65 protein-coding genes and 1 riboswitch are annotated in these 83,259 nt (G+C 72.7%); of the genes, 40 read left to right on the top strand and 25 right to left on the bottom strand.

Features of this window, described 5'->3' with window-relative positions; all coding sequences use genetic code 11:
* The first annotated feature begins 481 nt into the window (after nucleotides 1-481).
* The 4 genes from alr (at nucleotide 482) to ACWGJ2_RS27495 (ending at nucleotide 4,089) form a co-directional block, all read left to right on the top strand.
* Nucleotides 482-1,609 (top strand): alanine racemase, encoded by a 1,128-nt coding sequence (gene alr / locus ACWGJ2_RS27510; protein WP_453348937.1) that lies wholly within the window; start codon nucleotides 482-484, stop codon nucleotides 1,607-1,609.
* Between the two features lie 127 nt (nucleotides 1,610-1,736).
* Nucleotides 1,737-3,206 carry an alpha/beta fold hydrolase gene (locus tag ACWGJ2_RS27505; protein ID WP_453348936.1) on the top strand — a complete coding sequence of 490 codons (1,470 nt, stop codon included), beginning with the start codon at nucleotides 1,737-1,739 and terminating at the stop codon, nucleotides 3,204-3,206.
* Nucleotides 3,151-3,690, top strand: a complete 540-nt coding sequence (gene tsaE / locus ACWGJ2_RS27500; RefSeq protein WP_453348929.1) for a tRNA (adenosine(37)-N6)-threonylcarbamoyltransferase complex ATPase subunit type 1 TsaE — start codon at nucleotides 3,151-3,153, stop codon at nucleotides 3,688-3,690. The genes ACWGJ2_RS27505 and tsaE overlap by 56 nt, the downstream gene beginning before the upstream one ends.
* 177 nt (nucleotides 3,691-3,867) lie before the next feature.
* Nucleotides 3,868-4,089: a hypothetical protein gene (locus ACWGJ2_RS27495; RefSeq protein WP_453348928.1), complete on the top strand. Its 222-nt coding sequence runs from the start codon at nucleotides 3,868-3,870 to the stop codon at nucleotides 4,087-4,089.
* 70 nt (nucleotides 4,090-4,159) lie between these two features.
* Here ACWGJ2_RS27495 and ACWGJ2_RS27490 read toward each other — a convergent pair whose 3' ends face one another.
* A complete protein-coding gene (locus ACWGJ2_RS27490; RefSeq protein ID WP_453348927.1) occupies nucleotides 4,160-4,735 on the bottom strand; it encodes a L,D-transpeptidase in 576 nt (191 codons plus the stop codon).
* 282 nt (nucleotides 4,736-5,017) lie between these two features.
* Between ACWGJ2_RS27490 and ACWGJ2_RS27485 the strand changes: the two genes are divergently transcribed.
* The 7 genes from ACWGJ2_RS27485 to ACWGJ2_RS27455 all read left to right on the top strand — a co-directional run bounded on the left by ACWGJ2_RS27485 (nucleotide 5,018) and on the right by ACWGJ2_RS27455 (nucleotide 12,129).
* The gene (locus tag ACWGJ2_RS27485) at nucleotides 5,018-6,322 is read left to right on the top strand and encodes an LmeA family phospholipid-binding protein (protein ID WP_453348926.1); all 1,305 of its coding nucleotides are present in this window, start codon (nucleotides 5,018-5,020) and stop codon (nucleotides 6,320-6,322) included.
* 108 nt (nucleotides 6,323-6,430) lie between these two features.
* Entirely contained in the window at nucleotides 6,431-7,096 is a 666-nt protein-coding gene (gene tsaB / locus ACWGJ2_RS27480) for a tRNA (adenosine(37)-N6)-threonylcarbamoyltransferase complex dimerization subunit type 1 TsaB (protein WP_453348925.1), read from the top strand.
* 59 nt (nucleotides 7,097-7,155) lie between these two features.
* Nucleotides 7,156-7,737: a ribosomal protein S18-alanine N-acetyltransferase gene (rimI, locus tag ACWGJ2_RS27475; protein WP_453348935.1), complete on the top strand. Its 582-nt coding sequence runs from the start codon at nucleotides 7,156-7,158 to the stop codon at nucleotides 7,735-7,737.
* Nucleotides 7,730-8,872, top strand: a complete 1,143-nt coding sequence (tsaD, locus tag ACWGJ2_RS27470) for a tRNA (adenosine(37)-N6)-threonylcarbamoyltransferase complex transferase subunit TsaD (RefSeq protein ID WP_453348924.1) — start codon at nucleotides 7,730-7,732, stop codon at nucleotides 8,870-8,872. The genes rimI and tsaD overlap by 8 nt, the downstream gene beginning before the upstream one ends.
* Nucleotides 8,869-9,174, top strand: coding sequence for a hypothetical protein (locus ACWGJ2_RS27465; RefSeq protein ID WP_453348923.1), 306 nt, complete (start codon nucleotides 8,869-8,871; stop codon nucleotides 9,172-9,174). The genes tsaD and ACWGJ2_RS27465 overlap by 4 nt, the downstream gene beginning before the upstream one ends.
* A 75-nt stretch (nucleotides 9,175-9,249) precedes the next feature.
* The gene (locus ACWGJ2_RS27460) at nucleotides 9,250-11,409 is read left to right on the top strand and encodes a hypothetical protein (protein ID WP_453348922.1); all 2,160 of its coding nucleotides are present in this window, start codon (nucleotides 9,250-9,252) and stop codon (nucleotides 11,407-11,409) included.
* A 264-nt stretch (nucleotides 11,410-11,673) separates the two neighbouring features.
* The gene (locus tag ACWGJ2_RS27455; RefSeq protein ID WP_453348921.1) at nucleotides 11,674-12,129 is read left to right on the top strand and encodes a lamin tail domain-containing protein; all 456 of its coding nucleotides are present in this window, start codon (nucleotides 11,674-11,676) and stop codon (nucleotides 12,127-12,129) included.
* 48 nt (nucleotides 12,130-12,177) lie between these two features.
* On the opposite strand, the gene ACWGJ2_RS27450 is transcribed toward ACWGJ2_RS27455, so the two are convergent.
* Entirely contained in the window at nucleotides 12,178-13,425 is a 1,248-nt protein-coding gene (locus tag ACWGJ2_RS27450; RefSeq protein WP_453348920.1) for a class I SAM-dependent methyltransferase, read from the bottom strand.
* Nucleotides 13,426-13,669: 244 nt separating this feature from the next.
* On the opposite strand from ACWGJ2_RS27450, the gene groES reads away from it, so the two are divergent.
* Both groES and groL read left to right on the top strand, forming a co-directional pair.
* Complete coding sequence (groES, locus tag ACWGJ2_RS27445; RefSeq protein WP_114023449.1) at nucleotides 13,670-13,978, top strand: co-chaperone GroES; 309 nt, start codon at nucleotides 13,670-13,672, stop codon at nucleotides 13,976-13,978.
* Nucleotides 13,979-14,203: 225 nt separating this feature from the next.
* Nucleotides 14,204-15,832, top strand: a complete 1,629-nt coding sequence (gene groL / locus ACWGJ2_RS27440) for a chaperonin GroEL (protein WP_453348919.1) — start codon at nucleotides 14,204-14,206, stop codon at nucleotides 15,830-15,832.
* Nucleotides 15,833-15,954: 122 nt separating this feature from the next.
* On the opposite strand, the gene ACWGJ2_RS27435 is transcribed toward groL, so the two are convergent.
* Nucleotides 15,955-16,728 carry an SDR family NAD(P)-dependent oxidoreductase gene (locus ACWGJ2_RS27435; protein WP_453348918.1) on the bottom strand — a complete coding sequence of 258 codons (774 nt, stop codon included), beginning with the start codon at nucleotides 16,726-16,728 and terminating at the stop codon, nucleotides 15,955-15,957.
* Between the two features lie 132 nt (nucleotides 16,729-16,860).
* The gene (locus ACWGJ2_RS27430; protein WP_453348917.1) at nucleotides 16,861-17,517 is read right to left on the bottom strand and encodes an MOSC domain-containing protein; all 657 of its coding nucleotides are present in this window, start codon (nucleotides 17,515-17,517) and stop codon (nucleotides 16,861-16,863) included.
* Nucleotides 17,518-17,596: 79 nt separating this feature from the next.
* Between ACWGJ2_RS27430 and ACWGJ2_RS27425 the strand changes: the two genes are divergently transcribed.
* The gene (locus tag ACWGJ2_RS27425; protein ID WP_453348916.1) at nucleotides 17,597-18,484 is read left to right on the top strand and encodes a LysR family transcriptional regulator; all 888 of its coding nucleotides are present in this window, start codon (nucleotides 17,597-17,599) and stop codon (nucleotides 18,482-18,484) included.
* A gap of 726 nt (nucleotides 18,485-19,210) precedes the next feature.
* On the opposite strand, the gene ACWGJ2_RS27420 is transcribed toward ACWGJ2_RS27425, so the two are convergent.
* A complete protein-coding gene (locus ACWGJ2_RS27420) occupies nucleotides 19,211-19,516 on the bottom strand; it encodes a WhiB family transcriptional regulator (RefSeq protein WP_453348915.1) in 306 nt (101 codons plus the stop codon).
* 365 nt (nucleotides 19,517-19,881) lie between these two features.
* On the opposite strand from ACWGJ2_RS27420, the gene ACWGJ2_RS27415 reads away from it, so the two are divergent.
* The 4 genes from ACWGJ2_RS27415 to ACWGJ2_RS27400 all read left to right on the top strand — a co-directional run bounded on the left by ACWGJ2_RS27415 (nucleotide 19,882) and on the right by ACWGJ2_RS27400 (nucleotide 24,234).
* Nucleotides 19,882-20,493 carry a response regulator transcription factor gene (locus tag ACWGJ2_RS27415; protein ID WP_003948568.1) on the top strand — a complete coding sequence of 204 codons (612 nt, stop codon included), beginning with the start codon at nucleotides 19,882-19,884 and terminating at the stop codon, nucleotides 20,491-20,493.
* 265 nt (nucleotides 20,494-20,758) lie between these two features.
* A complete protein-coding gene (locus tag ACWGJ2_RS27410; RefSeq protein WP_453348914.1) occupies nucleotides 20,759-21,343 on the top strand; it encodes a sigma-70 family RNA polymerase sigma factor in 585 nt (194 codons plus the stop codon).
* Nucleotides 21,344-21,492: 149 nt separating this feature from the next.
* Nucleotides 21,493-22,995, top strand: a complete 1,503-nt coding sequence (gene guaB / locus ACWGJ2_RS27405; RefSeq protein ID WP_453348913.1) for an IMP dehydrogenase — start codon at nucleotides 21,493-21,495, stop codon at nucleotides 22,993-22,995.
* A 129-nt stretch (nucleotides 22,996-23,124) separates the two neighbouring features.
* The gene (locus ACWGJ2_RS27400) at nucleotides 23,125-24,234 is read left to right on the top strand and encodes a GuaB3 family IMP dehydrogenase-related protein (protein WP_453348912.1); all 1,110 of its coding nucleotides are present in this window, start codon (nucleotides 23,125-23,127) and stop codon (nucleotides 24,232-24,234) included.
* 87 nt (nucleotides 24,235-24,321) lie between these two features.
* Here the strand turns inward: ACWGJ2_RS27400 and ACWGJ2_RS27395 are convergent, their stop codons facing one another.
* Nucleotides 24,322-25,584: a nucleotide sugar dehydrogenase gene (locus ACWGJ2_RS27395; protein WP_453348911.1), complete on the bottom strand. Its 1,263-nt coding sequence runs from the start codon at nucleotides 25,582-25,584 to the stop codon at nucleotides 24,322-24,324.
* Nucleotides 25,585-25,900: 316 nt separating this feature from the next.
* Between ACWGJ2_RS27395 and ACWGJ2_RS27390 the strand changes: the two genes are divergently transcribed.
* From ACWGJ2_RS27390 to ACWGJ2_RS27355, 8 genes are all read left to right on the top strand, one after another.
* Complete coding sequence (locus ACWGJ2_RS27390; RefSeq protein WP_453348910.1) at nucleotides 25,901-27,607, top strand: glycerol-3-phosphate dehydrogenase/oxidase; 1,707 nt, start codon at nucleotides 25,901-25,903, stop codon at nucleotides 27,605-27,607.
* 240 nt (nucleotides 27,608-27,847) lie between these two features.
* Nucleotides 27,848-29,998 (top strand): protein kinase domain-containing protein, encoded by a 2,151-nt coding sequence (locus ACWGJ2_RS27385; protein WP_453348909.1) that lies wholly within the window; start codon nucleotides 27,848-27,850, stop codon nucleotides 29,996-29,998.
* A gap of 400 nt (nucleotides 29,999-30,398) precedes the next feature.
* Nucleotides 30,399-34,091 (top strand): hypothetical protein, encoded by a 3,693-nt coding sequence (locus ACWGJ2_RS27380; protein WP_453348908.1) that lies wholly within the window; start codon nucleotides 30,399-30,401, stop codon nucleotides 34,089-34,091.
* Between the two features lie 42 nt (nucleotides 34,092-34,133).
* Entirely contained in the window at nucleotides 34,134-35,825 is a 1,692-nt protein-coding gene (locus ACWGJ2_RS27375; RefSeq protein ID WP_453348907.1) for a serine/threonine-protein kinase, read from the top strand.
* A 59-nt stretch (nucleotides 35,826-35,884) separates the two neighbouring features.
* Nucleotides 35,885-36,019 carry a hypothetical protein gene (locus ACWGJ2_RS27370; RefSeq protein WP_453348906.1) on the top strand — a complete coding sequence of 45 codons (135 nt, stop codon included), beginning with the start codon at nucleotides 35,885-35,887 and terminating at the stop codon, nucleotides 36,017-36,019.
* Nucleotides 36,016-37,833, top strand: coding sequence for a serine/threonine-protein kinase (locus tag ACWGJ2_RS27365; protein ID WP_453348905.1), 1,818 nt, complete (start codon nucleotides 36,016-36,018; stop codon nucleotides 37,831-37,833). Before ACWGJ2_RS27370 ends, ACWGJ2_RS27365 begins: the two co-directional genes overlap by 4 nt.
* Before the next feature lie 121 nt (nucleotides 37,834-37,954).
* Nucleotides 37,955-39,580 (top strand): succinic semialdehyde dehydrogenase, encoded by a 1,626-nt coding sequence (locus tag ACWGJ2_RS27360; protein WP_453348904.1) that lies wholly within the window; start codon nucleotides 37,955-37,957, stop codon nucleotides 39,578-39,580.
* Nucleotides 39,581-39,655: 75 nt separating this feature from the next.
* Nucleotides 39,656-41,575, top strand: a complete 1,920-nt coding sequence (locus ACWGJ2_RS27355) for a GMC oxidoreductase (protein WP_453348903.1) — start codon at nucleotides 39,656-39,658, stop codon at nucleotides 41,573-41,575.
* Between the two features lie 131 nt (nucleotides 41,576-41,706).
* Here the strand turns inward: ACWGJ2_RS27355 and ACWGJ2_RS27350 are convergent, their stop codons facing one another.
* From ACWGJ2_RS27350 to ACWGJ2_RS27340, 3 genes are all read right to left on the bottom strand, one after another.
* Nucleotides 41,707-42,879, bottom strand: coding sequence for an LAETG motif-containing sortase-dependent surface protein (locus tag ACWGJ2_RS27350; RefSeq protein ID WP_453348902.1), 1,173 nt, complete (start codon nucleotides 42,877-42,879; stop codon nucleotides 41,707-41,709).
* Between the two features lie 941 nt (nucleotides 42,880-43,820).
* Nucleotides 43,821-44,147 (bottom strand): chorismate mutase, encoded by a 327-nt coding sequence (locus tag ACWGJ2_RS27345; protein ID WP_453348901.1) that lies wholly within the window; start codon nucleotides 44,145-44,147, stop codon nucleotides 43,821-43,823.
* Nucleotides 44,148-44,421: 274 nt separating this feature from the next.
* Entirely contained in the window at nucleotides 44,422-45,588 is a 1,167-nt protein-coding gene (locus ACWGJ2_RS27340; protein WP_453348900.1) for a hypothetical protein, read from the bottom strand.
* Between the two features lie 373 nt (nucleotides 45,589-45,961).
* On the opposite strand from ACWGJ2_RS27340, the gene guaA reads away from it, so the two are divergent.
* Nucleotides 45,962-47,548: a glutamine-hydrolyzing GMP synthase gene (guaA, locus tag ACWGJ2_RS27335; RefSeq protein WP_453348899.1), complete on the top strand. Its 1,587-nt coding sequence runs from the start codon at nucleotides 45,962-45,964 to the stop codon at nucleotides 47,546-47,548.
* A 153-nt stretch (nucleotides 47,549-47,701) separates the two neighbouring features.
* Nucleotides 47,702-48,271 (top strand): Uma2 family endonuclease, encoded by a 570-nt coding sequence (locus tag ACWGJ2_RS27330; protein WP_453348898.1) that lies wholly within the window; start codon nucleotides 47,702-47,704, stop codon nucleotides 48,269-48,271.
* Between the two features lie 28 nt (nucleotides 48,272-48,299).
* Here the strand turns inward: ACWGJ2_RS27330 and ACWGJ2_RS27325 are convergent, their stop codons facing one another.
* Complete coding sequence (locus ACWGJ2_RS27325; RefSeq protein WP_453348897.1) at nucleotides 48,300-49,145, bottom strand: helix-turn-helix transcriptional regulator; 846 nt, start codon at nucleotides 49,143-49,145, stop codon at nucleotides 48,300-48,302.
* A 125-nt stretch (nucleotides 49,146-49,270) separates the two neighbouring features.
* Between ACWGJ2_RS27325 and ACWGJ2_RS27320 the strand changes: the two genes are divergently transcribed.
* Complete coding sequence (locus ACWGJ2_RS27320; RefSeq protein WP_453348896.1) at nucleotides 49,271-50,068, top strand: SDR family oxidoreductase; 798 nt, start codon at nucleotides 49,271-49,273, stop codon at nucleotides 50,066-50,068.
* A gap of 25 nt (nucleotides 50,069-50,093) precedes the next feature.
* On the opposite strand, the gene ACWGJ2_RS27315 is transcribed toward ACWGJ2_RS27320, so the two are convergent.
* On the bottom strand, nucleotides 50,094-51,347 hold the full coding sequence (locus ACWGJ2_RS27315; RefSeq protein ID WP_453348895.1) for a hypothetical protein: 1,254 nt from the start codon (nucleotides 51,345-51,347) through the stop codon (nucleotides 50,094-50,096).
* Nucleotides 51,348-51,415: 68 nt separating this feature from the next.
* Here ACWGJ2_RS27315 and ACWGJ2_RS27310 point away from each other — a divergent pair, with 68 nt between their 5' ends.
* Together ACWGJ2_RS27310 and ACWGJ2_RS27305 are read left to right on the top strand one after the other, a co-directional pair.
* Entirely contained in the window at nucleotides 51,416-51,709 is a 294-nt protein-coding gene (locus ACWGJ2_RS27310; protein ID WP_453348894.1) for a helix-turn-helix transcriptional regulator, read from the top strand.
* A complete protein-coding gene (locus ACWGJ2_RS27305; RefSeq protein ID WP_453348893.1) occupies nucleotides 51,706-52,248 on the top strand; it encodes a hypothetical protein in 543 nt (180 codons plus the stop codon). Before ACWGJ2_RS27310 ends, ACWGJ2_RS27305 begins: the two co-directional genes overlap by 4 nt.
* 14 nt (nucleotides 52,249-52,262) lie before the next feature.
* On the opposite strand, the gene ACWGJ2_RS27300 is transcribed toward ACWGJ2_RS27305, so the two are convergent.
* The 5 genes from ACWGJ2_RS27300 to ACWGJ2_RS27280 form a co-directional block, all read right to left on the bottom strand.
* Nucleotides 52,263-53,159 (bottom strand): hypothetical protein, encoded by an 897-nt coding sequence (locus ACWGJ2_RS27300; protein WP_453348892.1) that lies wholly within the window; start codon nucleotides 53,157-53,159, stop codon nucleotides 52,263-52,265.
* A gap of 227 nt (nucleotides 53,160-53,386) precedes the next feature.
* Nucleotides 53,387-54,019 (bottom strand): RloB family protein, encoded by a 633-nt coding sequence (locus tag ACWGJ2_RS27295; RefSeq protein ID WP_453348891.1) that lies wholly within the window; start codon nucleotides 54,017-54,019, stop codon nucleotides 53,387-53,389.
* 71 nt (nucleotides 54,020-54,090) lie between these two features.
* Entirely contained in the window at nucleotides 54,091-55,359 is a 1,269-nt protein-coding gene (locus tag ACWGJ2_RS27290; protein WP_453348890.1) for an AAA family ATPase, read from the bottom strand.
* Nucleotides 55,360-55,500: 141 nt separating this feature from the next.
* Nucleotides 55,501-56,223: a LuxR C-terminal-related transcriptional regulator gene (locus ACWGJ2_RS27285; protein ID WP_453348934.1), complete on the bottom strand. Its 723-nt coding sequence runs from the start codon at nucleotides 56,221-56,223 to the stop codon at nucleotides 55,501-55,503.
* Between the two features lie 50 nt (nucleotides 56,224-56,273).
* Entirely contained in the window at nucleotides 56,274-57,641 is a 1,368-nt protein-coding gene (locus ACWGJ2_RS27280) for a PspC domain-containing protein (protein WP_453348889.1), read from the bottom strand.
* 267 nt (nucleotides 57,642-57,908) lie between these two features.
* Between ACWGJ2_RS27280 and ACWGJ2_RS27275 the strand changes: the two genes are divergently transcribed.
* Nucleotides 57,909-59,486 (top strand): PspC domain-containing protein, encoded by a 1,578-nt coding sequence (locus ACWGJ2_RS27275; RefSeq protein ID WP_453348888.1) that lies wholly within the window; start codon nucleotides 57,909-57,911, stop codon nucleotides 59,484-59,486.
* Nucleotides 59,483-59,788 (top strand): hypothetical protein, encoded by a 306-nt coding sequence (locus ACWGJ2_RS27270; protein WP_453348887.1) that lies wholly within the window; start codon nucleotides 59,483-59,485, stop codon nucleotides 59,786-59,788. The genes ACWGJ2_RS27275 and ACWGJ2_RS27270 overlap by 4 nt, the downstream gene beginning before the upstream one ends.
* Before the next feature lie 47 nt (nucleotides 59,789-59,835).
* On the opposite strand, the gene ACWGJ2_RS27265 is transcribed toward ACWGJ2_RS27270, so the two are convergent.
* The 3 genes from ACWGJ2_RS27265 to ACWGJ2_RS27255 all read right to left on the bottom strand — a co-directional run bounded on the left by ACWGJ2_RS27265 (nucleotide 59,836) and on the right by ACWGJ2_RS27255 (nucleotide 63,037).
* Entirely contained in the window at nucleotides 59,836-60,318 is a 483-nt protein-coding gene (locus ACWGJ2_RS27265) for a DoxX family protein (RefSeq protein ID WP_453348933.1), read from the bottom strand.
* 286 nt (nucleotides 60,319-60,604) lie between these two features.
* Nucleotides 60,605-62,122: a hypothetical protein gene (locus ACWGJ2_RS27260; protein ID WP_453348886.1), complete on the bottom strand. Its 1,518-nt coding sequence runs from the start codon at nucleotides 62,120-62,122 to the stop codon at nucleotides 60,605-60,607.
* A 69-nt stretch (nucleotides 62,123-62,191) separates the two neighbouring features.
* Complete coding sequence (locus ACWGJ2_RS27255; protein WP_453348885.1) at nucleotides 62,192-63,037, bottom strand: class II aldolase/adducin family protein; 846 nt, start codon at nucleotides 63,035-63,037, stop codon at nucleotides 62,192-62,194.
* Between the two features lie 162 nt (nucleotides 63,038-63,199).
* On the opposite strand from ACWGJ2_RS27255, the gene ACWGJ2_RS27250 reads away from it, so the two are divergent.
* Nucleotides 63,200-63,961 (top strand): hypothetical protein, encoded by a 762-nt coding sequence (locus ACWGJ2_RS27250; protein ID WP_453348884.1) that lies wholly within the window; start codon nucleotides 63,200-63,202, stop codon nucleotides 63,959-63,961.
* Between the two features lie 158 nt (nucleotides 63,962-64,119).
* Here ACWGJ2_RS27250 and ACWGJ2_RS27245 read toward each other — a convergent pair whose 3' ends face one another.
* The gene (locus tag ACWGJ2_RS27245) at nucleotides 64,120-65,241 is read right to left on the bottom strand and encodes an NlpC/P60 family protein (protein ID WP_453348883.1); all 1,122 of its coding nucleotides are present in this window, start codon (nucleotides 65,239-65,241) and stop codon (nucleotides 64,120-64,122) included.
* 383 nt (nucleotides 65,242-65,624) lie between these two features.
* On the opposite strand from ACWGJ2_RS27245, the gene ACWGJ2_RS27240 reads away from it, so the two are divergent.
* Nucleotides 65,625-65,978, top strand: coding sequence for a hypothetical protein (locus ACWGJ2_RS27240; RefSeq protein WP_453348882.1), 354 nt, complete (start codon nucleotides 65,625-65,627; stop codon nucleotides 65,976-65,978).
* Between the two features lie 155 nt (nucleotides 65,979-66,133).
* On the opposite strand, the gene ACWGJ2_RS27235 is transcribed toward ACWGJ2_RS27240, so the two are convergent.
* Nucleotides 66,134-67,315: an NlpC/P60 family protein gene (locus ACWGJ2_RS27235; RefSeq protein WP_453348881.1), complete on the bottom strand. Its 1,182-nt coding sequence runs from the start codon at nucleotides 67,313-67,315 to the stop codon at nucleotides 66,134-66,136.
* A gap of 8 nt (nucleotides 67,316-67,323) precedes the next feature.
* Nucleotides 67,324-67,522, bottom strand: a riboswitch (cyclic di-AMP (ydaO/yuaA leader).
* A gap of 305 nt (nucleotides 67,523-67,827) precedes the next feature.
* On the opposite strand from ACWGJ2_RS27235, the gene pcrA reads away from it, so the two are divergent.
* The gene (pcrA, locus tag ACWGJ2_RS27230; RefSeq protein ID WP_453348880.1) at nucleotides 67,828-70,365 is read left to right on the top strand and encodes a DNA helicase PcrA; all 2,538 of its coding nucleotides are present in this window, start codon (nucleotides 67,828-67,830) and stop codon (nucleotides 70,363-70,365) included.
* 109 nt (nucleotides 70,366-70,474) lie between these two features.
* Here pcrA and ACWGJ2_RS27225 read toward each other — a convergent pair whose 3' ends face one another.
* A complete protein-coding gene (locus tag ACWGJ2_RS27225; protein WP_453348879.1) occupies nucleotides 70,475-72,349 on the bottom strand; it encodes a M23 family metallopeptidase in 1,875 nt (624 codons plus the stop codon).
* 197 nt (nucleotides 72,350-72,546) lie between these two features.
* A complete protein-coding gene (locus ACWGJ2_RS27220; protein ID WP_453348932.1) occupies nucleotides 72,547-73,419 on the bottom strand; it encodes an esterase/lipase family protein in 873 nt (290 codons plus the stop codon).
* Nucleotides 73,420-73,894: 475 nt separating this feature from the next.
* Between ACWGJ2_RS27220 and ACWGJ2_RS27215 the strand changes: the two genes are divergently transcribed.
* On the top strand, nucleotides 73,895-74,305 hold the full coding sequence (locus tag ACWGJ2_RS27215; protein ID WP_453348931.1) for a cobalamin B12-binding domain-containing protein: 411 nt from the start codon (nucleotides 73,895-73,897) through the stop codon (nucleotides 74,303-74,305).
* A 277-nt stretch (nucleotides 74,306-74,582) separates the two neighbouring features.
* Here the strand turns inward: ACWGJ2_RS27215 and ACWGJ2_RS27210 are convergent, their stop codons facing one another.
* Nucleotides 74,583-76,307: a DUF5691 domain-containing protein gene (locus ACWGJ2_RS27210; protein WP_453348878.1), complete on the bottom strand. Its 1,725-nt coding sequence runs from the start codon at nucleotides 76,305-76,307 to the stop codon at nucleotides 74,583-74,585.
* A 120-nt stretch (nucleotides 76,308-76,427) separates the two neighbouring features.
* On the bottom strand, nucleotides 76,428-77,855 hold the full coding sequence (locus ACWGJ2_RS27205; protein ID WP_453348877.1) for an SWIM zinc finger family protein: 1,428 nt from the start codon (nucleotides 77,853-77,855) through the stop codon (nucleotides 76,428-76,430).
* Nucleotides 77,856-78,007: 152 nt separating this feature from the next.
* Between ACWGJ2_RS27205 and ACWGJ2_RS27200 the strand changes: the two genes are divergently transcribed.
* From ACWGJ2_RS27200 to ACWGJ2_RS27190, 3 genes are all read left to right on the top strand, one after another.
* A complete protein-coding gene (locus tag ACWGJ2_RS27200; RefSeq protein ID WP_453348876.1) occupies nucleotides 78,008-79,108 on the top strand; it encodes an ATP-binding protein in 1,101 nt (366 codons plus the stop codon).
* A 116-nt stretch (nucleotides 79,109-79,224) separates the two neighbouring features.
* Nucleotides 79,225-81,987 carry a DUF5682 family protein gene (locus tag ACWGJ2_RS27195; protein ID WP_453348930.1) on the top strand — a complete coding sequence of 921 codons (2,763 nt, stop codon included), beginning with the start codon at nucleotides 79,225-79,227 and terminating at the stop codon, nucleotides 81,985-81,987.
* A complete protein-coding gene (locus ACWGJ2_RS27190; protein ID WP_453348875.1) occupies nucleotides 81,984-83,168 on the top strand; it encodes a VWA domain-containing protein in 1,185 nt (394 codons plus the stop codon). The genes ACWGJ2_RS27195 and ACWGJ2_RS27190 overlap by 4 nt, the downstream gene beginning before the upstream one ends.
* Nucleotides 83,169-83,259: the final 91 nt, after the last annotated feature.

The raw sequence follows: 83,259 nt of genomic DNA, 5'->3' as shown, positions 1-83,259 counted from the left end.
AGACGAACGACGGCAGAAAGCCGAAAACGAAAGCTTCACGCCGAGGAGACACCCCACCGCGGCACCGGACACCCCCCACCCACGCGCCCACAACCACGGCCGAAACCCGGAATCACGCGGCGCCAGCCGCATCGCACCGCAACCACACGCCGCGCCGAAGCCACACAGCCGCACCCGGAAACGGCGCTCCGCCCAGCGCAGCGTCCCGCGCCCCGTGCTGCGGCACAAAAATCAGCGCGGGACCCTACAGTGCGCACCACACCGGCGAACCGTCCCGCGCAACACCCCCGACGAACGGGCAACCCCCGTTTCCTTCCGCACCCCGCGAAGGGGACCCGTCCCGCGCAACACCCCCGTGAAGGCGATCCGGGGTCGCGGAGCGACCTGGGACACTGGGGATGTGACGTACCCGCTTCAGCCCGGCGCAGCCCCGGGCGCCGCACAGGCCGACGCGCAGGCCACGCCCCGGGCGCGCGCCGAGATCGATCTCGGCGCGGTCCGCTCCAACGTCCGCGCGCTCCGCGCCCGCGCGCCCCGCGCGGAGCTGATGGCCGTGGTCAAGTCGGACGCGTACGGTCACGGCGCCGTCCCCTGCGCCCGCGCGGCCCGCGAGGCGGGCGCCACCTGGCTGGGCACGGCCACCCCTGAGGAGGCGTTCGCGCTGCGCGCCGCAGGTGACACGGGCCGCCTGATGAGCTGGCTGTGGACACCGGGCGGGCCCTGGCGCGAGGCCATCGAGTCGGACATCGACGTCTCGGCGAGCGCCCACTGGGCGCTGGACGAGATCGTCGCCGCTGCCCGCGCCTGCGGCCGTACGGCACGCGTGCACCTCAAGGCCGACACGGGCCTCGGCCGCAACGGCTGCCAGCCCGCTGACTGGCCCGCACTCGTCGCCGCCGCCCGCGCGGCCGAGGCCGAGGGCGCGGTGAAGGTCACCGGCATCTGGTCGCACTTCGCGTGTGCCGACGAGCCGGGCCACCCCTCCATCGCGGCCCAGTTGGAGGTGTTCCACGAGGTGCTGGCCGTCGCCGAGCGGGCCGGTCTCGATCCGGAGGTGCGGCACCACGCGAACTCGCCCGCCACGCTGACGCTGCCCGAGTCGCACTTCGACCTCGTACGGACGGGCGTCTCCGTCTACGGGCTGTCCCCGTCGCCCGAGGTCGGCGTCGCCGCCGAGCTGGGGCTGCGCCCGGCGATGACGCTCTCCGGCTCGCTCGCGCTGGTCAAGCGGGTGCCGGGCGGCCACGGCATCTCCTACGGGCACCACTACCGCACCCCTGGCGAGACCACGCTCGCGCTCGTCCCGCTCGGCTACGCGGACGGCGTGCCGCGTCACGCGTCGGGCACCGGGCCTGTGCTGGTCGCGGGCAAGTGGCGGACGGTCGCGGGGCGGGTGGCCATGGACCAGTTCGTGGTGGACCTCGGGGGCGACGCGGCCGAGGCGGGCGACGAGGCCCTGCTGTTCGGCCCCGGTGACCACGGCGAGCCCACGGCCGAGGACTGGGCGCGGGCCGCGGGCACCATCTCGTACGAGATCGTTACGCGCGTCAGCGCCCGGGTACCCCGGGCGTATGTGAACGGGAGTGACAGCGGGAGCACGGGGGGCTGAGGGTTTGAGCGAGGGGGACGGTGCGGGCAGCACCAGGGAGGCGTCAGCGGCCGCCGCGAGAGCCATCGCGGCGATCGGCGCGGCCGACACGGTCGGTCGTCCCGGCGCCGCGGGAGCGGTCGGCACCGTGACACAGGGCGGCAGCGCGGCGGGCTCCGCCGGATGGGCGCGCCGCGCTGGCTTCGCGGGCGCGGCGATAGGCGTGGTCGCGGCGGGCGTCGCCGTCGAGCGGCTGACGATGCACCGCGCGGTGCGCCGCAGCGCGCGCCTGGCGCTGGACGCGGCAGGACCGTACGGCTCGCTGCGCGGCACGCCGGGCACGGCGTCGGCCGAGGACGGCACGGAGCTGTACTTCGAGACGGACGAGATCGAGGACCACACCGGTGACCCGCACGCGGACCCGGAGACGGTGCGCGCCGCGAAGGGGGGCGACGGCGCGGGCGGCCCGAGCGTCGGCCCCATCCGCATCGACGAGGCCGCGCTGATGCCGGTGCAGGTGCCGCCCGAGCCGCGCACCCCGCAGCGCAACAGGCTGCTGCGGCTGCTGAGCCGCCGCCGCAGGCCGTCGGACGAGGCGCCGGGCCGCGCGGGGGGCCGGGCGCCGCAGCGCCCGACGGTCGTCTTCTCGCACGGCTACTGCCTCAACCAGGACGTATGGCACTTCCAGCGCGCGGCCCTGCGCGGCGCCGTGCGCGCCGTGTACTGGGACCAGCGCAGCCACGGCCGCTCCGGCCGCGCGCCCGTGGGCGAGCCGGTCAGCATCGACCAGCTCGGCCGCGATCTGAAGGCCGTGCTGGACGCGGCGGTGCCCGAGGGCCCGATCGTTCTGGTGGGGCACTCGATGGGCGGGATGACGGTGATGGCGCTCGCCGACCAGTACCCGGAGTTCGTCGCGGAGCGCGTCGTCGGCGCCGCCTTCGTGGGCACGAGCGCGGGCGGGCTGAGCGAGGTCTCCTACGGGCTGCCGCTGCCCGCGCTGGGCGTGAAGGCCGTGCGGCGCGTGGTGCCGGGGGTGCTGAAGGCGCTGGTCGCGCAGACGGAGCTGGTGGAGCGGGGGCGCCGCGCGGCGGCCGACCTCTTCGCCGGGCTCGTCAAGCGGTACTCCTTCGGCAGCGCCCGCGATATAGACCCCGGGGTGGCGCGGTTCGCCGAGCGGCTGATCGAGTCGGTGCCGATCGACGTCGTGGCCGAGTTCTACCCGGCCTTCGAGGCGCACGAGAAGACGACGGCGCTCGCCGCGTTCGACGGGCGCCCCGCGCTCGTCCTCGCGGGGGACCGCGATCTGCTCACCCCGCACGCGCACAGCGAGGCCATCGCGGCGGCGCTGCCCGCCGCGGAGCTGGTGATCCTGGAGCGGACGGGACACCTGGCGATGCTGGAGCGTCCTGAGACGGTCAACGAACACGTCGCGGAGCTGCTGACGCGTACCATCCGGACGCATGGGCAAGGAAGCACCACAGCACCCCACAACGGACCTCACGACGGCTCCCCCGACCGGTCCGGCGACCGGCGCGGAGTCCACGGCGGCCACGACGGTCACCGTGCCGCACGGACCGGCTCCGCGCAGCGCGCTCACCGTCGCCGCTCCGACTCCTGAGCGCACCCGCGACCTCGGCCGGGCCCTGGCCAAGCTGCTGCGGCCCGGCGATCTCGTGCTCCTCACGGGTGAACTGGGCGCGGGCAAGACGACGTTGACGCGCGGCCTCGGCGAAGGACTCGGCGTGCGCGGGGCCGTCACCTCGCCGACGTTCGTCATCGCGCGCGTCCATCCCCCGCTGGGCGAGGGCCCGCCGCTGGTGCACGTGGACGCGTACCGGCTGGGCGGCGGCCTGGAGGAGATGGAGGACCTCGACCTGGACGTGTCGCTGCCGGAGTCGGTGGTGGTCGTGGAGTGGGGCGAGGGCAAGGTCGAGGAGCTGTCGGAGGACCGGCTGCACGTCGTCATCGACCGCGCGGTGGGCACGGACACGGACGCGGGTGACCCCGCCGACGCCGACGCCGATGACGCCGACGCGCGCACCCTCACCTTCGCGGGCTTCGGCGAGCGCTGGGCGGACGAGGACTTCTCCGTCCTGGCGTGAGCCCTGGCGCGGGCTCCGGTGCGGGCTCCGGACGGTGCCCCGGCCGGGCGTGACCAGATTCCCGACAGGTTGTCGGGAAGATGTTGCGCGCGCGGCCGGGGCCATGGTCAGATGGAGGCCGAGACGTGGTTAGGTCTGCCTAACCACGCCCGCACCAGGAGCCCCCGGGAGGGACCCATGACGGCCCACGACCGCGAGCAGAAGCAGGGCATGCCTTCGATGCGCGAGCTGCTGGCCTCCTGTGCCGCCGCGGACGCGGTGTCGCAGCCGCCGTCGGCCCCGGCCGACGCACCGGCCCGCACGGACCGTCCCGCGCCCACATCCGCGTCCGCGCCCGTTTCCGTCCCCGCCGCGACGCCGCCCGTGCCGGACCAGCGCCCTGGCCGGGACGCGGCCTGACGTGGCCTGAGCCGGTTCGACAAGGGGTTCGAGCAAGGGGGAGTGGCGGACGGACGCGCCGGACGCCCGGTCAGTCGACGACGACGACCTTCGTGCCGATCGGCGCGAACAGCCACAGCGCCTCGCCGTCCTTGCGCTGCTCCCTGATGCCGCCGGTCTTCCGCGCCGGGTCGGCCTTCGGCGTCGAACCGTCGAGCGCCGCGCTGAACCCGATCGTCGTGTTGCCGACGGTCGTGAAGCGCACCACGTTCTCGACCGGAACGCCGTCGGAGCCCGTGATGTGTGACGAACGCGACGTCACCTTGTAGGTGCCCGGTGCCGGGTGGACCGAGCTGGGCTCGACCTCGTACGTGCGGCTGACCTTGTCGCCCTTGCCGACGAGCCAGACGCGCTCGCTGTCGAGGGAGTAGACGACCCGGGTGCCCGTGCCCGAGCGGGCGGGAAGCGCGTCGTCGGGACGCTCCTTCTCGGACGTGCCGGAGGAGGCGCCGGGGGAGGGGGAGCCGGAGGCGCCCGGCTCGCGGGCCTGCGACTCGGCGCGGTCCTGGGCGGCGTTGGCCTGGAAGGCGAAGAAGCCGATGACGGCGAGCGCCGCCGCCGTCAGACCGGCCACGACCGCTCCCGCGCTGCTGCCGCTGCGTGCCACCGTGCGCCGCCACCTCTCGTGATGTCCGCGTGTGTGCCCGGTCCTTCGCCCGGACTCTCCCGCCCGGACTCTTTCGCCCGGACTTCCGCCGTCCGGACTGATCATCGGGGCCGTACGCCGTTGACGGTAGCAGCCGGGCACGGAGATCAGGACAGACCATGCCTGCCGTGCCCGAGAGCGATCGTTCGGGAGAGGAAGTACTTGGAGTAAGCGGCGCCCCTGTGTTCGCATAAGGCGATGACCCCCCACGGCTCATCGACAAGTTCTACACGTCGCATACCAGTGGCACGGAATCCTTACGAGGAGTTGGCCTCCCCCGACGCGCCGGCGCCCCCGCCGTCGGCCGCTCCCAACCCGTACGACGCGCTCGCCGCCGACCCGGACCCCGCCGAAGGCCCCGCCCCCCACGGTGCCGCCCCCCACGGTGCCACCCCCCACGGCGGCACCGCTCCCCACGGCGGCACCGGCGACGACGGACCCCTCGGCTTCACGCTCCGCTCCGACTACGACGAGCGCGAGTACGAGGACCGGATGCCGTACCTGCGTGCCGTGCGCAGGCGGCGGCGCTCGCGCATCAGGACCAGCCTCAAGATCGGCATCGCGCTCGCCGTGCTGCTCGCCTTCCTCGGCGTCGGCGACCGCTGGGCCGTGCTGTACGCGGAGAACAAGGCGGCCGAGAAGGTCCAGGGCGCGCTGAAGCTGCACGCCGAGCCCGAGGTGCACATCAACGGCTTCCCGTTCCTGACGCAGCTCGCGTCGGAGCGCCTGGACGACGTGGACATCACCATCCCCGACATGCCGGCCGGCCGGGTCTCGGTCGCGCAGGTGAAGGGGTCGGTGAACGACGTACGGATCGTCGGCGACGCGCCCACCTCCATCAAGGGCGCGGTGCTGGGGCAGATGCGCGGACACGTCCTGCTCGACTTCGACGACCTGGACCGCGAACTGGGCACCTCGCAGGTCCGCTTCACGGCGGGCGGCAGGAACACCGTCATGGCCGACGGCAAGCTGCCCGTCGCCGGTACGGAGGTCAAGGTGCGGGCGCGGGCGCACCTGGAGCGCACCAGCGACCACGGCATCGGGACGACGGTCGACGACATGCGCCTGGAGGTGCCGAAGCTCTTCTCCTACACCCCGGGCGAGCGGGGCGGCCTCCAGCTCTCGCGGCCCCTGGCCAAGCGCATCCAGCACGACGCGGCCAAGGCCAAGGCGCTCTTCGGCGTCGGCTCCATCGCCAAACGCTTCGGGCTCACCCCGGAGCGGGCGGCGCAGGTGCGGCAGAGCGAGGACAAGCTGCACGAGGTGACCGGCACCCCGAAGTTCGTCGACAAGATGATGAAGGTCAACATGCTCGACGTGCTCATGGAGCACCCCGAGCTGCTGAAGAAGATCGGCATCGACCCGTCGCTGATCGAGGGGCTCAAGAAGATCGAGGAGCCGAAGCTGGCGGACAAGCTCTCCCTCTCGCAGAAGCTCCCCGACATGCCGGGCGATGTACGGCTGACGGGCATCTCGGTGGCCAAGGACGGCATCAGGGCCGATCTGGAGGGCGTGGACGTGCCGTTCGGCGAGACCGCGAAGAAATAGAAGAAGCAGCGGGGCGGGGGTGGGGGCGGCTGCGCGCGGGGGTCACCCGATCGGGCCGTGGTCGCCACCCCCGCGCATGCCGGCCCCCGCCCGCCGTAGGCTGGCCGTGTGCTGCTGCTCGCTCTTGACACCGCAACCCCGGCCGTCACCGTCGCCCTCCACGACGCCGACGGCGACCGCACCCTCGCCGCCTCCCACCAGGTGGACGCCAGGCGGCACGGCGAACTGCTGCTCCCGGCCGTCGACCGCGTGCTGACAGAGGCGGGCCACGTGCTGCGGGACGTCTCCGGCATCGTCGTCGGCGTCGGCCCGGGCCCGTACACAGGGCTGCGCGTCGGCCTCGCCACGGCCGAGGTCTTCGGCTCGGCGCTCGGCATCCCCGTCCACGGGCTGTGCACGCTGGACGGCATCGCCTACGCCTCCGGGCTCGACGTCCCCTTCGTCGTCGCCACGGACGCCCGCCGCAAGGAGGTCTACTGGGCGCGGTACGCCGACGCGCGCACCCGACTGGACGAGCCCGGCGTCGAGCGCCCCGCCGCGCTCCCTGACGAGGTGACACGGCTGCCCGCCGTGGGCGCGGGCGCCGTGTTGTACGAGGACGTCTTCCAGGGCGTGTGCAAGGACCTGCCCGCCGAGCAGTCGGCGCCCGCGCTGGCCCGGCTCGCGGCGGAGAAGCTCGCGCGCGGCGAGGACTTCCCGCCGCCCCGCCCCCTCTATCTGCGCCGCCCGGACGCGCAGGTCCCCGCCAGCTACAAGGTGGTCACCCCGAAGTGACGGTGGACGGTGGCGCGCGCCCGACGGGCGTGACGGACCCGAAGGCCCCGACGGACCCGATGGGCGCGGGGGCCGGTGGTGTGCGGCTGCGCGAGATGCGCTGGTGGGACATCGACGACGTGCTCGCGCTGGAGCGCGCGCTCTTCCCGGACGACGCGTGGTCGGCGGGCATGTTCTGGTCGGAGCTGGCGCACGCGCGCGGCCCGTACGCGACCCGCCGCTATCTCGTCGCCGTCGATCCCGAAGCGCCCCAGGGCGCGCACGGCACGGACGGCATCGTCGGCTACGGAGGCTTCGCCGCCGTCGACGGCACGGGCGACGTGCAGACCATCGGCGTCCTCCCCTCCCACCAGGGCACCGGGCTCGGCGCGCGGCTGCTGGGCGAGCTGATCTCGGCCGCCACGGACTTCGAGTGCCACGAGGTGCTGCTGGAGGTCCGGGTGGACAACGCGCGGGCCCAGCGGCTCTACGAACGCTTCGGGTTCGCCCCCATCGGCTTCCGGCGCGGCTACTACCAGCCGGGCAACGTCGACGCGCTCGTCATGCGCCTCGGCCTCACCGCCGACACCACGGGCGTGCCACCGGCCGACCCCGGCCCCGATTCCGACCCCTCCTCCCAAGGAACACAGATCCATGGCTGACGAACCCCTCGTCCTCGGTATCGAGACGTCCTGCGACGAGACCGGTGTCGGCATCGTCCGCGGGCACACCCTCCTGGCCGACGCGATCGCCTCCAGCGTGGACGAGCACGCGCGCTACGGCGGCGTCGTCCCCGAGGTCGCGAGCCGCGCGCACCTGGAGGCCATGGTCCCCACCATCGAGCGGGCGCTGCGCGAGGCGGGCGTCTCGCCCCGCGACCTCGACGGCATCGCCGTCACGGCCGGGCCCGGACTCGCCGGGGCACTGCTCGTGGGCGTCTCGGCGGCGAAGGCGTACGCCTACGCGCTGGGCAAGCCGCTCTACGGCGTCAACCACCTGGCATCCCACATCTGCGTGGACCAGCTGGAGCACGGCGCGCTGCCCGAGCCGACGATGGCGCTCCTCGTCTCAGGCGGGCACTCCTCGCTGCTCCTCGCGCCGGACATCACCTCCGACGTGCGGCCCCTCGGCTCGACGATCGACGACGCGGCGGGCGAGGCGTTCGACAAGGTGGCCCGCGTGCTCAACCTGGGCTTCCCCGGCGGCCCGGTCATCGACAAGTACGCGCGCGAGGGCGACCCCCGGGCCATCGCCTTCCCGCGCGGCCTCACGGGGCCGCGCGACGCCCCGTACGACTTCTCCTTCTCCGGCCTCAAGACGGCCGTCGCACGCTGGATCGAGGCGAAGCGCGCTGCGGGCGAGGAGGTGCCGGTGCGGGACGTGTCCGCCTCCTTCCAGGAAGCCGTCACGGACGTGCTCACCCGCAAGGCCATCCGCGCCTGCAAGGACGAGGGCGTGGACCACCTCATGATCGGCGGCGGGGTCGCGGCGAACTCGCGGCTGCGCGCCATGGCGGAGGAGCGCTGCGCCGACGCGGGCATCACGCTCCGCGTGCCGCGTCCCAAGCTGTGCACCGACAACGGCGCGATGGTCGCGGCGCTCGGCGCGGAGATGGTGGCCCGCAACCGCGCCGCCTCCGACTGGGACCTCCCCGCCGACTCCTCCCTGCCGGTGACCGACCCCCATGTGCCGGGACGCGGCGACGGCCAGGGGCACGGGCACGGGGATGACCACGGCCACGGCCACGACCATGACCACGTGCACGAGCTGAGCCGGAAGAACCTGTACTCCTCATGACCGTCGCACTGATGTGGGAGGCCAAGGCCACCCCGGGCCACGGCCCCGACCTGCTGGCCTGGACCCGTACCCACGCCCCCGCCCACGACCACGACAGCCCACCGGGCCCCGAGCCGCTGCGCCGCGAGACGTTCACGGCTCCGGGGGACCGCGTCCTGGTCATCACCTGGTGGGACGCGCCCTACGACGCCGAGCTGCCCGAACTCCCGGACCCGCCCCCGGAGTTCGCGGCGCGCCCGGTCCACCGCTGGCGCTTCGAACGCGCGGAGGACCCGGTGGAGGGCGAGGACCGGGCACGCTGAGCGGACCTGCCCTTCGGTCCCGGTGACCGCCCCGGCAGGATGGGGCGGTCACACGCACGCACGGGGGGAGTCGTCATGCGCGGTACGCCATCGCCATCGGTGGAGCGCGTCGCGGTGGCCGTCCGTGCGGCCTTCGCCGCCTTCGTCGTCTGCTTCGCGCTCGTCGCTCCCGCTGTTCCGGCGGCGCCCGCCGTCGCGTCCGAGCACGAGGCGGCGCACCGTACCCCCGCGAGCCAGGCCGGGTACCTCGCCGAGCGGCTGCGCGAGGACCCCGTCTACGTCTCCGACCAGGTGCCCCGCACCGCACCGCGTTCCTCGGTGCCTGAGTTCGCGCGGCAGGCCCGGCGAACGGGCGTGCCCACCTACGTGATCCTGCTGCCGGGCGAGAGCCTCGGCAGGTCCGGGGAACGGCTGCTGGAACAGGTCCACGACAGGCTCGGCCGCGACGGACTCTACGTCTTCGTCGACGACACGGGCATCGGCGGCGCGGCCCTCGCCTTCGGCGTCGACGTCCCCGCCGCGCAGGCGATGCGTGCCGCCTTCTACGAACTCCCGGCCGACGCGGGCCCGCTCACCTCCTTCACCCGCTTCGTGGACGTGCTCGGGGCGGGAGAGAAGGAGGCGGCCCGGCGGGCCGAGGCGGCGGCGGAGGAGTACGAGGACGAGGGCGAGCCCGAAGGGCTCCACATCTCGGAGGCCGACCGCGAGAACCAGAGCGTCCTCACCGGCGGACTGCTCCTGGGAGTGCCCCTGTCCGTCCTGCTGCTCGGCCGGTACGTCCACCGCAGGCGAGCCCGCCGCCGGGCGGAGACGGGGGAGGAACCCGGCGCGACGGCGAAGGGTGCCACGGGTACCGAGGGGCGCGTAGGAGCCCGGGGGCGCGTGGGGCCGCTGTCCGTGCCCCTGGTGGCGGTGCCCCTCGCGGCCCTGTCGGCCCTGGCCATCGGCCTCGGCGCGCCCCTCGTCTTCGACCAGACCCGGTCCAGCGGTGACCCCCTCCCCGGCGCCCGTGACCTCGGTGCCCGCGTCGGCCGGGTCGCCGAGGCGCTGCGCGACGACCCCGTCTACGCCGACCCGGAGTCGGCGCACGGCCTGACCCTGCGTCAACTGGACGCGCTCGGCGAGCGGATCGACGGGCTCGGCGTGCCGGTGCGCGTGGCGGTCGTGCCGAGCACACCCGAGGACGAGTCGGGCGGCGACAGCGCGCTCCTCGCCGGGAAGCTGCACGAGGCGCTGGACGAGGAGGGCGTCTATGTCGTCGCGGGACCGTCCGGTGACGCGTACGAGGTCGTCAACTACGGCGCCGGGCTGGACGACGAGGAGCTGTACGCGTACACCGAGTCCATCGACCAGGGCGATGGCGCGAACGCGAAGAAGCCCGGGCTCTACGACGGGCTCGACGCGCTGCTCACCCACATCGATGAAACCCGTTCCGGCCCGCCGGGTGAGCCCCGCGTCGATCCGGTCCCGGCGGAGGACCCCGTCGCGCAGGAGGCGCTGCCAGCCCTGTACTCGGGCGCGTTCTGGGGCGGCCTGGCGCTGGGGCCCGTCGGCGCCCTCGCGGCGCTCGGTCTGACGGCGGCGGCGTTCGCCGCGGCCGGGCACATACGGCGCCGGCGCTCAGGAGGGGCCAGGCCGGGCCCGGGCGAGGCGATGAGCGCGCCCGCACTGCCCGGCACCGGCTGGCTCCGCAGGACCGCGCGCCGCGAACGCGACTGGCTGGAGGCGGGCTTCGCGCGCGCCGGCGGCGAACTGCCCGAGGCCGCACGCACCCGCGTCCGGTCGTGCCTGGACACGGCGGCCCTCCTCCTCGGCCGGGAGGGAGGAGAGCAGCACGGACCTGACCAGGATCCGCCGACCCTCGCGACGGCCCTCGCCCTGCTGCGCGCCGGACGGGCGGTCCTCGACGCGGGGCACGGACAGACCGTGAGCGCCACCCTGTGCGCGCTCAACCCGCTGCACGGCCCCGCCACCGCGAGCGGCAGATTCGCCCACCCCGACGACACCAGCCCCCGCAACCGGCCGGTGTGCTCGTCCTGCCACGAGGCGCTGGCCGACCCCGTCAAGTCGCTGACGGCGCCCGTGGACCGGCTGCTGCGGCTGCGCGAGGAGCGGTCAGGGCCCTTCGTGCCCTTCGACCGGCTGTCCGGTTCTCTCGGCGCGGCGTCCAGCGCGGGCGCGGTCTCCGTCGACCGGCTCGTCGATCAGGTGAGGGAGAGCCTGGCCGTCCACTGACACCTGGCGGGGCGCGCATCGCTTCTCCTCGCGCCCCGTTTTCACCTCAGCGAGCCCACACGAACGGAACGGGCCCGCGACTTCACCCGGACGAGTGAGGCAGGGGAGTGCCGGGGAGTGCCCGGGAGCACGTCGAGAAGGCGGAGGGCGTCGGTACGGATGTGACCGATTCTCCGTAAGTGTGCGGACACAGGGGATGTTGCGGCTTAAAGTATCGATCCTGCCCGGTGTGCGAAGCCGGGCCGTGTCCTAGGGGGGACCACCATGAAGATCCGGCATGCCCTGATACCGGCGGCGGCGGCGGGGGCCGCCGCCGTGCTCGCGCTCACGCTCGCCGCGCCCGCGCAGGCGGCCTCGGCCGTCCAGTTCCGCTACTTCCGCTACGACTCGCCAGGCAGCGACAGGGGCGGCAACTCCAGCGTCAACGCCGAGTACTTCACCCTGAAGAACGTCTCCAGCCGGAGCGTCAGCCTCAAGGGCTACACGGTGAAGGACAGCGCGGGCTACAAGTACACCTTCGGCACCTTCACCCTGAAGTCCGGCAAGAGCGTCCGCGTGCACACGGGCAAGGGCACCAACAAGAGCACCGACCGCTACTGGGGCCGTAGCTGGTACGTGTGGAACAACAGCGGGGACAAGGCCACGCTGCGCTCCGCCTCCGGCAGCTCCCTGGACACCTGCTCGTGGAGCCGCACGGGGAGCGGCTACAAGAACTGCTGAGCCCGACGGCCGCGCACGCCGCGCACGCCGCGCACGCCGCGCACGCGCTCACGCCGCCCGTGTCGCCGGGTGCCCCAGCAGCGTCATCGGGGCACCCGCGACCCGGGTGAGGAAGACTGTGCAGGCGTGCGGACCCTCGGGCTTCAGCTTCCGGCGGAGTTCCTCGGGCTCGACGGCGGAGCCCCGTTTCTTCACGGTGACCACGCCCACCCCGCGCTCCCGCAGCAGGGCGCGCAGCTTCTTGACGTTGAAGGGCAGCACGTCGGTGATCTCGTAGGCGGTCGCGTACGGCGTCGGGACCAGCGCGTCGGACGTCACATACGCGATCGTCGGATCGAGGAGACGGCCTTCGACCCGTGCCGCGACCTCGGAGACCAGGTGCGCCCTGATCACGGCGCCGTCCGGCTCGTACAGATAGCGCCCGACGTCCCCGGGCTCCGGGTCGGGGAGCCCGGTCCCCGTCAGGGTGTCCCCGCCGGGCAGCAGCGTCGCCCGGACGAGACCGTCCTCCACCCCCGCGCCGAACCAGAGCACGGCCTCCTTCACATCGCCGCCGTCCGAGATCCACTCGGCCTCGGCGTCGGACGGTACGACCTCGTGCGGGATGCCGGGCGCGACCTTGAGCGCCGCGTGCGAGACGCGACGGGTGACCTCGACGGCCCAGCTCAGCGGGGGCGAGTACGCCTCGGGATCGAAGATACGGGCCCCGCCGCGCCCCGGCCCGCCGCCCTTCCCGGAGCCGCTCCGTCCGCCCTGTCCGCCCCGTCCCGAGCCGCGCCGCGCGGGGTCGACGAAGACCGCGTCGTACCCCGAGATGTCGGTCTCGGTCACGTCCTCGCACCGCACCTCGATGCGGTCGGCCAGCCCCAGGGCCTCGGCGTTGGCCCTGGCCACCGCGCAGGTCAGCGGGTCCCGGTCCACGGCCAGCACCGACACCCCGGCGCGGGCCAGCGCGAGCGCGTCGCCGCCGACGCCCGAGCAGAGGTCGGCCAGCCGCCGCACGCCCAGTTCCCCGGTCAAGCGGCGGGCCCGGTGCGCCGCGACGGTCGCGCGGGTCGACTGCTCCAGGCCGTTGGGCGTGAAGTACATCCGCGCCGCGTCCTCGGTACCGAACTTCGCCACGGCGCGCTGCCGCAGCCGCGCCTGCGCGAGCGCTGCGGAGACCAGTTCGGCGGGGTGGTCGCGGCGCAGCCTCGTCGCGACGGAGAGTTCGTGCGCCGGGTCGAAGTCGCGCAGCCCGGCGAGGAGGGACTGCCCCTCGTCGCCCAGGAGCCGGGAGAAAGCGTCAAGATCCACGCCCCCATTCTCCCTGGCGGAATTCCCTTGCCACGTCCCGGCGCCGACGGGGGGCGCGGGCGGCTCGCTGGCACTCTGGTTGACGGAGTGCTAACCGCGGCATAATCTCAACCCTGGCACTCTCCCCTGGTGAGTGCCAGCTAGTCGCGACAGGCAGATCCGGCACCCGCGACGACGGATCTACCAGGTCGCCACCCCAGACATATGACCCCGTGATGAGATCTCCGAAGGGGGAGGTCGGATCGTGACGACCGCCAGCTCCAAGGTTGCCATCAAGCCGCTTGAGGACCGCATTGTGGTCCAGCCGCTCGACGCTGAAGAGACCACGGCCTCTGGCCTGGTCATCCCGGACACCGCGAAGGAGAAGCCCCAGGAGGGCACCGTCCTTGCCGTGGGCCCGGGCCGCTTCGAGGACGGCAACCGCCTGCCGCTCGACGTCAAGGTCGGCGACATCGTGCTGTACAGCAAGTACGGCGGTACCGAGGTGAAGTACAGCGGCGAGGACTACCTCGTCCTCTCGGCTCGCGACGTTCTCGCGATCGTCGAGAAGTAATTCACCTGTAAGGCCACCGGCCATGGGCCCAGGCCCGACGGCCGTCGGCCCGAAGCGGTCATCGAGGCTTTCCGAAGCCGCGAAGCCGGAATATTGCTTCTGACCCGCGCCCTGGTTCCCGCATCCGAATACGAGATGGCCGGGGCCAGGGCGCGGTTCGTCTGAGCGATGGCGGCTGCCGTGTCCGGCGGCCGAGGATCGCAACGAAAGGACTTAACAGCTCCCATGGCGAAGATCCTGAAGTTCGACGAGGACGCCCGTCGCGCCCTTGAGCGCGGCGTGAACAGCCTTGCCGACACGGTCAAGGTCACCATCGGCCCCAAGGGCCGCAACGTCGTTATCGACAAGAAGTTCGGCGCCCCGACCATCACCAACGACGGCGTGACCATCGCCCGTGAGGTCGAGGTCGAGGACCCCTACGAGAACCTCGGCGCCCAGCTCGTGAAGGAGGTGGCGACCAAGACCAACGACATCGCGGGTGACGGCACCACCACCGCCACCGTGCTCGCCCAGGCGCTCGTACGCGAGGGCCTGCGCAACGTCGCCGCCGGTGCCTCCCCGGCCGCCCTGAAGAAGGGCATCGACGCCGCCGTCAAGGCCGTCTCCGACGACCTGCTGGCCTCGGCCCAGCCGATCGACTCCAAGGAGGACATCGCCGCTGTCGCCGGTCTGTCCGCCCAGGACAAGCAGGTCGGCGAGCTGATCGCCGAGGCGATGGACAAGGTCGGCAAGGACGGTGTCATCACCGTCGAGGAGTCGCAGACCTTCGGTCTTGAGCTGGACTTCACCGAGGGCATGGCCTTCGACAAGGGCTACCTCTCGCCCTACATGGTCACCGACCAGGAGCGTATGGAGGCCGTCCTCGACGACCCGTACATCCTGATCCACCAGGGCAAGATCGGGTCCATCCAGGACCTGCTGCCGCTGCTGGAGAAGATCATGCAGGCCGGTGGCTCCAAGCCGCTGCTGATCATCGCCGAGGACGTCGAGGGCGAGGCCCTGTCCACGCTCGTCGTCAACAAGATCCGCGGCACCTTCAACGCCGTCGCCGTGAAGGCCCCCGGCTTCGGCGACCGCCGCAAGGCGATGCTGGGCGACATGGCGACGCTGACCGGCGCCACGGTCATCGCCGAAGAGGTCGGCCTCAAGCTCGACCAGGCCGGTCTCGACGTGCTGGGCACGGCCCGCCGCGTCACCATCACCAAGGACGACACCACCATCGTCGACGGTGCTGGCAAGGGCGAGGACGTCCAGGCGCGCGTCGCCCAGATCAAGGCCGAGATCGAGTCCACGGACTCGGACTGGGACCGCGAGAAGCTCCAGGAGCGCCTGGCCAAGCTGGCCGGCGGCGTGTGCGTCATCCGCGTCGGCGCGGCCACCGAGGTCGAGCTGAAGGAGAAGAAGCACCGCCTGGAGGACGCCATCTCCGCAACGCGCGCCGCCGTCGAGGAGGGCATCGTCTCCGGTGGCGGCTCCGCGCTCGTCCACGCCGCGAAGGTGCTGGAGGGCTCGCTCGGCAAGGCCGACGACGAGGCCACCGGTGTCGCCGTGGTCCGCCGCGCCGTCGTCGAGCCGCTGCGCTGGATCGCCGAGAACGCGGGCCTCGAGGGCTACGTCATCACCTCGAAGGTCGCCGAGCTGGAGAAGACCCAGGGCTTCAACGCCGCGACGGGCGAGTACGGCGACCTGATCAAGGCCGGCGTCATCGACCCGGTGAAGGTCACCCGCTCGGCGCTGGAGAACGCCGCGTCGATCGCCTCGCTGCTGCTCACGACCGAGACCCTGGTCGTCGAGAAGCCCGCCGAGGAGGACGAGGCCGCCGCGGGCGGTCACGGCCACGGTCACTCGCACTGACGCGCGGGGCCCGTACCTCCCGTACGGCTCATCCGCGCTGAGGCCCGGCGCCCCGAGAGGGGTGCCGGGCCTCACGCGTGCGCGCGGCGGTTCGCGTGCGGGGCCGCTGCGTCACTCGTGCGTCACTGCGGCCCGTAGCGGCGCCCCGTCGTCGAGGAGACCCGCGAGAGCACCCCGCGCGGCACCAGCTTCGAGGCGCCCATGAGGGCCTTGTAGCGGGGATCGGGGATGGACAGCGGCTTGCCGCGCGCCAGGTCCTTCATCGCCGCGTCCACCAGCTTGTCCGCGTCGAGCCACATCCAGGACGGGATGTTGCCGGTGTCCATCCCGGCGCGCTCGTGGAACTCCGTACGCACGAAGCCCGGACACAGCGCCATCAGCCGCACGCCCGAGCCCGCCAGGTCCTTCGCCGCGCCCTGCGTGAACTGCACGACCCACGCCTTGCTCGCCCCGTACGTGCCCCGGGGCACGAAGGCGGCGACCGAGGCGACGTTGACGACCCCGCCCCTGCGCCGCTCGCGCATGCTCGTCGCAGCCGCCGACGTCAGCCGCAGCACCGCCTCGCAGTGCACCTTCAGCATCGTCAGCTCGTCCGCCATGGAGACGTCGAGATAGCGCCCCTTGTTGCCGAACCCCGCGTTGTTGATGAGCAGGTCGACCGGGTGCTCCGTATCCCCGAGGCGCGCCTCGACGGACGCGATGCCCGCCTCCGTGGCGAGATCGGCGCTGAGGACCGACGCCTCGATGCCGTGCCGGTCGTGCAGCTCCGTCGCCTGCCGCCGGAGCCGCTCGGTGTCCCGGGCGACCAGCACCAGGTTGTGTCCGTCCCGTGCGAGCCGCCGCGCGAAGGCGGCCCCGATACCGGCTGTCGCTCCCGTGATCAACGCAGTCGTCATGGGGCGAACGCTATCCGTCACGCGCGGCGAACGGTCACCGGCCATCCGCGATACGGACAGAAACGGTCCTCGACCCGGACAGGAGCGGTTCCTGGTCCGGGCAGGATCAGTCCCCGGCGGGCGGCGGCTCCGTCAGCCGATGCGCTTGACGGCGATCTCGCGCACCTCGGGGTCCAGCGCTTCTCCGGCCGCAAGGACGCGCGGCAGCAGCTCGGACTCCCTGGTCACGGCCCGGAAGAGGAAGCTGACGGTGACCTCGTGCTCCGGACGGTGGACGATCTCCACGGCGTCACCCGCACGCACCTCACCGGGCTCGATCACCCGCAGATACGCACCCGGCGCCGCCTTCTCCGTGAACCGCTTCACCCACCCCCGCTCGCCGAGCCAGCCCGCGAACGTACGGCAGGGGATGCGCGCCGAATCGACCTCCAGCACCAGATCGGGCCCGACGCGCCAGCGCTCTCCGATCAGAGCACCGCTCACATCCAGGCCCGTGGTGGTGAAGTTCTCCCCGAAGGCACCGTTGGCGAGATCGCGGCCCAGCTCACGGCCCCACGCGTCCAGATCCTCGCGCGCGTAGGCGTACACCGCCTGAACGTCACCCCCGTGATGCCGCTTGTCCCCGATCGTGTCCCCGGCGAGCCCGCTCCCGCCGACCCCCTTGGGGCCCGGCGCGGCGACGGCCACCGCGCCCTCGGCCGGACGCTTGTCGATTCCGGTCAGATTCCCCTCGGCGTCGGTGTACTCCGCGCGCAGCGGCTTGCCGACGTTCACTGAGAGCAGCTTCATGACGCCAGGCTAAGGCGCCCGTCCCCAAGCTCCGAACGGATTTTTCCCGCTCCACCCAAGGCCCGCTTATGCTCGAAGCATGATCGAGGCCCGCCATCTCCGCGTGCTCCGCGCGGTCGCCACCAGCGGCTCCTACTCCGCCGCCGCCCGCGAACTGGGCTGCACCCAGCCGGCCGTCAGCCAGCAGATGAAGGCACTGGAACAGTCGGCGGGGACCCCGCTGCTGGTGCGTACGGGGCGCGAGACGCGGCTCACCGAGGCGGGCGAGGCCCTGGTACGGCACGCAGCGGGCATCCTGGCCGGGCTGACGGCCGCCGAGGAGGAGGTCGCGGCCATCGCGGGCCTGCGCGCGGGGCGCGTGCGCCTGGTCTCCTTCCCCAGCGGCAGCTCGACGCTCGTACCGACCGCCGTCGCCGCCATGCGCACCGACCACCCCGGTACCCGGGTCTCGCTCGTGGAGGCCGAGCCGCCTCGGTCGGTCGAGATGCTGCGTGAAGGAGAGTGCGAGATCGCGCTGGCCTTCCGCTATGAGGCGTCGCCCGAGTGGGACGACCTCGTCGTACGTCCGCTGCTCACCGACCGGCTCGTCGGGCTGGTGCCCGAGGGGCACCCCTTCGCGGACGCCGACGAGGTGGGGATCGGCACGCTCGCCGAGGAACCGTGGATCGCGGGCTGCCCGCGCTGCCGCCGCCACCTCGTGGAGGTGTGCGAGGCGGCGGGCTTCACGCCGCGCATCGACTTCGCGACCGACGACTATCCGGCCGTCGTCGGGCTCGTCGGGGCGGGGCTGGGGGTGGCGGTGCTGCCGGAACTGGCGGTGGAGTCGGTACGTCCCAGGGGCACGCGCGCGGTCCGGGTCACCCCGGAGGTCCGCCGCGAGGTGGTCGCCCTGACCCTCCCCGACCTGGCCCAGGTCCCGGCGGTCGCGGCCATGCTTTGCCGACTGACGTCGGCGGCTTCACGGTAGACGGCGCTGCGCTGGGCGGTTCGCCTGTGTGGGTGCGCCCTGTGACGGGGGTGTTGCGCGGGACGGTTGGCCTGTGAGGTGGGTGCCGTAGGGTCCCGCGCTGATTTTTGTGCGGCTTCACGGGGTGGGCCGTCTTTCGGGTGCGGCTGCGTGGGTGGGCGCGGTGTGTGGTTGCGGTGCGGTGCGGCTGGCGCCGCGTGGTTGTTGGCTTGTGCCGGTGGTCGTGTGGGGTTGGTGTGTGGTGGGGGTCGGTGCCGTGGTGGGGTGTCTCCTCGGGCGGCGACAAGTGCGGGTCTCGTTGTCGGGTTTCCTCCGGCACTCGTCGCCACCACTTGCGGGGACACCCCACCACGTCCCCTCCCGCCCGGTGGCCAACTATCGGCCGGTGACCGCTTCGGTTGTTCCCATGCTGTGGACCGGTGCCGTGTCGGAGGGGCTCCGCCCCTGTCGCGGGAAGCCGACGGCGGCGGCTCGCCATTGTTGTGGGCAGGCGTCCCGCTGGCGAGGGGGCACCGCCCAGCGGTAGCTGGGGGAGGGTGGGCACAACCCGTGCCACCGGGCCGCAGCACGCGAACGAAACCCCAAAGGGGCACCCACAGCAGGCGCACCCCTGCAAGAGCGGGCACCCCGTGAAGGTTTCACCCCGTACCCCGCGAAGGAGTGCGACCCGTGGAGGGGGAACCCTGCGTTTCAATCCGCGCCCCGCGAAGGGGGAACGTTTCTGCGTTAGTTGTCCGGGACGGCGACCAGGCGGGTGCGGGCGCGGCCCATCAGTTCTTCGCGTTCGTCCTCGGTGAGCCCGCCCCAGACCCCGTAGGGCTCGCGTACGGCCAAGGCGTGCGCCGCGCACTCAGAGCGTACGGGGCAGCGCATGCACACCTCTTTCGCCGATGTCTCGCGCGCGCTGCGGGCCGCGCCGCGCTCCCCTTCCGGGTGGAAGAAGAGGGAGCTGTCGACCCCGCGGCAGGCGGCGAGCAACTGCCAGTCCCACAGGTCGGCGTTAGGGCCCGGAAGGCGGGAGAAGTCTGCCATTGCGTGTCCTCTCGGAAGCGTGCTGAGGCTCGCAGGTCACTGGTGCGAAAATATGACTCATTGCGAATCTAACGATAGATGCCTCGAAACGGAAGGAAGGATCACCAAATGGGGCAAAAAGGGATAGTTGCCAGTTGTTGCGACGGGACCCTGCGATGCGGCTGATCTGTGTCTGCGCAATCACGTAGAGTGTCGAAGGCGACCGCTGAAAGCCGTAACTCTTTTGGGTGACCGTCGTTGAGAGGTCTGAAGCGGTTGGCGGAAGTCAGCTCGGGCACTGATGTCCGAGGCTGTCAATCGCACAGGTGACGATTCGTAACAGCCTGGAGGCTCAAGGTGATGCGCATCAGCTGCGGAGGGCGGTCATGACTTCCGTCCTCGTATGCGACGACTCCCCGCTTGCCCGAGAAGCGCTCCGCCGCGCGGTCGCGACCGTGCCCGGTGTGGAGCGTGTGACGACGGCGGCCAACGGCGAGGAAGTTCTCCGCCGCTGGGGCGCCGATCGTTCAGACCTGATCCTGATGGATGTGAGGATGCCCGGCCTGGGCGGGGTCGAGACCGTGCGGCGGCTGCTGTCGGCCGACCCCGGTGCCCGCATCATCATGCTCACCGTCGCCGAGGATCTCGACGGGGTCGCGCTGGCGGTCGCCGCGGGTGCCCGCGGCTATCTCCACAAGGACGCCTCGCGCGCCGAACTGCGGGCCACCGTCACCCAGGCGCTGGCCGATCCGACCTGGCGCCTCGCCCCACGGCGGCTGCGCTCGGCGGAGATGGGCGCGGCGCCCACGCTCACGGCCCGTGAGATCCAGGTCCTGGAGGGCATGAGTCACGGGCGTTCCAATGCCGAGATCGGCCGGGAGCTGTTCCTCTCCGAGGACACGGTGAAGACCCACGCGAGGCGGCTCTTCAAGAAGCTCGGCGCCTCGGACCGGGCTCATGCGGTGGCCCTCGGCTTCCGCTGGGGACTCGTTCGATAACTCACGTTCACACGGTGCCCGCCCGCCCCCGACCGGGCCTTCTCTCTCCGGGAAGGGGTCGTCAGGGGAGGGGCGGGGCGGCCGGGGCGGCACGGTTACTCCGCGCGTGCCGCATGCTTGGAGTATGGAGTTCCTCGGGGACCAGCCGGTCATGCGTGAGGGGAGGGCGCGGGACATGAGGGCCAGTGCGCCAGCTCATAACGCTTCGGTGCACAACTACGGACGCGGTGCGGCGGATCGTAAGCCGTCGGTGCACCATGGACCGATGCGGGACGACGGGCACGATGAGAACGCCGCCGTGAGCGCCCTCGTCCAGCGCGCGGCCGAGGGTGACGAACAGGCCACCCACGATCTGCTCGCCCGCGTACATCCACTGGCGCTGCGCTATTGCCGCACCCGCCTCACACGACTTCCCGGTGACGCTCGCCACTTCGTGGACGACCTCGCGCAAGAGGTCTGCATCGCCGTTCTCTGCGCGCTTCCGCGCTACCGCGACACGGGCAAGCCCTTCGAGGCGTTCGTCGTCGCCATCGCCCAGCACAAGGTCGCCGATCTCCAGCGCGCCGCCATGCGCGGCCCCGGCAGCACCGCCGTGCCCTCCGACGAGATGCCGGAGCAGCCCGACGACTCGCTGGGGCCCGAGGAGCGCGCCGTGCTCAGCAGCGACGCCGAGTGGGCCAAGAAGCTGCTGTCCAACCTGCCCGAGCACCAGCGGGAGCTGGTGCTGCTGCGCGTCGCCGTCGGCCTGACCGCCGAGGAGACGGGGCAGATGCTCGGAATGTCCCCGGGGGCCGTGCGCGTTGCCCAGCACAGGGCGCTCAGCAGGCTGCGGGCGCTGGCGGAGCAGTAACCCGTACCCCGGACGGAGCGCGCGGTGCCACACGGGGCGTACGGACCGTACGGCCGACGGCGTCCGCGCTGTGGCCGAAGACGCACGCGAGCAGTCCTTCCGTGCCGTTAGCATGGACGTCCCGCCGTGGCAAGCATTGGAAAGGTGTCATGACAGAAAACGTCGACGGAGTGCCCGCCAAATTCGCCATGCTCGGGCTGACGTACGACGACGTGCTGCTGCTGCCAGGCGAGTCGGACATGGCACCGCAGGACATCGACACCGCGTCGTACATCTCCCGCAACGTCAAGGTGAACGTCCCGCTGCTCTCCGCGGCGATGGACAAGGTCACCGAGGCGCGCATGGCCATCGCGATGGCCCGGCAGGGCGGCGTCGGCGTCCTGCACCGCAACCTCTCGATAGAGGACCAGGCCACGCAGGTCGACCGGGTCAAGCGCTCGGAGTCCGGCATGGTCGCCGACCCCATCACCATCCGCCCCGACGCCACGCTCCGCGAGGCCGACGAGCTGTGCGGCCGGTTCCGCATCAGCGGCGTGCCGGTCACGGACCCGGCCGGGAAGCTGCTCGGCATCGTCACCAACCGCGACATGGCCTTCGAGCTGGACCGCGGCCGTCAGGTGCGCGAGGTCATGACGCCGATGCCGCTGGTCACGGGCCGGGTCGGGATCTCGCGCGACGAGGCCATGGAGCTGCTGCGGCGCCACAAGATCGAGAAGCTGCCGCTGGTCGACGACGCGGGCGTGATCAAGGGCCTCATCACCGTCAAGGACTTCGTCAAGGCCGAGCAGTACCCGAACGCGGCCAAGGACGGCGAGGGCCGTCTCGTCGTCGGCGCGGCCGTCGGTGTCGCGGGTGACGCGTACGAGCGGGCGCAGGCGCTGGTCGAGGCCGGTGTCGACTTCATCGTCGTGGACACCGCGCACGGCCACTCCCGGCTCGTCGGCGACATGGTCGCCAAGATCAAGTCGAACACCTCCGTCGACGTCATCGGCGGCAACATCGCCACCCGTGACGGCGCCAAGGCACTGATCGACTCCGGTGCCGACGGCGTCAAGGTCGGCGTGGGCCCCGGCTCCATCTGCACCACGCGCGTCGTCGCGGGCATCGGCGTCCCGCAGGTCACCGCGATCTACGAGGCTGCGGAGGCCGCCAAGGCGGCGGGCGTCCCCGTCATCGGCGACGGCGGCCTCCAGTACAGCGGCGACATCGCCAAGGCGATCGTCGCGGGCGCCGACACGGTGATGCTCGGCAGCCTCCTCGCGGGCTGCGAGGAGTCGCCGGGTGAGCTGCTGTTCATCAACGGCAAGCAGTTCAAGTCGTACCGCGGCATGGGCTCGCTGGGCGCGATGCAGACCCGCGGCGACGACAGGTCGTACTCCAAGGACCGCTACTTCCAGGAGCAGGTCAGCGGCGACGACAAGCTCATCCCCGAGGGCGTCGAGGGCCAGGTGCCCTACCGCGGCCCGCTCTCGGCCGTCGTCCATCAGCTCGTCGGCGGGCTGAAGCAGTCGATGTTCTACGTCGGCGGCCGGACCGTCCCGGAGATGAAGGAGCGCGGCCGTTTCGTACGGATCACCGCGGCGGGCCTCAAGGAGAGCCACCCGCACGACATCCAGATGACGACCGAGGCGCCGAACTACTCGCGCCGCTGAGGCGGCGGCGCCGAAGCGGAGCCTCCATGAGCCCGTGGTCCTCCTCGCGGGGGCCGCGGGCTCAGGCATGCGGGGTGGGTCGGCGATACTGGAACGGCACACCACAGTGAAGGGCGAAGGGCTAGACACGTGACTGAGATCGAGATCGGGCGCGGCAAGCGCGGACGGCGGGCGTACGCCTTCGACGACATCGCCGTGGTGCCCAGTCGGCGCACCCGCGACCCGAAGGAGGTCTCGATCGCCTGGCAGATCGACGCCTACCGCTTCGACCTGCCGTTCCTCGCGGCGCCCATGGACTCGGTCGTCTCGCCGCGCACGGCGATCCGCATCGGCCAGCTCGGCGGCCTCGGTGTACTGAACCTGGAAGGCCTCTGGACGCGGTACGAGGACCCGGAGCCGCTGCTCCAGGAGATCGCCGCGCTGGACGACGCCGCCGCGACGCGCCGCATGCAGGAGATCTACGCCGAGCCGATCAAGGAAGAGCTGATCGGCCAGCGGATCAAGGAGGTCCGCGACTCGGGCGTCGTGACCGCCGCCGCGCTCTCGCCGCAGCGCACCGCGCAGTTCTCCAAGGCCGTCGTGGACGCGGGCGTCGACCTGTTCGTCATCCGTGGCACCACGGTCTCCGCCGAGCACGTGTCGGGTGCGGCCGAGCCGCTGAACCTGAAGCAGTTCATCTACGAGCTGGACGTGCCCGTCATCGTCGGCGGCTGTGCCACGTACACCGCTGCGCTCCACCTGATGCGGACCGGTGCGGCCGGTGTGCTGGTGGGCTTCGGCGGCGGCGCCGCGCACACCACCCGGAACGTGCTCGGCATCCAGGTGCCCATGGCGACGGCCGTCGCGGATGTGGCCGCGGCGCGCCGCGACTACATGGACGAGTCCGGTGGCCGGTACGTGCACGTCATCGCCGACGGCGGTGTCGGCTGGTCCGGAGACCTGCCGAAGGCCATCGCCTGCGGCTCCGACGCGGTGATGATCGGCTCGCCGCTGGCCCGTGCGACGGATGCGCCCGGGCGCGGGCACCACTGGGGCATGGAGGCCGTGCACGAGGATGTGCCGCGCGGGAAGCGGATGGATCTCGGTGCGGTCGGCACGATCGAAGAGGTGCTGCTCGGGCCCTCGCACACGCCTGACGGGTCCATGAACTTCTTCGGGGCGCTGCGGCGCGCGATGGCGACGACGGGTTACAGCGACCTGAAGGAGTTCCAGCGCGTCGAGGTCACGGTCGCCCGCTGACCCCTTCGCGGGGTTGCACCCCGTGTGGGCTTCACCCCGCAGCCCGTGAGGGGGCGCAACCCGGTGAAGGGGCAACCCTGCGTTTCCTCAGAGGCGGTGCGCCGCGCCCGTTGGGGTGGCGCCGCGGGTGTCGAGGAGGAGTTGGGCCTTCGCGGCGAGGCCCTGGAGGTCGTACGTCCTGTGGTGCTGCAACAGCACCGTGAGGTCAGCGGCGCCGGCCGCCTCGTAGAGGGAGTCGGCGCGGGGCACGGGCTGGCCCGACACGCGCCAGCGTGACACATAAGGGTCGTGGTAGCTGAGCTGCGCGCCCAGTTCCCTCAGCCGTGTGCCCACCTCGCGCGCGGGCGCCCCCTCCTGGTCGGCGAGGTCGGGCTTGTAGGTGACGCCCAGGAGCAGGACGCGGGCGCCGCGCGCGGACTTGCCGTGCTCGTTGAGGAGGGCCGCGGCGCGCTGTGACACGTAGCGCGGCATCCGGGAGTTGATCTCCCGCGCGACCTCGGTCATGCGCAGCGGGTAGCCCGGCGAACGGCCCCGGCTGGAGAGGTGGTTGGGGTCGACGGGGACGCCGTGGCCCCCCACGCCGGGCCCGGGGCGGAAGGCGTGGAAGCCGAAGGGCTTGGTCTCGGCGCAGCGGATGACGTCCCACAGGTCCACGCCGATGTCGTGGCAGAAGACGGCCATCTCGTTGACGAGGGCGATGTTGACGTGCCGGTAGTTGGTCTCCAGGAGCTTGGCCGTCTCCGCCTCGCGCGGGCCGCGGGCGCGCACGACCTTGTCGGTCAGCCGCCCGTAGAAGGCCACAGCGGCCTCAGTGCAGGCCGGGGTGAGGCCGCCGATGACCTTGGGGATGCCCGCGTAGCGGTGGCCGCGCCCGCCAGGGTCGACGCGGTCCGGCGAGTACGCGAGGTGGAAGTCGCGGCCCGCGCGCAGCCCCGAGCCCTCTTCGAGCAGGGGGCGGAGGATTTCCTCCGTGCTGCCCGGGTACACCGTCGATTCGAGGATCACCGTCGTACGCGGACGCAGGCGGGAGGCGAGGGTGTGGGCGGCGGCGCGCAGCGCTGTGAGGTCCAGCGCGCGGTCCGGGGCCAGGGGGGTGGGCGCGCAGATGAGGACCGTACGGGCGCGGCTCAGCACCGTCGGATCGGCGCTCGCCCGGAAGCCGCGGGAGAGCATGCGGCGGATCTCGGCCGCGGTGAGGGAGCCGTCGGCGGGCGGGCGGCCGGCGTTGAGTTCGGCGACGGTGTGCTCGTCCGGGTCGAAGCCGATTGTGCCGATGCCGGCGGCTGTGGCGGCCTGGCTCACCGGGAGACCCGATTGGCCCATTCCGATGACGGCGAGATCTGCGGGCATGGTGCGTGACGTCCTTCCCCTCGCTTCGCTGGGGTGCCCCAGCCTTGCTTCGCCGGGAGACCCCAGCGCTTCGCCGGGAAACCCCCGGCCTGACGGCGCCCCGAGCCCCGGGCCCCGGCTGCGCGGTGCCGGGGAGTGCCCCGGGTGGACGCGACGAGTTGTGCGCGGTGCCCTGTCAGGTTAAGGGCCAATATGACAGATATGCGGTATTACGCGCGTGGTGCTGTCGGCGCGCGGCCAAAGTCGTGCCGATGGGGGACCATCGGCAGGGAGCGCAGTGTCAGGTATCGGGCAGCACCACACGGGAGGCAGCGGTATGAGGACAGCGACACTGGGACCGGAGCAGCGTGCCGAGGCGCTGGCGAACATGGCGGAGCGCGAGCTGGACGTGCTGGTCGTGGGCGCCGGTGTCGTCGGAGCGGGGACGGTGCTCGACGCCGCCACCCGCGGCCTCTCGACGGGCATCGTCGAGGCCCGCGACTGGGCGTCGGGAACCAGCAGCCGCTCCAGCAAGCTGATCCACGGCGGGCTGCGCTATCTGGAGATGCTCGACTTCGCCCTCGTACGGGAGGCGCTCAAGGAGCGCGGCCTGCTGCTCCAGCGCATCGCCCCGCACCTGGTGAAGCCCGTGCCGTTCCTGTATCCCCTCCAGCACAAGGGCTGGGAGCGGCTGTACGCGGGCACGGGCGTGGCCATGTACGACGCCATGTCCGTCTCCTCGGGGCACGGCCGGGGGCTGCCCACGCACCGTCACCTGTCCCGTAAGCACGCGATGCGGGTGGCGCCCTGTCTGAAGAAGGACGCGCTGGTGGGCGCGCTCCAGTACTACGACGCGCAGATGGACGACGCGCGCTATGTGACGAACCTCGTGCGCACGGCCGCCGCCTATGGCGCGCACGCCGCCAACCGGGCGCGGGTGATCGGCTTCCTGCGCGAGGGCGAGCGGGTCGTCGGGGCCCGGGTGCAGGACCTGGAGCAGGGCGGCGAGTTCGAGGTGCGGGCGAAGCAGGTCGTCAATGCGACGGGCGTGTGGACGGACGACACCCAGGGGCTGATCGCGGAGCGCGGCCAGTTCCATGTGCGCGCGTCCAAGGGCATCCACCTCGTCGTCCCCAAGGACCGGATCAACTCCACGACGGGGCTCATCCTCCGTACGGAGAAGAGTGTGCTGTTCGTGATCCCGTGGGGCCGCCACTGGATCGTCGGCACCACGGACACCGACTGGGACCTGGACAAGGCGCATCCGGCGGCCTCCAGCGCCGACATCGACTACCTGCTGGAGCACGTCAACTCGGTGCTCGCCGTGCCGCTGACGCGCGACGACGTGCAGGGCGTCTACGCGGGCCTGCGCCCGCTGCTGGCGGGTGAGTCGGAGGCGACGAGCAAGCTCTCGCGCGAGCACACCGTGGCGCACCCGGTGCCGGGCATGGTCGTCATCGCGGGCGGCAAGTACACGACGTACCGGGTGATGGCCAAGGACGCGGTGGACGAGGCCGTGCACGGGCTGGACCAGCGGGTGGCCGAATGCGTCACCGAGGACGTGCCGCTCGTGGGCGCCGAGGGCTACCACGCGCTGTGGAACGCGCGGGCCCGCATCGCCCAGCGCACGGGGCTGCACGAGGCGCGCGTGGAGCATCTGCTCAACCGCTACGGCACGTTGGCCGACGAGGTGCTCGAACTGATCGCCGCCGACGCGAAGCTGGGCGAGCCGCTGCCCGCCGCCGACGACTATCTGAAGGCCGAGATCGTCTACGCCTGCACGCACGAGGGCGCGCGCCATCTGGACGACGTGCTGACGCGGCGCACCCGCATCTCCATCGAGACCTTCGACCGCGGCACCCTCAGCGCGCGGGAGTGCGCCGAGCTGATGGCGCCCGTGCTGGGCTGGGAGCCGGACCAGATCGACAGGGAGGTCGCGCACTACGAGAAGCGGGTAGAGGCGGAGCGCGAGTCGCAGCTCCAGCCCGACGACCAGACCGCCGACGCGGCCCGCCTGGGAGCCGAGGACATCGTGCCGCTGTGACGGGTCTCGTGACGTGACCGGGGGTCGTCGAGGGGCCGCCCGGGGGCCGTCCGGCGTTCGCTCGGGCGGCCCCTGTGAGGTCTTTCACCCCTGTGGGCTGGGCAGTTCGGGGACGGCAGTGACTCGTGAGAAGGCTGTGCGGCAGGTGTGGAGCCCCCGTACACGTCTTGTCAGAAGGATGGTCCACAATGAAGGCTCTGCTGGGGGTGGGCTCATCGCAGAGGGGACACAAGGGGATTCATGGGCAGCGAGGACACGGGACGGCTGGTAGGAGGTCGCTATCGGCTCGGGGAGGTCCTCGGGCGCGGCGGCATGGGGACCGTGTGGCGGGGCAGGGACGAGATCCTGGGCCGCACGGTCGCGGTGAAAGAGCTGCGGTTCCCCTCCAGCGTCGACGAGGACGAGAAGCAGCGGCTCATCACCCGCACCCTGCGTGAGGCGAAGGCGATCGCCCGCATCCGCAGCGGCAGCGCCGTCACGGTCTTCGATGTCGTGGACGAGGACGACCGCCCCTGGATCGTCATGGAACTGGTCGAGGGCAGCTCCCTGGCCGATCACATCCGCCAGGACGGCCCGCTCACTCCGCAGCGCGCCGCCGAGGTGGGCCTCGCGATCCTGGACGTGCTGCGCGCCGCGCACCGCGAGGGCATCCTGCACCGTGACGTGAAGCCGTCCAACGTGCTGCTGGAGGACGGGACGGGCCGCGTGGTCCTGACGGACTTCGGCATCGCGAAGGTCGAGGGCGATCCCTCGGTCACCTCCACGGGCATGCTGGTCGGCGCGCCCTCGTACATCTCCCCGGAGCGCGCGCGGGGCAAGCCCCCGGGCCCGCCCGCCGATCTGTGGTCGCTGGGCGGCCTGCTGTACGCGGCGGTCGAGGGCCACCCGCCCTACGACAAGGGCTCGGCGATCTCCACGCTGACCGCCGTCATGACGGAGCCGGTGCCGCCGACGGAGCGGGCCGGTGAGCTGAGCGAGGCCATCTACGGCCTGCTGATCAAGGACCCGGCCAAGCGGCTCGACGTGGACGGTGCCCGCGTGCTGCTGGAGCCGGTGGCCTATGGCGCGAAGGGCGCGTCGGCCGTGGCCGAGCCTTCGGACGCCACCCGTACGACCGTCCTGCCGTCCCCGCCGGACGAGGACGGCCCGGCGGCGTCGGGGGAGGGGCGCGGCAAGGCCCCCTGGAGCGGCAAGGGTTCCGGCAAGGGAACCGGCAGGTCGGGCAAGGGCTCCTGGACGGGCAAGGCGGCGGCTGCCGGTGCCGCCGCGGGCGCCGCGGCGGCTTCCGCGACGAAGAAGAAGGCGGCAAAGCCCGCGTCGTCCGCCTCCGGTGCGGGCGCGGGCGCGGGTGCGGGTTCGGGTGCGGGCACCGGCAAGGGGGGTGCGGGGGCGAAGTCCCCGGCGTCCGCGAAGGGTTCGGGTGCCGCCGGGGCCGGTGCTGCCGGTGGTGCCGGTGGGCGGTTCGCCCCGGGGCGTGGGCGTCAGCTTCCCGAGGAGGCTCCGGCGGCCTCGTCGGCGTCGGCCTCCCGCGCGGGCGCGCGTACCGCCTCCGCCGCGGGCGCGGGTTCCGGTACGGGCGGGGGAGCGGGCGGCAGTACGTCCGCCGCGCTGGCGTCGCTCACGGAGCGCTTCTCGCGCCGCACCCTCCTGGTGGCCGCGGCGGCGGTCGTCGCCGTGCTGGTGCTGCTCGGCGCCGTGCTGGTGAACGCCTCGGGCGAAGAGGGCGGCGGCAGCGCCGGTCAGGAGACCGGCGCCTCGTCGGGAGCCGCGGCCGGCCAGAACGAGAAGACGGACGGCGGCAAGTCCGAGGACAAGGGCGCGGACGAGGACAAGAAGAAGGAGGACGGCGGCAAGTCCAGCCCCTCCACCTCCCCGGAGTCCTCCCCGTCGAAGGACGAGGACAAGGACGACGAGTCCGGGAAGCCCTCACTGCCCGACGGTTACGAGAACGTCGAGGACGATCAGTTCCACTTCAGCATGGCGATGCCGGGTGACATGGAGAAGGCGGGCATAGCGGGCCAGAACTCCGGCCGCAAGTACGCGACGGGAGGCAGCGGCCTCCCCAAGATCCAGGTCGACTACAACCCCAAGCCGACCTCCGACGCCGCCGCTGCCTGGCGCTCGCTGGAGGGCGCCGTCAAGGGCAACAGCCCCAGCTACCACCGCATCGGCATCGAGAAGGTGAGCTGGCGCGGCTATCCGACGGTCGCGGACTGGCAGTTCACGCGGACGGAGGGCGGCACGAAGGTGCGCGTCCTCAACCGCGGCTTCAAGGTCGACAGCACGCACGGTTACGCGATCATGGTCACCTGCAAGGCGTCGGGCTGGGACGAGAAGAAGTGCCGCGATCTGCGGGAGACGGCGTTCAAGACCTTCAAGGTGGCCGACTGAGGCGGCTTCACCGACGGGCCTGTTCCCTCCTCCGCTGTCCGGCCGCCCCGTACCACCCCGTACCACCCCGTACCCCTCCTGTACGGCCCCTGTACAGCCCTCGTACGGGCGCGTACCGACTCCGTACCGCCTCCGTACGCCCCTCCGCTCCGGTCGTGCTCCGGGGGCTGAGCCCTTGTGCTCCCGGGCTTACGCGCCCGTGCTCCCGGGGTTCCTCGCGGGTGCGTTGGGGTAACCGCCTTTGCGGGCAGGCTCACCGAACGGAGTCACGGCCGGAGTCACCGGTCTCGCGGCGCGAGACCGCATGGGCACGTATCGTGAAGAACCGCGGGCCGTATACGTCCGCAATGGCGCGGATGAGACAGGGATTTGACGGTCTCGCACGCTGTGGGGAGGCGTCGTGAACGACTACGCGGGTGACGCGGGGCGGCTGCTGGCCGATCGCTACCGCCTGCCCCGGCCCTCCTCCGACGAGTTCGAGCTGGCCGAGACCGTCGCCTACGACACCGCGAGCGGGCAGCGGGTCCTCGTGCGCCAGGTGCCGTTGCCGGAGGTCGTCGAGGGCGAGGTCGTCGAGGACGGCGATCCCGGCGGCTATGGCGCGGCGGCGGGCGGCAGGCCGGGCGGCGGTCCCGGGAGGGCCACCCGCAGCCCCGCGGACCCCACGGTCCGGCGCGCGGTCGAGGCGGCGCTGGCCGCCTCCCGTATCCCCGACCACCCCCGCCTGGACCAGGTCTTCGACGTCTTCGTCGAGGGCGACGGACTGTGGATCGTGAGCGAACTGGTGCCCGCGCGCCCGCTCTCCGCGCTCCTGGCCGACCGCCCGCTGAGCGCGCACCGGGCCGCGGAGATCGCGGCCGATCTGCTGGCCGCGCTGCGCACGGTGCACGGGCACGGCTGGACGCACCGCAACATCACAGCGCGCACCGTTCTCATCTGCGAGGACGGGCGGGCCCTCCTCTCGGGTCTCGCGGTGGGCGCGGCGCAGGAAGCGCTGTGCGGGTACGACCCGTTTCCGCCTGCTTCGGCATCGGCTTCGGGCGAGGGGCCGGGCGACGGCTCCGGTGACGCTGTTGGCTCCGGTGGCCCGGCAGGTGCGGGCGGCGCGAACGGTGTCACGGGGGCCGGTGCCGCAGCGCAGGTGCCCCCGGCGCTGCGGGGTCCTGTGCCGCCCGTCGAGGCCGCACGCCCTGTGCCTCCGGGAGGCCGCGTTCCGGGCGTGCCCGGGGTCGGGACGGCCGTGCCGCCGGGCGTCCCCGTGCCGCCGGGCGCGGCACGCGCGGCGCTCGCCGAGGCCCGCGACGAGGAGCGGGCCGGGGCACGGGGTCCGGGCCAGGACTCGGACCCGTACGGCACGGAGGCGCCCGGCGCCCCGTGGACCGGCGGTCGCGAGAGCCGCGATCCGGCGACGTGGACGGGCGAGGCACTGCCCGACGGCTTCCAGGCGCGGCAGGACGAGCGCGCGGCGTGCGGCGGATACGGGGAGTACGCGCCGTACAGGGACCACCCGGTGCGCCCGGGCGCCGACGGCGGTGCCGGTCAGTGGGACGACGGGCAGTCCTACGCCCACGACGACGGGTACGAGGACGGATACGAGAGCGGTTACGAGGGCGAGGAAGCGGAGGGGGAGCGGCGCGGCCGGGGCATCTTCGGCTTCGAGGGGCTGCCCCCCGATGAGCCCGATGAGCCCGACGAGCCCGACGGTGCATACGAGCCGGAGGCGGAGTGGGAGGAGGCGCCCGGAGGCCGGGGGCGGGGGCAGGCGGGCCCGCCGGAAACGGGAACCTCCGCGTCCGTACCGTCGCCACAGCCCCCACCCCCGCACGGCGCCGGGCACCCCGGCCAGGGCGGCGGACCGGTCCGGCACGGCTACGGGCACGGCGCTACGGAGAGCACGAGCGCGTCCCCCGCACACGTACGGGCCGCGCGGCGCGGTGCCATCGCGGCCTATCGCGCGGGCGCGCGCCGCGCGGTCGAGGCCCGCGAGAGCGACCGGCGCGCGGCGGACCGGCCCGGGGGTGGAGGAGGCGCCGGGGAGTGGTGGTCGACGGCTCCGGAGCGCGCGCTGCCGGACCGTACGCCGCCGTCGGGCCCGGCACCCGCGCCGGACGACGACGTCCGCTGGCTGCCGCCCGCGGGCGACGAGGTGAGTCCGACCTCGCTCCCCGGCGCACGCCACGGCACCAGCCGCCCCGTCCGCGCGACCTGGCGCACCGCCGACTCGCACAGCCCGGCACCCGAGCCGCACGCCGCACCGGACGCGGCCCCCGCCCATGCCCCCGCCCCCGCCCCGGGCCCCGCCCCCGTCGAGCCCGAGCCCGAGGACGACGCAAGCCGTCCGTGGGCCGACGAGGGCCGGTACCGGGGGCCCGCCACCGCGCTGGCCGCTGAGCGGGCACGTCAGGCGCGGATGACCGTGGTCGGCCCGGTCACCGAGCGCTGGGCGCCCGAGCAGGCCGGGCCCGTCTACGAGAACTGGCGGCTGGCTCCGCCCGTGGGCCCGGCGGCCGACCTGTGGGCTCTGGGCGTGCTGCTCTTCCGCGCGGTGCAGGGCCACGCGCCCTACCCCGAGGACAGTGCGGCCGAGCTGGCGCAGATGGTCTGCTCGGAGCCGCCCGCGTTCGCCGAGGACTGCGGGCCGCTGCGCCCCGTCGTCGAGTCGCTGATGCGCCAGGACCCCACCGAGCGCCCGGACTTCGAGGAGCTGCGCGGCTGGCTGCGCTCCCTGACCCGTTCGGCGCCCGAGCCCGACGTCGGACGGCGGACCCTGCTCGGTCCCCCGTCGCTGGACTCGGGCGCGTCCTCGAATCCGAGACGGCTGCCGATCGTGCGGCGGCGCGGCTGGCTGGTGCGCAGGCGCAAGGCCGACCGCCGCCTTTTAGGCGCCGCCGGTGCTGAGCGGCACCGGCACAAGAAGAGCCGCGAGAAGTCCGCTGAGCGGCGGGAGCAGCGGTCGCGGCGGGAGCGGCGGACCGGGAGCGGCACGCGCCGCGTCCACGAGATGCCCCCAGTACCCCCCGCGCGGGAGACCCCCTCGGCTTACGAGATGCCTCCCGCGCGGGTGCGGTCCACGGACCGCGACATGCCGCCGTCGCCCGATCGGGCGGCACGCGCGGAACACCAGAGCCACCATGTGCCCCCGGCCCGCGAGGACGCGCGCTCCCACGAGGCGACGCCCTTCCGCGAGCCGCCGCTGCGTGACCTGCCGCCGCCGCGCGAGGCGCCCGTCCACGACGCGCGGTCCTACGACGCACAGTCCTACGCGCCGCTCTACGAGGTACCCGTCGACGACGGCCCCGTCAGGCAGAGGCAGCGGCGGCCCAAGGAGAAGAAGCGCGCACGGCAGCCGCGTACGGGGAGCCCGCGCAGTCTGGGGCGGCTGCTCCTCGGGCTGGTGCTGTTCGCGCTGACGGCGGCGGTGCTGTTCGCGATGTGGTTCATGCCCAAGGGCGAGGGCGGCGGCGCCACCCAGCAGAGGGGCTCGGTGGAGGCGCCCGGCCAAGAAGAAGGGGACCAGGGCGACAAGGGCCAGGACGCGGACAAGGGCGAGAGCGAGGACAAGGGCGAGGACAAGGACAAGAACCCGCCCAACACCGAGGCACCGCAGACCACCGCGCCGTCCGCCGACCGCGTCCCCGAGGGCTACAAGCTGAGCAAGGACCCGGCGGGCTTCCAGATAGCGGTGCCTGAAAAGTGGGACCGGCGCTCCACGAACGGGCGTGGCCAGGTGCGCTACAACGGCGGACAGGTCGAGATGGTGATCGTCAACGGCCGGGACACGACGAAGAAGTACGGCAAGGACCCCTCGGCCTACCAGAGCGACGACGAGCCGGAGCTGGCCGCGTACCGCTCCTCCGACTGGGCGACGACGTCCGGGCTGCGCCGGATCGACGTCGGCGACACGGCCATGGCCGAGGGCACGTTCGGCTGGCGGGACAGCGGGCGGCAGGTGTACGCGCGCAACCGGGCGATGATCCTCGACGGGCGGTACCACGTGCTGCTCGTCATGGGCTCGGAGAACAAGAAGAAGGAGATCGACCGTACTTTCGAGGCCGTCGCCGACACCTACCGCGTGACGGCACGCTCCCGCTGATCCCGGGGCAAACGGGCCGTTCCGGCTGCCATGATGTGGGCCATGGGGGACACGAACGACGGTGACAGCCTCTTGCTCGCGGACCGCTACCGCGTGGGTGCGCGGCTGGGCCGGGGCGGCATGGGTACGGTCTGGCGCGCCGAGGACGAACTGCTGGGCAGATCGGTCGCGGTGAAGCAGATACACCTCGAAGAGGACGTATCGGCGGGCGCCGCGCGCGAGCTGCACCGCCGGACGCTGCGCGAGGCCCGTACCGTCGCGCAGGTCGGGCATCCCAGCATCCTCGTCGTGCACGACGTCGTGGAGCAGGACGGGCGCCCGTGGATCGTGATGGAGCTGGTGGAGGGGGAGTCGCTCGCCGACCGGATCGCGCGCGGCGGCCCCGTCACCGCGCACGAGGCGGCCCGGGTGGGCGTGGCGCTGACCCGCGCACTGCGCGCGGCACACGCGCGCGGCGTGCTGCACCGCGATCTCAAACCCGCCAACGTCCTGTTGGAGGAGGGCACGGGACGCGTCGTGCTGACGGACTTCGGCATTGCGCAAGTCGCCGGTATGACGACGATCAGCGAGACGGGGGCCTTCGTGGGGTCGCCCGAGTACACGGCGCCGGAGCGGATGACGGCCGATCGCACCGGGCCCGAGGCGGACCTGTGGTCGCTGGGCGTGCTGCTGTGCGCGGCCGTCGAGGGTGAGACGCCCTTCCACCGGGACTCGTTGGGCGGTGTGCTGCACGCCGTCACGCTGGACGAGATCCGCACGCCCGCGTCCGTCGAGCCGCTGCTGCCGCTGGTACGCGGGCTGCTGGAGCGGGATCCGGCGAGGCGGACGGGCCTGGACGAGGCGGAACGGCTGCTGTGCGCGTACGCGGAGACGGGGCGCATGGGGGAGGAGGGTGCCGAGCCGTCCTCGGCGGCCGAGGGGGTTTCCGGGCCCGTGCCCGCGGCTGAGCCCGCGCCCGCGCCCGCAATGGTGAGCGAGCCCCAGTCGGAGCCGGTGACCGGCGCGGTGCCCGAGCCCCACCCGCACCCGCACCCCGGCACGGCCCCCACCTCCGCTCCGCGCCCCGCGAAGGAGCGGGGCCGCGCCCGTACGTGGCTGCTCGTCTCCACCCTCGTCCTCACGCTCGTCGGCGGGGGCGTGGTGATCGGGGTCGCCGTCGCGGGCCGCGACGAGGGCGGCAGTACGACGGGCCAGGGGCAGGGCCAGGAGAAGACGCCGGACGACGGACGGGACGAGGGGGAAGCCGGAGGAGCCGGGTCCACGCCCACGTCCAAGCCCGGGCCCGCTCCCAGCGGCTACCGCACCGTCGACGATCCGGCGGGCTTCAAGGTCGCCGTCCCCAAGGGCTTCACGCGCTCGTACGAGCCGCCCCGCGTCTTCTACTACTCGCCCGGCAAGGAGTTCCGGCTCGGCGTCTACATCCAGGACCAGGAACCCGGTGGTCCGGTTTCCGCGATGAAGAAGGCGGACGAGGAGGGGCCACACCGGTACCCCGGCTACCGGGGAGGGGCGGTCAGGGAGGTGCGGAAGGACGGATTCCCGGGCGCGCTGTGGGAGTTCACCTGGAACGGCGAGTCGGCGGACGGCGGCCCCCGGCACACCTTCGACCAGAGCTGGGACGAGGCGGGGAAGATGTACGACCTGTGGGTTTCCGCACCGAGCGACCGCCAGGCCGACGCGAAGCGGCACTTCGACACCGCGCTGAAGACCTTCGTCCGCACGAAGCCGCACTGAGGTCACGGGTGAGCGATGCCGGTAGCAATCACGGCACTCTCCGCGATAATGATGGGGCCATGACGAACGACGGGGGAGCTGCCGACGAGTGGCACCTGGCCCTTGAAGCACCGGACGGCGACGCGAGTGCACGGGAGCAGTCGAAGCGGATGTTCGAGGACCTGGTCGCGTACTTCGACGTAAACCAACTGTGACGGACGACGACGCCCGCCTGGTAGCGGGCCGTTACGAGCTGCTGGAGCGGATCGCGGCAGGCGGCATGGGTGCCGTGTGGGCGGCGCGGGACGTGGAGACGGGGCGCGAGGTCGCGCTCAAGGAGATGCACGTGCCCGCGCATCTGGTGCTCGCCGCCGACCCGGATCCGGACCCGGGCTCGGGCATGGACGCGGACACCGGGGCCCGTTCGGCGGCCGTGGAGCGGATGCGGCGCGAGGCGCGGGCCGCAGGGCGCGTGGACCACCCGTCCGTGGTCACCATCCACGACGTGGTCGTGCACGGCCGCCGCCCCTGGATCGTCATGGAGCTGGTGCGCGGCGAGACCCTGGCCGACCTGCTGGACCGCGAGGGCGCGCTGCCCGAGCGCGAGGCGGCGCGGATCGCGCTGCCCGTGCTGGAGGGGCTGCGCGCGGCCCACGAACGCGGCGTGCTGCACAGGGACGTCAAGCCCGCCAACGTCCTCCTCGGCAGGGACGGGCGCGTGGTGCTCACGGACTTCGGCATCGCGCGCATCGAGGGGGAGACCTCGCTGACGGTCAGCGGCGAGTTCTTCGGGTCGCTGCGCTATTGCGCGCCGGAGCGGATGGGGGGCCGCCGTCCGGGTCCCGAGTCCGACCTGTGGTCGTTCGGGGTGCTGCTGTACGAGGCGGTCGAGGGCTGGTCGCCCTTCCGCAGGGAGACCATGGAGGCCACCGTCGCCGCCGTACTCTCCGGCGCCGCCGTGCCCCCTGCCGGCGCGGAGCGGCTCGGGCCCCTGGTCGGGTGCCTCCTGGCGCAGGATCCCGGCGAACGGCCGGACGCTGAGGCGGTGCTGACGGTGCTGCGGGAGGTCGCGGGGGAGGGGGAGGGCGCCGACGGCGACGACGCGGCGGACGTCCAGCCCGAACCGGACCCTCAGCCGGACCCTCAGCCGGACCCCCAGCCGGAGCCCGAACCGGACCCCCAGCCGGAGCCGGAGTTCATCGGCCCCGAACTCGACGTCTCCGCGCTCGCGGAACCCGAAGCAGACCCCGAACCGGAGCCCGCGCACTCCGACACCGCCACCACCGTGCGGGCCACCCCGGACAGCCCTCGTGAGCCAAAAGCGGAGGCGGAGGCGGAGGCGGAAGCGGAAGCGGCCCGTACGGCGCGCGTACCCCGTAAGCGGACCGTCGTGGCGGTGTCCGGCGTCGTGCTGGCAGCCGCGCTCGCGGGGTGGCTGGTACTGCGCGCGTTCGACGGGGGGACGGCACCGGGCGAGGGCCCGCCGCTCGCGGGCGGCTCCGCTTCCCCGGGCGCCGACCCCTCCGGCTCCGCCGCGCCGCCCGACTGGGGCAAGGACACCCGGACGTACGAGGAGGACCGGTTCGGCTACCGGATCGCGGTGCCCGACCACTTCGTACGCGAGCCGGGAGCGGACCGGATCGTCTACGAGGACCCCGACGACGACCAGGTCTGGGTCGAGGTCTACCGCGACCAGGACGGCCCCTCAGTGTCGCCCCGCGACTGGGCGGAACGGGAGATCGAGTGGCTGGCCAAGGGCGCGCCGGAGGACGGGCGGCGCACCGTGCGCACCCGCTCGGGGGTGCTCAGCGGCACGGAGCACGGGGGAGAGGAGGCCGCCCGGTACACGGTGCGGCTCCAGAGCCTGGACCGTGAGGGCGAGGCCAGCAAGCTGGTGGTGCAGCGGAACCTCGTCGTGCCGGACGGTGACGGCGGCATGTACCAGCTCAGGGTGTCCGTGCCGGACGCGGAGGACGCGGAGACGGACGGCAAGGGCCTCTTCGACGCGGCCGTGACCGGCTTCGGCTGACAAACCGGTCCGCGTCCGTCCGTCGGTCCACCCCGTCGCGCCAGCAATCACTGGCAGATTCCGTGAAAAGTGGTTACCGCTGGGTATGCGGGGGCTGGCTCGCGGTCGTAGTCTCTGGCGCATGACGGACACGCAGGAGGCGCGCGGCAGCGCCGACGCCGCACCCGGTAACCCTCTCGCCCCCGTACCCACCGGGGTGCGCACAGCCGCCGACGTGGTCACCCCCGACCTCGTGGCCCGCCTCGCGCGCGGTGTCACCGGCAGCGGCAAGACGGCCAACCACACCCCGTCGACCGGGGAGAAGCTGGCCGATCTGCCGGAGTCCACGCCGGAGGACGTCGCCGCCGCCTTCGCGCGGGCCCGCGAGGCACAGCACGCGTGGGCCGCGACGCCCCTGCGGCAGCGCGCCGCCGTGCTCCTGCGCTTCCACGACCTGGTGCTGAGCCGCCAGTCCGAGGTGCTCGACCTCATCCAGCTGGAGACGGGCAAGGCGCGCCTGCACGCGCACGAGGAGGTGCAGGCGGTCGCCGTCGCCGCGCGGCACTACGGGCGCAAGGCGTCCGCGTATCTGCGCCCGAAGCGGCACACCGGCGCGATACCCACCCTGACGAAGGTCACCGAGCTGCGGCAGCCGCGCGGCGTGATCGGCCAGATATCGCCGTGGAACTACCCCTTCGAGCTGTCCGTCGGGGACGCGCTGCCCGCGCTCGTGGCGGGCAACGCGCTCGTCACGAAGCCCGACACGGAGACGGCGCTGACCGCGCTGTGGGCCCGTGCGCTGCTGATCGAGGCCGGGCTGCCCGAGGACGTGTGGCAGATCGTGCTGGGCGAGGGCCCGGTCGTCGGCCCCGAGGTCATCGAGCGCGGCGACTACATATCCTTCACCGGCTCGACCCGCACGGGACGCGAGGTCGCGCAGCGCGCCGCCGCCAGGCTCGTGGGCTGCTCGCTGGAGCTGGGCGGCAAGAACGCCATGCTGGTGCTCGCCGACGCCGACCTGGACAAGGCCGCGGCCGGAGCCGTGCGCGGTGCCTTCTCCTCCGCGGGCCAGCTCTGCATCTCCATCGAGCGGCTCTACGTCCACGAGTCGGTGGCCGACGCCTTCCTGGAGCGGTTCGTCGCCCGTACGAAGGCGATGCGCCTGGGTTCCGCGCTCGCCTACGGCGCCGACATGGGCTCCCTCGTCTCGCAGCGGCAACTGGAGACCGTCTCGCGCCACGTCGACGAGGCCGTCGACAAGGGCGCCACGGTGCTCGCGGGCGGCAGGGCACGCCCCGACATCGGCCCGCTGTTCTACGAGCCGACCATCCTCGACGGGGTCGGCGCGCCGATGGCCGTGTGCGAGGAGGAGACGTTCGGGCCCGTCGTCTCGGTGTACCGCTTCTCCGACGAGGAGGAGGCGGTCTCGCTGGCCAACGCGACGCCGTACGGCCTCAACTCCAGTGTGTGGAGCCGCAACGGCCGCCGCGCCCGCGCCCTCGCGGCCCGGCTGCGCACCGGCACCGTCAACGTGAACGAGGGTTACGCCTCCGCCTACGGCAGCGCCCAGGCGCCCATGGGCGGCATGGGGGACTCGGGGATCGGCCGCAGGCACGGCTCCGAGGGCATCCTCAAGTACACCGAGCCGCAGACCGTGGCCCACCAGCGGGTGCTGCCCATGGCACCGTCCCTCGGCATGAACGACGAGAAGTACGCCGCCTTCATGAGCGTCTCGCTCAAGGCGCTCAAGGTGCTGCGCTTCCGCTGACCCGGAGGCGCGGCACATCACCACCCGCCCCCCCATATTGCCGACCTGAGCCGCACCGTTTTTCGGAGGTCCCCCGTGTCACAGGAGAAGTCTGCCCGTAAACAGGGTGATTCGCGTACTTCGTACGACTATGACGTCCTCGTCGTGGGGTCCGGGTTCGGCGGCTCGGTCTCGGCGCTGCGCCTCACGGAGAAGGGCTACCGCGTCGGCGTGCTGGAGGCCGGGCGGCGCTTCACGCGCGAGACGCTGCCCAAGAACTCCTGGGACATCAAGAACTACCTCTGGGCCCCGGCGCTCGGCCTCTACGGCATCCAGCGCATACACCTGCTCAGCAATGTCATGATCCTGGCAGGCGCAGGGGTGGGCGGCGGCTCCCTCAACTACGCCAACACCCTCTACGTGCCGCCGCCCCCGTTCTTCCAGGACCGCCAGTGGGGGCACATCACCGACTGGCAGGAGGAGCTGAAGCCCTTCTACGACCAGGCACAGCGCATGCTCGGTGCCCGCCTCAACCCGACGATGACGCCCTCCGACGTCCATCTGAAGGCGGCGGCCGAGAAGATGGGCGCGGGCGACACCTTCCACATGGCGCCCGTCGGGGTCTTCTTCGGCGACGGCGAGGACGCGCGGGGCGAGCGCGTGAAGTCCCCTGGCGGCGAGGTCCCCGATCCGTACTTCGGCGGCGCGGGCCCCTCGCGCAAGGGGTGCACCGAGTGCGGCGAGTGCATGACGGGCTGCCGCCACGGCGCGAAGAACACCCTCAACGAGAACTACCTCTACCTCGCCGAGAAGGCGGGCGCCGTCGTGCACCCGCTGACCACGGTCAGCGCGCTCCAGGAGATCGACGGCGGCGAGGGCTTCGCCGTCACCTGCGTCCGCACGGACAAGCGCAAGGCCGCGCCCCGCGTGCTGCGCTGCCGCAAGGTGGTGGTCGCGGCCGGTACGTACGGGACGCAGACACTCCTGCACCGGATGAAGGACAGCGGCGGCCTGCCCCGCATATCGGCGCGGCTCGGCGAGCTGACCCGCACCAACTCCGAGGCCCTGGTGGGCGCCCAGACCGTCGCGCGCCGCTACCGCAAGAAGTGGGGTCAGGACAGCGAGCTGGATTTCACCAAGGGCGTCGCGATCACCTCGTCCGTCCACCCCAATGACCACACCCACATCGAGCCGGTGCGCTACGGCAAGGGCTCCAACGCGATGAGCGCGCTGACCACCCTCCAGGTGCGCACGTCGAGCCGCCTCCCCAAGGGGCTGGCGCACGTGGGGACGTGTCTGCGCCACCCCGTGCTGTTCGCGCGCTCGCTCTCGGCGCGCCAGTGGTCGGAGCGCATCATCATCGGCCTCGTCATGCAGACGCACGACAACTCGCTGACCACGTACCGGAAGGACAAGGGCCTGGGCAAGGGCCTGCTCACCGCGCGCCAGGGGCACGGGGCGCCCAACCCGGTGCACATACCCGAGGGCGCGGAGGCGGCCAGGCACCTGGCCGACGAGATCAACGGCTTCGCTGGGACGAACGTCGGCGAGCTGATGAACACCCCGCTGACCGCGCACTTCCTGGGCGGCTGCCCGATCGGCGGGGACGCGGACAGCGGCGTCATCGACCCGTACCACCGGCTCTACGGGCACCCCGGCATCTCCGTCGTCGACGGCTCGGCCATCTCCGCGAACCTCGGCGTGAACCCGTCGCTGACGATCACGGCGCAGGCCGAGCGCGCCATGTCCCTGTGGCCCAACAAGGGCGACGAGGACGCGCGTCCGGCGCAGGGCGAGGCGTACGTACGGCTCGCGCCCGTCGCCCCGCGCCGACCGGCCGTGCCCGAGGACGCCTTCGGCGCACTGCGGCTGCCACTGCTGCCGGTGCCTAGCGTGCCCGCCTCGCGCCCGACGTCGGCCGACGACTCGGCCGCCGCCTTCGAGTCGGCCCCGGCCGCCGATCCCGAGTCGTCCTCAGCCTCGGCCTCGGCCTCGGCTCCGAGTCCGGCGGACTGACGGGACCGGACGCGACGGGTACGGGCGCGGCGGGCGCGGGCGTGGAAGCGGGCCGACGGCCGGCACGGGAACACGCGGCCGTCGGCCCGCTGGTCAGGAAGGGGCCGGGCAGACCGATCCGTTCCGCCCCGTCAGCGTCGCCCGGGGGTGACGCGACGGCGGGCGACGAGCACAGCGCCCGCTCCGGCCACCATCGCGGCGGCGCCGGTGAGCCCGATCGCGGGCAGCGTGTCCGAGGAGCCCGTCGAGGCCAGCTCTCCGGTGGAGCCGCCGCTGCCGCCGCCGGACCCGGACTTCGCGGGCGTGCTCGCGGGCTTCTTCGCGCCGCCCTGGGGCTTGGTCTCGGGCGACTCCTCGTCCGCGCCCTTGCCCGCCGCCACGATCTCGAACTCGTAGTATTCGCCCGCCGAGACGACGCAGTTGTCCTCCTCGTCGAGGTACGCGCCGACACTGATCGCGTAGCCGGTGCCCGCGGGCGCCTTCTTGTCGACGCTCAGCCGCAGCTCGACCTCTGTCTTCCCGTTCGCGGCCACGCGGGTGCTGCCTATGTGGCCCTCTTCCTCGTCGTCCGCGTCCGTGGAGATGTCCTTCCAGTCGCCGGTCTCCCGGTCCTTGTACTGGAGGGTGAGGTGCTCGCCTGTGCCCTCGTCGTCCGGCGCGTCCTCCGCGACGGCCGCGGCGAACAGACCGAACTCGACGGACTCGAAGTCCTTGTCGGAGTTGTTCGTGAGGCGGTACGTGAACGTGTGGAAGCCGCTGCCCGCGACGACCTTGGCCGGCAGCCCGTGCAGGGTGGTGGTGAGGTCGGCGTCCTCGGTCGCCTCGTCGTCCTCGTCCTCGCACAGGCCGCCGCCCGGCAGCTCGCCGGTGCCGCCTCCCGAGGTGCTGTTGCCGGGCTCCTGGCCGCCGGTCCCGGCGCTCGTGCCGCCGTTGTCACCGCCGCCCGTGCCCGTGGTCCCGGTGCTGGTGGATCCGGCGCTGGCGCCGCCCGTACCGCCGGTGTTCCCGGTGCCGCCGTTCGCGCCTGTTCCGGCCGTACCGGCCGAGCTGCCGCCCGCCGCGGCCGAACCCGCGGTCCCGGCCGAGCCCGTCGAACCGCCCGTTCCGGTCGATCCCGCCGAGCCGGTGGACCCCTCGGTGGCGGTCGAGCCGCCCGTTCCCGTGGAACCGGTGGACGTGGTGGAAGCGGCGGGGTCGCCGCTGCCGCCGCTGTCCGTGGCGGCGGCCGTGGGCGCGGCCATCAGCGCGGCGGGAACGATCGCGGCGGTCGCTGCCGCGGTCACCAGAGCACGGCGAATCCTCATGGGGCTGACCTCATCCGATCCGTAACGACGTGGCGAAGAGACGAAGAAGAGACGCAGCCGTCGCGACGGTGGGGCGCGGTCCGGCTGGAGCAGCAGCGTACGGGCGGATCACGCGTCGCGGCAGGGGTATGCGGGGCGCCTGTGGGAGGCCCTTGTTCCGCTTAAGGGGGCATCACGGGACAAAGGCGCAGAGTTGCCCACGCTTCACCAGGTTTTGATGTGGCCTATGTCACAGCGCGGTCGGCTGGCCGGCTCAGTGGCCGGCACAGCGAAGGGCCCCGGGGTGCCGCCGGGTGGGTGGCGGCTTCCTCGGGGCCCTTGGCGGTCAGCGCGGGCTCAGGGCAGCGCCCGCGCTGAGGGCGGCGCCGGGGGGTAGCGCCGCTGGTCGGTACGGCCGGAGGCGGAGAACCGCCGTGGCCCGCCGAGCGGTTGAGGGGTGCGGGACACCTTCCGTGCATCGTGGTGGATGCGCCGCGTGCCGCGCAACCGTTTCGACGGACTCCGTCGCCGCCCTCGTACGGGCCGGGAGCGCGGCGTCGCGAGAGGGCCGGGATCCGCGGAGCGGCCGGTCCCGGGCGTCCCCGCGACCGGCCGCTGTCCCCCCGCCAGAGGCGGGGAGGTGGGTGACCGGGCTGCTGTCCCCTGCTGTCCGGTCACAGCACCGGAGCGAGGTCCCACGACGCTGCCGTCTCCGCCTCACGGGAGACACGGGCGTCTCACGCTCCGGTGTCGCCGCCCCAGTGCAGCCGGGCACCCAGCCGACATCGGGACACCGGGTCCAACGAAGCCCGTCCGGGCCGGTCACGGGCCGTACGGGTGACCGCGGGCGACCGGCGAGGTGACGGCGGCGCGCTCGGCGGGTGCCCTGCGGGGTGCTCTACGAGGTGCTCTACGGGGCCGCCTCGCGGGGCCCCATCAGGGGGTGCCGGACCCGCTCCGGCTCACAACTGGCCGCGGCACAGCCCCAGCAGGGTCATCGCGAGCTGGGTGCCGGGGCGGCCCAGTTCGGCCCTGTAGTGGTCCAGGACCTCCATCTCGCGGGCGAGGTGGACGCGCCGTCCGCCGGACTCGACACGGGCGCGCTGGATGCTCTCCGAGACCGCCATCCGCTCCCGTACGAGCGCGAGAATCCTCGTATCGAGCGCGTCGATCCGCTCCCGCGCGCCGCTGATGATCTCCTCCGCCGTGGCGCTGGCGCTGGCGCTCGTGCCGGTGCCGGTCGCGGCACTGGCTTCGGTGCTGGCTTCGGTGCTGCTGGTGTTCGTCATGGTCCGTCTCCTCGGGCTCTGTCGGAGCCCCGGGAGCCACAGGGCCGGGAGCGGGAACGACAGACGCCCCGGGCCTTGTGTGGCCCGGGGCGCCTGGGAAGTCGCTTGTCTGTGGTGGCTCAAGCAGCTCGACCATGGCAGCCGGACGGGCCGGTGCCATAGGTAAACCAGAAGCTGGTCTGCTCGAACATGCGGCACAGTATGCCCCCGTGCGCGGGGTGGCCGCCACCCCGCACCGGGCCACCGGGCCGGGTCCTCCGGCCCCCGGGCCGTGTCAGCGCGTGGAGCGCTCGATCAGCTCGTAGCTCTCCGAACTGCTCTCGCCGACGAGGAGTTCGTACGAGCCGACGGCCCAGAACCGCCCCGTGCGGCCGAGCGGCGCGAGGTCGGTGATGTTGTACGCCTGCGTCGCGCCGCCCGTCACCTTCGCGCCCTCGATCTCGCTCCACCGCTTCCCGTCGTACCGCCAGAACACCGGCGGGCCCTCCCAGCCGTCGGGGTCGCCGCTGACCCAGACGTTGCCCCGGCCGTCGCCGTTCACGGCCTGGGGTATCAGTCCTCCGACGGGGCCCGTGATGTCCTTCCAGGAGCGGCCGTTCCAGTGCAGCACCCGGGGCTCGTGGCTCTCCCCGTCGACGGAGGAGACGTAGGCCGTCGCGTAGACGCTGCGCGCCGACTCGGCGTAGACCTGCGCGAGGCGCAGCCCGGTGCCGGGCACCGGGACCTCCGTCCAGTCCTCGCCGTCCCAGTGCAGCGCGACGGGCCGCGACTCCTGGCCCGCGTACGAGAAGCCGCCCACCGCCCAGGCGTCGTCGGCGGTGCGCGCGTCCACGTCCTCGGCGCTGATGCCCGTGGGCAGGTCCTCCGTCTGCCAGACGCCGTGCGACCAGGTGCTGAGGCTGTAGTCACCGGCCAGCCAGGCGCGTCCGGGTACGGCGGCGAGTTCGGCGAAGCCCTGCTGGGGCCCGGCGTCGTCCGGCAGGGGGACGCGCTGCCACCTGCGGCCGTCGTAGTGCGTGGCGACCTCCTCGGTCTGGCTCCAGCCGTAGGCCCACACGTCGCGGGGCGAGACGGCGTCCACCGAGTGCCAGTAGTTCACCTGGGGCAGCCCGGCGGTGCGGTCCTGGCGCCAGGAGCCGTCCTTCCAGCGCAGGATGACGCCGTCGGACACGCCGCCGAAGCTCTGGTGGCCGACGGCCCAGGCGGCGTGCGGGCCAGCCGCCGACACGGAGCTGAGGTGCGCGTTGGCCGAGAGGCCGCCCGCCTCGGACACCTCCCAGGCCGGGGCGTGGCCGCCCGTCGCCGCGGCGCCGGTGGCGGGCGCGACCACGGCCGTCGTGGCGACGACCGCCGTCAGCGCGACGGCCCTCGCGAACGTCGCGCACGTCCGGGGGCGTGCTCTCCCTCTCCCTCTCCCTCTTGATCTCGCTCTCACGCTCATGCGGGTTCCTCTCCGGGTTCCGGGTGCGGTGCGGTGCGGTGCCGTGCGGGGTGGTGTGACGCGTATGACCCCCGGCTACGGGGCACGGTTGCCCAGAACGGGGCATTCCGTTAGAAGCGATCTGAAGCGGCGATAGTGGGAGGTAAACGGCATCGGTACCGTAGGTGGACCCCGGGTGTACGGGACGGCCACCGGGGCCGGTGATCCCCGTCACGGGCCGCTGCGGGCCGCCGCTGGCTGCCGCGCGGGCACGTACGTCGTGGCGCGCACCCGGCAGAGGCGGGGCGGGAGAGAGGGCAGGCGGGCGACCCGCCGGGCCCCGTTAGAATCGAGGTCCACACCCAGCTCAGCTCCACCGCCGAAAGGCAGCTCCGTGGCTCCCACCCCGCCCAGCGCAACGCCCGACACCGTCCTGGTCGTCGACTTCGGCGCGCAGTACGCCCAGCTCATCGCCCGCCGTGTGCGCGAGGCGAGGGTCTACAGCGAGATCGTCCCGTCCACCATGCCGGTGTCCGAGATCCTCGCGAAGAACCCCAAGGCGATCATCCTCTCGGGCGGCCCCTCGTCCGTGTACGCGGAGAACGCCCCCTCCCTGGACCGCGCCCTCTTCGAGGCCGGGGTCCCGGTCTTCGGCATGTGCTACGGCTTCCAGCTGATGGCGCAGGCCCTCGGCGGCACCGTCGACAACACCGGCAGCCGCGAGTACGGGCGGACCGACCTCAGCGTCTCCAAGCCCTCCTCGACCCTCTTCGAGGGCACCCCGGCCGAGCAGCAGGTGTGGATGTCCCACGGCGACGCGTGCTCCGCCGCGCCCGAGGGCTTCACGGTCACCGCGTCCACCAGCATGGTCCCGGTGGCGGCCTTCGAGAACGACGAGCTGAAGCTGTACGGCGTGCAGCACCACCCCGAGGTCATGCACTCCACCTACGGGCAGCAGGTGCTGGAGCACTTCCTCTACCGCGGCGCCGGACTCACCCCCTCCTGGACCACGACGAGCATCGTGGACGAGCAGGTCGAGGCCATCCGCGAGCGCGTCGGCGGCAAGCGCGCCATCTGCGGCCTGTCCGGCGGGGTGGACTCGGCGGTGGCCGCCGCGCTGGTCAACAAGGCCATCGGCAGCCAGCTCACCTGCGTCTACGTCGACCACGGGCTGATGCGCAAGGGCGAGACGGAGCAGGTCGAGAAGGACTTCGTCGCGGCCACGGGCGCGCAACTGCGGATCGTGGACGCCTCGGAGCGGTTCCTGGACGCGCTGGCCGGGGTGTCCGACCCGGAGCAGAAGCGGAAGATCATCGGCCGGGAGTTCATCCGCGTCTTCGAGCAGGCCCAGGCGGAGCTGGTCGCCGAGGCCGACGAGGCGGGCGAGGACGTCGCCTTCCTGGTGCAGGGCACCCTCTACCCGGACGTGGTGGAGTCCGGCGGCGGCACGGGCACCGCGAACATCAAGTCGCACCACAACGTCGGCGGCCTCCCCGAGGACATCGAGTTCGAGCTGATCGAGCCGCTGCGCAAGCTCTTCAAGGACGAGGTCCGCATGGTGGGCCAGGAGGTCGGCCTGCCGGACAACATCGTCCAGCGCCAGCCGTTCCCAGGCCCCGGGCTCGGCATCCGCATCGTCGGCGAGGTCACCAGGGAGCGCCTGGACATCCTGCGCGAGGCCGACGCCATCGCCCGCGAGGAGCTGACGGCCGCCGGTCTGGACCGCGACATCTGGCAGTGCCCCGTGGTCCTCCTCGCCGACGTCCGCTCGGTCGGCGTCCAGGGCGACGGCCGCACCTACGGTCACCCGATCGTGCTGCGCCCCGTCTCGTCCGAGGACGCGATGACGGCGGACTGGTCGCGCCTGCCCTACGACGTACTGGCCCGCATCTCGACGCGGATCACCAACGAGGTCTCCGAGGTCAACCGCGTGACCCTGGACATCACGAGCAAGCCCCCGGGCACCATCGAGTGGGAGTGACCCCGGGGGCCGCCGCGCCCTTGGGCGTCTCGCCCGCCCGTAGCTGACCGCTCCGGCCCGTCATGGCCGACCACGCGCCGCCGCTCACTCGTTCGAGTGGCGGCGCGTGCGTTTCCGCCTGCCGTGCTGAACGTACGGCCGAGGATCCCGCCCATGGACTCCTGGCCGGTACCTCCGCCCGAGGGCTACACCGTCGACGATCTGCTGACCCTGAAAGACCTCCCGTCGCGCACCGAGCTGATCGACGGGAGTCTGGTTTTCGCGAGTCCGCAGAACAACTTCCACAGCGTCGTCCGTTGTCTGCTGGAGCAGGGTCTGCGCAGGTCGCTTCCCGCCCATCTGCGGGTGCGGAGGGGGATGGCCGTCGTGCTCGACGCGCGGAACGGGGCCAGGCCCGATCTGCTCGTCGTCAGGGCCGAGGCCGTGACCGGCAGGCGGCAGACGCGCTATGACGTGGCCGACGTCGAGCTGGCCGTCGAGGTGGTCTCGCCCGACTCCGAGTCGCGCGACCGCGACACCAAGCCCCACAAGTACGCGCGCGCGGGCATCCCGAACTTCTGGCTGGTGGAGGTGGCTGGCGCGGAGGACACCCCGGTGGCGCACACATACGTGCTCGACCCCGTGAAGAAGGTCTACGAGTCCACGGGCACCCACCTGAAGCAGCTCTCCGTCGACCTCCCCTACGCCATCGACGTCGACCTTACGGAGATCGACCGCCTGTAGCTCGTACGTCTACGTCTATGTCTACGTCTCAGCGGTCCTCGTCCGCCCCCGTTCCCGCCTCCGCCTCCGCCTCCGTGTAGATCACCAGGGTGTGGTCCGGCTGACCGGCGACGTGGAAGGCCGTGAACGCGAAGACGGACGGGCCGCGTTGGGGGTGGCGCAGGCGTTTGCGGCCGCCGCGTCTGTCCTGGACGTCGTAGCGCGGCCACCAGTCGCGGACCTCGGCGCTGCCCGCGTGGAGTTCGTCGGTCAGGCGGGTGTAGCGGGGGTCGCCAGGGTGGCGGGCGGAGAGGGTGCGCAGGCGGGCGAGCAGGCCGCGGGCCTCCGTCGTCCAGTCGAGGACCACCTCCTTGGCCACCGGTTCGAGGAACGTCCAGCGGGCGAAGTTCGCCGGGCGGTCCTCCGACGCCGTGAGGCCGGGGAACAGTTCGCGCGCCGCGCGGTTGGCGCTGAGCACGTCGTAGGTGCCGTCGATGATGTACGCCGGGTGCGGCTGGAGCAGCAGCGGGACGGCCGCCACCTCGGGGGCGAGCGGTTCGGGTCCGTCCGCCTCGGGCCCGGGAGCGGGCGCGTGACCGGCGAGCTGGAAGAGGTGCCCGCGCTCGTGCCGGTCGAGCCGCAACGTCGAGGCGAGGGCTTCGAGCACCTGGTCGGAGGCGCGGATGTCCCGGCCCTGTTCGAGATACGTGTACCAAGTGGCGCTGATCCCGGCGAGCAGCGCGAGTTCCTCCCGGCGGAGGCCGGGCGTCCGGCGCCGCCCCGTGCGCGGCAGGCCGACCTCCTCGGGGGAGATCCGCTCCCTGCGGCTGCGCAGAAAGGCGCCCAGTTCGTCGCGTCGATCGCTTCGATCGCGTCCGTCGTGCTGGTTCGGCATGGTGGATGGCACCTCTTATTCCAGGATAAACGCGCTCTGTATACCAGGCTAAAGGCGTCGCAGACTGCTTTCGGGCGGGAGCCGGAGCGCGTGGCTCCCGCCGACGCGACGAGAGAGGAACCACCATGTCGGCAGCCGGTACGGAACTCGGTACGGAACTCGGTACGGAACAGAGCAGGGACGGGTGCGAGGGCGTGGAGGGCAAGGTCGTGGTCGTCACCGGGGCCAGCAGCGGCATCGGTGAGGCGACCGCGCTGCTGCTCGCCCGGCGCGGCGCGCGGCTCGTGCTCGGGGCGCGCAGGACCGATCGGCTCGCGGAGCTGGCGCGGCGGATCGAGGAGGCGGGCGGCACGGCCGTGCACGCCCGTACGGACGTGACCCGGCGCGAGGATCTGCACGGCCTGGTCGATCTGGCCCGCGAGCGGTTCGGACGGCTCGACGTGCTGGTCGGCAACGCCGGGATCGGCCCCATCTCACCGCTCGACGAACTGCGCGTCGACGACTGGGACCGGATGGTCGACGTCAACATCAAAGGCGTGCTGCACGGCATCGGCGCCGCGCTGCCGGTCTTCCGCGCACAAGGCGGCGGCCACTTCGTCACCGTCGCCTCCACGGCCGCGTTCCGGATCGTGCCCACCATGGCCGTCTACGCGGCGACGAAGTTCGCGGTGCGCGCCCTGTGCGAGGGGCTGCGCCAGGAGGCGGGCGATTCGCTGCGCGTGACGACCGTCTCGCCCGGCGTCGTCGCGACCGAGTTCGGCGACGGGGTGACCAGCCCCGGAGCGAAGGCGCTGGTCGGCGACATGCGCGACCGGTTCTCGATCCCGCCGGAGGCCGTCGCGCGGGCCATCGCCTTCGCGGTGGAGCGGCCCGCCGACGTCGACGTGAACGAGGTCGTCGTCCGCCCCACCGCGCAAAGCTGATCCCGGGCCCGCCCGCAGGCCCGTATCAGTAGGCGAGGGCCCGCGTGTACCGCGTCTCCAGCTCCGTACGCAGCCGCCGCGCGGTCCCCTCGGGCACGTCGCGAGCCTTCGCCCAGGCGTCGAACGTCTCGAAGAGCCGCACCCTGGTGTCCAGCAGCCGCGCCACGGCCCGTTCGCCCTTCCCCGGCCCGGCGTCGGGATGCCGCTGGGCGACGGTGGCCATGGGCGGGCGGCTGGTGACGCGGTGGTCCGCCGCGAGGTACGTGCCCCGGGTGTGGCGGAGTACCGCGCGGTCGAAGGCGGCGAGGTCGGGGACGGTGCCGTCCTCGACGTGGGAGGTCCGGGACCGTGCGAGGACGGCCAGGAAGCCGGTGGTGCGGCTGAACTCGACCTCCGTGCCCATCAGCCCGTCGGGCCCGCTGTGGCCCGGCTCCGAGCCGTCGTCGTCCAGCCGCTCCAAGTAGGCCGCGAAGTAGGCGCGTTCGGCGTCGTAGAGGATCGCGTAGGCGTGGGGGTCCGCGACGGCGTGGTGGACGACGGCCTTGAGCCGCTGGCTCGCCTCCGAGACCTCCGAGACGCTGAAGACCGCGTGCACGTCGCGCCCGTTGGGGAAGGGCTCCGACCAGTTGCCGCTGCCGTCCTCGTAGCGGGCCTCGTCCCGGGTGGCGGTGGGGCGGGACCAGTCGCGTTCGGCGGGGTAGTCGATGTCGCGCCGGACGTCGCCGATGTAGGCGGCGAGCACGCGGGCGACGTACGGGGCGAGCGCGAGGGGGAAGTCGGCCTCGTCGTACGGGTCCTCTCCGAGGAGGAGCACCGCGCCGTGCACGATGCGGGCCTGTGCGGCGGTGTGCGGTTGCGCGTCCCTCGCGTCCCTCGCGTCCCCCGCGTCCCTCGCGTTGTCGGTGGCGCCCGTGGCCGCCGCGACGAGTGCGCGGCCCGCCGCCTCCGTGCCCTTCGCGCCCTCGCAGAGCGGCGCTCCGCCCGTACGCAGCAGGCGGCGCAGCGGCTCCGTGCGGCGCATGTCCTCGCCGGGGTCGAGCGCGGCGGTGGCCCGTCGCGGGTCGGCGGCGAGCCGACGGGCCGGGTCCGGGGCCTGGCGGCAGGCGCTCGCGGCGTCGGCGTCGCCGCTCAGCACCGGTACGAGCACCACGGCGCCGCCGACGACCAGCACGGCGAGGGCCACGGTCCCTGCGGTCAGGGTGAGTCGGGCGCGACGCGGAAGGGCGCGGAGGCGGCCGGATATCCGGCGGGGGAGGCGGCGGAGGCGGGGGAGCAGCACGCGCCGAGGTTAGCGCCTGTGCGGAGGCGGGCTTGTGGGTGTGCTCATGAATGTAGTACTTCTTATACATGAGCGAGCAGGTGCACAACAGGCTGGCGGTGGTGCGGGCGGAGCGCAAGGTGAGCCGTCAGCGCCTCGCCGAGGCGGTCGGCGCGCACTACCAGACCATCGGCTACATCGAGCGCGGCCAGTACAACCCGAGCCTCGACCTGGCTCTGCGCATCGCCGCGTACTTCGAGCTGCCGGTCGAGGCGCTCTTCTCGCTGGAGCCGTTCCGCTCGCTCACGGACGAGGTCTACGGCAGGAAGCCGTTAGCCAGATCGTCGACGAAGCCGTCAACGGGGAGGACAGATACGCCATGAACGTCACGCGTCACGACAGGTGGCTGTACCGGACGATGAACGACCCGCGCACCCGCCGCGCCCACGCCACCCGCGCCCGCCGCCGCTTCTTCGTGGCGAGCCACATGGCGCTGACGGCGGTCACGGCGACGGGCGCGGTGCTGCTCTTCCTGAGCGACGAGCCGTGGTGGTCGGCGGCCGTCCTCGTACCGATGGTGGCGTGGATTCCGGTGACGGGGGTGCTCAACGCCAGCACACGTGGCCTGCTGGAACTGCGCTCCCGCGCGCTCGACGAACGTCAGCTCGCCGAACGCGGCGAGGTCCACACCCGCGCCCACCGCCTCACCCTGGGCGCGATGACCACGGCGCTGCTGGGCTTCTTCGTCGCCGCGATGCTGTTCGACGTCCCGTTCCACGACCTTTCCGTCCCGCTCGCGGTCACGTCCTTCGCGGTGCTTCTGCTGCACTGGCTGGCGCCGCTGTGGGTGGCGGTGCTGCGGGTGCCCGACGAGGTGGACGAGGACGAGGAGTACGAAGGGTTCCAGGGCGCGACGGCCTGAACCGGCGAGGTCAGTCATGGGCTGGCCGTGACCGGGACCTTCCGTGCGCCGCGCGCCGCCCTGAAGGCGGCGAGCCCGGCGCTACTGGCTGATTCGGCGCGCGCGGTGCGGCAGCCGGGGCACCGTTCCTCGTCGCCGACGGGCGTGAAGAGGAGGGGCTGCGTATGCGGGCCCGCGCACTCCCGCATGGCGGCGACGCGGGGTTCCGGAGGCGGCCCGGCCGCCACGTCCGGCACCGCTGGCAGCGCGTGTTCCAGCCGCCAGCGCAGGGCCCCGAGCGGCGAACGGGCCTGCTCCAGACCGGAGACGAGCGTGCGACGTAACTCGGCGGCGGGCAGGCCGAGCGCGAGCCAGGGCGCGGCGAGCGGGGCCCAGCGCCGTGCCTTGGCGACGGGCATCGCCAGGTGCGGGGCGGCCCGTCCGAGCGAGAGCAGCAGCGCTTCGGCCTCGGCCTCGGCCTCGGCCTCGGCTCCGGCATCGGCCTCGTGCCCGGCGGCCGGGTGGGAGGTGTTCTCCCCGGGTGTTCTACGGGGTTGAGGGGCGGACGCCCGATCGGTCGGCGCACCGGCGGCCGGTGTGACGGCTGTCGGATACCGCGCCGCGTGCGCTTCCTCGGGCGAGAGCGGCACGTTCGCGACGAGCTGCACCGTCGTCCACCGCCCGCCCTCGCCCTGGCAGCGCCACTCGTACAGGTAGCACTCGGCGCGTAGCTGGGACTTGGCCCGCTGGAACGCGATCTTCCCGATCCCGGCGCGTTCCGCCGTCTTCCACAGCGGTTCGTCGGAGCCTTCGGGGAGGGAGAGTTGCCAGGCCAAAAGCCGTACGGCGTTCGCGGACAGGCGCGGGTGCCGGATGATGTCGTTCGGCAACTGGGAGTAGAAGCGCGTAGGCGCGGTAACATGCCGGTGCATCCCAGGTCTCCTTGTGACCTCGGTGGTGAAGGCCCCCGACCCGGTGTTGGCGCACCGACGGGGGCCGCCTCATTTACGAAACGAGGCGAGCTGACAAGCGGCAGAGTGCACGCCGCGTGAGGGTCTGGCGACACGTGGTAACGGTGCGTGAAACCCGCCCCCGAACTGGCATTTCTTGGCGGGGCCATCCCCGCATCCAGCACTGCGCGGAGGCGCGCTCCGGCCGCTCAGTAGTCCGTGATGTCGAGGGCGTTCTCCACGAACGTCCACACGCCCGTGTACGGATCCCATCGGCACGGATCGGGGTGCCGGTGCTGCACGTTGATGCGTTTCGCGTAGTTCTTGGCCTGCTGGTACCCGCCGAGCACCTGACCTGCCCGTACGTGCTTCACCAGGTTGTCGTCGACCTTGGCGACCGTCGGACCGTAGGTCTGCGGGAAGCCGTTCTGTGCGCGCAGCTTGTCCCGCGCACCGTTGCACACGCCTGCGAAGGTGCTGGTGTAGTTCTGGTAGTGGAGGAGCCGCCACAACTCGAAGCAAGGATGTGAGTACGCGACACCGATCTGCTCCCGCTCAGCGAGGGCGACGGCCTCTCTGACGAACTTGTGCTCGTCGCGGTCGAAGAGGCACCACACCTGTGGCCAGCGGTCGTCGTCCTCCGTGAGCTTCGCTTTCCTCGCCTTGCGCCGCACCCCGCGCGCGAAGGCGACGGCGTCCTCGACCAACGGCATCGGCTTGCGGTCCCGTGGGGTCCGGAACTCGCAGATGACGTTGAGACCCGGAGTGCCGCGCGTCCCGTGGGCGCGGACGATCTCGGCGTACTCCTCTTCCGTCACCTCGCCCTCGGCGAAGACGTACACCTCTCGTGCGCGCTTCCCTCGCCGCTCCCGCCGCTGTCGGTGAGCGTTGTCCTCTCCCCGTTTTCTGCCCATCAGGAGTTGTCGGCCCCCGTCGCGTGCTGGATTTCCTCCGTCATGCGCAGGCTGCGGCCGAGCTTCCCCGGAGGGAGCCGTGGGACGCCGCCGAAGGCCCCCGCCAGGTAGGAGTCGGTGAGGTCTTCCTCCACGCCCGGCTCCACATCCGCCACCGGATACAGCTCCGTGCTGCCGTCCTCGGCCTTCTCCGTCAACCAGATCTGTCCCGGATCGAGCAGCCGGCCGCCCCTGGGCAGGCTCAGCAATGAGGCGTCGTGCGAGGTGAAGACGAGTTGGGCACCGTTGACGTTCACCGAGGGGGCCTGGAAGAGGCGGACGACCTCGGCGGCCATCTTCGGGTGGAGGCTCGCGTCCAGTTCGTCGATGAGGAGGACCGCTCCGTCGTCCAGCGCGAGCAGTATCGGGCCGATCAGCGCGAACCAGGAGCGGGTGCCGAAGGACTCGTGCGCCCAGTCGATCGCGACGGCCTCACCGCTGTCGCCACTGTGCAGCAGCTCGACTCTCGGCCGCTCACCGGGCTTCCGCTCGACCTTCGCCTTGCGGATGCCGAGGTCGGCGACGCGGAGCAGTTCTTCGATGCGCTCGCGGTCGTGCCTCTCCAGCAGCCGTTCCGCCGTGTACGCCTCGCGCTGATGGTGTGCCGTTGCCGGGGCGACGCCCCGGAGGTTCTGCTGGAACCACTGGAAGACCGGTGTGAGCTGCGGGTGGTTGTCGTTGGCGGCGCGGGTGAGGAGGAGGGCATCGGGGCGGGTGGTGTCCGCCAGGCGGGCGCGGTCGCGCAGCCGTCCGCCGGGGAAGTCGAACTCCCGGTCCCGGGCCGCGTCGCGGTCGAACCAGACCTGGCGCCGCCCCTTGGGGTAGGCGTGCAGCCACTCCGACTCCACGCGGCGGTCGCCCAGTTCGAAGCCGTAGGTCCAACGGACGCCGGTGTCGGAGAGGATGAAGTCCGCCTCGTAGAAGGTGCTCTCCGCCGCGTGCTTCCGGTCGAGCAGGAACGGCTCGCGCGGGATGCGCTCGTGCGCTGTCCAACTCGCGTACGAGGTGAGGACCGCCTCGCGCATGTCGGCCAGGGCGTCGAGCACGTTGGACTTGCCGGAGGCGTTGGCGCCGAAGATGCCGAGCACGGGGAAGACGGGGAGGCTCTTGCCGTCGGACAGTCCCAGTTCTCGCGTCATGGCGCTCGGCTCATCGGGTGGCGGGACGAAGGCAAGCGTCTGCTCGTCACGCAGCGACCGGAAATTGGCCACGCGGAACTTCAGCAGCATGCGCCCTCCTATCCACTTTCCGCCCGTTTCCGCCCGTCACTGTGCGTCCGCGCACAGAGTAGCGGCGTGATCAGGGCTCCGCGAGGCGAAGCACGGAGCAGGGCACGGAGCCGTTCACGAGGCGGAACCGTTCACGGAGGGCTACACCAGCCGACGTGCCGTCGCCCACCGCGTCAGCTCGTGGCGGTTGGAGAGCTGGAGCTTGCGGAGGACCGCCGAGACGTGGGACTCGACCGTCTTGACGGAGATGAAGAGCTGCTTCGCGACCTCCTTGTACGCGTAACCTCGTGCGATCAGCCGCAAGACCTCGCGTTCGCGCTGCGTGAGGCGGTCCAGGTCCTCGTCCACGGGCGGGGCGTCCGTGGAGGCGAAGGCGTCCAGGACGAAGCCCGCGAGACGCGGGGAGAAGACGGCGTCGTTCTCGGAGACGCGGAAGATCGCGTCGACGAGGTCCGTGCCCGTGATGGTCTTGGTGACGTAGCCTCGCGCGCCGCCCCGGATGACGCCGATGACGTCCTCGGCCGCGTCCGAGACCGACAGGGCGAGGAACCGGACGGGCTCGTCGGCGGCCATCAACGGGGCGCAGCGGCGCAGCACTTCGACGCCCCCGCCGCCCGGGAGGTGGACGTCGAGCAGGACGACGTCCGGGCGGGTGGCCCCGATGACGCTGACCGCCTGGTCCACGTCCCCGGCCTCGCCGACCACATCGACGCCCGTCGTCTCCGTACGCCCGATCTCGGCCTGGACGCCCGCGCGGAACATCCGGTGGTCGTCCACCAGGACGACCCGCACGCGACGCCCCGCCGCCGGACCCGGCGCGTGCGCGTCCACCGTGTCGGCCGGGCCCGGCGCGTGCGCGTCCACCGCGTCGCCCTCGCCGGACGTGCTCGCCGGGGTACCTGCTGTCTCGTCGCTCACGAATCCGTCGCCCTCTCCATCTCCAGCTCCACCTCTGTCCCCTCACCCGGTGCCGACCGCACCCGTGCTGTGCCCCCGTTGCGCTGCATGCGGCCGATGACCGACTCGCGCACGCCCATCCGGTCCGCCGGCACCGCGTCGAGATCGAAGCCGGGGCCACGGTCCCGTACGGAGACGAAGACCGTGCGGCCCTCCACTTCCGCGAAGACCTGGACGGCGCCGCCCTCGCCACCGTACTTGGCGGCGTTCACCATCGCCTCGCGCGCGGCCTGAATCTGGGCGCCGAGGCGCTCGTCCAGGGGGCAGTCGCCGACGCAGACGACCTCCACGGGGACGCCGTGGTAATCCTCCACCTCCGCCGCCGTCTTGCGTACGGCCTCAGCCAGTGTTGAGGGCTCCTCGTCCTCGTCGTCCTTGCCCGTGCCCTCCGGGCGGTACAGCCAGGCGCGCAGCTCGCGCTCCTGGGCGCGCGCGAGGCGGGCGACCTCGCGGGGGTTCTCGGCGTTGCGCTGTATCAGGGTGAGGGTGTGCAGCACGGAGTCGTGCACGTGCGCGGCCACTTCGGCCCGCTCCTGCGCGCGGATACGCATCAGACGTTCCTCGGACAGGTCCTGCATCATCCGTACGAGATACGGGCCCGCGAGCAGCGCGACCCCGACCAGGATCGCCAGCGCAGCCTGGAGCACGGGCCCCAGGTGCCGGGCCGAGCCCTGGACGACGACGATGCCGCTGACCCCGACCGCCACCAGCAGCACGCCCGCCGCGCCGCGCGCGATCGGCAGCAGCCGCTTGCGGCGGCTGACCTCCGCCCAGTGCGCGCGCCGCGCGTTGTCCGCCTGGCGCCAGACGAGGATGACGCCGAGGCCGATCAGCAGTAGCGGCCACAGATAGGTGTTAGCCCGCCCGAACTGGAGGCTGTCGCCGACGATCACCATGACCGCGATCAGCGCCAGCATGGCGAATATCTGGCCCTTGTCGGGCTTGCGCACGCGCCGCCTGCGCTTGCCGTCGGCCTCGACGGCTATCCCGAAGGCTCCCGCTCCCGCCGCGCCCGCGCCGCCAGGACGTGTGCGGCCGCCTGCGACGCCGCCGGTGCCCAGCGGCACGACGAACCAGAAGGCGGCGTAGAGCAGCGCACCGAGGCCGTTGGCCACGCACAGCGCCATGAAGACGATGCGCACCCAGGAGACGGGCAGCCCCAGGTGCCCGGCAAGCCCGCGTGCGACGCCGCCGAGCATCCGGCCCTCGGCGCTGCGGTAGAGCTTGCGCAGCGGCGGCTCCTCGGGGAACGCCGTGGGCCCGGCAGCCGCCGTGCGGGCGGCGCCCCCGGACGGGGCTTCGGTGCTGCTACGGCTGGTGGGCATCGCGCCTCCTCCGGCAGGTCGGGGACTCCCCGGCACTGTGGCCGTGGGGGAGGCCGGGCGAAGGGCGGGAGGTCATGCATCGATCGTCACACGTGTGTGCGGGTCGGGGCATCAGGGTCGGCCCCTGACGAGGCCCCTAGGTTTTCGCCCGTCCGTGCGCGTAAGGACCCGTACGGGCGTCGGCCCGCGAGCGGAACGCGGATCTCAGGGACGCGTCCGGGTCGGTCCCGGATGTCAGGGGCGCGTGCGGGGAGCGAACATAGCCGTATGACCGACGACCAACAGCCGCGCCCCGGCCCGGGGCCCTCGCACGAAGAGAGGGGCGAGGGCGCCGCGGGCGCCGAGCGCACCGCGGCCGGAACCCGGTGGCCCGGCTGGGGAGAGCCCGGCGCGGCAGCGGCGGGGGAGGAGCCGGAGGAGCCCCGGCGCAGGCTGCGCCGCGGGCGCAAGCACAAGGTCGTCAGCGGCGTGTGCGGCGGCCTCGGCCGCTATTTCGACCTCGATCCCGTCATCTTCCGCGTCCCGCTCGTCGTGCTCTCCGTCGTCGGCGGCCTCGGGCTCATCTTCTACGGCTTCGCCTGGCTGTTCATCCCCGCCGAGGGCGAGAAGGAGAACGAGGCGCGGCGGCTGCTGTCCGGGCGCGTGGAGGGCACATCGCTGTCGGCCGTGCTCGTCGCGCTCGTCGGCTGCGGCCTCTTCCTCGCCTCCCTCGGCAACGGCAGCATCATCTTCTCCCTGATGCTGGTGGCGGCCGTCGCGGGCGCCGCGTACTGGTCGCAGCACAGGCGCCAGGCGGAGGCGGCCGAGGCCGAGGGCGCGCCCGTCGATCCGACGACCGCGCACGCCGTCGCCGACGCACCTCCCGAGACCCAGGCCCCGCCCGCCCCCTCCTTGCCCTCGTGGTGGCGCGAGCCGCTGACGAAGGACGGCAGGGGCGGGGGACCGGGGCCGTTCGGCACGGGGAACTACGACTACTGGCCGGACACCGGATATCTCTGGGGCCCTGACGGCAACCCGTACACCGACTCGGATCCGACCGCGTTCGTGCGGCGCAGGCGCGGTGACCGGCAGTCGATCGGCGGGCTCGTCCTGTGCCTGGCCGTGCTGGCGGGCGCGACAGGCACGTCGGCGACGTGGGGCACCCGCTCCCTCAGCAGCAGCCTCACCCTCGGTCTCGGCCTGGCGCTCGCGGTCTTCGCGCTGGGCCTGGTCATCAGCGCGTTCGTGGGCCGCGTCGGGGGCGGCACGATCCTCTCGGTCGTCCTCACGGCCGTACTGCTCGCGGGCGCGGCGCTGCTGCCCAAGGACATCGGCACGGACTGGCGGGACAGCCACTGGACGCCGGGCTCGGCCTCGGCGGTCAGACAGGAGTACCGCACAGGCAGCGGCGAGGCCGAACTCGATCTCAGCGAACTGAAACTCAAGGAGGACGAGACGATACGCACGGGGGTGCGGGCCGGGGCCGGTCAGCTCAAGGTCGTCGTCCCCGCGAGCGCCGAGGTCCGGCTCGACGCGCACGTGGGCGCCGGAGAGATACGGCTGCCCCTCAGCTACGACCCCGATGGCGGCCCCGTCCGCTACGACTCCGCCGGCGGCCTCGCCAAGCACCGCCAGACGACGCTGGAACCCTTCGCCGAAGCCGAGTCCGAGTCCGGGGCCGGGGCCGGAGCCGGGGTCGAGAACGGGGAGGAGGGCGAGACCAAGGCCAAGGGCACGCTCGATCTGAGCCTGCGCCTGGGCGTCGGACAGATAGAGGTCGTGCGCGTGCTGCCCTCCGGCGAACGCTCCGACGGCGCGCCCCAGGAAGTCGTCCCCGGGGCCGGGCAGTGGGAGGGTGCGCGATGACACGTCACCTCGTGCGGCACCGGTTCGAACCGGCGCGGCTGCTGCTGGGTCTCGTCCTGCTGGGCGCCGCGCTCGCCTACGTCATGGACGCGCTCGGCGAGTGGACGGTGCCCCTGTGGGTGCTGCTGGTCCTGGTGCCGTTCGGGCTGGTCCTGGCCGCGTGCACGGCTCTGGTCACGCTGATGGTCCGCCGCCGCGCGCGGCAGCGCGGCAAGGGGGCGCCGCCCCTGGGCCAGATGCCCATGGACACCCTCCGCGAGGGCTACGGCTCCTCGCGGGAGGCGGGCGCGCGGGACGGCTGAGTCTCCCGTCGAATACGGGTGGGCGACGGCTCGGTCGGCTCGCTCCGTCAGCCGAAGATCTGCTGGCCTCTCCTCCGGCGCCGGAGGGCGAGGAGGGTGTCGAGGGAGTACATGGGGGCGCCGGCCATGATGAGGGGGATCCAGGCCATGAGGTACGGGAGATCGTTGCCGTAGTAGTAGGGGTCGCTCGCCCAGCTCACCGTCAGCCACAGCGTGAGCGAGATCAGCGCGCCGCCCAGCGCGGCGACCCGCGCCCAGAGCCCGAACAGCGTGCCGAGCCCCACCGCCAGCTCGCCCACCGCGATGGCGGTCCCGAATCCCTCCGGACTGTGCTGCGCGAGATCGACCAGCGCGGGCACCGCCGCCGCGTCCCGCACGGAGTCCAGCATCTCGGCCAGCGATCCGGGCCCGCCCCCGGAGAGGAAAGCGGAGTCCGTGAGCTTGTCGAGTCCCGCGTAGACGAAGGTGACGCCCAGGAAGAGCCGCAGAGGCAGCAGCGCGTAGCGCGACGCCGTGGCCCGCAGCCCCATGGGCCCGCCCCCGACCGGTCCGTCGAAGCCGCTGAGCGTCCTGGGACCCTCGTCGTCGCCCCTACGATCCGCCAGTGACATACACGTACCGCCTTCCGCGAAGCCCGCAAGTGCGTTCGGTGTTTCGGTGTGCGGAGGCGATTCTTCCCGTACCGACTCCACCCAAGGCAAGTACGGAACCGAGAGTCGTCCGACTCAAACCGATTGCTCACGGCGGACCGGAGTACATGCGGCATTCCGCGTTCCCGCCGCACGCCCCCCCGTAGGGCCGGGCCTGGACGGGTGACTAGTCGACGACGTCGATCGGGTAGCGGTTCGTCTCCACGCCCGCGGCCGTGACGACCTGCACGTCGACGCGTCCCGGCTCGACCTCCACGGGAACCGGAACCGTCAGCACATCGTCGGCGGGGCTCGTGAAGCCCCCGGCGACGGGGATCATCGGGACGTTGACGTGGACGGGCCCGATGCGCACGACCATGCGGGAGAGGCGGTCGGCCGCGCCCGCGCCCGGCGGGACGAAGCCCGCGCCGCGGATCTCGATGTCGTCGCCGGTACGGATGGGCGCGTGCAGATCGCCGACCTCCCGCGCCCGCACGACCGAGAGCACCACGGGCCGCCCGCCCTCCGCGTACTTGCCCGCGAGATACGTCGCGGTGGAGACGACGACCAGCAGCGCCAGGCTCCAGGGGAGGTCGGGGAGGCGCTCGGGCTGACGGGCGAGACGTACGGCGGTGAAGAGCAGCGCTACGGCGTTGACCAGCACGTACTGCACGTCGGAGAAGGAGCCGCGGCCCGCGTCGTCGGTGAGGAGGTCGGCCGCGCGGGGACGGTCGGCGCGCACCTTCTGGAGCCGCTGGCCCTGCACGCGGACGGTCACGGTCCTGCGGACGAAGACGGCCACGGCGCAGGTGAGCGCGAGCACCGTCACCAGCCCGGCGCCGCGCGCCAGGCCCAGCCCTTCGAGCAGGGCGCGCCGGTCCGCGGCACCGCCGGTGCCCGCGAGTTCGAGCGCGAGGACGAGGACGTCGAAGGCCACCAGCAGCACCCAGGCGGCGGCCACGGTGCGCGAGGTGGACAGCCGGTTGTCCTCGCCGATGAGGGGCGCGAGGGCGCCGCCGCGGGCGCGGTGCAGATACGCGGCGGCGGTCAGCAGCCCGCCCGCCGCCAGGGCAGCGAGCAGGGAGGCGCCGCGCGCGAGGGACCAGCCCGCGCCGATCGCGGTGAGGAGCTGCCCGAGAAGCAGCACGCCGACGGCCGCCCAGACGCCGATGACCGTGTGCCGCCACAGCCGCGCGAGCCAGGCGGCGCCCTCCTCGCGGGCGCGCTCTGAGACGGCGCGGGCCGACTCGGTCAGTTCGTCGGAGACCCACTGGCGCGAGGCGCCCGGGGAGTGCGCGAGCGCGGCGGGCACGCCGTCGCCGATGGCGAGCGCGTCGCGGCGCCGGGCGAACGCGGCCAGGGCGCGGCGGTGGCCCTCGCGGGCGCCGTGGGGGCAGTCGCCGCAGGTGCAGTTGGAGTGGTGGGCGCCGTCGGTGCTGTCGTCGCGCCCTTTGCCGCCGCCGTGGCCCGTGGGCGGGCCGCCGTGGCCTCCCGGGCCTCCCGGGCCGCCGGGACCGCCCGAGCCGCCCGCGCCGGTGCGGGCGCCACTGCCGGTGCCGGTGCCGCCCGTGCCGCCCGTGCCGCCCGAACCACCCGTACGAGCGGTACCGCCCGTGTCGCCGCCCGTACCGCTGGGGCCTTCGTGCGCCCCTGGGCGGGGGCCTTCGTCGCCCGCGCCCCTCGCGCCGTCCCGTGCCGAGTCCACGGCCACTGCGCCACCCAACCTCTCAACTGCCTTGCGATGAAAGGGGATTGTGCCTTACGGGCGGGGCCGTCAGCTCAGCAGGTCCGGTTCTTCACGAGTGATGCCGGTGTAGAGGGATTGGTAGTTGATCCATGCGACGAGATCGCTGCCGATCTGTTCGCGGGTCGCCACCGCGTTCCTGTGGTCGATGAGCACGGGTTTGCCCGCCGCCTTCGCCGCGAGCTGGATGCCGCACGCCCGCTCCATCTGGTGGAACCACCACGCCGCCGCGTCCACCGTGTCCCCGACCGTCAGCAGTCCGTGATTGCGCAGGATGACGCCCTTGTACGGGCCGAGCGCGGAGGCGATGCGGCGGCCCTCGTCGGCGTCGACGGCGACGCCCGTGTAGTCGTTGAGGAACGCGTGATCCTCGTAGAAGGCGCACGCGTCCTGGGTGATCGGATCGAGCAGCTCGCAGAGCGCGGAGAGGGCGCGGCCGTGCGCGGAGTGGCTGTGGGCCACGGCGACGACGTCCGGGCGCGCCTGGTGCACCTGTGAGTGAACGACGAACGCCGCCTGGTTGACGTGGTAGCGGCCCTCGACGACCTGTCCCTCCTCATTGGCGAGGACGAGATCGCTGACGGTGATGTGCTGGAACGGCATCCCGAAGGGGTTGACCCAGAAGCAGTCCGTGAACTCCGGGTCCCTGGCGGTGATGTGGCCCGCCACGCCCTCGTCGTACCCGAACCGCCCGAACAGGCGCAGCGCCGCCGCGAGCCGTTCCTTGCGGTGCCGCCGCTCCTCGGCGACGGACTGGTGCTCCGGGGGCATCGCGAAGTGGAGCTGGTCGGTGGGTATCGGCGTCGGGCGCGCCGACGACGCGGACGACGAGGTGAAGCCCAGGGGGCTGGTGTGGGGGCGAGAGGGGTGCGTCATGCGGCTGCTCCTCCTGATCAGGGCCGTACGGGAGCGGAAGCTACCTGGGGGTAGCGCAAGTGACCAGGGGTGTGCCCGGATCTCTGACATGTCCCCGCTATGCTGCGCGCTCCGCGCCGTCCCCCTGAGGAGGCGCTTACACACCAACGGGAGGGACGGCTCGTGAGCAGCCGCCAGATCAGCAAGATGCTCCAGCAGATCGCCACGCAGGACGACGTCACGGTCGTCAGCCGCATGTCCTCGGTGAAGAAGCTCGCCAGACTGGCGTTGATCGCCGAGCAGTTCGGCTTCCAGTACGGGGACGCCGCGCAGACCGGCGCCCAGAACGGCAGCACGGCGATGCTGCTGCACCGCGACCCCAGTCCCGCAGCCCAGCAGCGCGCCGCGGCCAACATGGCCCGGTTTCCGCAGGCGGGCAACGGGGGCGATCTGCCCGGCATGCAGCCCGGCGGCAAGCTCAAGCCCCTCCCCGAGGCGGCCGACCACCTCGAACTCCTCAAGGCCCGCATCAACTTCGACCTGACCGGCAAGAGCGCCGAGAAGCGGATGCTGGCCGGGGCGGTGGGGCTCACCGTGATGATGGTGCTCGGCGTGGTGCGGGACGCGCTACAGGACGACGCGCTCGTCTACGGCGTCATCGGCTACGTCCTGCTGATGCTGCTCCTCGGCGCGGGCTTCTTGTGGACGCGGCAGCGCAACGCGAACTTCGCGGCCCGCCTTGAGACGGCGGGCTTCGCGCGCGTACGCGACGAGAACGGCCGCAGCCGCTATCTCCCGCCGGGGGCGCAACTCCCGGGCCACGCGAACCCGTTCGGCACCGGGGCGCCCGTGCCGCCGCAGGCGTACGGGGCACCGCCTGTCGGGCAACAGCCCGTTCAGGGGCAGCAGCAGGGGCAGGGGTACTTCGGAGCGCCGAGCGCGTGAGTGTGTGCCCCTGAGTGTGCTTCACGGGCTGCGGGTGCGCGGTGGCTGGTCGCGCAGCCCCCCCCCGCGCCCCTGGCGGGGCGGCCCTCGTCGCGGAGCGCTTACGCGGCGAGGTGGGCCTCCCGGTGCCCCTGGCGGGCGGGGCGGGACCGTCCCGTTCACGCCGGGCGGGTCGCTCCGGAGAAGGGCATTTCGTCGATCGGGGCGATCCGTACCGGCGCGCCGGGGCGCGGGGCGTGGATCATCCGCCCTTCGCCGATGTAGAGCCCGACATGGCTGACGCTGCCGTAGAAGAAGACCAGGTCACCGGGCGCCAGCCCTGACCGGGGGATGCGGCGGCCCGCTTCGATCTGCGTGTACGTGGTGCGCGGCAGCGAGACGCCGGCCGCCTTCCACGCGGCCTGGGTGAGCCCGGAGCAGTCGTACGCGTCGGGTCCCGTTGCGCCCCACACGTACGGCTTGCCCAGCGCGCCCCGCGCGAAGGAGACGGCACGGGCGGCGCGCGAGTCGGGGGCCACGCCCGTGGCAGGTGCTGTGGCCTCACGGGCGCCGCCGCCCGAGCCGCTGCCCGAGCGGTCGGCCCGCGCCGTCCCGTCGGAACCGTCGGAACCGTCAGGGCCGTCGGGCGCACCGCCGTGACCGTCGTCGCCCAGCACCTCGGCCCGCTTCTCCGGCGTCAGCCGGTCCAGCAGCCTCTCCGCCTCCCTGAGCTTGCTCTGAACGGTGCGCTTGTGGCGCCGCGCGCTGTCCGCCGCGCTCTTGAGGGAGGCGGCCGTCCCGGCCGCCTCCTCCCGGAGCTGCCGCACGCCGCGCGCCTGCTCGCCGACGCGCCGCACGGAGTCGGCCTGCCGCGCGCCCGCGCGCTCGGCGACGGCCGCGCGGTCGAGGTAGTTCTCGGGGGAGGAGGAGAGCGCGAGCTGGAGCGACGGGTCGACGCCGCCGCTCCGGTACTCGGCCGCCGCGTGCGCGCCCAGCGCGTCCCGCGTCGCGTTCAGCCGCTCCTGCTTGCGCGCCGCCTGGTCGCGCAGTTCCTCCAGCTCCTCCGCCGCCTCGTCGGCCTTCTCCTTCGCGCCGTTGTACGCCTCGGTGGCCTTCTCGGCCTCGTGGTGCAGCTTGTCGACCTTCGCCTTCACCTGGGCGGTGGAGCCGGGACGGGGGTCGGCGTGGCCCGAGCCCTGGAACGCGGTGGTGCTCGCGGCGGCGGCGAGCGCGAGGGTGAGCGCCGTGCGCGCTGCGGATCCGGTGAGGGGGCGGGGCTTGGGTTTTCGGTGCGAGGCCATGGTGCGGCCGTCACTTCCTTCGCGTCGCGTCGCGGCCGTACACCGTGCGGCGTCGCGTGCGACGCCCGTACGTCCGTCGAGGTGGGGATCCGGCGGCGGACCCGCACAGGGGGGACGAGCCGCCGCCGGATCTCGGCGGGGTGGCCGGGCCTCGCACGGGGCGGACCCGGCCACCTGGACGAGGACGCTAAACCTGCCCCGTGCGGCGAGGTGTGGGGTTGACCGGGACTGCCCGAGACTGTCCGCTTTCGTCCATGCGGCGCGTGCGGGCGTGAACGGGGGCGCCCGCTACGGAACGGGAACCGGCGAGACCGTGACCGATGCGGGCGATCGGCGCACCCTGGCCGTCGGGCGGTGCTACGGGCCGGGCTACGCTCCGGGCCATGGACGTCCTCATCAACCTCTTCGTCTGCCTGCACATCGTGGGCATCGCGGCCCTGCTGGGCGGCTTCTTCTTCCAGATGGGTGCCCTGCGCTCCGGCACGGCGCGGATGCTGCCGGGCATGCTGCACGGCGCGCTGACCATGCTCGCGACGGGCATCGTCCTCGTCGGCCTCAACCAGGCGGACGACCAGCCCGTGAACAACGTCAAGATCGGGATCAAGCTGGCGCTGCTGGTGGTGATCCTGGGGCTGGTCTACGTGAAGAGGGACGAGGAGAAGGTCCCGTCAGCGCTGCTGGGCACGGTCGGCGCCCTGACGACCGTCAACATCTTCATCGCGGTGCTGTGGACGTGAACGGCGGCGCGTAGTTCCTCGATCCGGCCGCCCCGGCCGCCCCGGCCGCCCCGGACGATCCGCGCGCCCCGGGCCGCCCCGGGCGCGCGAAGGGGCGCGGCGCACCCGCTGGTGCCTCCGCGCCCCGTCGGCGTACTCCCGTCGAACGCTCCGCTTCAGGCGGGCCGCACCCCCGAGTGGAACGGCATGTAGTCGATCGCCTCGTACTTCACGTCGTCGCCCGGCTTCGAGGCGTGGATCATCTGTCCGCCGCCCACGTAGATGCCGACGTGGCTGACGTCGTCGTAGAAGAAGACCAGGTCACCGGGGCGCAGGTCCGACTTGGCGACCCGCGTGCCGACCTTCACCTGGTCGTACGTGGTCCGGGGCAGGGATATCCCCGCGCTCTTCCAGGCGTCCTGAGTGAGCCCCGAGCAGTCGTACGAGTTGGGTCCCGTCGCGCCCCACACGTAGGGCTTGCCGAGCTGCTGCTTGGCGAAGTCGATCACCTTCGCGGCCTTGGCCGAGTACGAGCCGCCCGACGAACCGGAACCCGAACCGGAACCGGAGCCCGAGCCCTCGGAGGAACCGGACCCGTCGCCCTGTTCCCGCTTCTGGCGCTCGGCCGCCTCACGTCGCTCCGCCGCCGCCCGCTCGGCCGCCTCGCGCCGGGCCTCGGCCCGCTTCTCGCGCTCGATCTGCGCCAGCCGCGCCTTCTCCTTGGCGGTCAGCTTCGACAGCAACTGCCGCGCCTCGGCCAGCTTCGACTGCACCTCGCGCTTGCTCTCCTTCAGCTCCTTCTGTGAAGAGGAGAGCGATTCCAGCTCGCGCGTCGCCTCGGCGCGCTTCTCGGTGGCCGCCTTCTGCCGCTTCTCGTAGTCGTCGACGGCCTCCTTCTGGCGGCCGGTCATGCGGTCCAGCAGGTGCGTCTGCGCGAAGAAGCTCTGCGGGTCCTCGGTCAGCAGCAGCGTCGCGGTCTGCGAGATGCCGCCCGTGCGGTACTGCGCGGCGGCGAAGTTGCCGAGGACACGGCGCGACTCGTTCAGCTTGTCGGTGCGCTCGGCGACCTCGTCCAGCATGCCGTCGGTCTTCTCGCGCTGCGCGTCGGTCTTCTCCTTGGCCGCGTTGTACTTCTGCGTCGAGGCTCCCGCCTGCTGGTAGAGCTTGTCGACCTTCTGCTTGACCTCTTCGACCGACTGCCGTCCGCCGCCGCCCCCGCCGTCGTCCGAGGGCGAGGCGGTCGCGCCCTGGGAGAGCAGGGTGACGGACGCGAGGGCCGCGGTGGTGACACCGATGACGCCCCGCTTGGAGGCTGCGGAGTGCAGTACGCGGGTGCGCGGCTTGCGATGCGACGCCAAGGCCGACGACTCCTTCCGTGAACCGCCTACCGGGTTAGCTGACGGGTTCGGGCGTCGGAAGGCTGCCCTACGGACCGGAGCGCTCCGCTCACGCGGCGCGTACGGGCCGATTCACCCCGGGTGGCACGCGGGCACGCGGTGGTCGCGCGGCGTACGCGAGTGGGTCCCCGGCTCCGGCCCTGCGGCCGGACTCGGCGGTGGCCGCCCGTGCCGACGCTGTCGCCGACGGGGGTGCGGGCTGCCTGGCACGGCACGGTAGCGAAGGTGTGCCGTTCCTGTGAAGGCTGGTGAGGGATACGTCCGATATCTCTTCGTTACCCGTGCGGGATTGGTGCGGTATCCGTCCGGTATGGGCGTACGGGGCCGGTGCGTCGCGGGTACGAGGCCGTCGCAACGGGGCCGTCGACGAGCCCGCGCACCCGCACCGGGGCACGGATTTCCGGGGCGATTCCGGGGGCGATTCCCGGGACGCACGGAGGTCTGTCGGTGGGGCCGCCTAGACTCGGACGACGATGAGCAGCCTCTTCGACGACAGCTTCCTGGCGAACCTCGATCCCAAGACCGAGGACCCGCCTCCGCCTCCCCCCGAGGATCAGCACCCGGAGGAGGAGATCCCGGACGATCTCTTCGCGGGCACCTTCGCCGGGGGCGCGGCAGCCGCGCGTGACGCGTATCACCGCGGCGGCTCGCCCCGCACCGTGGTGGACACGGACGCGCTGCTGGAGGGCATGAACGAGCAGCAGCGCGCCGCCGTCGTGCACAGCGGCTCCCCGCTGCTCATCGTCGCCGGGGCGGGCTCGGGCAAGACCCGGGTGCTCACCCACCGCATCGCCCATCTGCTGGGCGCGCGCGGGGTCCACCCGGGCCAGATCCTCGCGATCACCTTCACCAACAAGGCCGCCGGCGAGATGAAGGAGCGCGTCGCGGAGCTGGTCGGGCCGCGTGCGCAGTCGATGTGGGTGTCCACCTTCCACAGCGCGTGCGTGCGCATCCTGCGCCGCGAGCACAAGAAACTGGGCTTCACCTCGTCGTTCTCGATCTATGACGCGGCGGACTCCAAGCGCCTCATGGCCCTGGTCTGCCGCGATCTGGACCTGGACCCGAAGCGGTTCCCGCCGAAGTCGTTCAGCGCCAAGGTCTCGAACCTGAAGAACGAACTGATCGACGAGGAGGACTTCGCGGCCCAGGCCACGGACGGTTTCGAGAAGACCCTCGCCGAGGCGTACGCGATGTACCAGGCACGGCTGCGCGAGGCCAACGCCCTGGACTTCGACGACATCATCATGACGACCGTCCACCTCCTCCAGGCGTTCCCTGACGTGGCGGAGCACTATCACCGCCGCTTCCGGCACGTGCTGGTGGACGAGTATCAGGACACCAACCACGCGCAGTACACGCTGGTGCGCGAGCTGGTGGGCACGGGCGCCAGCGGCAGCGCGGACACGGATACGGGTGTGGACGCGGGTGCGGGCGCGGGCGCCGTCGAGCGGGCCGAGCTGTGCGTCGTCGGCGACGCGGACCAGTCGATCTACGCGTTCCGGGGCGCCACCATCCGCAACATCCTCCAGTTCGAGGAGGACTACCCGGACGCCACCACCATCCTCCTGGAGCAGAACTACCGCTCCACGCAGACCATCCTCAGCGCCGCCAACGCCGTCATCGAGCGGAACGAGAACCGGCGCCCCAAGAATCTGTGGACCCAGGCCGGAGCGGGCGCCCGCATCACGGGCTACGTCGCGGACACCGAGCACGACGAAGCACAGTTCATCGCGGACGAGATCGACCGCCTCACGGACGCGGGCGACGCGCGCGCGGGCGATGTCGCGGTCTTCTACCGCACGAACGCGCAGTCCCGTGTCTTCGAAGAGGTCTTCATCCGCGTCGGCCTCCCGTACAAGGTCGTCGGCGGCGTCCGCTTCTACGAGCGCAGGGAGGTCCGCGATGTGCTGGCCTATCTGCGCGTCCTCGCCAACCCCGAGGACTCGGTCTCCATGCGCCGCATCCTCAACACCCCGAAGCGCGGCATCGGTGACCGCGCCGAGGCGATGATCGACGCGCTGGCGCTCCGCGAGAAGATCACCTTCCCGCAGGCCCTGGTCCGCGTCGACGAGGCGTACGGCATGGCGGCCCGCTCGGCGAACGCCGTGAAGCGGTTCAACACGCTGATGGAGGAGCTGCGCACCATCGTCGAGTCCGGCGCGGGCCCGGCCACGGTGCTGGAAGCGGTGCTGGAGCAGACGGGCTATCTGGCCGAGCTGCAAGCGTCCACGGACCCGCAGGACGAGACCCGCATCGAGAACCTCCAGGAACTCGCCGCCGTAGCGCTGGAGTTCGAGCAGGAGCGCGGCGAGGACGAGCCGGGCACGCTGGCCGATTTCCTGGAGCAGGTCGCGCTCGTCGCCGACTCGGACCAGATCCCGGACGACGAGGAGGGCGAGAACGGCGAGGCCACCGGCGTCATCACGCTGATGACGCTGCACACGGCGAAGGGCCTGGAGTTCCCCGTCGTCTTCCTGACGGGCATGGAGGACGGCGTCTTCCCGCACATGCGCGCCCTGGGCAACACCAAGGAGCTGGAGGAGGAGCGCCGTCTCGCCTACGTGGGCATCACGCGCGCCCGCGAACGGCTCTATCTGACGCGCTCCACCATGCGCAGCGCCTGGGGCCAGCCCTCGTACAACCCGCAGTCCCGCTTCCTGGAGGAGATCCCGGACTCCTTCCTGGACTGGAAGCGCACGGGCGCCTCCATGGGCGCGGCGATGGGCCCAGGGTCGGGCGCGGGCGCCGCGATCGGCTCGGGCATCGGCGCCTCGCTCTCGTCGTCCACGGCGGCCCGGCGCGGCGGCCCGAGCGGCTTCGCGACGCGCCGCGCCAAGGACCGCCCCACGGTCTCGCTGGCGGTGGGGGACAGGGTCACGCACGACAGCTTCGGCCTGGGCACGGTGGTCGAGGTCAAGGGCAGCGGCGACAGCGCCGAGGCCACCGTCGACTTCGGCGGTGAGAAGCCCAAGCGGCTGCTGCTGCGGTACGCGCCGGTCGAGAAGCTGTAGCGGCGACGGCGAGGGTGTTGTCGGCGACGGACGACGGCGCCCTCGCGGCCGGCCGTACGGCGTTCTCCGTGACGGCAGCCGCTAGGGAACGGTCTACGCGCCGTGAGGTCTACGTGGGGTCGAGGCCCTTGGCGCGGAGCCAGGGCAGCGGGTCCACGGCGGAGCCGCCGCCGGGGCGTACCTCGAAGTGGAGGTGCGGCCCGGTGGAGTTGCCGGAGTTGCCGGAGTAGGCGATCGTTTCACCGGCCTTGACCTCGCCGGACCGGATCTTGGTGCTGCTGAGGTGGCAGTACCAGGTCTCCGTGCCGTCCTTCGCCGTGACGACGGCCATGTTGCCGTAGGACATGTCCCACTTGGTGCTGACGGTGCCGTCGGTGGCGGCCTTGACGGGGGTGCCGTAGCTGACGGGGAAGTCGATGCCGGTGTGGATCGACATCCAGTTGACGCCCGCCGAGCCGTAGCGCGCGCTGAGCCCGTGCTGCTCGACGGGGAGCGCGAACTTGGGGCGTGCCGCCTCCTTGCGCGCGGCCTCCTCGGCCTTGCGCTTGCGCTCCTCCTCCTGACGCTTCTTGAGGTCGATGCGCTCCTGGGTGCGGTTGGCGCGGTCGGCGAAGTCGTCGGCGTCGGCGGAGAGTCCGGCGAGCTGGGTGTCGAGCTTGTCGTTGGCGGCCGACGGCTTGACGGGGGAGGCGTCCGAGGCCGACTGCGCCGTCGTGTCCTCGCTGTCGCCCGTGCTCCCCATCACGGAGGCGGCGGCGACACCGGCGACGCCCATCACGGCGACCGAGGGAACCGCGACCGTCAGCAGCGCGGAGCGCCGGGGCTTGACGGAGCGGCGGCGACCGCGGGAGTGGGGGAGGGCGGCGGAGGCGAGCGGGGTGACGTCGCCGTGGCCTGCCGGGGTGGGCGCGTCGTCGTCGGCGCCCGCGGGTTCGTGCTCGTGCTCGTGTTCGTGGCCGTACGCGTCGAAGGCGCCGACGGTCGGCATCGCCGCGGTGGAGTCCATCGCGGCGCCGGGATCCGGCTCGGGCTCGGGTGCGCCGGGCACGGACTGCGAGGCCGCCTGGCTGTGACCGTGACCATGACCGTGGTTGTGGCTGGTGTCGCCGGTGCCGTCGTCGTAGCTGTAGCCGTAGCCGTGCGGATCGTGCGGATGCTCGTAGGACTCATGGGTCTCGTACGCGGCATAAGCGCCGTACGCCTCATGCGTCCCGGTGCCGAAGGAGGTGGTCTCGTAGGACCCGGTGTCGAATGTGCCCGCGTCGAACGCGCCGGTCGTGTCGAAAGCGCCGGATTCGAATGTTCCGGTGTCGTACGCCCCGGGCGTGTCGTGCTGCGGCGTCTCGTACTGCTCGTACTGCGGGTACTGCTCGTAGGACGCGTACTGCTCGGGCTGCGCGTACGGCTCGGCGGCGTAGGCGCTGGTGTCCCACTGGCCCGTCGCGTCGTAGTCCTGCCCGCCGTAGGCGGCGGTGGCGGGCTGGCCGGCGCCGGTGTCCCACTGGGAGGCGTCCCACTGGCCGGTGTCGTAGGCGCCGGTGCCGAACGCCGTGGCGTCGAAGGTGCCCGTGTCCCAATGCGAGGCGGCATAGCCGTAGTTGGCCTGCTCGCCGCTCTGCTGGGCCGGAATGCCGGGCGTGCCCTGGTATCCGGCCTGGGTCCAGGCGGTGGTGTCGTAGTGCCCGGTGTCATAGCCGGTCTCGTACGCACCCGCTCCATACGCCCCCGCGCTCCCGTCGCCGTTGTTTTCGGCGGCGCCCGGGAGGGAACCAAAGAGGGGATCGCCGTCGCCGTAGGAGGCGGCGAGGGCGTCGAAAGTGCCGGTCGAGTAACCGTCGTAAACGGCCGTGTGGCCGTGCGGTGCCTCCTGCTGGCCGTACGTGCCGTACGCCGCCTGCTCGTAGTTCGCGTCGTATGCCGCGTACGAGAAGTCGGAAGCGGTATCGGTCGGGCCGGGGTCTCCCGACGGGTGACGGTCGTTCACCACCAACTTCTCTTTCGCCTCGACAGCAGGGGCGGAGCAGTGCGGCGACTGTACCCGGCGGTACGCGACGGCGACAATCTTCGGCAGGTTTCACGGCTCCATGAAACGGGCATTCGACCGCCTTTCGGCGGACTACGGGCCGGGATTTGGCCCGGTGTTCGATGCGCGTTCGAGGATCGTTCGGCTTCCGGAGGCGGTCAGGCGACTCCCGCGGGGGACGCGGAGGGCGCCTCGGGAGATGCCGCGGACAGTGCTCCGGCGTGCGCCTCGCCTGCCAACTCCGCGCGAATGCGGGCGGAAACGGCGCAGTCCACCGGCAGCGACAGATGTCCGACACCGCGCACATGGACGTTGCGTACCCGCAGGTCGGGATGGTCCAGCCGGGCCGTCGAGCGCGGGATCATCAGCTCGTCGAGATCGCTCCAGAAGCTGACGAAGGACGTGCGGCAGCCGTCCGGTTCGGGCCCGGCGAGATCGCGGAGCAGCGACGAGCCGGGGCGCATCTGCCGTATGAGGGGGTGCGGGGAGAACGGGGGCGCGGCGCGGGTGCCGCTGTGCGGCGTGCCGAGCGTGATCAGGGTGCGTATCCGCGCGTCCCCGCCGAGGCGCTGCACGTAATAGCGGGCGGTCAGCCCGCCGAGGCTGTGCCCGATGAGATCGATCCGGCGGTGGCCCGTCCGCGCGCAGATTTCTTCCACCTGCTCGGCGAGCCGTTCGGCGGCGACGCGGATGTCCCAGGTCAGGAGGGAGTGATTGAGCGCGTAGAGGTGGCACCAGCCGTGCTTGGCGAGGGCGCGGCGCAGCAGGAGAAAGATGGAGCGGTTGTCGACGAAGCCGTGGAGGAGCAGTACGGGCGGGTGCGTGCGGCCCTCGGTGGGGAGCAGGGAGCAGGCGGTGCCGGTGCCGGTGCCCGGGCTTGATGACGCGCCGCCGCCTGCCTCGTCCGCACTGTTCGTCCCATCCGCCTCGTCCGGTGAAGTGGGCAGTGCGGTGAGGAGCGGCGGCGGGCGTTCGTCGCGCACGCCCGTCGGATACAGCAGCACATGTCCCGCCAGCACGAGGGCCTCCATGGCGGCGGCTCGCAGAAAGGGCAGGCCGGGGAGTGCTGTCAGCGCGGAAAACGCGGTTGGTGCGCGCACGGTCGTCCACCTCCCGAAAGGCACACGAGAGGATGGCGCGGCGCGTGGTGCTGCCCGATCGTGGCGCGAGCGGGCGGTCCGGTCCGCATCACCGTGCCGTGCGGCTGACGGCGCGGTGATGCGGCGACCTTGCTGCGGCTCCTGCGGCTCTCCCCTGACGCGCCGGGCCCGAGTGACGAGTACGGATACGGCGCGTGGCGTACGTGTTGTCCCACGTGTGATTTCCCCCTCCCTTCAGAGCGCGAAACGGCCGGTTGCGGGATGCTGGCGATAACGTTCGTTCACTCCGGCGGCCATGGAGCGCTCCGTAAGTCCGTCCCCCGGGCGGTCCCGCGAGGTCGCGGGCGACAAGCGGATGGCGCGGGGCGCCGTTGCCGTCGTAGAGCCGTTGCAGATGGAGGCAGTGATGGGTGTGTCGGGTCAGATCCGCGTGGTGGTGGCCAAACCGGGTCTCGACGGCCATGACCGCGGGGCGAAGGTGATCGCGCGGGCGCTGCGTGACGCGGGCATGGAGGTCATCTACACCGGGCTCCACCAGACCCCGGAGCAGATCGTGGACACGGCGATCCAGGAGGACGCCGACGCGATCGGCCTCTCGATCCTCTCGGGCGCGCACAACACGCTCTTCGCGAAGGTCCTGGAACTGCTGCGCGCACGCGAGGCGGACGACATCAAGGTCTTCGGCGGCGGGATCATCCCGGAGGACGACATCACGCCGCTCAAGGACCAGGGCGTCGCGGAGATCTTCACCCCCGGCGCGACGACGACCGAGGTCGTCGCATGGGTCCGCGCGAACGTCACCCGCCTCGCGGCGTAGCCGCACGTCCACGCGGTGCGGCCGCGACGGCGGGGCCCCGCGCCTCGCCGGGTGCGCCGCCTCGCTGTGCGACGGGGCCCCTTCTGCCGGGGCCCCTTCTGATGGGGCGGTGCGAGGGCTCCCGCACCGCGAGGGTGCCGCTCGCGGGCGCGGGGCGCCGGGGCCGCCGCAGCGGTCCTGCTCCCGCTCCTGCCCCGAGTCCGGGCCCGGCCCCGCACAGTCCGCCCCGCCGTCCCGCGGACCGGGGCGGCGAAAGGGGAGGCGGGGCCGCATGGCGTCACCCGTCCAGTTCGGCGCGCATCAGGGCGCGCAGCCGCAGGGTGCCGACGAGTCGCTGGAACGTCTCCGCCCAGTACGCGCCGGCCCCCGGCGAACCGTCCTCCGGCTCGTCGGGCACGGCGGCGAGCGGGGCGAGGCGGTCCGCGTCGGACGGATCGAGGCACCGCTCGGCCAGCCCCATCACCCCGCTGAAGCTCCACGGATAGCTGCCCGCGTCACGGGCGATCTCCAGCGCGTCGACCACGGCACGGCCCAGCGGGTCGGACCACGGCACCGCGCACACCCCGAGGATGCGGAACGCCTCCGACAGCCCGTGCGCCTCGATGAAGCGGGCCGCCCACCGCGCGCGCTCCTCCTTCGGCAGCACCGTCAGCAGCTTGGCCGGATCGCCGGGCCCCTCGACCAGTGAGGTGCTGGGCGGGCCGATCAGGGCGCGGGCCCACGGCGCCGAGCGCTGCCGGACCGCGGCGCGGCACCAGGCGGCGTGCAGGTCCTGCCGCCAGTCGTCGGCGACGGGCAGCGCCGCTATCTCCTCGGGCGTGCGCCCGCCGAACTGTGCGCTCCACACCTCCAGCGGCGTCGCCTCCACCAACTGCCCCAGCCACCAGGCCCGCTCGCCCCGCCCGGCGGGCGGCTTCTGCACGACGCCGTCACGGCGCATCGCCGCGTCGTACTCGTGCGGCGCCTCCACAGCGATGCGGGGCTCGGGCTCGAGGGGATCCAGGACGACGCAGCTACGGGCGCGGTCCGCCATGCGCGCGGAGAGCGCGGAACCGGGGAGCCCCGACAGCAGTTCGGCCGCCGTTGACCGCACCGTGTGGCTGCGGTCGCTCAGGGCGCGCTCCAGGAACGGCTCATCGTCGGGATGGAGCCCCTCGCGCAGCGAATCGAGGAACATCAGCCGGTCCTCGGCCCGTTCCGTCGACCAGGTGGAGGTCAGCAGGGCGAGCCCGGCCGCCGGATCGCGCCGCCGCAGCGCGGTCAGTGCGCTGACGCGCTCGGCGAACAGGCCCTCCCCCCAGAGCCGCTGGATGTCCTCCGCGACCTCCCGCGCTTCGGCGTCGGACTCCGCCTCGGACCGCGCCCGTGCCGCCGCGTCCGCCGCTTCCGGGACCCCCACATCCGGGACCCCCGCCTCCGGAACCCTCGTGGTGCCGCTGGCGATGCCTCCGCCCGTCTGCGTGGCCGTGCGCGAACCGCCCGGTGCCGTCGACGCGTGGCCCACGGTGTTGCGCAGCGCGAACCTCCAGTCCCGGTTCAGGCGCGCGAGCCACAGCCCACGGGGGCCCGCGAAGGCCAGGGCCTCGCGCCGCAGATCCGTACGCGCCCGCGCCGTGTCGAGAAGCGCGGGCAGCAGTTCGGCCGGGGCGCGATAGCCACGCTCGTTCGCCGCCGACAGCCACTGCGGCAGCAGTTCGGCGAGATCCGGAGCGGTGCTGCGCCGCGCCCCCGCGGAGCCCGGATTGCCGGAGCGCCCCGCCAGCAGCATCGCCAGCCGCCGCCGCGCCGCCTCCGGCAGCGGCCGCCGCACGTCCTCGGGCGCGGGCCCGGTGCGGGGCGCGGAGGGGGCAGGGAGCAGCGCGGCCCGGCGGCGCACGGTCTCGGCCGCCGCCGCGTCCAGCAGGGCGTGCACGCTTCCGCCCGGAGGCGTGCGCCGCTCGGCCCCGAGCAGCGCGGCGCTGACCAGCTCGCTCCACTGCGCCGCTGGTGCGGTGGTTTCCATGGTGACGGTTCCCCTCCTCGTATGACGTACGGACTCAGGCCCGCGCCGTTTCACGCACGGTGACCTCACCTACCGGCGCCCTCCCGCACCGGCCGCCCCGCGCACGCTGGGACGCTTCCGTCACAGCGGGACCATGTCCGTGCCGTTCCACGTCGCGTACGGGGCGAAGCCGCGGTGGCCGCACTCCCCGAAGACGGTGAGCGGGCCGCCCCCCGATATGGCCATGAGTTTCCACAGGGCTGTGGAATCCGTGCCGGACGTGACGGGCAGGGCGGCGTCCTGCTCCGCGTCGGCCACCTGCCAGTCAGAACCGGAGTCCTGCTCGGCGGGCGGCACCGGCACCACGTCCCGCAGCACCGTGGGCCAGCCGTCCAGCCAGGGGTCCTCGCACAGCGCCGCGCCGTACGCCGCGAGCGCGTCCTCCACCGTGCCGCCCGGCGGGACCCAGCCCGCCTCCGGGACCCCGTGCCGCTCCCCGAGCGCGGCACGGAGCGGGCTCGCTCCCGGATAGAAGGCGAGATCGGCCTCGACCGAAGCGCCCACGGGCAGGGCGAGTTCCGGAGCCCGGCCACCCGCGCCGAAGGACAGCAGCAGCGCGTGCCGCCCCGACTCCCGTCCCCACAGCCATATGCGCCGGACCGTGAGCCGCCCCTCCTCGACGTCGCGCTGGGCCAGCACGAGCCAGTGATCGCGGATGCGCGACGCCTCGTCGGCCAGCAGCTCGGCCGTGTCCACTGTGAGCCCGACGCGTGCGCGCACCGTGGCGGCGAGCGGCTCGGGCAGCACCTCCAGGCCCAGGAAGCCCTGGTCCAGCAGGTGCAGCAGCGCGCACTCGGACAGCAGCCGCTCCGGCCAGCCGCGCCCGGAGGAGGGGACGGCGCCCAACTCCCGTATGCGCGAGGCGAGGCCGGGCGCCTGCGCGTCCACCATGCGCGCCGCCATCTCGTCCCACGCCGCATAGCCCGCCTGATCGGCGCCCGCGAGGCCGCCGCGCAGCAGATCGGCCAGGCGCTGCTCCAGTTCCGTCGCGCCCGCGGCGATGCGCTGTGCACGCTGCTCCGCACGCTTGCGCGCCCCCTCGGAACCGGTTCCCGGCCTGGCCGACCTGCCGCTCCCCTCCCTGTCCCCGCCGGTGCCGCCCCCGATGGCCCCGGCGTCCCCCGAACTCCGCTGTACGGCGCGCTCCCGCCGCCCGCTCAGCCACTCGCCCGCCCACTCGGGCGGATCGGGCGACTCCGCGACCATCCCCCCGCCGCCCGGCCGCTCGCCCGCCCACAGCAGCAGCAGACCGAGCGCGTGCTTGCACGGGAACTTACGGCTGGGGCAACTGCACTTGTAGCCGGGACCGCCGCCCCCGTTCAGATCCACGACGGTCCGATACGGCTTGCTGCCGCTGCCCTTGCACAGTCCCCACACCGCGCCCGCGCCCGCCCCGGCCTCCGACCACGGGCCGGGCGCCGAGAGCTTGTCGCCCGCGCGGCGCGACGCCTCGTCCGGCGCCAGCGCGGCCACCTGTTCCGCCGTCCAGCGGACCCCCTGTCCAGTCATGTCTCCGACCGTACGAGCCGCCACTGACAATCCACTGAACGACGGCTGTCATCGCAGGTCAGAGCCATGGTGGGGACGACGCGAGGTCGATTGTCAGTGGCGGGGTGCATCGTGTTGAGCACATCGAATCCGCCGTGCGTGAAGGGGGAGTTGTGACCGATACCCATGCCGTGACACAGAAGCTGAGGCCGCATGCGGAAGATGCCTTCGCGGGGGAGCTGAAGGCCCTCGCGGCCGCGGACGACAGGCCGCGTCCGGAGCGGTGGCGCCTGTCGCCGTGGGCCGTCGCCACGTATCTGCTGGGCGGGGAGCTGCCGGACGGAACGGTGATCACGCCGAAGTACGTCGGTCCGCGCCGCATCGTCGAGGTCGCCGTGACCACGCTCGCGACGGACCGCGCGCTGCTGCTGCTCGGCGTCCCCGGCACCGCCAAGACGTGGGTGTCCGAGCACCTGGCGGCAGCGGTCAGCGGTGATTCGACGCTGCTGGTGCAGGGCACAGCGGGCACCGCCGAGGAGGCGATGCGCTACGGCTGGAACTACGCCCAGCTCCTCGCCCACGGCCCCAGCAGGGACGCGCTCGTGCCGAGCCCGGTCATGCGGGCGATGTCGGAGGGGATGACGGCGCGCGTGGAGGAGCTGACGCGCGTCCCGGCCGATGTCCAGGACACGCTGATCACCGTCCTGTCGGAGAAGACCCTGCCCATACCGGAGCTGGGCGAAGAGGTGCAGGCGGTGCGGGGCTTCAACCTCATCGCCACGGCGAACGACCGCGACCGCGGCGTCAACGAGCTGTCCAGCGCCCTGCGCCGCCGGTTCAACACGGTGGTGCTGCCTCTGCCCGAGACGGCGGAGGCCGAGGTCGAGATCGTGGCGCGCCGCGTGGACCAGCTCGGCCGCTCCCTCGATCTGCCCTCCGTTCCGGACGGGATAGAGGAGATCCGCCGGGTCGTGACGGTCTTCAGGGAGCTGCGCTCAGGGATGACGTCGGACGGGCGCACGAAGCTCAAGTCGCCCTCGGGGACGCTGTCGACGGCCGAGGCCATCTCGGTGATCACGGGCGGTCTCGCGCTCGCGGCGCACTTCGGGGACGGCGTGCTGCGGGCCGGTGACGTGGCGGCCGGTATCCAGGGCGCCGTGGTGCGCGATCCGTCGGCCGATCAGACGGTCTGGCAGGAGTACCTGGAGGCGGTCGTGCGCGAGCGCGACGGATGGAAGGACTTCTATCGCGCCTGCCGAGAGGTCTCTGCGTGACGGATGCCGACGGCGTGAACGGACCGGAGCGGGTGGACGGGACAACGCAGTTGGAGGGGGACAAGCACGTGAAGGACAAGGCGCAGGGGGAAGCGCCGACGGGGGTCGGGGGGCCGATGCTGCTCGGGGTGCGGCATCACGGTCCGGGCTCCGCGCGGGCGGTCCGCGCGGCACTTGAGGAGCACAGGCCGGACGTGGTCCTCATCGAGGGCCCGCCGGAGGCGGACGGCATCGTCGCACTCGCCGGGGACGAGGCGATGCGGCCACCGGTCGCACTGCTCGCGCATGTGCTGGACGAGCCGGGCAAGGCGGCGTTCTGGCCGCTGGCGGCCTTCTCGCCGGAGTGGGTGGCGATCCGCTGGGCGCTGGCGCACGGGGTGCCGGTTCGGTTCATCGATCTGCCCGCCGCGCACTCCCTCGCGATGCAGCCGGACGAGGACGGGGACGGGGACGAGGACGGGAACGGGAACGGAGAAACGGACGGCGACGGGCCCGAGAGGACGGGCGGCAAGGACGCCGACGACAAGGACACGGACACCGGCAACGACGGGGCAACGGACAGTCCCGCGCGGGCGCTGCGGATCGATCCGCTCGCCGTCCTCGCGGAGACGGCGGGGTACGACGATCCGGAACGCTGGTGGGAGGACGTCGTCGAGCACCGCGGCACCTGGGGGCAGGCGCCCGGAAGCACCGCGGGACCGTACGCGCCCTTCCTCGCACTCGGCGAGGCCATGGCGGCGCTGCGCGAGACCCACGGAGACGGCGGACACCGGCGCGATCTCGTCCGCGAGGCCCATATGCGGCTGCGGCTGCGCGAGGCGGTAAAGGAGTTCGGGGAGGAGTCCGTCGCCGTCGTCTGCGGTGCCTGGCACGTGCCCGCGCTCGCGCACAAGACCTCCGTCACGGCGGACCGCCAGTTGCTGAAGGGCCTGCCCAAGGCGAAGACCGAGGTCACCTGGGTGCCCTGGACGCACAGGAGGCTGGGCCGGCAGAGCGGTTACGGCGCGGGGATCGCCTCGCCCGGCTGGTACGGGCACCTGTTCTCCGCTCCGGACCGCCCCGTGGAGCGCTGGATGACGAAGGTCGCCGGCCTGCTGCGGGACGAGGACCACGGCGTCTCCTCGGCGCACGTCATCGAGGCGGTGCGCCTCGCCGACACGCTCGCGGCCATGCGCGGACGCCCGCTGGCGGGACTGACGGAGACGACGGACGCGGTCCGCGCCGTCATGTGCGAGGGCTCGGACGTGCCGCTGGCGCTCGTCCAGGACCGCCTCGTGGTCGGGGACGTGCTGGGCGAGGTGCCGGAGGGCGCGCCCGCCGTGCCCCTCCAGCGCGATCTGGCCGCGCGGCAGCGCACGCTGCGGCTCAAGCCCGAGGCGCAGGACCGCGAACTGGAGCTGGATCTGCGCAAGGACACGGACGCCGCGCGCAGTTGCCTGCTGCACAGGCTGCGGCTGCTCGGCATCGGCTGGGGCGAACCGTCCGCCTCCCGCACCGCCGGCACCGGCACTTTTCGCGAGAGCTGGCGGCTGCGCTGGGAGCCGGAGCTGTCGGTGCGCGTCGCCGAGGCGGGGGTGTGGGGGACGACGGTGCTGGGCGCTGCCACGGCGAAGGCCGAGTCCGACGCCGTCGAGTCGGCCTCGCTCGCGGACGTCACCGCGCTCGCCGAGCGCTGTCTGCTCGCCGGGCTGACGGACGCGCTGCCCACGGTCATGCGGGTCCTCGCCGATCGCGCCGCGCTGGACGCGGATGTCGGCCACCTCGCGCAGGCGCTGCCCGCGCTGGTGCGCTCGGTGCGGTACGGCGATGTGCGGGGCACGGATTCCGCCGCGCTGACGGAGGTCGCGCTGGGTCTCGCCGAGCGCGTCAGGGTCGGCCTTCCGCCCGCCTGCGCCGGGCTCGACGCGGACGGCGCTGCCGAGATGCGCGGCCATCTGGACGCCGCCCACCAGGCCGTTTCCCTGCTCGGCCAGGAGGCACGGCGGAACGGCTCGGGCGGCGGCAGTGGCGGCAGCGGCGGCAGTTGGGAGGGCTCGGGCACCCAGGACGACTGGCCGGAGCCGGACGCGTCGGCCGGGGGCGGCACCGCGGGCGGGGGCGACGGCACGGGGAGCGGCGGCGGTTCGGGCGGCGGCGATGCTTCCGGTAGCGCGGGCGGTCCGGGCGGTCCGGGCGGTCCGGGCGAACGGGGCGAGGCGGACGGGCTCGGCGTCCGCTGGCGCGGCACCCTGCGCACCCTCGCGGCGCGTGACCGGATACCCGGGCTGATCCGGGGCCGGTGCGCCCGGCTCCTGCTGGACGACGGCCAGTTGGCCGAGGGAGAGGCGGCCAGGCTGATGGGCCTGGCGCTCTCACCGGGCACGGAGCCGGTCCAGGCGGCGGCCTGGATCGAGGGCTTCCTCGCGGGCGGCGGCATGCTGCTGGTCCACGACGCGCGGCTGCTCGCGCTCGTCGACGGCTGGCTGGCGAGCGTGTCGGAGGACGCCTTCACGGATGTGCTGCCGCTGCTGCGGCGCACCTTCGCGGAGTACGAGCCGGGAGTGCGCCGCACGCTCGGCGAGCTGGTGCGGCGCGGTACGGGGAAGGGGGACGGCGCGCGCGTGCCGTCCCCCTCCGGGGGCGTCCCCTCGGCCGATCTCGCGGGCTTCGGGCCCGGCCTCGACCGTCGGCGCGCCGACGCCGTACTGCCCACGGTCCGGCTGCTGCTCGGCGCGCCCCACGGCGCCGCCTCGAAGAAGGAGGCGCTGGCGGGCGCGGTCGCCGGCGAGGCCACGTCGGGACGAGCGGGGACGGCCGGGCGGCCGGGCGAAGGGCCTGGCGCGGGGTCAGGAGACGAAGTGCGGTCCGGGATGACGCGGAGGACGGTGGTGACGCGATGAGCGCGGGTACGGAAGAGCGGCTGCGCCGTTGGCGCCTGGTGCTCGGAGACGGGGGGAACTCCGACGGGACCGGGTGCTCCCTCGGCGGCACGGACGCGGCGATGGACCGCACGCTGGAGGCGCTGTACGGCTCGCGCGGCGGCCGTAACGGCGGCAAGGGCACGAGTCCGGGCGGCCAGGGGAGGGGAGGCGAACGTTCCGCTGGGCTCGGCGGCTCGGCGCCCCAGGTCGCCCGCTGGCTGGGCGACATCCGCACCTATTTCCCCAGCTCCGTCGTCCAGATCATGCAGCGCGACGCCATCGAACGGCTCGGCCTGTCCGCGCTGTTGCTGGAGCCGGAGATGCTGGAGGCGGTCGAGGCCGACGTCCATCTCGTCGGCACGCTGCTCTCGCTGAACAAGGCAATGCCGGAGACCAGCAAGGAGACCGCACGCGCGGTCGTGCGCAAGGTCGTCCAGGAGCTGGAGAAGAAGCTCGCCAGCAGGACCCGGGCCACGCTCACCGGCGCGCTGGACCGCTCGGCGAAGGTGAACAGGCCGCGCCACCGCGACATCGACTGGGACCGCACGATCCGGGCGAACCTCAAGAACTATCTGCCCGAGTACGGGACGGTCGTCCCCGAGCGGCTGATCGGTTATGGGCGGGCCTCGCAGTCGGTGAAGAAGGACGTCGTGCTCTGCATCGACCAGTCGGGTTCGATGGCGGCCTCCGTCGTCTACGCGTCGGTGTTCGGCGCCGTGCTCGCCTCCATGCGGTCGATCGACACCCGGCTCGTCGTCTTCGACACCAACGTCGTGGATCTCACCGACGATCTCGACGACCCGGTGGACGTCCTGTTCGGCACCCAGCTCGGCGGCGGCACGGACATCAACAGGGCGCTCGCCTACTGCCAGTCGAAGATCAGCCGCCCGGCCGAGACCGTCGTCGTGCTCATCAGCGATCTCTACGAAGGGGGCATACGCGACGAGATGCTGAAGCGGGTCGCCGCGATGAAGGCGGCGGGGGTGCAGTTCGTGACGCTGCTCGCGCTCTCCGACGAGGGAGCGCCCGCGTACGACAGGGAGCACGCGAGTGCCCTCGCCGCACTCGGGGCACCCGCTTTCGCCTGCACGCCCGACCACTTCCCTGAGGTGATGGCGGCGGCGATCGAGAAGCGGCCACTGCCCGTGCCCGAGGCGTAAGGGGACGTCGCGGATGCAGGGGACGGGACGAGGTGGGGCGGGACGAGACGGGGCATAGGGGGCGTCGGGTCACCGGTCGGCACGGCCACAC

The sequence above is a fragment of the Streptomyces sp. NPDC054796 genome, from assembly GCF_053611545.1.
This window is presented reverse-complemented; position numbering and strand designations above follow the sequence as displayed.

Bases quoted from the DNA above. Each gene is read 5' to 3' on its own strand.
- rimI (WP_453348935.1), top strand. From the start codon at position 7,156: ATGGGCGCGGGGGCCGGTGGTGTGCGGCTGCGCGAGATGCGCTGGTGG.
- ACWGJ2_RS27310 (WP_453348894.1), top strand. From the start codon at position 51,416: ATGAGCGAGCAGGTGCACAACAGGCTGGCGGTGGTGCGGGCGGAGCGC.
- ACWGJ2_RS27415 (WP_003948568.1), top strand. From the start codon at position 19,882: ATGACTTCCGTCCTCGTATGCGACGACTCCCCGCTTGCCCGAGAAGCG.
- ACWGJ2_RS27220 (WP_453348932.1), bottom strand. From the start codon at position 73,419: ATGGAGGCCCTCGTGCTGGCGGGACATGTGCTGCTGTATCCGACGGGC.
- groL (WP_453348919.1), top strand. From the start codon at position 14,204: ATGGCGAAGATCCTGAAGTTCGACGAGGACGCCCGTCGCGCCCTTGAG.
- ACWGJ2_RS27240 (WP_453348882.1), top strand. From the start codon at position 65,625: ATGGACGTCCTCATCAACCTCTTCGTCTGCCTGCACATCGTGGGCATC.
- ACWGJ2_RS27495 (WP_453348928.1), top strand. From the start codon at position 3,868: ATGACGGCCCACGACCGCGAGCAGAAGCAGGGCATGCCTTCGATGCGC.
- ACWGJ2_RS27265 (WP_453348933.1), bottom strand. From the start codon at position 60,318: ATGGGGCTGCGGGCCACGGCGTCGCGCTACGCGCTGCTGCCTCTGCGG.
- ACWGJ2_RS27375 (WP_453348907.1), top strand. From the start codon at position 34,134: ATGGGGGACACGAACGACGGTGACAGCCTCTTGCTCGCGGACCGCTAC.
- tsaD (WP_453348924.1), top strand. From the start codon at position 7,730: ATGGCTGACGAACCCCTCGTCCTCGGTATCGAGACGTCCTGCGACGAG.
- ACWGJ2_RS27280 (WP_453348889.1), bottom strand. From the start codon at position 57,641: ATGCCCACCAGCCGTAGCAGCACCGAAGCCCCGTCCGGGGGCGCCGCC.
- ACWGJ2_RS27325 (WP_453348897.1), bottom strand. From the start codon at position 49,145: ATGCCGAACCAGCACGACGGACGCGATCGAAGCGATCGACGCGACGAA.
- ACWGJ2_RS27205 (WP_453348877.1), bottom strand. From the start codon at position 77,855: ATGACTGGACAGGGGGTCCGCTGGACGGCGGAACAGGTGGCCGCGCTG.
- ACWGJ2_RS27300 (WP_453348892.1), bottom strand. From the start codon at position 53,159: ATGCACCGGCATGTTACCGCGCCTACGCGCTTCTACTCCCAGTTGCCG.
- ACWGJ2_RS27410 (WP_453348914.1), top strand. From the start codon at position 20,759: ATGCGGGACGACGGGCACGATGAGAACGCCGCCGTGAGCGCCCTCGTC.
- ACWGJ2_RS27420 (WP_453348915.1), bottom strand. From the start codon at position 19,516: ATGGCAGACTTCTCCCGCCTTCCGGGCCCTAACGCCGACCTGTGGGAC.
- ACWGJ2_RS27430 (WP_453348917.1), bottom strand. From the start codon at position 17,517: ATGAAGCTGCTCTCAGTGAACGTCGGCAAGCCGCTGCGCGCGGAGTAC.
- ACWGJ2_RS27465 (WP_453348923.1), top strand. From the start codon at position 8,869: ATGACCGTCGCACTGATGTGGGAGGCCAAGGCCACCCCGGGCCACGGC.
- ACWGJ2_RS27290 (WP_453348890.1), bottom strand. From the start codon at position 55,359: ATGCTGCTGAAGTTCCGCGTGGCCAATTTCCGGTCGCTGCGTGACGAG.
- ACWGJ2_RS27320 (WP_453348896.1), top strand. From the start codon at position 49,271: ATGTCGGCAGCCGGTACGGAACTCGGTACGGAACTCGGTACGGAACAG.
- ACWGJ2_RS27350 (WP_453348902.1), bottom strand. From the start codon at position 42,879: ATGAGGATTCGCCGTGCTCTGGTGACCGCGGCAGCGACCGCCGCGATC.
- ACWGJ2_RS27210 (WP_453348878.1), bottom strand. From the start codon at position 76,307: ATGGAAACCACCGCACCAGCGGCGCAGTGGAGCGAGCTGGTCAGCGCC.
- ACWGJ2_RS27255 (WP_453348885.1), bottom strand. From the start codon at position 63,037: ATGACGCACCCCTCTCGCCCCCACACCAGCCCCCTGGGCTTCACCTCG.
- ACWGJ2_RS27385 (WP_453348909.1), top strand. From the start codon at position 27,848: ATGGGCAGCGAGGACACGGGACGGCTGGTAGGAGGTCGCTATCGGCTC.
- ACWGJ2_RS27395 (WP_453348911.1), bottom strand. From the start codon at position 25,584: ATGCCCGCAGATCTCGCCGTCATCGGAATGGGCCAATCGGGTCTCCCG.
- ACWGJ2_RS27275 (WP_453348888.1), top strand. From the start codon at position 57,909: ATGACCGACGACCAACAGCCGCGCCCCGGCCCGGGGCCCTCGCACGAA.
- ACWGJ2_RS27435 (WP_453348918.1), bottom strand. From the start codon at position 16,728: ATGACGACTGCGTTGATCACGGGAGCGACAGCCGGTATCGGGGCCGCC.
- ACWGJ2_RS27270 (WP_453348887.1), top strand. From the start codon at position 59,483: ATGACACGTCACCTCGTGCGGCACCGGTTCGAACCGGCGCGGCTGCTG.
- ACWGJ2_RS27330 (WP_453348898.1), top strand. From the start codon at position 47,702: ATGGACTCCTGGCCGGTACCTCCGCCCGAGGGCTACACCGTCGACGAT.
- ACWGJ2_RS27245 (WP_453348883.1), bottom strand. From the start codon at position 65,241: ATGGCCTCGCACCGAAAACCCAAGCCCCGCCCCCTCACCGGATCCGCA.
- ACWGJ2_RS27190 (WP_453348875.1), top strand. From the start codon at position 81,984: ATGAGCGCGGGTACGGAAGAGCGGCTGCGCCGTTGGCGCCTGGTGCTC.
- ACWGJ2_RS27455 (WP_453348921.1), top strand. From the start codon at position 11,674: ATGAAGATCCGGCATGCCCTGATACCGGCGGCGGCGGCGGGGGCCGCC.
- ACWGJ2_RS27340 (WP_453348900.1), bottom strand. From the start codon at position 45,588: ATGAGCGTGAGAGCGAGATCAAGAGGGAGAGGGAGAGGGAGAGCACGC.
- ACWGJ2_RS27305 (WP_453348893.1), top strand. From the start codon at position 51,706: ATGAACGTCACGCGTCACGACAGGTGGCTGTACCGGACGATGAACGAC.
- ACWGJ2_RS27215 (WP_453348931.1), top strand. From the start codon at position 73,895: ATGGGTGTGTCGGGTCAGATCCGCGTGGTGGTGGCCAAACCGGGTCTC.
- ACWGJ2_RS27460 (WP_453348922.1), top strand. From the start codon at position 9,250: ATGCGCGGTACGCCATCGCCATCGGTGGAGCGCGTCGCGGTGGCCGTC.
- ACWGJ2_RS27345 (WP_453348901.1), bottom strand. From the start codon at position 44,147: ATGACGAACACCAGCAGCACCGAAGCCAGCACCGAAGCCAGTGCCGCG.
- pcrA (WP_453348880.1), top strand. From the start codon at position 67,828: ATGAGCAGCCTCTTCGACGACAGCTTCCTGGCGAACCTCGATCCCAAG.
- ACWGJ2_RS27195 (WP_453348930.1), top strand. From the start codon at position 79,225: ATGCTGCTCGGGGTGCGGCATCACGGTCCGGGCTCCGCGCGGGCGGTC.
- ACWGJ2_RS27425 (WP_453348916.1), top strand. From the start codon at position 17,597: ATGATCGAGGCCCGCCATCTCCGCGTGCTCCGCGCGGTCGCCACCAGC.
- ACWGJ2_RS27360 (WP_453348904.1), top strand. From the start codon at position 37,955: ATGACGGACACGCAGGAGGCGCGCGGCAGCGCCGACGCCGCACCCGGT.
- ACWGJ2_RS27370 (WP_453348906.1), top strand. From the start codon at position 35,885: ATGACGAACGACGGGGGAGCTGCCGACGAGTGGCACCTGGCCCTTGAA.
- ACWGJ2_RS27390 (WP_453348910.1), top strand. From the start codon at position 25,901: ATGAGGACAGCGACACTGGGACCGGAGCAGCGTGCCGAGGCGCTGGCG.
- guaB (WP_453348913.1), top strand. From the start codon at position 21,493: ATGACAGAAAACGTCGACGGAGTGCCCGCCAAATTCGCCATGCTCGGG.